The 115,343-nt window shown below is 50.5% G+C and carries 109 protein-coding genes and 1 pseudogene (2 of these 110 only partly in view); 52 read left to right on the forward strand and 58 right to left on the reverse strand.

All coding sequences use genetic code 11. The features are described from left to right. Window positions 1–814, forward strand: the 3' portion of a protein-coding gene (gene gorA, locus KBY68_RS04495) for a glutathione-disulfide reductase (RefSeq protein WP_255096049.1). 542 nt of this gene lie to the left of the window's left edge; only the last 814 of its 1,356 coding nucleotides appear in the window; its start codon lies beyond the left edge, outside the window; it ends in the stop codon at window positions 812–814. 34 nt (window positions 815–848) lie between these two features. Here gorA and uvrC read toward each other — a convergent pair whose 3' ends face one another. Beyond that, entirely contained in the window at window positions 849–2,768 is a 1,920-nt protein-coding gene (uvrC, locus tag KBY68_RS04500; RefSeq protein WP_255096050.1) for an excinuclease ABC subunit UvrC, read from the reverse strand. 84 nt (window positions 2,769–2,852) lie between these two features. Between uvrC and coaD the strand changes: the two genes are divergently transcribed. After that, window positions 2,853–3,335 (forward strand): pantetheine-phosphate adenylyltransferase, encoded by a 483-nt coding sequence (gene coaD / locus KBY68_RS04505; protein ID WP_106499981.1) that lies wholly within the window; start codon window positions 2,853–2,855, stop codon window positions 3,333–3,335. Between the two features lie 15 nt (window positions 3,336–3,350). Beyond that, a complete protein-coding gene (locus KBY68_RS04510) occupies window positions 3,351–4,262 on the forward strand; it encodes a coiled-coil domain-containing protein (RefSeq protein WP_106499999.1) in 912 nt (303 codons plus the stop codon). On the opposite strand, the gene KBY68_RS04515 is transcribed toward KBY68_RS04510, so the two are convergent. From KBY68_RS04515 to dapF, 5 genes are read right to left on the reverse strand one after another with little or no spacing between them, the layout of a single operon-like run. Next, the gene (locus tag KBY68_RS04515; RefSeq protein ID WP_255096052.1) at window positions 4,259–5,518 is read right to left on the reverse strand and encodes a D-alanyl-D-alanine carboxypeptidase/D-alanyl-D-alanine-endopeptidase; all 1,260 of its coding nucleotides are present in this window, start codon (window positions 5,516–5,518) and stop codon (window positions 4,259–4,261) included. The two genes, KBY68_RS04510 and KBY68_RS04515, sit on opposite strands and share 4 nt — an antisense overlap. A gap of 1 nt (window position 5,519) precedes the next feature. After that, window positions 5,520–6,038, reverse strand: coding sequence for a DUF4330 domain-containing protein (locus KBY68_RS04520; RefSeq protein WP_255096053.1), 519 nt, complete (start codon window positions 6,036–6,038; stop codon window positions 5,520–5,522). A 52-nt stretch (window positions 6,039–6,090) separates the two neighbouring features. Further along, the gene (locus KBY68_RS04525; RefSeq protein ID WP_255096054.1) at window positions 6,091–6,777 is read right to left on the reverse strand and encodes a DUF1995 family protein; all 687 of its coding nucleotides are present in this window, start codon (window positions 6,775–6,777) and stop codon (window positions 6,091–6,093) included. Continuing rightward, the gene (locus tag KBY68_RS04530) at window positions 6,774–7,946 is read right to left on the reverse strand and encodes a cysteine desulfurase family protein (protein ID WP_255096056.1); all 1,173 of its coding nucleotides are present in this window, start codon (window positions 7,944–7,946) and stop codon (window positions 6,774–6,776) included. Before KBY68_RS04530 ends, KBY68_RS04525 begins: the two co-directional genes overlap by 4 nt. Next, on the reverse strand, window positions 7,936–8,970 hold the full coding sequence (gene dapF, locus KBY68_RS04535) for a diaminopimelate epimerase (protein WP_255096057.1): 1,035 nt from the start codon (window positions 8,968–8,970) through the stop codon (window positions 7,936–7,938). Before dapF ends, KBY68_RS04530 begins: the two co-directional genes overlap by 11 nt. 27 nt (window positions 8,971–8,997) lie before the next feature. Here dapF and KBY68_RS04540 point away from each other — a divergent pair, with 27 nt between their 5' ends. Both KBY68_RS04540 and leuS read left to right on the forward strand, forming a co-directional pair. Beyond that, window positions 8,998–9,288 (forward strand): Hfq-related RNA-binding protein, encoded by a 291-nt coding sequence (locus KBY68_RS04540; protein WP_193464821.1) that lies wholly within the window; start codon window positions 8,998–9,000, stop codon window positions 9,286–9,288. 8 nt (window positions 9,289–9,296) lie between these two features. Next, window positions 9,297–11,897, forward strand: a complete 2,601-nt coding sequence (gene leuS / locus KBY68_RS04545) for a leucine--tRNA ligase (RefSeq protein ID WP_255096165.1) — start codon at window positions 9,297–9,299, stop codon at window positions 11,895–11,897. On the opposite strand, the gene KBY68_RS04550 is transcribed toward leuS, so the two are convergent. Then, window positions 11,881–12,324 (reverse strand): DUF3721 domain-containing protein, encoded by a 444-nt coding sequence (locus KBY68_RS04550; protein WP_255096058.1) that lies wholly within the window; start codon window positions 12,322–12,324, stop codon window positions 11,881–11,883. The two genes, leuS and KBY68_RS04550, sit on opposite strands and share 17 nt — an antisense overlap. A gap of 72 nt (window positions 12,325–12,396) precedes the next feature. Next, window positions 12,397–12,798, reverse strand: a complete 402-nt coding sequence (locus tag KBY68_RS04555) for a hypothetical protein (protein ID WP_255096059.1) — start codon at window positions 12,796–12,798, stop codon at window positions 12,397–12,399. 163 nt (window positions 12,799–12,961) lie between these two features. Here KBY68_RS04555 and KBY68_RS04560 point away from each other — a divergent pair, with 163 nt between their 5' ends. Continuing rightward, window positions 12,962–13,624: a hypothetical protein gene (locus KBY68_RS04560; protein ID WP_255096061.1), complete on the forward strand. Its 663-nt coding sequence runs from the start codon at window positions 12,962–12,964 to the stop codon at window positions 13,622–13,624. Here the strand turns inward: KBY68_RS04560 and KBY68_RS04565 are convergent. Further along, entirely contained in the window at window positions 13,604–13,861 is a 258-nt protein-coding gene (locus tag KBY68_RS04565; RefSeq protein WP_106499989.1) for a hypothetical protein, read from the reverse strand. The two genes, KBY68_RS04560 and KBY68_RS04565, sit on opposite strands and share 21 nt — an antisense overlap. 112 nt (window positions 13,862–13,973) lie before the next feature. Here KBY68_RS04565 and KBY68_RS04570 point away from each other — a divergent pair, with 112 nt between their 5' ends. The 3 genes from KBY68_RS04570 to KBY68_RS04580 are packed head-to-tail and all read left to right on the forward strand — an operon-like array spanning window position 13,974 to window position 16,398. After that, window positions 13,974–15,137 (forward strand): phosphotransferase enzyme family protein, encoded by a 1,164-nt coding sequence (locus tag KBY68_RS04570; RefSeq protein ID WP_255096063.1) that lies wholly within the window; start codon window positions 13,974–13,976, stop codon window positions 15,135–15,137. 44 nt (window positions 15,138–15,181) lie between these two features. Further along, window positions 15,182–15,679 carry a DOMON-like domain-containing protein gene (locus tag KBY68_RS04575; RefSeq protein WP_255096064.1) on the forward strand — a complete coding sequence of 166 codons (498 nt, stop codon included), beginning with the start codon at window positions 15,182–15,184 and terminating at the stop codon, window positions 15,677–15,679. Between the two features lie 5 nt (window positions 15,680–15,684). After that, window positions 15,685–16,398 carry a queuosine precursor transporter gene (locus tag KBY68_RS04580; protein WP_255096065.1) on the forward strand — a complete coding sequence of 238 codons (714 nt, stop codon included), beginning with the start codon at window positions 15,685–15,687 and terminating at the stop codon, window positions 16,396–16,398. 3 nt (window positions 16,399–16,401) lie between these two features. Here the strand turns inward: KBY68_RS04580 and KBY68_RS04585 are convergent, their stop codons facing one another. Together KBY68_RS04585 and KBY68_RS04590 are read right to left on the reverse strand one after the other, a co-directional pair. Further along, window positions 16,402–16,764, reverse strand: a complete 363-nt coding sequence (locus KBY68_RS04585; RefSeq protein ID WP_255096066.1) for a molecular chaperone DnaJ — start codon at window positions 16,762–16,764, stop codon at window positions 16,402–16,404. Further along, window positions 16,706–17,500: a class I SAM-dependent methyltransferase gene (locus tag KBY68_RS04590; RefSeq protein WP_255096067.1), complete on the reverse strand. Its 795-nt coding sequence runs from the start codon at window positions 17,498–17,500 to the stop codon at window positions 16,706–16,708. The genes KBY68_RS04585 and KBY68_RS04590 overlap by 59 nt, the downstream gene beginning before the upstream one ends. A 67-nt stretch (window positions 17,501–17,567) precedes the next feature. On the opposite strand from KBY68_RS04590, the gene KBY68_RS04595 reads away from it, so the two are divergent. The 3 genes from KBY68_RS04595 to KBY68_RS04605 are packed head-to-tail and all read left to right on the forward strand — an operon-like array spanning window position 17,568 to window position 19,677. Next, window positions 17,568–17,825 (forward strand): DUF8658 family protein, encoded by a 258-nt coding sequence (locus KBY68_RS04595; protein ID WP_255096068.1) that lies wholly within the window; start codon window positions 17,568–17,570, stop codon window positions 17,823–17,825. Window positions 17,826–17,830: 5 nt separating this feature from the next. Beyond that, a complete protein-coding gene (locus KBY68_RS04600; protein WP_255096069.1) occupies window positions 17,831–18,370 on the forward strand; it encodes a PAP/fibrillin family protein in 540 nt (179 codons plus the stop codon). Further along, on the forward strand, window positions 18,367–19,677 hold the full coding sequence (locus tag KBY68_RS04605) for an aromatic ring-hydroxylating dioxygenase subunit alpha (RefSeq protein WP_255096070.1): 1,311 nt from the start codon (window positions 18,367–18,369) through the stop codon (window positions 19,675–19,677). The genes KBY68_RS04600 and KBY68_RS04605 overlap by 4 nt, the downstream gene beginning before the upstream one ends. On the opposite strand, the gene KBY68_RS04610 is transcribed toward KBY68_RS04605, so the two are convergent. Next, entirely contained in the window at window positions 19,665–22,181 is a 2,517-nt protein-coding gene (locus tag KBY68_RS04610; protein ID WP_255096071.1) for an AAA family ATPase, read from the reverse strand. The genes KBY68_RS04605 and KBY68_RS04610 overlap by 13 nt on opposite strands. Continuing rightward, the gene (locus tag KBY68_RS04615) at window positions 22,168–23,358 is read right to left on the reverse strand and encodes a metallophosphoesterase family protein (protein ID WP_255096072.1); all 1,191 of its coding nucleotides are present in this window, start codon (window positions 23,356–23,358) and stop codon (window positions 22,168–22,170) included. The genes KBY68_RS04610 and KBY68_RS04615 overlap by 14 nt, the downstream gene beginning before the upstream one ends. Before the next feature lie 127 nt (window positions 23,359–23,485). Between KBY68_RS04615 and KBY68_RS04620 the strand changes: the two genes are divergently transcribed. Together KBY68_RS04620 and KBY68_RS04625 are read left to right on the forward strand one after the other, a co-directional pair. Beyond that, entirely contained in the window at window positions 23,486–23,899 is a 414-nt protein-coding gene (locus KBY68_RS04620; RefSeq protein WP_255096073.1) for an RNA-binding regulator, read from the forward strand. Window positions 23,900–24,108: 209 nt separating this feature from the next. After that, window positions 24,109–26,277 (forward strand): glutamine synthetase III family protein, encoded by a 2,169-nt coding sequence (locus KBY68_RS04625; protein ID WP_255096074.1) that lies wholly within the window; start codon window positions 24,109–24,111, stop codon window positions 26,275–26,277. Between the two features lie 23 nt (window positions 26,278–26,300). Here KBY68_RS04625 and KBY68_RS04630 read toward each other — a convergent pair whose 3' ends face one another. Beyond that, on the reverse strand, window positions 26,301–28,016 hold the full coding sequence (locus KBY68_RS04630) for an alpha-keto acid decarboxylase family protein (protein WP_255096075.1): 1,716 nt from the start codon (window positions 28,014–28,016) through the stop codon (window positions 26,301–26,303). Window positions 28,017–28,198: 182 nt separating this feature from the next. Here KBY68_RS04630 and KBY68_RS04635 point away from each other — a divergent pair, with 182 nt between their 5' ends. Beyond that, a complete protein-coding gene (locus tag KBY68_RS04635) occupies window positions 28,199–28,432 on the forward strand; it encodes a hypothetical protein (RefSeq protein WP_106500215.1) in 234 nt (77 codons plus the stop codon). On the opposite strand, the gene KBY68_RS04640 is transcribed toward KBY68_RS04635, so the two are convergent. The 6 genes from KBY68_RS04640 to KBY68_RS04665 all read right to left on the reverse strand — a co-directional run bounded on the left by KBY68_RS04640 (window position 28,429) and on the right by KBY68_RS04665 (window position 33,316). Further along, window positions 28,429–28,659 (reverse strand): hypothetical protein, encoded by a 231-nt coding sequence (locus tag KBY68_RS04640; RefSeq protein ID WP_106500214.1) that lies wholly within the window; start codon window positions 28,657–28,659, stop codon window positions 28,429–28,431. The genes KBY68_RS04635 and KBY68_RS04640 overlap by 4 nt on opposite strands. A gap of 142 nt (window positions 28,660–28,801) precedes the next feature. Next, window positions 28,802–29,767 (reverse strand): solanesyl diphosphate synthase, encoded by a 966-nt coding sequence (gene sds, locus KBY68_RS04645; protein WP_255096076.1) that lies wholly within the window; start codon window positions 29,765–29,767, stop codon window positions 28,802–28,804. A gap of 32 nt (window positions 29,768–29,799) precedes the next feature. Beyond that, on the reverse strand, window positions 29,800–30,633 hold the full coding sequence (murI, locus tag KBY68_RS04650; protein ID WP_255096077.1) for a glutamate racemase: 834 nt from the start codon (window positions 30,631–30,633) through the stop codon (window positions 29,800–29,802). Then, a complete protein-coding gene (locus KBY68_RS04655; protein ID WP_255096079.1) occupies window positions 30,630–31,715 on the reverse strand; it encodes an N-acetylmuramoyl-L-alanine amidase in 1,086 nt (361 codons plus the stop codon). Before KBY68_RS04655 ends, murI begins: the two co-directional genes overlap by 4 nt. 8 nt (window positions 31,716–31,723) lie before the next feature. Further along, window positions 31,724–32,542, reverse strand: a complete 819-nt coding sequence (locus KBY68_RS04660) for a carbon-nitrogen hydrolase family protein (protein ID WP_255096080.1) — start codon at window positions 32,540–32,542, stop codon at window positions 31,724–31,726. Window positions 32,543–32,578: 36 nt separating this feature from the next. Then, on the reverse strand, window positions 32,579–33,316 hold the full coding sequence (locus KBY68_RS04665; RefSeq protein ID WP_255096081.1) for a 2-phosphosulfolactate phosphatase family protein: 738 nt from the start codon (window positions 33,314–33,316) through the stop codon (window positions 32,579–32,581). A 53-nt stretch (window positions 33,317–33,369) separates the two neighbouring features. On the opposite strand from KBY68_RS04665, the gene KBY68_RS04670 reads away from it, so the two are divergent. The 7 genes from KBY68_RS04670 to KBY68_RS04700 all read left to right on the forward strand — a co-directional run bounded on the left by KBY68_RS04670 (window position 33,370) and on the right by KBY68_RS04700 (window position 41,322). Next, window positions 33,370–34,941 (forward strand): UbiD family decarboxylase, encoded by a 1,572-nt coding sequence (locus tag KBY68_RS04670; RefSeq protein WP_255096083.1) that lies wholly within the window; start codon window positions 33,370–33,372, stop codon window positions 34,939–34,941. Beyond that, window positions 34,941–35,396 carry an RrF2 family transcriptional regulator gene (locus KBY68_RS04675; RefSeq protein ID WP_255096084.1) on the forward strand — a complete coding sequence of 152 codons (456 nt, stop codon included), beginning with the start codon at window positions 34,941–34,943 and terminating at the stop codon, window positions 35,394–35,396. Before KBY68_RS04670 ends, KBY68_RS04675 begins: the two co-directional genes overlap by 1 nt. 32 nt (window positions 35,397–35,428) lie before the next feature. After that, entirely contained in the window at window positions 35,429–36,748 is a 1,320-nt protein-coding gene (gene aroA, locus KBY68_RS04680) for a 3-phosphoshikimate 1-carboxyvinyltransferase (protein WP_255096085.1), read from the forward strand. Between the two features lie 35 nt (window positions 36,749–36,783). Beyond that, on the forward strand, window positions 36,784–38,136 hold the full coding sequence (gene glmU, locus KBY68_RS04685; RefSeq protein WP_255096086.1) for a bifunctional UDP-N-acetylglucosamine diphosphorylase/glucosamine-1-phosphate N-acetyltransferase GlmU: 1,353 nt from the start codon (window positions 36,784–36,786) through the stop codon (window positions 38,134–38,136). Window positions 38,137–38,278: 142 nt separating this feature from the next. Beyond that, on the forward strand, window positions 38,279–39,397 hold the full coding sequence (locus tag KBY68_RS04690) for an HlyD family efflux transporter periplasmic adaptor subunit (RefSeq protein WP_255096087.1): 1,119 nt from the start codon (window positions 38,279–38,281) through the stop codon (window positions 39,395–39,397). Then, window positions 39,394–40,569 carry an ABC transporter permease DevC gene (gene devC / locus KBY68_RS04695; RefSeq protein WP_255096089.1) on the forward strand — a complete coding sequence of 392 codons (1,176 nt, stop codon included), beginning with the start codon at window positions 39,394–39,396 and terminating at the stop codon, window positions 40,567–40,569. The genes KBY68_RS04690 and devC overlap by 4 nt, the downstream gene beginning before the upstream one ends. After that, on the forward strand, window positions 40,570–41,322 hold the full coding sequence (locus KBY68_RS04700; RefSeq protein ID WP_255096090.1) for an ATP-binding cassette domain-containing protein: 753 nt from the start codon (window positions 40,570–40,572) through the stop codon (window positions 41,320–41,322). Between the two features lies 1 nt (window position 41,323). Here the strand turns inward: KBY68_RS04700 and KBY68_RS04705 are convergent, their stop codons facing one another. The 7 genes from KBY68_RS04705 to menD form a co-directional block, all read right to left on the reverse strand. Then, complete coding sequence (locus KBY68_RS04705) at window positions 41,324–42,727, reverse strand: UDP-N-acetylmuramoyl-tripeptide--D-alanyl-D-alanine ligase (RefSeq protein ID WP_255096091.1); 1,404 nt, start codon at window positions 42,725–42,727, stop codon at window positions 41,324–41,326. Continuing rightward, complete coding sequence (locus tag KBY68_RS04710) at window positions 42,724–43,401, reverse strand: hypothetical protein (protein WP_255096093.1); 678 nt, start codon at window positions 43,399–43,401, stop codon at window positions 42,724–42,726. Before KBY68_RS04710 ends, KBY68_RS04705 begins: the two co-directional genes overlap by 4 nt. After that, complete coding sequence (glgA, locus tag KBY68_RS04715) at window positions 43,401–44,942, reverse strand: glycogen synthase GlgA (RefSeq protein WP_255096094.1); 1,542 nt, start codon at window positions 44,940–44,942, stop codon at window positions 43,401–43,403. The genes KBY68_RS04710 and glgA overlap by 1 nt, the downstream gene beginning before the upstream one ends. A 44-nt stretch (window positions 44,943–44,986) precedes the next feature. Beyond that, window positions 44,987–45,571, reverse strand: coding sequence for a L,D-transpeptidase (locus tag KBY68_RS04720; RefSeq protein ID WP_255096095.1), 585 nt, complete (start codon window positions 45,569–45,571; stop codon window positions 44,987–44,989). Beyond that, entirely contained in the window at window positions 45,564–46,151 is a 588-nt protein-coding gene (locus tag KBY68_RS04725) for a L,D-transpeptidase (protein ID WP_255096096.1), read from the reverse strand. Before KBY68_RS04725 ends, KBY68_RS04720 begins: the two co-directional genes overlap by 8 nt. A 76-nt stretch (window positions 46,152–46,227) precedes the next feature. Beyond that, on the reverse strand, window positions 46,228–47,115 hold the full coding sequence (gene menB, locus KBY68_RS04730) for a 1,4-dihydroxy-2-naphthoyl-CoA synthase (protein WP_106500199.1): 888 nt from the start codon (window positions 47,113–47,115) through the stop codon (window positions 46,228–46,230). Then, entirely contained in the window at window positions 47,115–48,848 is a 1,734-nt protein-coding gene (gene menD, locus KBY68_RS04735; RefSeq protein ID WP_255096097.1) for a 2-succinyl-5-enolpyruvyl-6-hydroxy-3-cyclohexene-1-carboxylic-acid synthase, read from the reverse strand. Before menD ends, menB begins: the two co-directional genes overlap by 1 nt. A 48-nt stretch (window positions 48,849–48,896) precedes the next feature. On the opposite strand from menD, the gene lepB (KBY68_RS04740) reads away from it, so the two are divergent. Continuing rightward, a complete protein-coding gene (lepB, locus tag KBY68_RS04740; RefSeq protein ID WP_255096166.1) occupies window positions 48,897–49,466 on the forward strand; it encodes a signal peptidase I in 570 nt (189 codons plus the stop codon). 49 nt (window positions 49,467–49,515) lie between these two features. After that, a complete protein-coding gene (locus tag KBY68_RS04745; RefSeq protein WP_106500197.1) occupies window positions 49,516–49,860 on the forward strand; it encodes a DUF760 domain-containing protein in 345 nt (114 codons plus the stop codon). A gap of 39 nt (window positions 49,861–49,899) precedes the next feature. Here KBY68_RS04745 and KBY68_RS04750 read toward each other — a convergent pair whose 3' ends face one another. After that, window positions 49,900–50,985, reverse strand: a complete 1,086-nt coding sequence (locus KBY68_RS04750) for a DUF4336 domain-containing protein (protein ID WP_255096098.1) — start codon at window positions 50,983–50,985, stop codon at window positions 49,900–49,902. An 86-nt stretch (window positions 50,986–51,071) separates the two neighbouring features. On the opposite strand from KBY68_RS04750, the gene KBY68_RS04755 reads away from it, so the two are divergent. Next, a complete protein-coding gene (locus KBY68_RS04755; RefSeq protein ID WP_106500195.1) occupies window positions 51,072–51,659 on the forward strand; it encodes an inorganic diphosphatase in 588 nt (195 codons plus the stop codon). On the opposite strand, the gene KBY68_RS04760 is transcribed toward KBY68_RS04755, so the two are convergent. The 3 genes from KBY68_RS04760 to KBY68_RS04770 form a co-directional block, all read right to left on the reverse strand. Continuing rightward, window positions 51,652–53,283 carry an NAD(P)/FAD-dependent oxidoreductase gene (locus KBY68_RS04760; protein WP_255096099.1) on the reverse strand — a complete coding sequence of 544 codons (1,632 nt, stop codon included), beginning with the start codon at window positions 53,281–53,283 and terminating at the stop codon, window positions 51,652–51,654. The two genes, KBY68_RS04755 and KBY68_RS04760, sit on opposite strands and share 8 nt — an antisense overlap. Further along, window positions 53,280–54,356, reverse strand: a complete 1,077-nt coding sequence (psbA, locus tag KBY68_RS04765) for a photosystem II reaction center subunit D1 (protein WP_106500193.1) — start codon at window positions 54,354–54,356, stop codon at window positions 53,280–53,282. Before psbA ends, KBY68_RS04760 begins: the two co-directional genes overlap by 4 nt. Before the next feature lie 95 nt (window positions 54,357–54,451). After that, entirely contained in the window at window positions 54,452–55,750 is a 1,299-nt protein-coding gene (locus tag KBY68_RS04770; RefSeq protein WP_255096100.1) for a YcjF family protein, read from the reverse strand. Window positions 55,751–55,835: 85 nt separating this feature from the next. On the opposite strand from KBY68_RS04770, the gene KBY68_RS04775 reads away from it, so the two are divergent. The 3 genes from KBY68_RS04775 to trpS are packed head-to-tail and all read left to right on the forward strand — an operon-like array spanning window position 55,836 to window position 57,871. After that, the gene (locus KBY68_RS04775; RefSeq protein WP_133165196.1) at window positions 55,836–56,309 is read left to right on the forward strand and encodes a hypothetical protein; all 474 of its coding nucleotides are present in this window, start codon (window positions 55,836–55,838) and stop codon (window positions 56,307–56,309) included. A gap of 57 nt (window positions 56,310–56,366) precedes the next feature. Further along, window positions 56,367–56,861, forward strand: coding sequence for a DUF8668 family protein (locus KBY68_RS04780; protein WP_106500190.1), 495 nt, complete (start codon window positions 56,367–56,369; stop codon window positions 56,859–56,861). Next, a complete protein-coding gene (gene trpS, locus KBY68_RS04785; RefSeq protein WP_255096101.1) occupies window positions 56,861–57,871 on the forward strand; it encodes a tryptophan--tRNA ligase in 1,011 nt (336 codons plus the stop codon). The genes KBY68_RS04780 and trpS overlap by 1 nt, the downstream gene beginning before the upstream one ends. Before the next feature lie 17 nt (window positions 57,872–57,888). On the opposite strand, the gene KBY68_RS04790 is transcribed toward trpS, so the two are convergent. Beyond that, window positions 57,889–58,581 carry an N-acetylmuramoyl-L-alanine amidase gene (locus tag KBY68_RS04790; RefSeq protein WP_255096102.1) on the reverse strand — a complete coding sequence of 231 codons (693 nt, stop codon included), beginning with the start codon at window positions 58,579–58,581 and terminating at the stop codon, window positions 57,889–57,891. 113 nt (window positions 58,582–58,694) lie between these two features. Further along, window positions 58,695–59,159 (reverse strand): NINE protein, encoded by a 465-nt coding sequence (locus KBY68_RS04795; RefSeq protein ID WP_255096103.1) that lies wholly within the window; start codon window positions 59,157–59,159, stop codon window positions 58,695–58,697. Window positions 59,160–59,283: 124 nt separating this feature from the next. On the opposite strand from KBY68_RS04795, the pseudogene thrS reads away from it, so the two are divergent. The 5 genes and pseudogenes from thrS to KBY68_RS04820 form a co-directional block, all read left to right on the forward strand. After that, window positions 59,284–61,056, forward strand: a pseudogene (gene thrS / locus KBY68_RS04800) (threonine--tRNA ligase); the annotation flags it as partial. A gap of 35 nt (window positions 61,057–61,091) precedes the next feature. Further along, window positions 61,092–62,129: a glucokinase gene (gene glk / locus KBY68_RS04805; protein WP_255096105.1), complete on the forward strand. Its 1,038-nt coding sequence runs from the start codon at window positions 61,092–61,094 to the stop codon at window positions 62,127–62,129. A 13-nt stretch (window positions 62,130–62,142) separates the two neighbouring features. Further along, window positions 62,143–63,120, forward strand: coding sequence for a homoserine kinase (gene thrB, locus KBY68_RS04810; protein ID WP_255096106.1), 978 nt, complete (start codon window positions 62,143–62,145; stop codon window positions 63,118–63,120). 36 nt (window positions 63,121–63,156) lie between these two features. Then, the gene (locus KBY68_RS04815; RefSeq protein ID WP_255096107.1) at window positions 63,157–64,704 is read left to right on the forward strand and encodes an NAD(P)H-quinone oxidoreductase subunit 4; all 1,548 of its coding nucleotides are present in this window, start codon (window positions 63,157–63,159) and stop codon (window positions 64,702–64,704) included. Between the two features lie 4 nt (window positions 64,705–64,708). Further along, complete coding sequence (locus KBY68_RS04820; protein WP_255096108.1) at window positions 64,709–66,802, forward strand: M3 family metallopeptidase; 2,094 nt, start codon at window positions 64,709–64,711, stop codon at window positions 66,800–66,802. Here KBY68_RS04820 and folB read toward each other — a convergent pair. The 4 genes from folB to KBY68_RS12300 are packed head-to-tail and all read right to left on the reverse strand — an operon-like array spanning window position 66,799 to window position 73,768. Continuing rightward, entirely contained in the window at window positions 66,799–67,155 is a 357-nt protein-coding gene (gene folB, locus KBY68_RS04825) for a dihydroneopterin aldolase (protein ID WP_255096110.1), read from the reverse strand. The two genes, KBY68_RS04820 and folB, sit on opposite strands and share 4 nt — an antisense overlap. Window positions 67,156–67,159: 4 nt before the next feature. After that, the gene (locus KBY68_RS04830; RefSeq protein WP_255096111.1) at window positions 67,160–68,482 is read right to left on the reverse strand and encodes a glutamate-5-semialdehyde dehydrogenase; all 1,323 of its coding nucleotides are present in this window, start codon (window positions 68,480–68,482) and stop codon (window positions 67,160–67,162) included. Between the two features lie 31 nt (window positions 68,483–68,513). Further along, window positions 68,514–69,431 carry an ROK family protein gene (locus KBY68_RS04835; protein ID WP_255096112.1) on the reverse strand — a complete coding sequence of 306 codons (918 nt, stop codon included), beginning with the start codon at window positions 69,429–69,431 and terminating at the stop codon, window positions 68,514–68,516. Between the two features lie 44 nt (window positions 69,432–69,475). Then, window positions 69,476–73,768 carry a translocation/assembly module TamB domain-containing protein gene (locus KBY68_RS12300; RefSeq protein WP_255096113.1) on the reverse strand — a complete coding sequence of 1,431 codons (4,293 nt, stop codon included), beginning with the start codon at window positions 73,766–73,768 and terminating at the stop codon, window positions 69,476–69,478. Between KBY68_RS12300 and KBY68_RS04845 the strand changes: the two genes are divergently transcribed. The 7 genes from KBY68_RS04845 to KBY68_RS04875 all read left to right on the forward strand — a co-directional run bounded on the left by KBY68_RS04845 (window position 73,734) and on the right by KBY68_RS04875 (window position 81,045). After that, window positions 73,734–74,204, forward strand: coding sequence for a Ycf51 family protein (locus KBY68_RS04845; RefSeq protein WP_106499953.1), 471 nt, complete (start codon window positions 73,734–73,736; stop codon window positions 74,202–74,204). The genes KBY68_RS12300 and KBY68_RS04845 overlap by 35 nt on opposite strands. Window positions 74,205–74,269: 65 nt before the next feature. Next, a complete protein-coding gene (locus KBY68_RS04850; protein WP_255096114.1) occupies window positions 74,270–74,551 on the forward strand; it encodes a DUF8664 family protein in 282 nt (93 codons plus the stop codon). 3 nt (window positions 74,552–74,554) lie between these two features. Further along, window positions 74,555–76,147 carry a CocE/NonD family hydrolase gene (locus tag KBY68_RS04855; RefSeq protein ID WP_255096115.1) on the forward strand — a complete coding sequence of 531 codons (1,593 nt, stop codon included), beginning with the start codon at window positions 74,555–74,557 and terminating at the stop codon, window positions 76,145–76,147. Window positions 76,148–76,198: 51 nt separating this feature from the next. Beyond that, the gene (gene glgB, locus KBY68_RS04860; RefSeq protein WP_255096116.1) at window positions 76,199–78,499 is read left to right on the forward strand and encodes a 1,4-alpha-glucan branching protein GlgB; all 2,301 of its coding nucleotides are present in this window, start codon (window positions 76,199–76,201) and stop codon (window positions 78,497–78,499) included. A 49-nt stretch (window positions 78,500–78,548) separates the two neighbouring features. Then, window positions 78,549–79,607 (forward strand): uroporphyrinogen decarboxylase, encoded by a 1,059-nt coding sequence (gene hemE, locus KBY68_RS04865; RefSeq protein ID WP_255096117.1) that lies wholly within the window; start codon window positions 78,549–78,551, stop codon window positions 79,605–79,607. A gap of 1 nt (window position 79,608) precedes the next feature. After that, on the forward strand, window positions 79,609–80,646 hold the full coding sequence (locus KBY68_RS04870) for an NAD-dependent epimerase/dehydratase family protein (RefSeq protein WP_255096118.1): 1,038 nt from the start codon (window positions 79,609–79,611) through the stop codon (window positions 80,644–80,646). A gap of 42 nt (window positions 80,647–80,688) precedes the next feature. Continuing rightward, window positions 80,689–81,045 (forward strand): c-type cytochrome, encoded by a 357-nt coding sequence (locus KBY68_RS04875; RefSeq protein WP_255096120.1) that lies wholly within the window; start codon window positions 80,689–80,691, stop codon window positions 81,043–81,045. A gap of 66 nt (window positions 81,046–81,111) precedes the next feature. On the opposite strand, the gene KBY68_RS04880 is transcribed toward KBY68_RS04875, so the two are convergent. After that, a complete protein-coding gene (locus tag KBY68_RS04880; protein ID WP_255096121.1) occupies window positions 81,112–81,327 on the reverse strand; it encodes a DUF8662 family protein in 216 nt (71 codons plus the stop codon). A gap of 444 nt (window positions 81,328–81,771) precedes the next feature. On the opposite strand from KBY68_RS04880, the gene clpB reads away from it, so the two are divergent. After that, complete coding sequence (clpB, locus tag KBY68_RS04885; protein ID WP_255096167.1) at window positions 81,772–84,369, forward strand: ATP-dependent chaperone ClpB; 2,598 nt, start codon at window positions 81,772–81,774, stop codon at window positions 84,367–84,369. 9 nt (window positions 84,370–84,378) lie between these two features. Here the strand turns inward: clpB and KBY68_RS04890 are convergent, their stop codons facing one another. From KBY68_RS04890 to rpoD, 5 genes are all read right to left on the reverse strand, one after another. Further along, window positions 84,379–84,663 (reverse strand): 4a-hydroxytetrahydrobiopterin dehydratase, encoded by a 285-nt coding sequence (locus tag KBY68_RS04890; RefSeq protein WP_255096122.1) that lies wholly within the window; start codon window positions 84,661–84,663, stop codon window positions 84,379–84,381. A gap of 30 nt (window positions 84,664–84,693) precedes the next feature. Continuing rightward, entirely contained in the window at window positions 84,694–86,625 is a 1,932-nt protein-coding gene (locus KBY68_RS04895) for a chloride channel protein (protein WP_255096123.1), read from the reverse strand. Continuing rightward, window positions 86,606–87,562, reverse strand: coding sequence for a hydroxymethylbilane synthase (gene hemC, locus KBY68_RS04900; RefSeq protein WP_255096124.1), 957 nt, complete (start codon window positions 87,560–87,562; stop codon window positions 86,606–86,608). Before hemC ends, KBY68_RS04895 begins: the two co-directional genes overlap by 20 nt. Before the next feature lie 73 nt (window positions 87,563–87,635). Then, a complete protein-coding gene (locus KBY68_RS04905) occupies window positions 87,636–88,016 on the reverse strand; it encodes a DUF1824 family protein (protein WP_255096125.1) in 381 nt (126 codons plus the stop codon). Between the two features lie 19 nt (window positions 88,017–88,035). After that, window positions 88,036–89,469: an RNA polymerase sigma factor RpoD gene (gene rpoD / locus KBY68_RS04910; protein ID WP_255096126.1), complete on the reverse strand. Its 1,434-nt coding sequence runs from the start codon at window positions 89,467–89,469 to the stop codon at window positions 88,036–88,038. 324 nt (window positions 89,470–89,793) lie between these two features. Here rpoD and priA point away from each other — a divergent pair, with 324 nt between their 5' ends. Beyond that, window positions 89,794–92,007 (forward strand): replication restart helicase PriA, encoded by a 2,214-nt coding sequence (gene priA, locus KBY68_RS04915; protein WP_255096127.1) that lies wholly within the window; start codon window positions 89,794–89,796, stop codon window positions 92,005–92,007. Here priA and KBY68_RS04920 read toward each other — a convergent pair. From KBY68_RS04920 to KBY68_RS04930, 3 genes are read right to left on the reverse strand one after another with little or no spacing between them, the layout of a single operon-like run. Next, window positions 91,961–92,968, reverse strand: a complete 1,008-nt coding sequence (locus tag KBY68_RS04920) for a DUF3153 domain-containing protein (protein ID WP_255096128.1) — start codon at window positions 92,966–92,968, stop codon at window positions 91,961–91,963. The two genes, priA and KBY68_RS04920, sit on opposite strands and share 47 nt — an antisense overlap. A 5-nt stretch (window positions 92,969–92,973) precedes the next feature. Next, a complete protein-coding gene (gene argB / locus KBY68_RS04925; protein WP_255096129.1) occupies window positions 92,974–93,861 on the reverse strand; it encodes an acetylglutamate kinase in 888 nt (295 codons plus the stop codon). After that, complete coding sequence (locus KBY68_RS04930; protein ID WP_106499235.1) at window positions 93,852–94,394, reverse strand: DUF2854 domain-containing protein; 543 nt, start codon at window positions 94,392–94,394, stop codon at window positions 93,852–93,854. Before KBY68_RS04930 ends, argB begins: the two co-directional genes overlap by 10 nt. A 52-nt stretch (window positions 94,395–94,446) precedes the next feature. Here KBY68_RS04930 and KBY68_RS04935 point away from each other — a divergent pair, with 52 nt between their 5' ends. Further along, entirely contained in the window at window positions 94,447–94,641 is a 195-nt protein-coding gene (locus KBY68_RS04935) for a DUF8666 family protein (protein ID WP_106499213.1), read from the forward strand. Window positions 94,642–94,646: 5 nt separating this feature from the next. On the opposite strand, the gene KBY68_RS04940 is transcribed toward KBY68_RS04935, so the two are convergent. Further along, window positions 94,647–95,105, reverse strand: coding sequence for a single-stranded DNA-binding protein (locus KBY68_RS04940; protein ID WP_255096130.1), 459 nt, complete (start codon window positions 95,103–95,105; stop codon window positions 94,647–94,649). 15 nt (window positions 95,106–95,120) lie between these two features. Between KBY68_RS04940 and KBY68_RS04945 the strand changes: the two genes are divergently transcribed. Beyond that, window positions 95,121–95,909 carry a precorrin-6A/cobalt-precorrin-6A reductase gene (locus KBY68_RS04945; RefSeq protein ID WP_255096131.1) on the forward strand — a complete coding sequence of 263 codons (789 nt, stop codon included), beginning with the start codon at window positions 95,121–95,123 and terminating at the stop codon, window positions 95,907–95,909. Here KBY68_RS04945 and KBY68_RS04950 read toward each other — a convergent pair. The 5 genes from KBY68_RS04950 to KBY68_RS04970 form a co-directional block, all read right to left on the reverse strand. Further along, the gene (locus KBY68_RS04950; protein ID WP_255096132.1) at window positions 95,906–96,904 is read right to left on the reverse strand and encodes an adenosine kinase; all 999 of its coding nucleotides are present in this window, start codon (window positions 96,902–96,904) and stop codon (window positions 95,906–95,908) included. The genes KBY68_RS04945 and KBY68_RS04950 overlap by 4 nt on opposite strands. Further along, window positions 96,901–98,214, reverse strand: a complete 1,314-nt coding sequence (locus tag KBY68_RS04955; RefSeq protein ID WP_106499209.1) for an adenylosuccinate synthase — start codon at window positions 98,212–98,214, stop codon at window positions 96,901–96,903. Before KBY68_RS04955 ends, KBY68_RS04950 begins: the two co-directional genes overlap by 4 nt. Before the next feature lie 100 nt (window positions 98,215–98,314). Beyond that, window positions 98,315–98,770, reverse strand: a complete 456-nt coding sequence (gene psb27, locus KBY68_RS04960; RefSeq protein WP_255096133.1) for a photosystem II protein Psb27 — start codon at window positions 98,768–98,770, stop codon at window positions 98,315–98,317. A 23-nt stretch (window positions 98,771–98,793) separates the two neighbouring features. Continuing rightward, window positions 98,794–99,210, reverse strand: coding sequence for a hypothetical protein (locus KBY68_RS04965; RefSeq protein WP_255096134.1), 417 nt, complete (start codon window positions 99,208–99,210; stop codon window positions 98,794–98,796). Beyond that, complete coding sequence (locus KBY68_RS04970) at window positions 99,210–101,012, reverse strand: proline--tRNA ligase (RefSeq protein WP_255096135.1); 1,803 nt, start codon at window positions 101,010–101,012, stop codon at window positions 99,210–99,212. The genes KBY68_RS04965 and KBY68_RS04970 overlap by 1 nt, the downstream gene beginning before the upstream one ends. A 146-nt stretch (window positions 101,013–101,158) precedes the next feature. On the opposite strand from KBY68_RS04970, the gene KBY68_RS04975 reads away from it, so the two are divergent. Next, the gene (locus KBY68_RS04975) at window positions 101,159–101,584 is read left to right on the forward strand and encodes a DUF8631 domain-containing protein (RefSeq protein ID WP_106499206.1); all 426 of its coding nucleotides are present in this window, start codon (window positions 101,159–101,161) and stop codon (window positions 101,582–101,584) included. A 252-nt stretch (window positions 101,585–101,836) separates the two neighbouring features. On the opposite strand, the gene KBY68_RS04980 is transcribed toward KBY68_RS04975, so the two are convergent. Further along, on the reverse strand, window positions 101,837–102,514 hold the full coding sequence (locus KBY68_RS04980) for a class I SAM-dependent methyltransferase (protein WP_255096136.1): 678 nt from the start codon (window positions 102,512–102,514) through the stop codon (window positions 101,837–101,839). A 94-nt stretch (window positions 102,515–102,608) separates the two neighbouring features. On the opposite strand from KBY68_RS04980, the gene KBY68_RS04985 reads away from it, so the two are divergent. After that, entirely contained in the window at window positions 102,609–102,977 is a 369-nt protein-coding gene (locus KBY68_RS04985; RefSeq protein ID WP_106499204.1) for a 2Fe-2S iron-sulfur cluster-binding protein, read from the forward strand. On the opposite strand, the gene KBY68_RS04990 is transcribed toward KBY68_RS04985, so the two are convergent. Beyond that, on the reverse strand, window positions 102,946–104,451 hold the full coding sequence (locus tag KBY68_RS04990; RefSeq protein WP_241536998.1) for a hypothetical protein: 1,506 nt from the start codon (window positions 104,449–104,451) through the stop codon (window positions 102,946–102,948). The genes KBY68_RS04985 and KBY68_RS04990 overlap by 32 nt on opposite strands. Before the next feature lie 62 nt (window positions 104,452–104,513). On the opposite strand from KBY68_RS04990, the gene KBY68_RS04995 reads away from it, so the two are divergent. Beyond that, window positions 104,514–104,759, forward strand: a complete 246-nt coding sequence (locus KBY68_RS04995) for a Nif11-like leader peptide family RiPP precursor (RefSeq protein ID WP_106499231.1) — start codon at window positions 104,514–104,516, stop codon at window positions 104,757–104,759. A 3-nt stretch (window positions 104,760–104,762) separates the two neighbouring features. Here the strand turns inward: KBY68_RS04995 and KBY68_RS05000 are convergent, their stop codons facing one another. Further along, on the reverse strand, window positions 104,763–106,112 hold the full coding sequence (locus KBY68_RS05000) for a dihydroorotase (RefSeq protein ID WP_255096137.1): 1,350 nt from the start codon (window positions 106,110–106,112) through the stop codon (window positions 104,763–104,765). 53 nt (window positions 106,113–106,165) lie between these two features. On the opposite strand from KBY68_RS05000, the gene lepB (KBY68_RS05005) reads away from it, so the two are divergent. Next, entirely contained in the window at window positions 106,166–106,840 is a 675-nt protein-coding gene (gene lepB, locus KBY68_RS05005) for a signal peptidase I (RefSeq protein WP_255096138.1), read from the forward strand. On the opposite strand, the gene KBY68_RS05010 is transcribed toward lepB (KBY68_RS05005), so the two are convergent. Then, complete coding sequence (locus KBY68_RS05010) at window positions 106,773–108,062, reverse strand: amidohydrolase family protein (RefSeq protein ID WP_255096139.1); 1,290 nt, start codon at window positions 108,060–108,062, stop codon at window positions 106,773–106,775. The genes lepB (KBY68_RS05005) and KBY68_RS05010 overlap by 68 nt on opposite strands. Continuing rightward, window positions 108,059–109,408 carry a histidine phosphatase family protein gene (locus tag KBY68_RS05015; protein WP_261345711.1) on the reverse strand — a complete coding sequence of 450 codons (1,350 nt, stop codon included), beginning with the start codon at window positions 109,406–109,408 and terminating at the stop codon, window positions 108,059–108,061. The genes KBY68_RS05010 and KBY68_RS05015 overlap by 4 nt, the downstream gene beginning before the upstream one ends. 14 nt (window positions 109,409–109,422) lie before the next feature. Here KBY68_RS05015 and KBY68_RS05020 point away from each other — a divergent pair, with 14 nt between their 5' ends. The 4 genes from KBY68_RS05020 (at window position 109,423) to KBY68_RS05035 (ending at window position 114,373) form a co-directional block, all read left to right on the forward strand. Beyond that, window positions 109,423–110,742: a CPBP family intramembrane glutamic endopeptidase gene (locus tag KBY68_RS05020; protein ID WP_255096140.1), complete on the forward strand. Its 1,320-nt coding sequence runs from the start codon at window positions 109,423–109,425 to the stop codon at window positions 110,740–110,742. A 99-nt stretch (window positions 110,743–110,841) separates the two neighbouring features. Then, window positions 110,842–111,336, forward strand: a complete 495-nt coding sequence (locus KBY68_RS05025) for a hypothetical protein (protein WP_255096141.1) — start codon at window positions 110,842–110,844, stop codon at window positions 111,334–111,336. A gap of 28 nt (window positions 111,337–111,364) precedes the next feature. Then, window positions 111,365–113,152: a peptidoglycan D,D-transpeptidase FtsI family protein gene (locus KBY68_RS05030; protein WP_255096143.1), complete on the forward strand. Its 1,788-nt coding sequence runs from the start codon at window positions 111,365–111,367 to the stop codon at window positions 113,150–113,152. Between the two features lie 51 nt (window positions 113,153–113,203). After that, window positions 113,204–114,373 carry a transaldolase gene (locus KBY68_RS05035; RefSeq protein WP_106499198.1) on the forward strand — a complete coding sequence of 390 codons (1,170 nt, stop codon included), beginning with the start codon at window positions 113,204–113,206 and terminating at the stop codon, window positions 114,371–114,373. On the opposite strand, the gene KBY68_RS05040 is transcribed toward KBY68_RS05035, so the two are convergent. Further along, window positions 114,344–115,343 carry the 3' portion of an esterase-like activity of phytase family protein gene (locus tag KBY68_RS05040; RefSeq protein WP_255096144.1) on the reverse strand. The gene runs 20 nt beyond the window's last position, so the window shows 1,000 of its 1,020 coding nt (coding positions 21–1,020); its start codon lies beyond the right edge, outside the window — the gene reads right to left on this strand; it ends in the stop codon at window positions 114,344–114,346. The two genes, KBY68_RS05035 and KBY68_RS05040, sit on opposite strands and share 30 nt — an antisense overlap.

The raw sequence follows: 115,343 nt of genomic DNA on the forward strand, positions 1-115,343 counted from the left end.
TATTCTTGCAGGTCTCGGTGTTAGTGTAACTCAAATTGTACGAGGCAATAGTATTCTCAAGGGGTTCGACAATGAATTGGTTTTAGCCGTTCAGTCTGAAATGATTGAGGCGGGAATTAATATAAACTTTGGCTGCACCCCTGAGTTGATTGAGCACCATGGGCAGGGCTACATAATTAGCTGTGCCTCTATGGGATCTGAAGCAAATACATCTACAATATTTGAAGCTGATGCTTTACTTCAAGCAACGGGAAGATTAGCCAATCTAGCTGATTTACAACTAGCTGCAGCTGGAGTGTTACATGAGTTCAATCGCATCCTTGTAAACCAAAGCCAACAAACAAATATTGATCACATTTATGCCGTTGGTGATGTTACAAATCGGGTGAACTTAACACCTGTTGCCGTAGATGAGGGTAGAGCTGTTGCCGATCGGCTCTTTGCCTCTGGAAACAGGATTGTTAACCATGAACTAATTGCTACTGCGGTTTTTACTCAACCTGAATTTGCCAGCATTGGCTTAAGCGAAGAAGCAGCTATAAAAAGTTTTGGCAGTGATGCTGTTAAGGTATTTAGGGCAAAATTCCGCAGCCTCCAGCAAGCATTACCAGCAAGGGGCCCCCGTTGCATCTTAAAATTAATAGTTGATATCAAAACAGACCGAATCATCGGTTGCCATATGGTGGGTAGCCATGCGGCTGAAATAATTCAAATGGCTGCAATATCGATTGGGATGGGAGCAACTAAAAAAGACTTCGACAACACAATGGCGCTGCATCCAAGCATATCAGAAGAATTTGTTACCATGACTTGATTTTCCATTAATTATTTTTGCCTTGCTTTATTTTTTAACTATTAATATCAGCATCATCGTTGCTGGGATGAAAGAAGGAATGTATTTGATTGGCCAATGCTGCCCCCACCCCTGGGCAGCTTCCTAATTGATCCGGAGTTGCCAATTGAATTGCATCTATTGAACGAAAATGAGCGAGTAGATCTTTAATTCGTTTTGCACCCAAACCAGGAATATCACTGAGACGCGATCGTTTCATACGTTCTCCCCTCTGCTGACGATGGAAACCAACGGCAAAGCGATGGGCCTCATCCCGCAGGCGACGTAAAAGCACTACACCCAATTGATCGGGCTCGGTTTCCAATGGTTTAGAGGCCCCTGGTAAGAAAATTTCCTCCCGTTGTTTTGCTAGGGAACAAACAACTAATTCATCAGCTAAATTTAATTCCCGCAGGGCCTCCATCACTGCAGATAATTGACCTTTACCACCATCTATCATTACCACATCAGGCCAATCAGTTAAGCCATCGCCCTGCAAAGTGGTTTTGGTTCTTCGGCGTAGTTCACTAAGATTAGCCCCGGCTAGTTTTGCCTGGCTCCAGCGTTTAAAGCGTCTGCGCATAATTTCAGCCATGGCCATAAAATCATCACTATGGCCAGAAGTAATACTGCTACTTTTTATTTTATATTTACGATAGTGTTGTTTTGCGGCTAAACCATCTACAAATACAACCTGTGATGCCACTGCATCGCTTCCTTGAATATGGCTAATATCAAAACCTTCTATGCGGCGTGGCGGATGCTCTAATTCCAGCAACTGAGCCAAATCTTCTAAGGCCAAATGCTGTTGTTCAGCGGATCGCTGGGCCCTTGCTAATTCATAACTTGCATTGCGTACAACCAACTCGATTAATTCAGCTTTTTGCTGACGCTGCGGGTTGAGCAGTGTTACCTTTCGCCCCCTGCGTTGGCGGAGCCAGGCCTCAAGTAATTCCTGCTCTGGCAATGCATGTTGCAAAAGTACTTCCGGTGGAATTTCCACTGGATCAACTTGGCTGTAATGCTCCTCCAATACCCGTTGCAATATCGCTCCAGGAGCAGCCGCCTCCGCATCGGCTGTGTAGCCAAGCCTGCCAACTAATTTACCTGCTCTAACCTGGAATAATTGAACAGCTGCAACGCGATCATCAGTTGCTAATGCGATTACATCTCTGCTGATATCAGCATCAGGTAATGCAACTTTTTGTTCAGCCGTGAGCAATTCCAAACCCTTTAATTGATCCCGGGCTAAGGCAGCCGCTTCGAAATCAAGTCTTTCAGCATATTTAACCATCTGCTGTTGTAATAATTGCAGTAATTCATCGTTTCTCCCCTGGAAAACCATCGCTACTTTTTGAATGGTTTTCTTATATTCTTCAGCTGATATTTTCTGTTGACATACGCCAGGGCACCTGCCGATATCAAAGTTTAAACAGGTTCTATCCCTATGCAATGGCTGGGGCCGCTGCCTTAATGGAAATACTCTTTTCACGATTGCTAAGGTGCGCCTCAACAAGCCAACATCAACATAGGGGCCATAAAATCGATCGTGCGCCTTGCGAAATCGCCTTTGCCGCGTGATAAAAATTCTCGGATAATCTTCACTCCAAGTGATGCACAAATATGGATATTTTTTGTCATCTTTAAGCAGAATATTAAAGTGGGGTTGATGGTTCTTAATTAGATTAGATTCAAGAACTAATGCCTCTGCTTCGCTGTCGGTAACGATAAATTCAATATCTACAACCTGCCTCACCATCAATTCAATTCTTGGCCGATCTGGCACCCCATCTCTGAAATAGCTGCGAACCCTGCTTCGCAAACTTTTTGATTTACCTATGTAGAGAATGCGGTCTTCAGCGTCGCGCATTAAGTAGCAACCTGCTTCTGCGGGTAGGGCCTTGAGCAGGGCCTCCAAACGGGGTGGATCCTGCATTAAGGGCTGTTGACCCGCCTTCAGCCCTGTAATAAGAACCCCTGGAACGCGTTAAGCCAGTGTAGGGAGAGCAACAGCAGCAGCATGAGGGCGATCTATCCCGGCAGCTTCGACCCTGTCACCCTTGGCCACCTGGATCTAATCCAAAGGGCTAGTGGTCTTTTTGAAGAAGTGATCGTGGCGGTGTTGCGCAATCCAAACAAACAGCCCAGTTTCAGCCTTGAGCAGCGTCTGCAGCAATTGAGCATCGCCACATCCCATCTACCCCAGGTTCGCGTTACCAGTTTTGCTGGGCTTACGGTGAATTTCGCCCTACAGGAACAGGCCAGGGTGATCCTGAGGGGGCTTAGGGCCCTAAGCGATTTTGAATTTGAGTTGCAGCTGGCCCACACAAATGCCAGCCTTTCCCCCGCCGTAGACACCCTTTTTATGGCCACAGCAGTGGGCCACAGCTTCCTTAGCAGCAGCGTGGTGAAGGAGGTGGCTCGCTTCGGAGGTGATGTGTCACACATGGTGCCGGAAATAGTGGCAGGAGATCTGATCGAGCTGTTTAATCAGCCTGTGTGATAACCCGTGCAGCAGATGGCCCAGGCTCGATTGGAAGTACTCGATCAGCTTGATCAGCTGGAGGAAATTGTGTTGGAGGGCACCCGGGTGCCCTTTTCCGGCGGCCGCCTAGTGAATGAGCAGGATGCTGTTGAAATCCTTGATGCCGTTCGCCAATCCCTACCCCGCGAGGTGGATCAAGCGGTTGAGTTAATGCGTCAAAAGGATGCCTATTTAGGCCAGGCCCGTCAGCAGGCTGAGGAAATCATCAACCAAGCCCGCAGGGAGCGGGAGGCTCTCATAAATGCAGCCAGTGTCCGCCAGGAAGCAGAACGCCAGGGGGCGGAAGTTCGCGAACAGGCCCGCCAACAGGGTGAACAACTCTTAATTCAGGCGCGCCGCCAAGTAGCGGCCACAGAACAGGAGCACCAGGCGAGGGTGGCCCAGATGGATCAGCAATTTGCAGCCAGACGCCAACAGTTGGAGCAGGAGGCTGGTGCCCGTTTCCAACAGTTGGAACAGGAGCATCAACAAATGAAGCGCAGCCTGGCTGAAACCCACGAACGCAGCCGTCAACAATCCCTTCAGGAACTAGAGCAAATTCGTTTAGAGGCAAACCGCCTGCAACAGGAAAGCCAAGCAGAGGCTGAAAGGGTTCAACAGGAAGCCCTGAATTTCCGTCAAACCACCCAACAGCAAGCCGAGTCTTTACTTCTACGCAGTCGCCAGGAGGCAGGAGCCGTACAGCAAGGTGCCAACCGCTATGCGGAACAGGTGCTTGGGGAGCTAGATAACCGCCTTCAGGAAATGGCCAAGGTGGTTATTGCCGGCAGAAGAGAATTGGTGCGTTTGCAAAGCACCGATCTAGAAGCACCGCAAGAGCAAGCCAATTCGCTGCAGAGCAACCAACGCAGCAATGGTCGGAAATTTGGTCGCCGTTCGGCCTAGCGGCAGTGCCCAATGGCAAAAGCTGAACGCAACACCTTGCCCATTACGGCAACTGGAGCCGCCGATCCATTAGAGATCATGCTCACGTAAAGCGGCCCATCTGCCGTTGCCAACATTCCAGAAACAGCCTTTACGCCGCTTATGGTGCCGGTTTTTCCGCTAAAACGTCCCTCCAATTCCGTTCCAAGGAAATAGGAACTCAAGGTTCCCCGTTGACCGGCAACAGCCATACTTGCGTAATAGTTTTTGGCATAGGGATGTTGCGCCATGCGCAACAACAAAGCAGCAAATAATTTGCTGGTAATGCGATTGCCACGATCTAGGCCTGATCCATCTTGAATTACCACCCCTTGAACTGGTAAACCCTGTTGTTGTAACCATTCCATCGCGCGCCGCTGGGTGATCGGCAGCTGCCAACTGCCAGTGCCCTCCCTTAACAACACCTCTGCTGTGAAGTTATGGCTTTCACCGTTAGCCAAACTAAGCAGATGATGCATCGACTTTGAAGGTTCACTTAGGAGCAAAATGCTGTCGGTGGGTTCAACACTTCCAGCCGGGATTGCACTAATAATTGCTGTGCGGCCATTGCGATTGATTTCCTGTTTAAGCAAGCGCTCCAGCCTTGCGGGTGGATTTTGCACAGACATATCCACGGCATTGGCAGTTAGCGCCAAGCGGGTAATTGGAGCGCCGTAGTCATAGTCGCGATCTGCCATAGACCAACCCTGGGGCCACCAGCGGCTGGCGGGCTCCTCCTCGAGCTGTAATTTCAGCAAGGAGTTGCCAGTGCTGCTGCTGCCGCCAGAGCCAGCCGCCAATTTTGCAATTCGTTTTAGTTGGGAAAATCCAAGGCTGGGGTCACCACTGCCCTGTAAACGCAGGGTGCCATCCGGCAATTGCCATAATTCGGTGCTGAGGCGATGGTCGGGCCCTAGGCGATCCAGCGCTATGGCAGTGCTGAGTAGTTTTTGGTTGGAGGCTGGAATTCGAGGCCGCTCGCCATTCAAATCAGCTAACAAACGACCACTGGGATCAGCAACACTGATGCTCCAAACGGAGGCTTCTGGGCCAGCTGCCTGCAGCAGTTTCTGTTGAAGGGCAGGGCAAACCACCTGGGTTTGCAATAGGGGCAAACCAACCGTTGGTGGGGGCGGCGGGTCTAGGGGTTGTGCGCTTGTGGAGCTAACAACTAAAGAGAGTTGACTACTTAAGGCAAGTGCCGTGAAACAAAAAACTTTGGAGCGAAGTATTTTCATATTAGTGATTAGCAATTTCCACATTGCTAACAACACCATTTATTCGATAGCTGGCCCCTTCCAATTCTATTGGTGAACCAATTTTCAAGGCTTGATTTCCTAATACCACTCCACCGGAGGTAACTTGACCTTCACCTTGAAGTATGAATCTTGCGTCAAGGGTTGAGAAACCACTGGCGTTTGGGTCTGGCGCTGTTGTTACTTTCCCGCTTGGTAAAACCACCACAACCCTTCTGGAAATTGCTGTTGCCTGCTTTAGGTTCACACTGCCATGGGGTTGGTTGCGTATCACCAGGCTTGTTTTCCCTTCTGCCCTGATTTTGTTTAGTAAGCCTTGAGGATCTGCGGCAGGAATAGCTTTTACATCAACCGTTACCAGCACAGATTTGATGCCACCAGTGGCCTTTGCCACAGTTCCAGCCAACTTTGGACTCCAAATCACGCCAATGGCTGCAAGCAGAACAGCAGCAGCTGCACCGATATCCACAGGGTTCAAACGCTGCAATTGCCGATTGAGCATCTTTGAATTTCTGCTGCTGGGAGCTTAAGCCTTTTTGGCTGGGCTACCCAGCTCAACTAAGGTCCTTTAAAAAGCGGTCTATGGCCAAAAATCCCTGACCTAGGGCTGCATCAAGCTCCTCAGCGGCAGGTTTTTGCTCAAAGGAAGCCAACGCTAAAAATCCCGCTTCAGATTGTTTAAAAAGCTGCCATTCATGGGGGAAGGCATGCAAAAGCGCGGCCTCAAGCAATGGCTGCACGCAGTAAGCATTTTGCCAAGTGGCTAAAAAACCCTTGCGGCGCAGGCGGGCCACACTGCCAATGCCAATAGCTGCATCTTCAAGGCGGCCGTTTAGTAAGAGCACTGCACCGGAATGGTTAGTACAAATTTCTTCCACTGATGCGTAATCGGGCGGGCCGGGTGCCACCAGAATCAAAGGGCTCTCTTGTTGTTCAGTTTTGTTTGTTGGGTTCCCATTTAGTTGACCCCTTTGCCAATCCAGCAAAGTTGAACAAAAAGCTGCGGCATCAGGAGCGTCCCGTTTTGCCAAGGCGCAGGCACCGGCATCCGGAAATAATAAATTTGCTCCGATCGAAGAATTTGCTAATTGCTGCCAAAGGCGCAGGGCCACAGGCATGATCCTTAGGCCCTCAAAACGTATTTCAGCGCTCCAGCGACCCTTGGGCTTTTTATTAAAGGCAGCTAATACCGCTGTTAGTAATTGGGCCTCAGCTGCACATAGATCACTTGGAAGATTCATGCGCTTCGGGCTGCCTCTAGCTCAGCCATTGTGGCTTCAAGTAATGCTGGCAATGGTTCTAAATCTTTTTGCTCAAGCCAAGGGCCAAAACTGAAACGCAGGCCACTGGCGGCTTCAAGTTCATTGTAGCCAAGGGCCATGAGGCTTTTATTTGCTGTTTCCCTGCCACTACTGCAGGCTGAGCCACTGCTACACGCAACCCCCTTGCGGGCAAGTGATCGCACCACGGATCTGCCTGAGAATGGTTTTCCTGTGGAGTCACTCAACAAAAGGCTGAGGTGATGGGGCAAGCGCAAACTGGGCTCAATGGCGCCACTGATGCGAACACCGGGAAGTTTCAACAACTTGCATTTAACAAAATCGCGCAAATCAGCCAATTTGTTTGCAAGGTTGGGTTGTTGCTGTTGGCGCAGCTCAAGGGCCTTAACAAGTCCGGCAGCCAAAACCACTGATTCGGTGCCCGAGCGCTTGCCACCCTCCTGGCCACCACCGAAAATTTGTGGTTGTAATTGCACAGCTTCGCTTATCAACAGGGCTCCTATGCCGCGGGGCCCCTGGAATTTATGGGCCGAAAGTGAAATTAAGTTTGGGCTATTTTCACCTAAATCAAGGGAAACTTCACCAACCGCTTGCACAGCATCACTATGCAACAAAACACCGTGGTTGCTGCATAGGGAACTCACCTCAGCCATGGGTTGCAGGCTTCCCACATCACTACTACCCCACACCAGGCTAAGCAGCCGAGTGGGGGGTTTTAGTAAATCAGCAAGGGCTTCAAGATCCACAATGCCCTGGCTATTTACTGGAACCAAATCAATCTGCCAGCCCTCTGTTTGTAATTGATAGGCAGCAGCACTAATGGACGCATGCTCAAGGGGGGATAGCAGCAAACGGCCAGGGGGCAAACGGCGGCAGATGCCAAAAAGTGCGAGATTATTTGCCTCGGTGCCACCTGAAGTGAAAATCACCTCACCCCTGGCCATCCCAAGTAGTGATGCCAATTCAAGCCTACTGCGCTCCAACAGATCGGCAGCCTTCAAGCCTTCCGCATGGAGGCTTGAAGGATTACCCCATGCTTCAAGCCCATGGCTAGCCATGGCGGCAAGAACCTCCCCATGGGGTGGGGTGGCAGCGCAGGCATCTAAATAAAGCTGAAAATTAACTGCCACTTATGCGACGCAAAGTACGTTGCTCAACCGATTCGTTGGCTAGGTTAACCAACTGATCTAGGGAAAAATCACTTAGTACAGCCATCGCTTTAGCTCTAGCATTAGCGCTCGGGCAAGCTTCAGGATTAATACATCCCTGGCTACATAGTTTAGAGCAATCGATGCTTTCTGCTGAACTTGAATATGAATCAAATGACGGGGGCAGCGAACCGCTAAACACAAATTCTGCAGGACCAGTCATCTGCAGGCGGTTGCGGGCATCCCAATTGATATGTAAAACACCCCCCGGCAATTCCACATCTGACTCCCTGGCGCATGAACCACGCAGATGGGTTGCAACCAGGGCTGCGCAGGCACCAGTTCCACAGGCGAGGGTGGCGCCAGCACCGCGCTCCCACACGAGCAACCGCAAATAGTGATCAGCTACAACCTCAACGAAATGAACATTTGTACGGGCAGGGAAGGCGGGATGGGCCTCTAGGGCAGGCCCGAACCGCGCCAAATCAATTGCTTCAATTTTGGGCACCTGCACCACTGCATGGGGATTACCCATGCCAACAGCTGCCACAACAAATTGCTCACCTGCCACCTCTAGGCAAGCCTCAGCAAGGGGCAGCCCTTCGCTAATGGTTGTGGGTATTGCCTCGGGATTGAGCAGGGGCTCTCCCATGTCTACGGCAACCTGCTGGCCAGCTATCAGTTGAGGAACGATTAAGCCAGCGGCAGTTTCAACCCGCCAGCTCGAAAAGTCAGGAAGATTATCTAAATCAGCTAGGAATCTGGCAAAACAACGAACACCATTGCCGCACATCTCAGCTTCTGTGCCATCGGCATTGATGATTTGCATGCGCACATCACCACCATTTTGAGGCGGCAGAGCAAGGATCAGGCCATCGGCACCAATGCCAAAACGCCGGTGGCAAAGGAACTGTGCAGTTTCGTTTAGGGGAAAAAGCAGGGGGTTTGAACGAAAATCCATCAGGATGAAATCGTTTCCCAGGCCCTGGTACTTGCGAAACTGCATTGCGGCACAAAAACCTACCTTGATCGTATGGCCTCTGCTTCGCAGCCGGAACTAGATACAAATCTGCCAGGGGTACGCCTGTTGCAGGAATGGATCCGCGTTGGCCTTGTGCTGCAGCTGGAAATGGCAAATGGCTCGCTGCATGAGGGCATTTTGCAGTGGCAGGATCCAGAATTTCTAGCCTTGCAATCAGTGGGAAGTGAGTGGCCAAAACTAATTAAGCGCAACCAGGTAAGCCAAATTTCAAGCATGAGCTTGGCTAAGGAACCAACACAGGTCACAATTCCTAGTTCGCGGCCTTGCCTGCCGCCGACATAAGCGATCGCATGCAGAGCTCAACCAACCGCTACAGCCCCGTTGACTTGGAATTCAAGTGGCAAAAACGCTGGGAACAGCTGGGGCTGCATCGAACCCCTGAACCAAGCCAAAATCGCAGCGAAAATTTTTACGCCCTATCGATGTTTCCATACCCATCGGGAAATCTGCATATGGGGCATGTGCGCAACTACGTAATTACAGACGTGATTGCCAGAGTTCAAAGGTTGAAAGGCAAAAGGGTATTACATCCAATGGGCTGGGATGCATTCGGCCTGCCTGCGGAAAATGCTGCAATTGAAAGGGGTGTTGATCCTGCGCAATGGACCGAACAAAATATTGGCCAGATGCGAGAACAACTAAAGCGTTTAGGTTTATCGATAGATTGGGATCGTGAATTCAGTACTTGTGAGCCAACATATTACCGATGGACCCAGTGGTTATTTCTCCAATTCTTTGATGCAAAACTTGCTTATCAAAAAGAAGCAAATGTAAATTGGGATCCTATTGATAAAACAGTTTTAGCAAACGAACAGGTAAACAATGAAGGGCGCTCCTGGCGATCTGGAGCAATTGTTGAAAAGCGGAAGTTGAAACAGTGGTTTTTCAAGATCACCGATTATGCAGAAAACCTATTGAGTGATTTAACAAGCCTCGAGGGCTGGCCGGAAAGGGTGCGTACGATGCAAGCCAATTGGATAGGTAAAAGCGTTGGTGCCGAAATAGATTTTGATCTTATTGATTCTAATCTAAATACAGATTCCCTGCGATCTAAAATTAAAGTTTTCACAACAAGACCGGACACCTTATATGGCGTAAGTTATCTAGTTCTAGCACCAGAGCATCCACTTGTTGATCAGCTCACCTCAATAGAGCAAAAAAAACAGGTAAGCGAATTTCAAAGCATGGTTGCCGCCACAAGCGAACAAGACAGACTTGCTGAAGATCGCCCTAAAAGTGGAGTGGCCCTTGGTGGCTTGGTACAACATCCAATAACAAAGGAGGCACTTCCTGTTTGGATAGCAGATTATGTTTTACCCGATTACGGAACCGGTGCAGTGATGGGTGTACCCGCCCACGACGAGAGAGACTTTAGTTTTGCAAAAAAATACAACTTATCGATTAAAACTGTTGTTGTACCTGCTAACACAATAGCTGCAGATGATCAGACGGTAACAAACATTAATTCAGAACAAAGCTCTGCCTATACAGAACTTGGTTTGCTTGTTAATTCAGCTGAATTCAATGGCATGGTTGGTGAGGAGGCAAAAAAAGCCATTATTGATAAAGCAGAGCAAGCCGGTTTTGGCAAGGCAAAAGTTACATTTCGATTAAGGGATTGGCTGATCTCACGCCAACGCTATTGGGGTTGTCCGATTCCAATAATTCATTGCGAGAAATGTGGCGCAGTGCCGGTACCCATTGATCAGCTTCCCGTGAAACTTTGCAAACCTGGTGATAATATAGAGGAGGTTAAATGTCCTAAATGCGCTAGATTAGCAAGCAGGGAAACTGACACGATGGATACATTTATGTGTTCTAGTTGGTATTTTCTTCGTTACACAGATGCAACGAATAAGAATTTACCTTTTACCAAAGAAAATGCATCTGCATGGATGCCCGTAGATCAATATGTTGGTGGTGTAGAGCATGCAATCCTCCATCTGCTATATTCAAGATTTTTCACCAAAGTATTATCTAACCGCGGCTTAGTTAACTGCGATGAACCCTTTAAACAACTGCTTACCCAGGGGATGGTGCAGGCAACTACCTATCGAAATCCAAATAGTCAAAAATATATTTCACCAGCAAATATTGGCGATTCGCTAGACCCCACAGATCCTGATACTGGGGAAAAACTTGAAATACTATATGAAAAAATGTCTAAATCAAAATACAATGGCATCGATCCAGGCTTAGTTATAAACAAATATGGCGCTGATACGGCGCGAATGTTTATATTATTCAAGGCCCCAGCTGAAAAAGATCTTGAATGGGATGATGCAGATGTTGAAGGACAGTTTAGATTTCTACAAAGAATCTGGCGTGTATGCCAGAATGCTTTGGAAAAGGGCATTTCCATATCAAATACAACAAAAAATGAAATAAAAAATACTTCAAATGCTGATAAAGATTTACGCAGAGCAATCCATGGCGCAATTCAAGCAATATCAGAGGATCTGAGCGGCGAGGAACTTCAATTCAACACAGCGGTGTCAGAATTGATGAAATTAAATAACGCATTATCTACTAATTTTGATCAAGCAGATCCATCAATTATCCAGGAAGGGTTAGCAATTCTGCTGAAGCTTCTTGCACCTTTTGCTCCACATTTAGCCGATGAACTCTGGCTTCAATTGGGTGGCGAAAGAAGTGTTCATCAACAATGCTGGCCAATTGCCGATTCCAGTGCCCTAGAAAGAGACACCATAACTATTGTGTTGCAAATCAAAGGTAAAGTAAGAGGAAATCTGGAAGTAGCTGCAGATATTGATTCATCAAAATTAGAGGAACTTGCTTTAGCTAGTGAAGAAGCAAAAAAATGGCTGGATGGAAAAAACCCTAGCCGGGTAATAGTTGTTCCGGGTAAATTAGTTAATTTAGTGCCTTAAATTTAGCATAGGCCCGGACATATTCATCCATAGATGAACAGGGCATCCATTCAGCCCCCATTGCATGGGCACCGCTACAACCAAGCTGCTTAGCTTTTTTCTCCGCTAGATCCTTGCTGGGGAACATGGTTGATTCTTTGGGGGCTTGGGCAATGCTCCACCGGCTTGGATCGATGCGGATTGGGCCCATGCCAACCAATCCAGCCCAAGCAACTCCCATGGTGGTTATGCCAGCTGTAACAACACCCATGTTTACTGCCGCAACACTAATCAAACCCATCCCAACGGCCCCAAGTGATACAACACCCATTGGTACCACACCAATGGCAATCACTCCCATGGGCACAACACCAATGGCAATAATTCCCAAGGGGGCAATGCCAGTTGCAAGTAATTTGGGTTGGTGCGAGCAATCAGAAGTTTTCATTAATCTAAGCGCGCGCCTAAAAGAATGCTAACAGCATAACCAATCAACGAGAACGCCATATTAAAATATTATTTACTTTGAATAATTTTCTAAAATATTAAGGCCCTTTTGAATAAATTTAGAGCCCTGCTCTTTAAGCCGTTCTTGATCATCTTTATACACACAAGATTGTGTTTTAAATTGAACTAATTTTGTGTGAGGTTCATACCAAACCTGCTTAATTTTACAGAAGCTCCTACCTGTAATGCCGGGCTTTTGCAAATAAACATCACCTTGATTACAGATATATCCACCATTAGCCTGCTGCACGCATTTGCTCAAATTTTTAAAAAAAGGAGCGCTACCAGAACTCCATTTAACATTATTAGCAAATCCAGCAAAGGAAACGGGATCGGCACTAAAAGGGGCAGCATGAACTGAATTAACGAATAACAGGCCAAGGATTAGATACAGCGTTTTAAAACTGGTTGTCATGGGTATCAAAACAGCTCTCCTACTAGATTAACCCCCTAACCAAAGCCAAGCTTGGGCCACTACGCCCAAAAGGGCTAAAACTCTTTAGAATTCCTTTATCCTTCTCAGCCGGTTACCGATGGCTTGCCCATATCTATTTGTACTAGCGGCAAACTCTGGCGACTTGCCAAGCATCGCAGCAGAAGATTGCCTGGAAGAACTTCACAGCCGGGTTCTATCAACAGGCTTCTGCCTAAGGATTCATAGATGTCCTAACGATTGGAAGAGTGATATTGAAACATTAGTAGAACAAGGGGAGGCAGTTGCTGAGGGTCATAACCCTTTAGCAGGTGAGAAGGGAAGTTTACTTTGCTGTGATGCGATTATTCCCTACTATGAGCCAAGCAAACATTGGCTAGGAATTTATAAACCCACAGCAAATAAATGGGAAATAGTAGATAAATTCCTGTTAAGGGATGCAGATAATGAGCCATGTTGGTTCTACCCCACTGAAAATGGCACATACCTCTCTTGGCATTCGAGGTTAAAGTTAACAACTAAGCCTGGAAAGCTTGCGGAGCCAGAGCTTTTAGAAAAAGTCGATCAGTATGCAAGAGAAAAATTACATGTACTTTGGTCGTTAATGGCAGATGAGGAGGAGATGACATGCGTTGGCATTACCTATAAAAACCTCAGAATCGACTGGGGAATCGTAAGCTGCAAGCCAGAAGCCTTTTCCACATGGAGCTCGTTCAAAGTAAACGATATGGAACCAAAACCACTGGAGGTAATTTCTACAATTAGTACAACAAGAAAAATAACTACATCAGGCCTTGCAAGCCATTAGTTCAACAATCCAGCGAGCCGGAACCCGTTCAACGTCTCCACTGTCTACGTTGATTAAGTGCACAAATGCTGGAGTGCGGTGATGGGGTAAGGGAATAACTTCGCCAACACGGCCAATAAACCATGGCCTTCCTACCCCAGCCACCACAGCCAAATGGCCAGCCTTAACCTCTTTGTAGCGATTCGGATTTGCCCGCCGCAGGGGTTCAACGGCCGGGTCTGTTTCGAAACAAGCCATAGGTTCAAGCCGCTGAAACCGGTACCAGCAAATTTTAGTACATTTATACCCATAGGTCAAGCGTACTAGGGTCGATTGATTCCTCTGGCTGAGCAAGCTGGCATAGCGAGGCTTGCCAGCGCAAAATTGTGATGAGTTGGGGTTCCTAGGCTTGAGATATAATTGCAAAACAAACAAAAATGAGCTTGGTAAGATTGCAGCTAAATTTATAGCTTTTGATAAAATAGATAATATTGAGCAATTGGGTAACGGCAATGTTAATGACACCTTCAAAGTAACCCCTATTGACAAAAATCTCAGTCCATTTGTACTGCAAAGAATAAATGGCAATGTTTTTAAGCAGCCTAAGGATATTATTAAAAACACACTTTCCCTTATTGAGCATCTAAGTAATAAGCTACCTACAGGCAACAGCTTTATAAATGGGCGAGCTTGGCAGGTACCGCTATTACTACAAACACTAGAAGGCAACTCTTTCTGGCACGAAAACAATGAAGACATATGGAGAGCCTCATCTTTTATAACGTCTTCATATTCGATTGACAAAATTGAAAATCAAAGCCAGGCATTGGAAGCCGGTTCGGGATTAGCCATTTTCCATAAACTTGTTTACGATCTACCCATAGACGCCTTAATGCCAACAATCGACTCATTTCATGTTACCCCAGTTTATTACAATAATTATATCCACATACGTTCTATTAGGAACAATGAATTATGCAATAGCGCAGAATGGTGCATTAACTTTATCGAGGCTCGATCTTCCATAATTTCCATTCTTCAGAATGCTATCGATTCCGGAGAACTTTCTGCACGAGCGATTCATGGAGATCCTAAAATTAATAATCTTTTGTTTGATGAGCGATCAAATAAAGCAGTATCCTTAATCGATCTTGATACAATAATGGCTGGTCTTCTGCATTATGATATTTCAGATTGCCTGCGCTCATGCTGTAATCCAGCCGGAGAAGAGGAGGAGGATTTAAGTAAAGTATATTTTGACATAAACACTTTTAGTACATTTCTACGGGGATATCTGGAAATTGGCCGACATTTTCTCAGTAGTAATGATATTAAATACTTATACGATTCAATTCGCCTAATGCCTCTTGAACTTGGCATTCGATTTTTTACCGACCATCTTGATGGTAATCAATATTTCAAGGTATCTAGTAAAAACCAAAATCTTTCAAGGGCAATGGTTCAATTCAAGCTTACAGAGAGCATTGAACAGCAAGAGTTAGCAATACGTAATTGTATTGAGGAAATGAGATGAATAACCATTCCGCCCTCCTGCTTCCGCACCACAGGCCAGAGGAATTGATTGGCCTACGCCTTGCAGCAGCAGCAGTTAGAAAAAATCAGTTTTTATATCTGCGTTATCGGATTGAGGGGCCGCTTGAAGAACTTCTGATCCCTGAATACAAACCACTTGGAATCAGGAAGAACAATCTATGGCAAAACACATGCTTTGAAGCTTTTTGGGCAGAAGCAAATTCAACAACATATTGGGAGCTTAATTATTCCGTTAATTCCGATTGGAATATCTATAAATTTAGTAACTACCGCTCCAATCAAGTGGAGGAACAATATATTCCAAATTTTAAACCAATTCACCACCAATCAATAAATAGTCTTTCAATTGGCTTAACAATCGAGCTGCCAGCTTGCATAGCTGCAGATACAAACCTAGAATTTACTTTCACGGCTGTGCTTGAGCAAAAAAATGGTAATTTAAGCTATTGGGCCCTAACTCACAATGGAGTTGATCCAGATTTTCACCGTAGAGATAGTTTTCTTCTAGAACTTTCAAACTAATGAAAATGTCTATAAAAAAAAGGAGAGACCTGGTTTTCCTCATCCTTGCTGGTTTGTTTCTTGGCACGATGGGGATGTTGAATATTCTTGGACTTAGCCGCTTTCTAACGCTTGGAACAATTGGTAATTGGCCAATCGTTGTTGCCGTTGGTGCCTTGCCCTATCCACTCACATTCCTTTGCACTGATCTGATTAGTGAATTGTGGGGAGAGGATAAGGCGGGCCAACTAGTTTGGGTTGGTTTATTACTTAATGGCTGGATTATGTTGATAATCTGGTTGGGGGGAATCCTTCCTGGAAATGATTCACCTTTATATTTTGAAATGCAACGTCTTGCCTTTGGTGCAGTTGGTGCATCGATGGTTGCCTATATGGCTGCGCAGTTCACAGATGTGCGTTTATTTCATTTTTGGAAAAGATTCAGCAATGGCAAAGCCCTTTGGCTTCGTAATAATGGCTCAACGCTTGTAAGTCAGTTGGTGGATACAACAGCAGTGGTTTTAATCAGCCATTATGCAGCCCATGTTCTGCCTATCCAAGCAGAAAAAGCCATTTTTCCCCAATTGGCAAGCTTTGTGGCAAGTGGCTATCTTTTCAAGTTAATAGCAGCCCTATTAGATACGTTGCCGTTTTATCTCCTGGTGGCGTGGTTGCGTAAATGGCTGGAGGTTCCGGAGGAAGGCCAAGAAATTAATGATGAATTAGTGGCTTCTTCTTGAATATCAAGACTCTTCATTTGACAACAATAAATCCCTTGCTGCATTAATCCTTTGCATTACTACTATTTCACCACCTTGATCAGGATGGTGCTCTGCAGCGGCCCTCTTATATGCACTTTTTACCTGTGCCTCCCTCAAGCGGCCAGCAAGGGGTAGCTGCAGTATTCCCCTTGCTTTTATGGCGTCCACATCTGGCGCCTTGCCGAGGGGGGAGCGATCTGCTGCCGATAACCCAGTTCCCTTGCGCTTATGGCCTTTTTGCTTAGCGGATTTGGCCCCACCACCAAAGCCTTTTTTGCTACTGGGCTTAGCTTCTTCCTCCTGCTCCGGAGCAGCCGGAGCTCTTAGGGAGAGTAACGGGAACATAATTTGCTTTTGGTTCACCAAATTCTCCCACTGGATCAAGCCATCCCCAAACCGTTAGGTAGCGATTTCCTCGCTCCAACACATTGAGTTGAGTTAGGGAGGCATCCCTTAACTGCTTTTTTACTTCAGCAACAGTGAATGCAGCCCTTAAGGAGGCTGCATAATCGGCCTTTAAAACCGCAGCTAGATTTAAGGCTTCCGTATCCATGAGAAGATCAAATTCATTTTTATTCTTTGGCCTTCGCAAATCGTTTACCACCACACAAGCACCATTGAATGCCAATTTCTTAACGGCGCTCCAAAGAACAGATGGTTCATGAAGATGATGCAATAAACTATTACTTATAATTGAAATTTGCTGCCTTGAAACTATACCTTTTAGCAAACCAAACCCGTTGATGCTGCTAAGATTTAAGCATTTATATTTTATTCTAAGTGAAAGTTCTTTGTTGTTAATAAGATCCCTCCTATATTCTGCAACCTCAAGCATTCTTGGGGCGCCATCGATGCCAAGAACATGGGCATCGCTCCAGCGCTTTGCTGCAAGTTCAGTAATGTTGCCTGGTCCGCAACCCAGATCAATTATTTGCTCGCCCAAACCATTGGGAAATTGTGCTGAAATAAATTCAATTAATTCATTATCTGATCCACTGAAATTTGCAGCTGCATAGGCATCAACCTGAGCTGCCCCATTCATTAATTCCGGTTCAGGCTCTCGCTTCTCAAACTCTTCCATCGGAATTTTCCTTAAAGTGGGCTCGCAGCCCCGCTCTCAGCGATGATGTCATAACCGTTTTGATTCTATGGCCGGCATTAGAGATCAAGCCTTCATGGCCACCTGTGGTCGGTTGGCAACCCTGCTAAATCTGAGTGCTTCAACCGCAAGGCAGAGGGTTGACTACCAAGCCTCACAGAAAGGCATCAAGGATGCTGCAGGCAGGCTTGAAATCGCTGAGCAAATGCTAGAAGCCGCAAAAGCAAACAGCGTTCAACAGGGGCGCCTGCTCGACGCGCAACTTAATGCCCTTGAAAGTGAGGCAAACTTCCTTGATGAGGATTAAATAAAATGGGCCGAGAACAATTTTCAGATATATTAAATTTGTTGAGGCTACCCAAGCCAAGAGCTGTTGACATCATCCCTCTATTTGCGCAATTAGAGCATGATTATCCCTGTAATGTTGAAAACCAAATTGATGATCTAACAGGGGTTTGGGAATTGCGTTGGAGCAGTAGCAATGCCCCATACCTGCAAGTGCAACCGTGGCTTGACAACCTGCAAATATTGTTGCCTGCGGATAATCGCGCTGTTAATTTGCTAAAGTTACCAGCGCCCTTAGGGGGAATTGCTGTTGTAGCTGAACTTCAGATACAACCACCAAAACGGGTTGGTGTAACATTCATAAGGGGCGGCTGGATTGGGCCAAAGTTTGGACTGTTTAAGCCTAAACTACTCACAAACATCAAGCAGGAATTTCCAGCTTGGCTAGATGTTACAGTTTTAACTAATGAATTAAGGCTCAGCCGTGGCAGTAATGGAACCCTTTTTGCTTTAATTAAAAGGCATGATCTCAACACCTCTGAACTTACATCCTCATTATCCCTATGAACATTGATGAAAACCTATGGCAAGATCAATGGTATCCAGTTGCCTATCTAAGAGATCTTTACAAAGCTAAACCCTGTCGATTTGTATTACTTGGTGAACCTTTGGTTATTTGGTTCGATAAACATTACAAGGGTTGGCGAGCTTTTATTGACAAATGTCCCCACCGTTTAGCTTCCCTATCAGAGGGGAGATTAAATGCTAATGGTGAGTTGGAGTGTCCCTACCATGGCTGGTCTTTTAATGGAATGGGAATTTGCACAAAAGTTCCCCAAATATCTGGAGAAATTACAATCAGCAGCAGAGCTAATTGCAAGGCCTATGCCACTGCAGAAGCCCAAGGCATGTTGTTTGTTTTTAGTGGTGATTCATCCATAGCTTCAACTAAGCAATTACCAGTGGTAAACATACTTGATCAAGCGGGTTGGTTTTTACAAGATACGTTTAGGGATCTTCCTTACGACAGCCAAACCCTGCTTGAAAACGTTTTGGATGTTAGCCATGTGCCCTTTACCCACCACGCCACCGTAGGCAAGCGTAGTAACGCTGGGCCCGTGGAATTAGAAGTTCTCACGGAGGGCCCAGAGGGGTTCACTGGCATCTGGAATGAGGGGCCTCGCCAGGGGCGGCTTGGCACTCAACACACCACATTTATGGCTCCTGCGTTGATGTGGCACGACCTTACCGCCAAGGGTTTTGCCCGCATTCTCACCGTGGTTTATGCCACTCCTACCCTGCCGGGCAAATGCCGTTTGTTTGCCAGATTTCCTTTCCAGTTTGAAAAACCAATCACGGCAAAAGTGTTAGCATTACGGCCAATATGGCTGCAACATATAGGCAATAATTTAGTTTTAGAAGATGATCAAATTTTCCTGCACCATCAAGAGCGAAATCTCGAGGCATCGGGCGGATCCGGTTTATTATTGAAATCTTGTTTCTTACCCACAAGCGCTGATAAATACATTATCGCTTTTCACAACTGGATTAGCAAATATGGTGGTTATCCATTTCCAGGTAAATCTCTTCCTCCCTTAATTAAAAGGCATGAATTGCTTGATCGCTTGAATTCACACACACGTTCATGCGCTAGTTGCAGCGCCGCCTTAAGGCGTTTTGAGTTAGTTCAGAAAATAGTCCCATGGCTAATCTTATTGCTGTTGATTACTACTATTTACAGCACTGGTTTTTATCCTAGGTTGTTTTTAATATTTGCCATGCTTATAACGCTTGCAATTAAGCAACTAACAAATGGCTGGCTTGTTCAATTGCGCCACGGAGATGGCATGCCTCCTAGGAATCAGGGCAATTGATACCGTTGGTTTGCTGGCAGCGCCTCGCAAAATGTTGGATCGCAGCTAAATAAGATTAATTGCAAGCCTTGATTAGCGCCTTTTTGCAACAGTGCAGAAACCCAGGGCCAACGACCTGGGTCTACATTACTGAATGCATCATCAAACACTAGTGGTAAACAACCGCTGTAGGCGTTCGCAAGCACCTCTGCCATTGCTAGGCGCAGGCTGGCAGCAAGTATTTCCTTGGTTCCCCCACTGAGCGCTGAAAATTCCCAGGCAACTGCAGAATCACCCCGTTGCCACTGCAAATTAATAAAGCCCTTATTGCTTTGGTATTCGAGGCTGCTTTGCATAGGCCCTGGGAAACAGCAGCTGAGATAGCTATCCAATTTTTTGGTAACTGGTTCGGTGTATTGAAGAGCCATGGCGGTTTGTTCCTCTTGTAATAACTGCCTCAACAAATCCAACATCAGCGCATCCTGCTCCAACCTTTCCCGCTCGGAAATGCGGGCCTCGAGGGCAGCTTCCAACTGCTCCCGCTGGGCATAGCGATCATTGATACCATCTGCTCTCAGCAAGGCGCCTGCCGCTGCTACTTTCTGCAATGCCACCTCCCTTTGCTGATGGGCATGGCTGCTGTTAAAACCTTTGTATCCAGGAAAATCAGAACTCAGTTGTTTTTTCAATACTTCTTGCCTCTTTTCCAACTCAGATATGTTTAAATTTAGTTTGCTAAGTTGGCCATCTACTTCATCAACGCTACCAAAACGCTTAAGTAATTCTTTTAGCAAGGTATCGGTTTTTACAAGTTCTTCCTGCTGAATATTTATCAATTGATTGCAATTCGCAAGCTGCTCACGCTGATTGGTTAACTTATTATCTAATTGATTAAAAGCCTGTCTTCTCTCCCTGCCAATTGGTACCAAATCATCTAATTGCTTGCGTAAATCATCAATAGATGCAATGGGTAACTGATCATTTATATATTTTTCTAGCGCCCCTCGCAAATCCTCAACAGATTCAGAAGCTTTTTCGGCTTGCAAACGTTGTTGTTCTGCCAAAAGCTCGCTACGGTGTCTTTCTAGATGGACTGCTTGCTCGATATTTTCCACCCTCAAACGCCGTAGATCAGCATTTAGAGAGCTTTCAAGAAATTCATGCTTGGCCATAGCCTGAGCCACCTTGCCTCCGTCCCCTGGAATTATTCGCAATTCCAGGCCAGCCGTTTGCAATATACTTGTGGCATTTAGGCAGGTTGATGAACCGATATTTAGGGGCTCACCATTTACGTATACAGCTGATTCAGCCATTAACAATTCAACTTTAGTGGCAAGGCTTTGCATCGTTATTTCCGCCAGCTTAAGCTGTTGTTGCTTATCCCTTAATTGCTCCACAATGCCTAAATTGATATCAGGTAAATCAAGCAATAACTGCCGTAATTCTTTGTCACGCTGTATATTTGCTTCCAAACTCAGCAGTTTTTCTTCGATTGTTGCCTTCCGAATTGCCTGCTGCAGTTGCTCAGCTTCCTTTACGGTTGAATCAAGTATATTATTTGCCCCATTGCGCTCCTGTTCAACGATTGGTATTTGCTTGCACAACTGATCCCTTGAAAGAATCAATGGTTCTAATTTATTCTTCAAGCTATTGGATTCTAATTGCAATGAACTTAGTTGCTCTTTCAGATCATTTAGTGGCTTTAATTGGTTTATTAGCTGAGCCTTTTGCAATTCCAAAGGCTCTAATTGCAGTAATAGTGGTATTAATTGATCAAGCTCTGCCAAGCTTGCGCTTGCAGCAAACTGATTATCCCGTGCCTCCTGCTGTTCCTGCAGAAGTTTATTTATTGCACTTAAATGTTCTTTGGCCTGCTGCTCTTCCCGCTGGGCCATGGCTAGGTGTGAACCTGCTTTGCCGATGCGACCTTTATCGGTAAAGGAGTTGCTCCAGCGCTGCTGCACAAGTTCAACAACCCGTTGATCCAATTGAGATTGGATTCCTAATTGACCAGAATCCTGTAGCTGCTCCAACAGTTTTTTTTGGTCTAGGGCCCCAACACCTAAGTCCAATGGATTTAAGCCCGCCGTTCCCTGCCATACCCATAGATGTCCCCACCTTTCTCGCAATTGTTCGCCCACCCGGGCCCGTTGCACGGCAGCAGCTCCCACCAATTCAGCAAGTTCATCCTCCGCTTTGTCCCCTTGCCAGGTGTTGCCGGCAGAACTGATCAAACTGGTGCTTCCCCTTGGGCCAGCAAAGCGTTTGCGCAATGTGTATTGCAACAAACCTGCCTTGAATGTCAGCGTTATCTCTGGGTCGCCAGCGGTTGGTTTGGCTCGCATCTCCTCGAGCAATGCACCTGAACAACGGGATGGCAGAAAAAGGGCTCGATGCAATCCCTCCACCAGGGTGCTTTTTCCAGATTCATTGGCCCCGATCACCACATTGAGGCCTGGGCAAAATTCAATTAAGGTCTGTTTGTGCAGGCGGTAGTTGCAGAGTTCAAAATCAATTAGTTGCATAATTCTGCTCCATGCAGGCCCAATGCAATTCCCTTAGGGCAAGCAGGGCAAGTTTTGCTTTGTGCTGATCATCGCTACCACTGAGAACCTGCAGGCGTTGGGCAACCCTTGCAATTAATGGATCACTGCTTCTAGCTGTGAGTTGCTGCAATTCAGAGCCGTTAGGGGTGAGCTTAGTGTGATCTTTTAACTTTAAACGCAGCAACCTTGCCTCTAATTGCTGCAGCCGATTTTGTAATTTCACACCTGCATCCAGGCTTAAATTTCCATCTAATTCCAATAAAAGTAAGTCTATGCCACTTCGGCTTCCAATCAATTGCTGCAGATTCTTATCCAGTAGGTCTAGATCTGCATCGCTGCCAAAACGATGTTTGTATTGATGCCATGCCCCTAAACCCGTTGTTTCCAGATTCACCTGGGGTAGCTCACACCGCTCAGCTTGCACCACAAGGGCCTGGGAACTTTTGTAGTTATCACCCTTAGGGAAGCGATCGGGTTCAGGGCAACCCGAATACCAGGCTTTTGCAGCCACTTTTTTCAAGCCATGCCAATCACCAAGGGCGATGTAATCAATTGATTCAATCGGCAAGGCGGCCAGATTTAGGCGGTTGGTTGCCGCTAGTGGATTTTCATCATCGCTATCAATTAATTCATCGGCGCCAAAACCATGAACCGAACCATGGGCCACCACCACACGGGGCCGCTGATCAAGTTGGTCAAATTTGTAATTTTTTAGCCAGCTAAGCGGATCTTCCGTATCGGCCTGGCGATTCAAGGGGCAGGGCAAGATCAAGGCGCCAGGGAGATGCAGAGGTTTGCGTTCCAATAAAGGTTGAAGATTTGGTGCTAGGTCGTCTTTGTAGTTTTTAAACCAAGCCTCGTGCCAAAAGCTGCCAGCACCGCCATGGTCGTGGTTACCAGGGATTGCAAGCACAGGCACACCAATCGCGCCGATTGCACTGCAGGCCTGGGCCACATCGGCACGGGTGGGTTCAATCGAATCAAATAAATCCCCTGCTACCACTACAAATTCAAGCTTTTCCCGTTGCACCACCTCAGCTAGCCGCTCGATAACGTCAAAGCGCAACTGTTTGAGGCGAGCTTGTTTTTCTTGGTCCTTAACTCTGCCGTAGGGCTTCCCCAACTGCCAATCAGCTGTGTGCAGAAAGCGAACCACTGGCAAAACCAATCCCTACCTTTTTAGGGTGGACGTCAAGCCAACCTGTAGGGTGTTACGGAATCCCGGGGAAGGTGGTTCAACAACCCCTATCCCCTGAATGACCTGCCTCAAGCTTTCGATCTGAATGACTCTCTACGTTGGCAACCTCTCCTTTGATGCGGAGCAGGAGGATCTGCGCCATCTTTTTACCGAATATGGCGAAGTGAAGTCTTGCAGCCTCCCGCTCGACCGCGAAACTGGCCGCAAACGCGGTTTTGCTTTTGTGGAACTCGTTAACGAGGCCGATGAGCAAAAAGCCATCGACGACCTCCAAGACGTTGAATGGATGGGTCGCATGATCCGTGTAAACAAAGCTGAACCCCGCACTGGCGGCGGCGGCGGTGGTGGCGGTCGCCCAGGTGGCGGCGGCGGCTACGGCGGCGGCGGCGGTCGCCCAGGTGGTGGCGGCGGCGGCTACGGCGGTGGTGGCGGCGGTCGCTCTGGTGGCGGCGGTGGCGGCTACGGCGGTGGCGGTGGCGGCGGTGGCAATCGCTATTAATCGATAGGAATAACTGATTCCTGTTTAGGCAAATATGCCCTGAAAGCCACCCCATAAAGGGTGGCTTTTTTGTGCGTTCACTAATTTTTGCTCAGGTTTTTTGGTATCAGTTGCTACACAAGCTGCTGATAAGTTGGAAATAAGTGCCTGCCATAGCAGTTGAGGGGACGCTTAGGGCTTTAATTGGAAAAAGCGATTCACCGGATCCCATGCCCTCGCCCCAGCGTCTAAGTGCTATTGAGCAAATCCAGCTGCGCGGTTCCTATCCAGCTGAAACAGCCAAGCCCCTAGATGAACTTTGGGCTAAGAACGTTTTCACATTGGAGAAGATGAAGAAGGCACTCCCTAAAGAGGAGTTCAAAATGGTGCAGCGCACCATTCGGGAAGGGGGCAAGCTCGATCCATCTGTTGCCAATGCCGTAGCCCAGGCAATGAAGGAATGGGCTACCAGCCACGGGGCCCTCTACTACGCCCATGTGTTCTATCCGCTCACCAATTCCACAGCTGAAAAACACGACGGCTTTATTGCTCCCCAGAGCGACGGAACCGTAATTTCAGAATTCACCGGGAAATTACTTGTTCAGGGTGAACCCGATGGTTCATCTTTCCCCAATGGCGGCTTGCGCTCAACCTTTGAAGCTCGCGGTTACACCGCATGGGACATCACAAGCCCTGCCTATTTGATGGAAACCCCCAACGGGGTAACCCTTTGTGTTCCAACGGTATTTGTTTCCTGGACAGGGGAAGCGCTAGATAAAAAAACACCGCTATTGCGATCCAATGCGGCAATGAACCGCCAGGCCAAGCGGCTTCTAACGCTCCTGGGAAACACAGATGTGGCTCCTGTTAATTCCAGCTGTGGCGCTGAACAGGAATACTTTTTAATCGATCAAGCATTTCTAAACCTGCGTCCCGACCTACTACTGGTGGGCCGCTCCCTATTTGGTGCCGCCTCAGCAAAGGGTCAGCAATTTGATGATCATTACTTCGGAGCAATTCCTGAACGGGTTCAGGTGTTTATGCAAGACGTTGAACAGCAGCTCTACCGCTTAGGAGTGCCCTGTAAAACGCGACACAATGAAGTTGCCCCAGGACAATTTGAAATTGCCCCTGTTTATGAGGCGGCAAACGTGGCAACGGATCACCAACAGCTGATCATGACCCTGCTGCGCAGCACCGCCAAAAAACACGGTTTAGCCTGCCTGCTCCATGAAAAACCATTTGCTGGCATCAATGGTTCAGGGAAACATGTGAATTGGTCTGTGGGTAATTCAACCCAGGGCAACCTGCTGGATCCCGGCAATACCCCCCACGAGAATATGCAATTTTTGCTGTTCTGCGGCGCCGTAATCAGGGGTGTCCATCGCTTTGGCCCCCTGATGCGCTCCGTAGTAGCAACAGCGGGCAATGACCATCGCCTCGGCGCAAATGAGGCTCCGCCAGCAATCATTTCGATATATTTAGGCAGCCAATTAGAAGATGTATTTAATCAAATCCTTCAGGGGGAGCCAAAATCATCATCTTTAGCTGGAGTTATGCAGTTGGGTGTTGATACCCTTCCCGAATTCCCTAAGGATCCAGGCGATCGCAATCGCACCTCGCCTTTTGCTTTTACTGGCAATCGCTTTGAATTCCGCGCCGTTGGTTCTGGCCAATCGGTTGCTGGCCCCCTAGTGGCGATGAACACAATCCTTGCCGATTCATTGCAATGGCTTTGCGATGAGTTAGAGCGCTGCATCCAAGGTGGGGCATCCTTACAAGATGCCGCTTTCCAAGTGCTTAAACAGGTAATGCAACAGCATGGGTCTGTGGTATTTGGTGGTGATGGTTATTCAGAGGAATGGCATCACAAAGCTGTTGCTGAACGGGGACTAGAGAATCTGCCCACCTGCGCTGATGCATTGCTAGTGCTTGAAAGGCCTGAAATAGCAAACCTTTTTGAAGGCCAAGGTGTGCTAACTCGGGTTGAACTACAAAGCCGTTATGAGGTTTATGCAGAGCAATACATTCTTGCCATTGAAGTAGAAGCAAAGCTGGCATTGAGGATGGCCCGCACTCAAATTCAACCGGCAGTGCAAGGCAGCCTTGGCGATATGAGTGGCTCCTTAATGGAGCAGAAAAGTTTGGGCTTACCAGTTGATACAAGTTTAGTGGAAAGGATTTCAGCACTCAACAGGGAGATGCAAGAGCAATCAGCTTTGCTAGAACAGGCCTTAAATAGCCCTCCCCATGGCAGTGCCGCCCACATGAAGCACTGCGCAGAGGTGCTGTTGCCCATAATGCTCAAACTGCGCCAAGCCGCCGATGCTTTGGAGGTGTTGATAGATGATGACCGCTGGCCTCTTCCCACTTACCAAGAAATGCTATTTATACGATAACAATTAAGCTAAAACTTTTTTAATTATGGGTTGGCTGGTGTGTGCTGCTTTTGGAGACGGTTAATCAACTCTTGCGGGAGGGGTTGACTCTCCTCCGCAGGAATAATTACCTCTAAGTAAGCAGCACCACTGTGGTTGCTAATACAAGTAAAGGCATTTTCCAATTCAGCCACAGTGCTAGCTTTACCACACCACCAATTCTTACAGCCCATAACATTAGGTAATTCTGAATAATTCCAATCGGCAAGAATATTATAATCATGGCTACGGTTGCTCAACATATTTTCAACACCATAAACCCCATTGTTTAAGATAATTATAACTGGATTGATATCATGTCTTCCCATAACACCAATTTCCTGGGCGGTTAATTGATGGGCTCCATCACCACTTAATAAAACAACCCTGCGATCAGTTTCAGCAAGGGCAACACCCAATGCGGCAGGCGTAGCCCATCCGATTGAGCTCCATAAGGTTTGATTTTCCATATCCACACCATCTGGCAACTTCATTGGGCCAATTTTCAGCATGCAGGTGCCAGCTTCCAACACAAGAACATCACCAGCCCGCAAAAAGCGTTGCAATAGCGGATAAAAGTATGCAGAGCCCATCGCCTCAATGCCCTCTGCATTAATTTTCATGGGAGCCAAGGGTTGAATCAACCGCTTACCATGCCATGGATAGGCGGTATCTTTATCCTTGTGCCATTCAATCAAGCCCTCGAGCATGTCTTGAAGGGCAACACTTGTAAAAACCGCTGTTAATGATTGAACCCAATCAATTCGCAAGTTAATAATTTTAGAGGGGTCAACATCATCCGTCCAGATTCCAGTATTAAGATCTTCTGTAATCAACCCGCCAATATCTAACACTAAATCAGCATTTTTAATGAGCTGTTGTAGTTCATTGGGCTGGGACATCTCACCGCTATATACACCTAGAAAAGCAGGATGGGATTCAGTTAATACGCCGCGATCCATGGGCGCTGTGGCATATGTGAGCCCAGTTTGCTCTAGGAATTTTTCAAATAAATCCCTCAATCCAAAACGCACTAATGTGCGCGTTGCAATAACCACTGGATTTTGAGCGCGATTAATTCTTTGTGTTACTAGAGCAAGTGCACCGCGCAATTCAGTTGGATCACTTTGGCGTTGACGGATAGAACCAATCGGACTACCCCTAAAGGGGGTGCCCTGAATTGGCATCTCTGCCAAATCCATTGGCAGTAGCAAATAGGCAGGTTTACTTTCCTCCAAGGCTTTATCAATTAGTCGCTCTAATTCGATAACAACATTTTCAGGACTTAAACGGGCGCTTACACAACAAGCGGCCGCAGAAATTGGTTCAAAATTTCCAAACACCCCGTCACCAAGGCTGTGGTGTGCAACTAATCCTTGCTTAACAATTCTGAGGCTTGGGGCCCCCACCAAATGGAACACGGGCAGCTTTTCAGCCATTGATCCCATCACCCCATTTATTGCACTGAGTTCACCAACCCCATAGGTGGTAGCCAAAATCGCAGCACCCCGGCGCCTGGCATAGCCATCGGCTGCGTAGGCGGCGTTTAATTCATTGGCAGATGCCACCCAGGTGAGTTGCGAATTCTCTTCAACAGCATCATTGATTGGGAAAGAATAATCTCCCGGCACACCAAAAACCCTGTCGATTCCAAGATCGGCCAAACGTTGAAGTGTGTATGCAACTACCGATAGAGAATTGCTGCGATTATTTGAAACCACAAAGATCAAACTGATTGTAAATTAACTATATATATCAAAAAACAACTTTGGCGGAGCATTTATACTCAGCAAAGCTGCGTGAACAAATGAGAAGTTTCGTGGTTTGTAGCTGAAGAAGTTATGAAGACGACAGAAGACATGGCTTTAAAGCTTGATAATCAAATGCGTAATCCCCTAAAAAATTGGCACCGTTGTCACAAGCCCAGCGCCTATATCGGTTAACAGACCTCAGTGGAGGCGCTCACCCTGAATTAGACGATCTTTACGATTCCTTTGAAACAGCCTGGCAAGATGCCCAGGTTTGGTGGCTTAGCACAGCTAAAAATCCCAAGGAAGCAATGGCCATCGGGGTAGAAGTAAGCACACCCTCAGGCCATTGGCGAACCTTGAATTATCAATGCCAGCCCCCTAACTAGGCAAAACAACCAATTTTTTGCTCTAGGCGATTAACAACCTCTGGCCAGCTCAAATGGATGGGCTTAGCTGGGGCTTGCCCGCGCAACTCAGAATGAAAATGTACAAGGATTTGATGGTGTAACTTCGCCACCTCATCGCGGCGAATTCCTTTTGGCAACTCACAAACCATCAATGGATGCCCATGGCGATCTGTAAGGGTGATGTGTTGAGCAACAGCAACAGGCATGGGACAGATCGCAACCAACTGATCCGTCCTAAGCGCACTATGGCCAAAAACGAAAAACCCTTACTTTGATTTCCATTTCCACACCAAACCGCTTCGATACAGCCTTTTGAAACTGGGCTGAGCTATCCAAAAAAATCACAAATCAGTAAAGCCGGCTCAAAACAAAATCAGGCAGGGCCAGCAGTGCTGCTTTTGATTGGGAGGGCGCAAGAAAATCAAGGCAGCTGGCAGCCTCCCGGGCGAAGCGTTCGGCCAGCAGGCGAGAACGGGCGATGCCTTGGCTTTGATCAACAAGGGCTAAAGCCTGTTTTAAATCATCTGGTTGATTAAATTCCCGCTCAATGATTCCAGCCAGAGCTGGAAATTCCTCCATCGCATAAATAACCGGAGCAGTTAGGGTTCCAGAGGCCAGATCAGATGCAGATGGTTTACCTAGTTGAACATCGTCTGAGGTGAAATCAAGAATGTCGTCTACAACTTGGAAGGCGAGTCCCAGAAGCCTTCCAAATTCATATAAAAGAGCTAACTTGTCATCACTTAGATCAGATAGAACGCCGGCCGCTTTTGCACTATTTGCCATTAGTGAAGCCGTTTTTCTATAACTTTTCTCCAGGTAGGTTTCGAGGCTTTGGCCGGTGTCGTAGCGGTAGAGCCCCTGCCTTATCTCACCTTCTGCAAGGTCCATAATCACCCTAGAAAGCAACTTAACAACTTCTAGATTCTCTAAATTGGCTAAGTGCCAACTGGATTGAGCAAATAAAAAATCTCCTGCCAACACCGCAACTCGGTGGCTGAATCTGCTGTGAACTGTGGCAACTCCCCTACGGGTATCGGCCTCATCAACCACATCATCGTGAACCAAAGATGCGGTGTGGATCATCTCGGTTATTTCAGCCAAACGCCGCTGCTTTGGTCCCAAACCACCATCGATTGCCCTGGCAAGTAGCAGCACGATCCCAGGCCTGAGCCTCTTGCCCCCGGCACTAAAAAGGTGCTCAGCTGCCGCTTGCAGGATCGGATGCCCCGCACCGATCAACTCCCTTAGATCGCTAAGCAGATCCTCAAGATCAGACTCAACGGGCTGGAGCAGTTCTGCAACCGTGGTCATGGATTCGCCCGCTTGGCCAGATCTTAGAGGGCTCAACCGGGTTGCTGAAGACTCACATGCTCCACTTTGGGGCTAAAACCAAGCCAGCGCTCCACACCCACGGCAAATGCTTTGGGATCACCGGTAACCAATAGGCGGCAACCACTGAAAGCAGATGCTTGCTTGGAATTCAGTGTTGGCGCCGCCAGCAGTTCGCTCAGCACATCTACCGCCGCCAGGGCTGGATCAACTAGTTCGATGTGGGTTGGGATTAATTCCCTTAACAAGGCCTTTAGTAGGGGGTAATGGGTGCAGCCCAGCACAATTGCTTCCACATCAGCGGCCAATAAAGGTTGTAGGTAGCTTTTGGCAGCAGCCCGCAGTTGAGGGCTGCCAAGGTCATTGAGCTCAACGGCAGGCACAAAAAATGGACAGCCCACCTCTAAAACCTTGATGTTTCCATTCGCTGCCCTCAAGGCTTTTCCGTAGGCACCGCTTTTCGCCGTGGCAGGCGTTGCTAGCACACCAATCCGCCGGCCCCGCAAGCGCTTAGCCACTGAATCGATCAAGCCCACCACAGGGGCCCCTGCATGTTCCTGGGCCACATCCAGGGCCAGAGCATTGGTTGTGTTGCAAGCCATCAATAAGGCTTGGCAGCTTTGCATTTTTAGGTAGCTGGCAACCTCTGCGGCAATGCTGCGAATTTCAGCTTCACTGCGGCCTCCGTAGGGCACCCGCGCGGTGTCTGCCACATATATGCAGGGCTGCCCAGGGCGCAAATGCAGCAATCGGCCCAACACGGTTAGGCCCCCCAAGCCACTGTCAAACATGCCCACAAGGGCATCGTTGGGTAGGGCTGAAAAACTAGTTTTGGAGCCGAGGGTCAACCAACAAGCCTCAGGTAATCAAGAATGCCAGCGGCGATGGCCAGGGAGATCTGGCGGCGATGGGCTGGATCCATTAGGTCGGCAGCATCATCGGCGCCCGTGAGGAAACCAACCTCCACCAGGGTGGAGGGCATTCGAGTGGCCCTTATTACGTAAAAACGCCCTTCTTTTACGCCTCGATCCGTACGTCGAATCGTTTGCATCAAAGCTGAATGGATAGAGCTGGCCAAATTTTTACCCTGGAGGCTCTGGTAATAAAAGGTTTCCAAACCATTCACATCGGGTCTCGCCATGCTGAGGGCGTTGGCATGGATGCTTACAAAGGCATCGGCTCCACTGTTATTTGCCAATTGAGCTCTCGGCGGGAGATCCACATCGATATCGCCATTGCGGGTAAGCAAAACATCAACCCCCCTACTGCGCAGTAATTCAGCCACCTGTTGGGATATTTCCAACACCACATCCTTTTCTTGGGTTCCACCAATGCCCACCGCGCCAGGGTCGGGGCCGCCGTGGCCCGGATCGATAACAATGCGAAAGCGTCCCCTAGTTACCTGAGCTAGGTCAGTTGGCCTGAGGGGGCGAATTGGTTGCCGCGGTGCCACCTGGGTTTCAGCGGGTGCCTGCACTGGATCGATGCGTTCTACATTTCCTTCCCCTAAAGCAACATATCCAGCTTGTTGGTTAGGAAGTTGCAGCCTCCAGCTGTCTTTATCGGTGCCAATTAATTTCAATTGGCTTGGATCTATTTGCACCCCAGGCATAAATTCGATCACCAACCTGGTGATTCCTGGTTCAGGGCCGCCGATTCGCACTTGGCGGATCGCCCCAGCCCCTGCAATGTTGCGGGGGCGCGCCGGGCTGCCGGGCAAATCAATCCAAAGCCTTGGACCCCGGTTAGCACCACCCGCATCAAAAGAAGCTGTGAGATTTGCAAAGGGGGTAGTGCGCAACTCCAACACCCCGTCGGCATTGATCCGCCAAGCGCCGAGGGCGCTGAAGGCGCGGGCGGGAGGAGTGGTGGCAACCACAACAACTGCTGCCGATGCCAGCAGCCCCAAGCGCCAACCGTAATTAAGCATCAGTGGGTTCAGAACAATGCAGGCCGCCTATGCCGCAGGCTGGGCATTTGACCTCGAACCCGTTGTAGGTGGCTGGGATCAACAGGGGCAACGGCCACACCTTGGCTAACGCCCGCATCGGCCAACACCGTGCCCCATGGATCGATAACAAGGGCATGTCCGTGGCTCTGGCGGCGTCCATAATGTAACCCCGTTTGGGCTGGCGCCAGTAGATAGGCGGTATTTTCAATCGCCCTGGCCTGCAAAAGGATTTGCCAGTGATCCTTACCTGTGTAAGCGGTAAACGCAGCGGGCACCATGATTAATTCGGCCCCAGCCCCCACCAGGTGGCGGTAGAGCTCTGGAAAGCGAACGTCGTAGCAAATAGATAAACCGATCCGACACAAACCGGGCACTGCCACCACCGGCGGTAGTTCGGCGCCAGAGCAAACCGTGGCGGATTCAGTGAAGGTATTGCCGTCTGGCAAATCCACATCAAAAAGATGAATCTTGTCGTAGCGGGCAAGCAAAAGGCCATCGGTGCCTACCAATTCGGCGCGGTTGTAGGTGAGGCTTTCCCCTGCAGGCACCGGGAAGCCGCCGCCCAAAAGGGTTACTTGATAACGGCGGGCCATCGTTACGAGAAAACGGCTGCAACGCTCGGCAAGGCTGGGGGCCAGCTCTAATTTGCGTGCCTCTTCACCCATAAAGGCAAAGTTTTCAGGTAAGCCCACCAAATCAGCACCCCGCCTGGCTGCTAATTCGATTAACTCTTCAGCCTGGGCAAAATTTGCATCCGGATCTGGGGTGCTGTTCATTTGCAGGGCTGCTGCAAGGAAGCTGCTCAAAACCGCTGTAATCCGCTTCTTGAACTGTACCGAGCCTCAGGTGGCCCTTAAAACTCCCATTTCGGTTTGTTGGGGCACCACCACCAGGCTGTCAACGGCAGCGCAACAGGCGAAATCAGCATCGTGATCGCCCAAACGCTCAAGCCTTTGGCCGTGGCTAGCGAGGCGCAAGGCCTGCTCTGGGTTTGTTTTCCATTGGCTCCAAAGGGCATGGGAGGCGCTCAGCTCATCGTTGGCGGCCAATTTTTTGAGGCTTGTGGCGCCAATTTGCAGCAGAGCATCGGCAAGGGCCCCCGCCGCCAGGCTGTCTTCTAGGGAGTAATCACCCTCCCAACCGCTGCCAACAATCCAAACCGTTTCTGGATTCTGTTGGCAAAGACGTTTTGCTACGGCGGAGCGATTAACAAGGGCAGCGGTAAAAAGCATTGCCGCTGTTGAAACGCGATCCAGGGAGCGGGTGCCATTGGTGGTACTCATGAAAATACGTTTTCCGGCAACAAATTCAGCTGTTACCGCTAACGGCGAATTACCCAAATCAAAGCCCTCGAGCTTGGCACCACCCCTTTCACCTGCACGAATACAAAGCTCCTGGGGCCAAGCGGCAGCGGCGGCGCTGAGGGCATCTAAATCGGCAAAAGCTTGAACGGCTTCCGCGCCGTTGTGGAGGGCCCAGGCCATCGTGCTTGTGGCCCGTAGAACATCAATTACCACAGCTGCATCAGCCATGGAGCCATGGGGAACCCGCTCGGGGGTGTGGAAATAGGAAACGCGCATCGGTGGAAGCAGGGCCAGGTGCGCCACAGTAGGTGTGAACTTTCTGGGCACCAATGGCGCAGCGCACCCTGCGCGATTTTCTGAAGCTGGTGGAACAGCGCGGTCAATTGCGTCGCATCACCGCTCCAGTTAATCCCGATCTTGAAGTGGCAGCAATTGCCGACAGGGTTCTTGCCATGGGGGGACCGGCGCTGTTGTTTGAAAACGTGATCGGCAGCCCCATGCCCCTTGTGCTCAATCTGCTGGGCACGGTGGAACGGGTGGTGTGGAGCATGGGGCTTGAGCGGGTGGAGCAACTGGAGGAATTGGGTAGCCGCCTCGCTTTATTGCAGCAACCGCGACCGCCGAAGGGTCTGCAGGAAACAGCAGCCTTTGGCAGGGTGCTCTGGGATTTAGTGAAGGCTCGTCCCGACTTTGATCTTTTTCCCCCCTGCCAGCAAATCGTTCAAAAGGGAGATCAGCTCAACCTTGATCAGCTGCCCTTAATAAGACCCTGGCCCGGGGATGCCGGCCGAGTTATCACCCTTGGTTTAGTGATCACTCGAGATCCCGAAACACGGGTTCCAAATGTTGGTGTTTATCGCTTGCAGCAACAGGATGCCCGTTCCATGACGGTGCATTGGCTCAGTGTGCGTGGTGGTGCGGGTCATTTGCGTAAGGCCGCTGCCCGGGGCGAAAAACTTGAAATTGCCGTTGCCCTTGGTGTGCACCCCCTTTTGGTGATGGCTGCTGCCACACCGATTCCAGTGCAACTTTCCGAGTGGTTATTCGCTGGGCTTTATGCCGGCGAGGGGGTTCATTTAGCTCGCTGTAAAACCGTTGACCTGGAAGTGCCAGCCCACAGCGAAATTGTGCTGGAGGGCACTATCACCCCAGGGGAAACCAACCCAGATGGACCCTTTGGCGACCACATGGGCTTCTACGGCCTCGAGGAGCCATCACCATTGGTGAGGTTCCACTGCGTAACACAGCAAAAAAATCCATTAATGCTCACCACCTTCAGCGGCAGGCCCCCAAAGGAGGAAGCGATGTTGGCGATAGCCCTCAATCGCATCTACACGCCAATCCTGCGTCAACAGGTGCCTGAAATTGTTGATTTCTTCCTTCCAATGGAAGCGCTTAGCTACAAATTGGCGGTTATATCAATCAAAAAAGCCTATCCAGGCCAGGCAAAGCGAGCTGCCATGGCCTTTTGGAGCGCCTTGCCCCAATTCACTTACACAAAATTTGTTGTGGTTGTTGATCAAGCAATCAATGTGCGCGATCCGCGCCAAGTTGTTTGGGCTATTGCAGCCCAAGTTGATCCCCAACGGGATTTATTTGTGCTCCAAGACACCCCTTTTGATTCCCTCGATTTCGCAAGCGAAAGGCTTGGCCTTGGTGGTCGCCTAGCCATTGATGCCACCACGAAGGTTGGTCCCGAAAAACGCCACGAATGGGGCGAGCCATTGAGCAGATCGAAAGAAGTAGAGCAACGGATTACAAACCGCTGGCAGGAACTTGGATTAGCTGATTTGGCTTCAAACAGAGATATGAATAATGGCAACTACAACCCAGACCCAAGCCTATTTGGCCTGCAATTGGAACACGTACTTGAACGATTAGCTGAAAAAGCAAAGGCTTGATGCTTACCAGAGCAGGAACCATTGCCCTGAGGGCTTTAGTGGAGTTAGCCCGCCACCCAAATAGCAGTATTTCAGGCCCTGAACTAGCAAACCGACAAAACTTGCCGGCACCGATGCTTGAGAAGTTGCTGCTTCAGCTGCGCCGCGCTGGCCTGGTGGAGGCAACAAGGGGAAGGAATGGCGGCTATCTCCTCAAGGTCCCCCCCCATGAATTGGCGCTTCAGGCGGTGTTAAACGCCGTTGGTGGCTGGAGGCAACCAAGGCTCACTCAATTTGCTCCAGTTGATGCCAAAGCTGCGGCCTCTGCGGGGGAGCAGCTGGAAATGCAGTTGCAGCAGAGGCTCCTACGGGCAATGGAACGGGAAATGGCGGGCCTCAGCCTGGCGGAATTGCTTTACGACCAACGCAGTTGGGAGGCAACCCTGGACCCGGATGGGGGCTTGATGCTTGGTTAATCCATAGGATTTGGCCTAACAGCTCAACACCTATGGCCGCTGAATGCATCCAAATTGATGGCGGCGCTGCCAATTTGCGTGGAACCATCCGTGTACCAGGTGATAAATCAATTTCCCATCGAGCCCTTTTATTTGGTGCGATTGCAGAGGGAACTACCGAAATTGAAGGCTTGCTGCCAGCTGAAGACCCCCTAAGCACCGCCAACTGCCTAAGGGCCATGGGGGTTGAGGTGTCTGAGATTGCAGCTGGTGAAATCGTAAGAGTGCAGGGGGTTGGCCTTGATGGCCTCCAAGAACCGCCTGGAATTCTCGATTGCGGAAATTCAGGAACCACCATGCGCCTAATGCTGGGGCTACTTGCTGGCCGGGAAGGGCGGCATTTTGTTCTTGATGGTGATCAATCACTACGCAAGCGGCCCATGGGGAGGGTGGTGCAGCCACTATCAAAAATGGAGGCATCAATTACTGGTCGCCAGGGGGGAAACTTGGCTCCCCTGGCAGTTAATGGAAAAGCATTACTTGGGGCAACCATTCACACTCCTGTGGCCAGCGCTCAAGTTAAAAGTGCAATTTTGCTAGCTGCACTAACTGCCACAGGTGTCACCACAGTTATTGAGCCATCGCTTTCCCGCGACCACAGCGAGCGGATGCTGAAGGCATTTGGAGCCCAATTGGAAAGTAAGCAAACCGCCGCTTTGGGCCCTGAGGTGCAGTTAACCCCGGGGAGCAATCTCCATGGCCAAAAAGTTGTGGTGCCAGGGGACATCAGTTCTGCGGCCTTTTGGCTTGTGGCCGGGTTACTGATTCCAGGCTCGGAAATAATCTTGGAAAATGTGGGACTAAATCCAAGCCGCACCGGCATTCTCACGGTTCTAGAGCAAATGGGTGCAGCGGTGGAATTATTGGCGCACAGGCTGGTTGCCGGCGAACCGGTGGGCGACCTAAGGGTTAAACCAGCCTCGCTTAAGGCGTTCAATATCGGCGGCGCGCTGATCCCAACACTTGTGGATGAAATCCCAATCCTTGCTGTGGCTGCCCTAGCCGCCGAAGGCACCAGCGTGATCAAAGATGCCGCTGAATTAAGGGTTAAAGAAACCGATCGCTTAGCGGTAATGGCACGCCAATTAAGGGCGATGGGGGCTGAACTAGAGGAAACAGCCGATGGCCTAGTAATTCCCGGCAAGCAAAAATTGAATGGAGCCCAGCTGGATAGTGAAACTGATCACAGGGTGGCGATGAGCCTGGCCATTGCCGCCCTTGGCGCCAATGGTTCAAGCAAATTGGCAAGGGCTGATGCCGCGGCTGTTTCCTATCCCAGCTTTTGGCAAGACCTCGCAAGAATTCAGGCCTAGAAGCCGGTAGATTCCCGACCAGTTGCTTAGGGCCAATGCTCGCTGTAGCAGTGCTAGCTGCAGGTAAAGGCACCCGCATGAAAAGCAGCCTGCCGAAGGTATTGCAACCCCTTGCCGGTGCAACCCTGCTAGAGCGGGTAATCAAAAACAGCAGTTGTCTCAACCCGGATCGGCTGCTGTTGATTGTTGGCCACCAGGCTGAACGGGTGCAACAGCAACTTCAGAATCATCCGGGCAAGCCTGAATTTATTTTGCAACAGCCGCAAAACGGCACAGGCCATGCGATTCAACAGCTCATGGCCCCGCTTGCTGAATTTGATGGCAACCTACTGGTGCTAAATGGCGACGTGCCTTTGCTGAAGCAAGAAACCCTTTCGCAACTGCTGGCTATGCATTGCCAAAGTGGCGCCGAGGCAACACTATTAACGGCAATGCTAGAAAACCCCAATGGTTATGGAAGGGTATTTAGCAATAATGATGGGGAGGTTACTGCAATAGTTGAAGATCGCGATTGCGATTGCGAGCAACGCCAAAACAAGCTGATAAATGCAGGAATCTATTGCTTTAAATGGAGCGCCCTCAAAAAGGTATTGCCAACCTTAAGCAGTGAAAATGATCAGGGAGAATTATATTTAACCGATACGATTGCAATGCTCAATAATGCTAAACATTTAATAGTGAGCGACATATCTGAAATAACAGGCATCAACGATCGCCAACAGCTGGCTGATTGCGAGGCCATGCTGCAGGATCGAATCCGGCAACATTGGCTTAAGGAAGGTGTGAGTTTTATCGATCCTAAAAGCTGCACTATCTCCGAAGAAACGCAATTTGGCCGTGATGTTGTTGTTGAACCCCAATGCCACTTCCGCGGCAATTGCAAAATTGGTAACTCCTGCCGCATTGGCCCTGGCTCACTGATCATCGATGCGGAAATAGGTAATGATGCAACCGTATTAATGTCGGTAATTAATTCTGCAAAAATAGGCGATGGTTGCAACATTGGCCCCTTCGCACACCTGAGACCTCAAGCTGATCTTGGTGAAAACGTTCGTATTGGCAACTTTGTAGAAATTAAGAAAAGTACTATTGGCTCAGGATCAAAGGTAAACCATTTGAGCTATATTGGTGATGCAAAACTTGGCCTAAATGTTAATGTGGGTGCTGGAACAATAACGGCAAATTATGATGGCAAGAACAAACACCTCAGCACCATTGGCGACAATAGTAAAACCGGTGCTAATAGTGTTTTAGTGGCACCGGTAACCATTGGCTCAAATGTTGTGATCGGCGCTGGCTCAACCATCACAAAAGATGTGCAAAACAATAGCCTTGCCATTGGCAGAGCCCGGCAGTATAATAAAGAAAATTATCAAAGCTTAAATTAATTTTAAACTTATGTCTTTATCAAATATGTCTTTATCAAATATGTCTTTATCAAATATGTCTTTTTCAAATATGCCTCATTCAATCATGCCATGCAAAAAGCCAAGTAATCCGAAATTTTTTAGCGCAATAGCTTGTTGCCTTTTGGCAACATCAGCTCCATTACTTCTTGCTAGCTGCGGCTTAAATAAACCTGAGCAAGTGGTTGCCCCAGCGCCAAGGCAAGTTTCGGCCCTAGGGCGCCTAGAGCCAGAGGGTAAAATTCGCAAAATTTCACTGCCCAGCTCCCTGAGTGGTGATCGCATTGAAAAACTATTAGTTGAGGAAAATCAAATAGTTAAAGCTGGCACCCCTTTAGCCATCCTCAACAGTGCCTTAGCCCGTAAGGCAAGTTTGGAGGAAGCTCAACAGGAGGTGAAGGTGGCCCAGAGCGAGCTTGCCCTTGTTAGATCAGGAGCAAAAAAAGGTGAAATTGGCGCCCAGGAGTTCAAAGTTCAAAGCCTAGAGAGGCAGCTTGCAGGAGAAACGGAAGCACTGAATGCAGACGTAAATTCAGCCCGTTCAAAGCAGAAGGAAGCAAAGCTTGAAGCTGAGCGATATGAATCATTATTTAAAGCTGGCGGTGTATCTGAATTGCAACGGGATCGCTACCGAACCCGCGCCGATGTTGCCAATTCAGACCTTGCTAAAGCGATCGGCAACCGTGAACGCACGCTCAGTACATTAAGGTCGGACATTGAAAGCTCACGCAATACCCTTGCCCAGATCAAAGAGATTAGGCCCCAAGACATAAACAAAGCCCAAAATCAATTAGACAAGGCTTTAGCATCATTGAACAGGGCACTCCAGGAATATAAAGACACCACAATCAGGGCCCCTGAGAATGGTCAGATCCTGAAAATAAATGCAAGAGCTGGCGATAAGGTTGGCGATGATGGTTTACTTGAAATGGCTGACACAAGCAATATGATTGTTGTTGCTGAAGTTTATCAAACCGACTTACCAAAAATCAGCAAAGGTCAGTTAGCAAAAATAAGTGTAGATGGCTTTAACGGCACCCTAAAAGCGCAGGTATTTCAGTTGATTCCCCAGGTGAAACGCCAGTCTGTTTTCGCGGGAGAACCCGGTGAAAACATGGATCAGCGAGTATTTGAAGTTAAATTAAAGCTATTGATTACACCGGAGCAAGTTGAAAAAATCCGCTTGGCATCAAATTTACAAGTAAATGTAATTTTTGACAAATCCAAGCCAACAAACCTATGAAAAAATTCATTAGCAAACTGCTCAAAAAAACCCCAGTTGCTTGGCTTCAGGTAAGTAATAATCCTGTAAAGATGAGCATTGCTGTGGCCGGGATTGGCTTTTCCAATTTGCTTATATTTTTTCAACTAGGCCTGATGGATAGTATTTATAACAGTCAACGTAAGCCCATTGAAAAGCTAGCCGCCGAACTAACAATGGTTAGTTCAGGCTATAGCAATCTTGGTTCACTTCAGGAATTTGAACGCAGCCGACTTTATCAAGCATTAGGCGTTGAAGGTGTTGCTGGGGTTTCAGCCTTACGGATTAATCGAGGTAGCTGGATTACACCTACAACTCGTCAGAAGTTTGACATATTTATCTATGGTATTGGCTTAGATAAACAGTCTTTGGCATTCCCAGAATTAATGGCAGATATGGATCAGATAAAGCCACTTGGAAATGCTTTATTCGATCGCAATGCCAAAAAACAGTATGGCGATGTACTTGGAACCCTTAAAGCCAATCGCTTTATGCCAGTTGAAGTTAATGATAAAACAATAAAAATAGTAAACACATTTTCTCTGGGAGCTACATTTTCAGCCGATGCAAACTTAGTAACTAGTGATGCAACATTTCAATATTTATTTCCAAAACAAGATCCCCGTAAAATCCAATTGGGGCTCATTCATCTGAAGCCTGGAGCCTCCCCCCTGTCCATTCAAAAGGCCCTACAGCCATTGATGCCAAAAAACATTAAAGTTCTCACTAGAGATGAATTAGCTGATCTAGAACTTGCCTATTGGAAAAAGAATTCTAGTGTTGGATTTATTTTCTCCCTAGGCGTGTTGGTTGGATTTCTTGTTGGCTCTATAATTGTGTATCAGATATTGTTTGGAGATGTTATGAATTCTTTGCCACAATATGCCACATTAAAAGCGATGGGCTATACAAATACCTACGTAATCAGTGTTGTAATCCAACAATCAGCAATTCTTGCTTTTATAGGATTTGTACCTGGAATTATCCTTTCCACAGGTTTATATGCATTGTTGGCAGGAGTAACTAAACTTACAATCTTCATGACTAGTACTAGGGCAATTCAAGTTTTAGCACTAACATTTATAATGTGCGTGGGCTCTGGAGCTCTTGCAACAAGAAAGCTAGTTGAACTCGATCCTGCAGACGTTTTTTAAATGGAAAACACAACGCGAATCGATCAGAGCGCCCCAATCATCTCGCTCAGAAATGTAAATCATTGGTTTGGAAGCGGTGAAAATAGCAAGCATGCATTAAAAGATTTATCCCTAGATATATACCCAGGCCAAATCGTTATCTGCACAGGCCCTTCCGGCTCAGGTAAAACCACACTACTAACAATGCTTGGTGGTTTAAGGTCTTGCCAGGATGGAAGTTTAAAAATCCTAGGCGAGGAATTAAATGGCGCCTCAAAAATTCAGTTGGCTCGTTTGCGCTTAAATGTGGGATTTATTTTTCAAGCCCATAACTTAATGATGTTTTTAAATGCGAGGAAAAATGTTCGCCTTTCTCTGGAGTTACATGATAAATATTACGATGAAGATATGGATGCACTTTCAGATGAAATGCTCGCTAAGGTTGGCCTCGGCGAAAGACTTGATTATTACCCTGCAAAGTTATCTGGTGGTCAGCGGCAAAGGGTAGCTATAGCAAGGGCATTGGTGAGTAAACCCAAAATACTGCTTGGAGATGAGCCAACAGCTGCTCTCGACAAGGAATCCGGCAGGTCTGTTGTTAATTTGATGCAAGAACTTGCCAAGGAACAACAAACCACAATAATAATGGTTACCCACGACAATAAAATTCTTGATGTAGCAGATAGAATTATTATTGTTGATGAAGGCAAACTTGCATCCGCAGAAGAAGAGAAATTATTTATAGAAAAAATGCGCAGCAGTGAACATTCTTAATTCATATTTGGAGCATTGGGATAATCTTTTCAAGAGAAACACCCCTGCTTGCTTTTAAGAGTAAATAGTCGCCCGCTTTAAGCAAATTTTTTAATTTATCTGCGGCTTCTTTGAGCGAATAAACGCGCTCAATTAAATTTATCGATGCTCCGGCAGCGATAATAGCCTCAGCCTCTGCATCATCTGCAAAAACAAATAAACCATCGATAGCTAGAGCTGCCGCACGTTCAGCAACCATTCGATGCAAATTAACACTTTGTTCACCTAGTTCCAACATGGTGCCAATAACAGCAAACCTTCTACCTGGTTGCTGAGCAAGCATATCTAAACTAGCAAGAACTGCTTCTGGCGATGCATTGTAGGTTTCGTCAAGGATAGTTACACCCGCCAAATCAGCCTGTAAATTAATTGTTCGGGCTCTCCCGTTTGGCAACTCAACTTCAAGCCTAGCTAGATTTTCAATTTTAATTTCTAATTCTTGGGCTACGGCCATAGCCAATAGAAGATTGCGCGCATTATGGGTGCCTGGTATGGGTAAATTAATTAATACATTATCGCAAACTAGCATTTGATCAGCATTTTCTTTAATTTCACCGATTAGATTTGGCAAAGGTGTTGAAGGGTGTAGCGGATCATCAAGCAGGGCTACCCTTTGCACTCGCCCTTGCCAAACCTGCATCAAGGCATTTTCGAGCAATGGATCGCCAGCGGGGATTACCACTAATCCATTGGGATTTAAAGCTGCAGTAATTTCACATTTAGCCTTTGCTATGGCCTCACGGCTGCCAAGCCTGCCGATGTGGGCGGTACCAATATTGGTTATTACAGCAATGCTGGGTTCCGCGCAGCGGCTGAGTCTTTCGATTTCACCTAAACCACGCATACCCATCTCCAACACCACTGCTCCGAGGGGCATTCTTGCCCTCAAAAGAGTTTTCGGTACGCCAATATCATTATTTTCGTTACCGCAACTAGCCTCAATTAGACCCAGGCTTTGAATACAGGCCTTAATCAACTCTCGGGTTGTTGTTTTGCCTGCTGATCCAGTTACGGCAATAACCGGCAGCGGCAGGCGCTGGCGCCATAGCAAGGCAATTTTTTGGTACGCATCGGTAGTGTTCTCAACCTTTAGATAGGAAAGCTGCTCTGGGATTTCAGTGTGCCAATTGTTTGCCACCAAAGCACCTACGGCACCTACGGCCACAGCTGCATCAAGGAAATTATGTCCATCAAAACGTTCGCCTTTGATTGGTACAAATAAATCGCCGGCCTGAAGGGCGCGACTATCGGTACACACCTTTTCAAAATTCCAATTCATGGTGCCTGGATCAGGTGGCATTCCACGCCGTTGTATTGGCTCACGAAAGAAATCTGCCAGATCTTGAAGGCAAAGAAATTTACTCATGGTATCGATGGGCTAAATAGAATCATGCCCTGCCCAACCCTTGCAGATCTCCCCTCAATAACACCCGTAGCAGTTTGCAACTCTAAATCAGTAAATCCCATTGCCCTCGTCTTTTCTAACCAGGCATCGGCCTGTTCAGCCCTTTTAGCTGCAGTTAAATCCTCGAAGGCTTGGCTAGGAATTAAGCGTAATACGCCCTGCTCCGGCATTGGATGCAAGGCGGTGATTAGTGGATTTTCAGTTTTGGCTTGGAGTAGTTCAAGCAGGGGATCAAGGGAAGGTTGCTTAACTAAAGAAAGCTCTGGTTGCTGTTTAGATTCCTGTTCAAAAACCTGTTTAGGTTCAGGGATATCAACATTGATTTCTTGGGTTGGATTGAATAACTCTTCAATTGCAGCAATATCATCATTTTTTTCGTAGGCCCCAGTGCCTTGATGCCTAAAAATTAAGGCCAGCACTATTGCTAAAACAACCAGCAGCCCAATTAAAGGGATTAGAAAAGCCTTAATGCCTTCAACCCGCCAACGTTCTTGCAGATATAAATTCCCTTGTGCAACCACAGCCGGCAGATCTCTGCCCAAATCCTCTTTTAGCTGCCCCCATGGGCTTCGCCATGGGGTTGGCAAGAGAGATGTTTTAGATGGTGGTTGGTTATCGGGCTCCGAATTAGCCATCACCCACCATTTCTGCGCAGTAATCCAAGCGGATTAAAGCGTCGCTGCGGTTCCGGTTGGCGAGATGGGCTTGGATCCAAGGCCTCTGCAGCAGCTTGTGCGGCCTGTTGCTCAGGGGGTTGTTGGATTGAAAATTGGGCAACCGCACTGGCTTCTGGGGTTGGTTCTTTCAATCCACAAACGTCTTTATACATAGCGTCGTAGGCCAGGGCTGATCGCTCCCAACTGAAATCCAACGACATAACCCTGCGCATCAATTGCTGCCAGCTGTCGCGATGGCGATAGGCCTCCCAGGCCCGCACTAGGGCTGTGTACAAATCAATCGCTTCATAGCGATCAAAACAGAAGCCATTTCCAGTTTGCTCGGCGGGATCGTAGGGGGGAACAGTATCCACCAAGCCCCCAACTCGTCGCACCACCGGAATCGTGCCGTAGCGCATGGCCAATAGCTGGCTAATGCCACAGGGCTCAAAGCGAGATGGCATCAAAAATGCATCACTACCGGCATAAACCAAACGGGATAGGTCGTCGTCGTAGGTGAGGAAAGCGGCAAACCTGCCAGGGTGACAACTTGCCATTTGCCAAAGGCCAGATTCGTAGTGGCGATCGCCCGTGCCCAATACCACCACTTGAGTGTCGGTATAGGCAAGTAGGCGCTCAGCCACCTGCAGGAGTAGATCAACCCCCTTTTGATCTACCAACCTGCTAACCATGCCAATCACAAATGTATTTGGGTTAACACCTAAACCCATCCTTTGTTGAAGGGCTTGTTTATTAATCGCTTTTCCAGATAAATCATTAACGCTATAGGTTGCAGGAATTCGCTTATCTGTTGAGGGGTTCCAATCTTTTATATCTATACCATTAAGGATGCCACGCAACTTACCACTTATGAAATTAAGTAACCCATCTAATTTTTCACCATATTGAGGCGTGCGTATCTCCTCTGCATAGGTGGGAGAAACAGCATTAACACGATCGGCATACAGCAAGGCGGCTGCCATGGTGTGATCGCCTTGCATATACCAAGGGCACCAGGTCATCCGTTCTAATTTCCAACGCCAGGGCCCTTGATATTTGAGATTATGGATCGTGAAAATCGTTGCAATCTCTGGATCTTGATGCATCCAAACCGGAATCATGCCGGTGTGCCAATCATGGCAGTGCAGCACCTGTGGTTTCCAGCAATTCCAGGCAAATTCAGCAGTGGCGCTAGCAAAAAAAGTAAAGCGCCAATCTTCATCCTCACCGCCATAAATGCGTTCACCGTCGAACACGGGATGGCCAATTAAATAAATCGTTAGGCCATTGCTGGGGTGCTTGGTTTCAAATACGGCAAATTCAGTGCCCATGGTTTGGGCGCGCCAGATCGGCTCACTGCTCACCTGCAAGCGCGACCACAGCTTTCCGTAGCCCGGCATCATGATCCGCACATCGTGGCCGAGTGCTGCAAGAGCTGGTGGCAGTGAGCCAACCACATCTCCCATGCCCCCCACCTTCACCATGGGGGCACATTCGGCTGCGGCGAAGAGAACGCGCATTGCGATGGGGCTTTTAATGCAGCACAACTCTACGGAGGGCCGGTTCAGGGCAACACAGTTATGGGCGTGCCCCGCTGAACCCTGTTGTAAAGGTCTTGGATCTGTTCATCAAATAGGCGAACACAGCCATGGGAAACCGCATGGCCAATGGTCCAGCGATGGGGGGTGCCATGGAAACCAGCACTGGTGCAACCTTCAATATCTAGGAAGCGGTCGCCATCAAATCCACTGCGGCCTAAACAATCGCGGTAAAAACCAATCCATCTGCTGCCCAAGGGATTTTCTGGCGCGCCAGCTGGCACCAACTCACCTGTTTGCGGATGCAACCAGATTGGATTCAATTTTTTTTCCAACACTTGATAGGTGCCAGTTGGTGTTTCCCAACCGCTCATACCCACGGCCACCGGATAACGCTGCAGCAATTTGCCTTGCTCAAGCAGCAAAAGCTGGCGGCGGCTGCGATGCAGCACCAAATGCCTGCCAATTTTTTTAACCAAGGCAGCTGGCAACTCATGGAGCTGCAAATCCAGAGGTCTGAGGGGATGGTCGGGATCTTCGAGCGGGCCTGCTTTGAGGGGTAAGAAGCAGCCTGCAAGCCCAACGAACAGAGCTAAAAGGCCTTTAATCAACAACCCTCACGCGAGTTCCTTCTTTTACCAGTTCGTAGAGGGCAACCGCATCACGATCAACCATGCGCACGCAACCGTTGCTGGCGGCAGTGCCAATGCTGGCCAATCTGCCGGTGCCATGGAAGCCGATTTCCTTGCAAACCTCAGGCCTATAGGCGGGTGGATTGAGGTCGAGGGAGGTGCGATTACCGCAGGCATACCAAAAACCAATCCAACGGGTGCCGATGGGTCCAAGGGGGCTCGGCGAAACCTTGCGATCAGTCCATGGGCTTACCCATACGGGATCCTTTTGCATCCTGAAAACAGTGTGCTCACCAAGGGGAGTTGGTGTTGATGACTTACCCACTGCCACAGGAAAAGCAGCAACCTCTTGGTTGTCTCTGATAACTCGCACGCGCTTTGCTGAACGGCTTAATTCCAAAACAGTTACCGGTTCGCTGCGGCTAGCAAGCTGACCATCCCCTGGCCTGCGTTCAGCCAAGGCCGAATTGGCAATCACCATTGGTAGGGCAATTGCCAGGCCAACTGGCAGAACTAAATTTCTCACCAATCCAGCTAGAGCTACTTCTGATTGGAGCATGGAATTGTGGCGCATACCGGTATCCCTAGCAACAAAGACTCACGCGTCTTGCAAGTCTTAATCTAATTGTTGTGATTTAAAGCCAGGGCACTTGGCTGAAATCAGGGTTGCGTTTCTCGATAAAGGCCTGCTGGCCTTCCTTTCCCTCCTCCGTTTTGTAAAAAAGATGGGTGGCCTGGCCGGCTAATTCCTGCAAACCAGCCATCCCATCTGTTTCAGCATTGAAGGCTGCTTTAAGACACCTAATCGCCGTTGGACTGTGCTGAAGGATTTCCCTTGCCCACAGCACCCCTTCATTTTGGAGTTGAAACAGGGGCACAACTTCATTTACCAATCCCATTGCTAAGGCCTGATGGGCGTTGTACCGACGGCAAAGAAACCAGATTTCCCTCGCCTTGCGCTGGCCCACCACCCGCGCCAGGTGGCTGCAACCAAAACCAGCATCAAAACTGCCAACCCTTGGCCCTGTTTGGCCAAATTGGGCATTTTCTGCCGCCAGGCTCAAATCACAAAGCAAATGCAACACCTGGCCACCGCCAATGGCATAACCGGCAACTAGGGCGATCACAACCTTGGGGATGCTGCGGATTAAACGCTGTAAATCCAACACATTTAAGCGCGGCACCCCCTCCTCATCCAGATAACCGCCATCGCCGCGCACCGATTGATCGCCGCCAGCGCAAAACGCATAGCCGCCATCGGCTGCTGGGCCAACTCCAGTGAAAAGCACCACGCCAATTGCTGGGTTTTCCCGCACCCTTGAGAAGGCGTCGTAGAGCTCCACCACCGTGCGAGGTCGAAAGGCATTGCGCTTTTCCGGGCGGTTTATTGCAATCCGGGCAATGCCCTCATCGCTGATATCAAGCCAAACATCTTGATAATTGCCCTGGGACTGCCAAACCAAAGGGCAATTACCCGGCAGCACAAGCCGTTTTGGCTCTGTTGGTTCAACTGCAGCGGCCATCAAGAATCTCCTAAGCCCACCTCCCATCCTGAACTGCGCAGTTGCCGCCTCAGCTGGGCATCGGCAGCCCGATCGGTTTGTAAGCGCAACAGCAGCATTGGCTCCCTGGCCTGTTCATCACTAACCATCCAGGCCAGAGCGGCGGGTAATTGCTCAAGGCTGTTGCAATTTTTGCCAGGCACCCCATGGGCCGCAGCTAAAGCCAAGGGATCAACCGATTGGGGCATGGCGAATAGGCGTTCAAAATCAAGGTTTTCCCTGGGCATTGACAATTGTTCAAAAATGCCACCGCCCTGGTTATCGATTAACAACACCAATAAACGACCTTTGAGCTGCTGACGCCAAAGCCAGCCATTGCTGTCGTGCAGCAGGGCCAAATCACCACAAACGAGCACCAAACGCCCCCATTCAGCCGCCAGGCCGGCGGCAAGGGAAAGGCAGCCATCAATGCCGGAAGCCCCCCGGAAACTAACCACCGTGCGCTGGGCTTCAAGCCTTGCTCCATAGCTTTCCCAGTCCCTCACTGGGCTGCTATTGGCGAGCAGCACAGGCCAGTCGGGGGGCAGTAAACGATTACACCAGCGGGCGAGGGCAGGTTCAGTGCAGGGTCCCTTGAGGGGAAGTTTTTGATCCAAATGCCGCTGCAGCTTTTCCTCCGCCTCTAGCCATTGAGCTTGCATTTGCCTAGCTGCAAGGCTTGCTTCTCCCTGGGGCAGGGAATTAACCCACCGTGCTAAGCCACCCCAATCCTGGGGCGCCCCACTGGCAAGGGGATCCAAGCGTCGTGGTTCCTGCTCGGTAATTACAAATTGGGGAATTTGCCCAAGGGTTTGCAGCCATTGCTGCAAACGCCTACTGGCGGGCATTGGCCCCAACCTCAAAACTTGATCTACCGGCGGCACAAGCGATGGATCAGCCAAAAGCAAGTCGTAGCCACTAACCAAAGGCAGTGGCAGTCCCCTTAAACCAGAGGCCACATCAACCAAAACGGGCCAAGCGGTTCGCTGCACCAACCGTTGCAGGGCGCCCACAAAGGTGGCGCCAGCCCCCCGGCGCCAGGGCCCCACAACTATCAAACCTGGCCTATCGGGATCTAAAACAGCTGGATCAATGGGCGCAGGTGGCTCAAGCTCCACGGCAGTAATGCGGGGAATTGGAGCTTCTGGGCTGGGGGTAATGGCGCTGGCATGGAGGGGCTCTTCAAAGGCAAGGTTGAGATGCACCGGTCCTGCGGGCACGCCAACACATAAACGCCAGGCCAAGTCTGCGAGGTTCCTAAGCCGATCAGCACTGGCTTTGTGCAAACCAGCCATGGGTCCTTGGAGCAAGGCCCTACAAACCGGCTGAAGAAAGGCCTCTTGATTAACGGTTTGGTTGGCACCGCAATTTTTAAGACGTTCCGGACGGTCGGCGCTGATTAAAAGCAGGGGCAGGGTGCTGCGATCTGCTTCCACTGCCGCGGCAAGTAGGTGGGCAACAGCAGTGCCTGAGGTGGTTACCACCGCTACGGGTTCACCATTGGCACGGGCCAAACCAAGGCCAAAAAACGCGGCAGAACGTTCATCAATGGCGGTGAACAGCCTTAAACCTTGGCTTTCTCGGCGCAGGGCTGCTAGAGCAAGGGGTGCAGACCTGCTACCGGGGCATAAAACGAGCCGGCGCAAACCAAGCTCCATGAAGGCCCCCAATAGGGCATCAGCGGCATGGAGGTTGTCGATGGCATCAGGGCCCACAGCAGTGATGCATTAAGAAGCAACGATTGTGCTGCCTGCTACCCCCCTATGGCTGAAAAAACTCCAATCGCCCCAGATAAAAACAGGCTTTGGCAGCAATTGCCCAGCTTGCTAATCGTTGCTTGCTTAGCCCTGCTGTTGCGTTGGGCTGTGTTGGAACCTCGCTGGATTCCCTCCGGATCAATGCTGCCAAGCCTGGAATTGCAAGACCGGATTTTGGTGGAAAAAATCAGTAGCCGCCTGCGTTTAACTCCAAAAAGGGGAGATGTTGTTGTTTTCAGGGCGCCAGAGGCTTTAGTGCGTTCGGGTTACAACCCCAAAACAGCCTTGATTAAAAGAGTTGTGGGGCTTCCCGGCGATCAGTTGGAGGTGAGCAATGGCCAATTGAGGCGCAATGGCCTTGTGGCGAGCGAACCATGGCTAGATCAAACCATGGAATACAGCATGGAAGCGATCGAGGTGCCCCAGGGCCAGCTCTGGGTTTTAGGTGATAACCGCAATGCAAGCCTTGATTCCCACCTATGGGGCCCGTTACCAGAGGAGAACTTGATTGGCACTGCCCTTTGGCGTTATTGGCCCCCAGCTCGGTTTGGTCCGATCACGGCCAAAACAAGCTGAAGGGTCGTAGTTGTTGTAAGTTGTAAGCAGGGCTACAACCGGTGGTGGAGTGTTCAATCCTGAGTTTTTAACTTCCGAATCCGACCCCAGCAGTGGAAATGGTTTGATTCGTTATCTGCAAGACCAAAGCCCAGATGTGCTGCAACGGGTTGCCAGATCAGCTAGCCCTGATATTCAAGAAATCATCCGACACAATGTTCAGGGTTTGCTTGGCATGCTGCCAGGGGAACAATTTGAGGTGAAAATCCAAACAAACCGCGATAATCTTGCCGGCTTGTTGGCATCGGCAATGATGACCGGTTATTTCCTAAGGCAAATGGAACAGCGCATGGAACTAGAGCGTTCCGTATTTGGTGTTGGCGGTGAAAATGACGATGGCGAGATTGAATTTTAATTTAAAAGTTTTTTGCTACAAAGTTTTAGTTCCAAACTTTTAGGCTAGCGGCACGAGTTTTAACTTTTCAAGTTTGCGATTAAAACTACGCAAAAACTCTCTGTTTGAAGCATTCAATACACTTGAATCTGTTGAATCTGCGCACCAACTCTTATACAAGTTTGTAAATGTAGTGCTGTTTACGGCCACCGGCGCATCGAAATGGGCGGGCAGCACCCATTTTATTGGCAATTCACTACATCGAAGTAACCAATCAGCCATTAACGACCTGTGCCTTGGGAAAACCAGTTCCTCAAGGATTGGGGCCACCTGCAAAGCACCGCCTTTGCTGAGTTGCTCAAAGTCTTGCTGCCAAGATTCCTGCCATCGAAATGGGAACAGGCGAAATACTTGGCTAACGGCGGCGGGGCGAAGGTAACAAGCAAATAAAACTAAACGACGCCAACCCTTAAGGCGTTTCTCCGGCGTGTCTAGCAGTGGCTCTTCACCATTTTCGCGAGCGTGGAAAAGTAAAGGCTTGGGATTGTTATCCAACAGTGCAGGCCTCCGGTCGGAAACGGCAATTAGGCCATCTGTAATCAACAAAGAGCCGCTGGCTTGGTGCAGGCAACAGGCTTCAAAAAAGGGCCCCGGCCCGAGGGGTACGGGCCCCAAGCCAAACCAATCGAATTGTTCAGGGTGAGGCGTTCCATCAACAAAAAGTTGCTTTACGCGTTGGCTTGGAAATCCCAACCAAGGCAGGGGTAAAGCGATTGGAAAACTCCATTGACCTGGGGTGACCCACACTTGGGCCCCTGGGAATGACCTTGCCAGGGGCGGCACACCAACCTTGTGCTCCAACCCAGAACTGGTGGGATGCACGATCGTGCATACGGCACCATGCTGAAGTTCAAGCTGCCTGATTAATTCCACACAGGCACTGGTGGTGGCCACCGCGCCATAGAGCAGCAGCCCCCCCTCAATCTTTACAACAAACATTCGGATCGGAACCGCCACATAAAAAACACCCTGCAACTGCTCCAAGGCCCATATCTGCCCTGGGATCAACTCCCTACATAGGGTTTTGCGCTGGCCATAGGGGTATAGGGGCAGCAGGGGCCACCAGGGCCAATTGTCGTTAGCCATGGCGGCTCAATTCGATCAATAAGGATAGGAATACCAGTGCTGGTTCCTGCCAATCGGTAAGATCCCCGCAACCGCAGCCCCAATGGATGGCAAACATCAACCACCCTCCCAGCCGCACGATGCTAAATCTTTTGCATGTGTTGCCTGCCTTTGCTGATATTGATCAGTTGCGCTTGAATGTAATTGTGGAATTAAACTCCATGACGATTAATAAATACGAACTAATAACAGAAACCGGACAGCTCAAGTTGGATCGCGTTGGTTATTCATCCCTTTCCTATCCTTTTGCCTACGGTTGCATACCCCGCACCTGGGATGAAGATGGCGATCCGTTAGATGTTGAAATCGTTGGAGTTACGGAGCCGCTAGTGCCTAACTCCTTGGTGGAAGCGCGGATTATTGGCATCATGACCTTTGATGATGGCGGTGAGGTAGACGACAAAGTTATCTGCGTTTTAGCTGATGACAAACGCATGGATCACATCACAAGCTATGAACAACTAGGTGCCCATTGGCTCAAGGAAACCACCTATTACTGGGAGCACTATAAAGATCTTAAAAAACCTGGCACATGCAAAGTAAATGAATTCCTCAACTGCAACGAAGCCGTGCGTATTATCAAGGAATGCGAGCAGCGCTACCTGGATACAATCGAGCCAAAACTTGTTAATTAATTAGGGCATTAGCTGGGGCCAGAAGCTGTTTTGCAACCGCTTCCCCCACCCGCAAACCGTCGATGCCAGCGGAGAGGATGCCCCCCGCATAGCCGGCACCCTCCCCTGCGGGGAACAGGCCTGGGGTGTTAACGCTTTGAAAGTTAACGCCCCTGCTAATCCGCACGGGTGAACTGGTGCGGGTTTCAACGCCAGTTAACAGCGCATCGCCGTAATCAAAGCCTGGAATCTGCTTAGCAAATGCAGGCAGGGCTTCTCTGATCGCTTCGATTAATTGAGTTGGTAGGGCTGTAGATAAATCGGTAGGTGTTACACCAGGGGCGTAGGAAGGCTGCAAAGGCCCTAAATCAAGGCTGGGCTGCCCTAATAAAAAATCTTCCAACCTTTGGGCTGGGGCGTTGTAGTTTTTTCCGCCCAATAAATAGGCGCGAGCCTCCAACTGGCGTTGGAAGGCAACGCCAGCCAATACACCGTTTGGATAATCAAGCTCGGGGTTAATGCCAACAACAATTCCACTGTTTGCATTGCGTTCGTTGCGGCTGTATTGACTCATGCCGTTCGTAACAACATGGCCCTCCTCCGATGTGGCTCCCACCACCAAACCACCAGGGCACATGCAAAAGCTATAAACACTGCGGCCATTGCTGGCATGGTGAACCAATTTGTAATCAGCGGCCCCCAAAAGTGGATGGCCAGCAAAATCTCCCCAGCGGGCCCGATCAATTAATTCTTGGGGATGTTCTATGCGAAAACCAACGGAAAAGGGTTTGGCCTCCATTTCCACACCCTGCAAGTGGAGTTGAGCAAAGGTGTCGCGGGCACTATGACCAATGGCAAGCACAGCTGCAGTGGTTGGAATTATTTCAGAGTTACTCAGTTGCAGGCCACGCAACTGGCGAGTGCCAGGATCCAAATCAAATCCCACCACCTGCTGCTCAAATCTCACCTCGCCGCCAAGGGCCTCAATTCGAGCCCGCAACTGGCGAACCACACCCACCAACTTAAAGGTACCAATGTGGGGTTTTTGCAGAACTAAGATCTCGGGATTAGCACCACTTTCCACAAATTCTTCAAGCACCCAACGGCCATGTTTTTTACTTTCTTTTACACCTGAATAAAGCTTGCCATCGGAAAAGGTGCCTGCTCCACCTTCACCAAATTGAGCGTTTGAGCGGGGATTAAATGGGCTGTTTCCCTTCCAAAAACCAAAGGTGTCAGCGGTGCGGTTATTAACCGATCGGCCCCGCTCTAGCAACAGGGGTTTAAAACCCTGTTGGGCAAGAAACAAGGCTGCAAAATATCCGCAGGGCCCAGCTCCGATAACCACTGGCCTTGCTTGAAGCCCTGCAGGAGCTGGTAATGAAGGCCTAATTAGTGGTTCTGGCGCAACACCCAATTGGGAATTACCACGCAGGCGACCAAGCACAGCCGCTTCGCTTGCAACTTCAACATCAACGCTATAAACCAATTCAATCGCCTGCTTATCACGGGCATCAATGCTGCGTTTTTTAATAATCAGAGGCCCTAATTCCCCCACTGATAATTTAAGGCGGCGAGCTACCGCCGCCAATAAATCATCGGCTGAATGGTTGAGGGATAGGGCCAGCTGATGGATACGAATCAAGCAAGCCGCGGTGCAATAAGTGCCACAGGTGCACTATCAATAACCGCCAAATCGAGGGGGAAGTTATGGGCGTTGCGCTCGTGCATAACCTCCATTCCCAAGCCAGCTCTGTTGATCATATCTGCCCAGGTGGAGATAACTCGCCCTTGGCTATCCAAGATCGACTGGTTGAAGTTGAAACCGTTCAGGTTGAAGGCCATCGTGCTCACGCCAAGGCTGGTGAACCAGATGCCCACTACGGGCCAGGCTGCAAGGAAGAAGTGCAGGCTGCGGCTGTTGTTGAAGGATGCGTATTGGAAGATCAAGCGACCGAAGTAACCGTGGGCAGCCACGATGTTGTAGGTCTCTTCTTCTTGACCAAACTTATAACCGTAGTTGTGGCTCTCATTTTCGGTGGTTTCACGCACCAAGCTTGAGGTAACCAATGAACCATGCATCGCAGAGAACAAGCTGCCACCAAACACACCGGCTACGCCGAGCATGTGGAAGGGGTGCATAAGGATGTTGTGCTCTGCCTGGAACACCAACATGAAATTGAAGGTTCCAGAGATGCCGAGGGGCATGCCATCGGAAAAAGAACCCTGCCCAAAGGGATAGATCAGAAAAACTGCAAAAGCAGCCGACAGGGGTGCGCTGTAAGCAACACAAATCCAAGGGCGCATACCCAAGCGGTAGGAGAGTTCCCACTGGCGTCCCATGTATGCAGAAATACCAATCAGGAAGTGGAAAACCACCAGTTGATAGGGTCCGCCGTTGTAGAGCCACTCATCAAGGCTGGCGGCTTCCCAGATGGGATAAAAATGAAGGCCAATGGCGTTGCTTGAGGGAATTACAGCGCCAGAAATAATGTTGTTTCCATAGAGAAATGAACCAGCAACGGGTTCGCGAATGCCATCTATGTCAACGGGAGGTGCGGCGATAAAAGCCACGATGTAGCAAATAGTTGCAGCCAGAAGGCAGGGAATCATCAGCACCCCAAACCAACCCACGTAGATGCGGTTATCGGTGCTGGTGACCCACTCGCAGAAGCTTTCCCAACTGCTAATGCGTCCGCTGCGAATGGCGGTAGACATAAGTTCGGTAACAAGGAATGGATTTCGCCCACAGGGGCGATAAAAAAAGACTAAGGATTCCGAACCAATTCACACAAAATATTTTCAGAACTTCGTTAAGTTGGATTAACTTGGGGCTCGATTGCCATTTGGTGCGCCTGCTGCTTTAGCCATTGGCGTGCTTGCTGACCAAATTGGGGCCAATCAAGCTTTTCTTGGGCAACAGCTTTTGCCACCAAGAGGGGCATTTCAAGCTTCAAATTGCCTAATTCAGCCACTGGCACACCCAACGAAAGGGCTAAATAATCAGCCATCGACCGCGCCACAACCCGGGTGAAATAGGCCGCAGCTAGGGCCTGCATCGCGCCCCCCACCAACCAGCTAACACCGTGCAATTTCAACAAACCAGCCACGGCCTGGCTGCCCCACTCAAGCGCGCCAAGGCCCATGGCAGTGCGCGCCAATTCCAAGGCAGCGGTTTGCAACTGATCCGCTGTCCATTCACAACGCCATAGGGCGGCCATTTCCTTAAGCAAAAGGCCATTAACAACGGCGAGCAGCAGCAGATCTGCAGAAGGCAGAGGCGAGGCGAATACCGCCGTTGCCACAAGCCATTGGCTGCGTTGCAAAAGGGGTTGGAGGCGTTTGCGGCGCTCAACCTCTAAAAGCACTTGCCACTCCTGATTCAATTGCCTCAAACAGCGCAACTGGGTAAGCCGTTTTTGCTGGGCGAGCGGTAACAAATCTGCTTTTAATGGGCCATCACAACTCAGCAAGGGCCACCTATCGCCCAACTCACAACTCCACTGCCTGAGGCAATCAAGCTCCCCCTCAGCCAAGAGCAAAGTGGGCATGGCCTGCGGCAAAGCCTCAAGCCAGCGAAGATCTGCCACGGTTGGTGCTCCGGAAAGCACATAAACCAAATGGTCGGCCTGCAGTAATGATTCAGGCCAATTCCATTCAACTGATTCCCTCGGCAGCGGCTGCGCCAGGTGCAATTGCAATGCTGATGATCCCGAAAATGCCGCTAAAATCTGGTTGCTTTGTTCAACAGTTGCTTCAGCGCCAGCCAACACCACGTGTCTGTCGGGGCGTTGGGCAAGGCAGCAAATCTGATCGAGCCGGCTTTGCATCGGGCCGGTGGCAAAACCCAAGGCTTCAAATTGCTCAATTAATTTCTGGCAGTGCTTTTGCATACCATCAACACCTTCGGGCAATTGGCCAACGGTTGGTTTTTTATTGCGCTGCAATAGCCATGCAGCAGCGCCAGCAAATGCCGCCAGGCTCAGGGGCGTACCCAATCCGTGAATAAACTCCCCAACAACCATTCCGCCCGCAAGGGTGAAACCACCACCAATCAATACGGAAGCGGCCAGGCGGTTACGAAAGGGAATGGGGAAAACCGAGTTGGCCATCACTTGCCACTGCGCCTACCAGTTCTAAGCCACAAGCGCCAAACTGGTATTGCTTTTTTTGAATTTTATTCAGCACTTTGCTTCAGTGATCAAAACCATATTTAGCGAGCTACCTCAGCTGCAAAAGCAGTTAAACAACTGCCAACAAGATCTCAAACAGGCCAAAAACTGGCATGCCGATCTACCTGTGCCCCTGCTAGATCGCTGCTGGTTGAAATTGGAGGTGCTTAAGGTCGCTGAATTGCTTTGCCGCCTCCCGGTGGATGCCAGCGCCCATGCTCCCGAATTGGTGCGTTTTCAGGAATTGCGCAATCAAGGCCACAATCCTGATTTAGCTGAACGGATCTGTTGGGATGAATTCACTGCCGAAGCCTGCCACCTGGCCCTGCGGCGCTATTGGGAGGCCCAGGAAACCCCAAAATATTTATGGAATTTAGATAGCTACCTAAACCTTTTGCGGCGCTACCGCAGCAATGTGGAGCAGGGCAATCTGAGCATGCCCCTACTGATCCTGCCGAGGGGATCCGATCGCCAACTCTTGCAATGCCACTGGCTTTAAAAACAACAGGGGGCAGGCGATAGGTCAAACTGGTTCGCTGCAAGCGGTAACGGCGACATGCCCGACCAGGAAAGGGGCCAACGGGGCGGTGAAAGAAGAGACGGAGGTGAGCGCCCAGGTGGTGGCGATCGCCGTGATGGTGGTGGTGGTGGTTTTCGCATTCGCCTAAGCGACAACGAACTACGGGCGGCACGCACCATTCAAGATGCTTTCCAGCTGCGTTCAACGGTTGCAGTATTGGGTTTTGCATTGCGCACGGTTGCCCAGCTCCTCGAGCAGGGCGCCCTATCCGAGCTTGTGGAGGCCCAACAACAGCAGCCACGGGAGCGAAACGAGCGGGGAGAACCCAGGGACAGGGGTGTAAGAGCTGAGAGGGGGGAGAGGGAGGAGAGGGTAGAAAGGGCACCAAAGCCAGATCCCTTCGCTCGCCCGAGCAAACCAGTTGTTGAAGTTGAAGAACCAGAGGTTGAAGAATCTGTGGCTGAAGAAATAAGCGAGGAAACTCCTAGCGAAGAGAGTACGCCTGAATCAGAAACTACAGTAGAAAGCTAATGACAAAACCCAGGGTTCTCTCTGGCGTTCAACCTACCGGTAGTTTGCATCTAGGCAATTGGCTTGGGGCAATACGCAACTGGGTAGATTTGCAAAATAGCCACGACACATTTTTTTGTGTTGTAGACCTTCATGCGATCACAGTTCCCCATGACCCAAAAAAATTAGCAGCAGACACACTCAACACCGCTGCTCTTTATTTGGCCTGCGGCATAGACCCAAGCAAAGCAACGGTATTTGTTCAGAGCCAAGTTGCAGCCCATTCGGAATTATGTTGGCTACTGAATTGCCTCACGCCGTTAAACTGGCTGGAGCGGATGATTCAGTTCAAGGAAAAAGCAATTAAACAAGGCGACAATGTGTCTGTTGGTCTGCTTGATTATCCCGTTCTAATGGCCGCTGATATTCTTTTATATGATGCAGATTTAGTACCCGTTGGAGAAGATCAAAAACAACATCTAGAGCTTGCAAGAGATATTGCACAGCAACGGGTAAACAGTCGATTTGGCAGCGAGGAGCAACCAATTCTCAAGGTACCGAAGCCTTTAATTCTTAAGGAGGGTGCCCGCGTTATGAGCCTCACAGATGGCACAGCCAAAATGAGTAAAAGCGACCCAAATGAAGGTTCCCGCATTAACCTTTTAGACCCTCCCGAAGTAATTATAAAGAAAATAAAACGAGCTAAAACCGATCCTCAAATCGGCCTTGAAATCAACAATCCAGATCGGCCAGAAGCCTCGAATCTTTTGGGTATCTACACTTTGATAAGCGGTTTAGAAAAACAGGCAGTGTTAGACGAATGTGCATCAATGGGTTGGGGGAAATTCAAGCCCCTACTTGCCGATGCATTGGTTGAAGCCCTGAGGCCAGTTCAAAATAATTATCACTCGATAATTGCAGACGCAACTGAATTAAATATTATTTTGGAGCAGGGCAGACAAAAAGCAACTGAAGTTGCAACTAAAACTATTTCTGGCCTGCGGGAAGCAATGGGATTTTTAGCTTATTAATAATTACTTAAAATAAGCTATTTAGTAATCTTTTCCATCGCATCTATTCCGTAATCGGCCGGCACTTTGCACCGTTTCGCAGCCTGCTGCCAGGCCCTATCAAATAAATGCCAACGAAAACTGCGCGGATCACTTCTAGTGTGGCTGCGATCAACGGCTCCATGGCTGGTTATTCGGCGCATTGGTATACCCCAACGCAACTGCCAAACTAAAACCTGCTTAGCTAATTGTTCATATTGTGGATTGCTATAACCACTGTGGCCATCGCCGCTACCGGAGCCATCATTTGGGCTTACCAAACTAATATGTAAGGCCACATTATTTATAGAACCGCCAGCCAAGGCAGTTTTAGCACCGTTGTGACGGATGCTGAAATCACCCCAGGCGCTCCAGCCAGCACCAAAAGCCCGTAATTCATCTGGAACTAAACGATATAAGCTGCCGTTTCTTGCTAAAACGAAATGGTAACTAACCTGATTTAAATCATTCGGATGGGGCGTAGCAAAGAGCTGCAGTGTTTCAGCTAAAGGTAGAACTGTTTCATGCAGCACAATTAAACTTGGTTTATTTGGCACCCACCTGCCAGCTTTATCAAAGGGTCGGCGTATTCCATAATTGCTTGCATCAACAGGGCTAGTAGTTTCCTTTATCCCTAAACTTTTGCGGCAAAGTTCGGCCCCCTTGAGGTTTGGGGCCAAAAGTGCTGCCATGCCACTGGCTTTGCGAGCCTGTTCGGGCTGAAAACCCAGGAGAAAGATCGAAACACAAGGGATTGCCCCAGCAAACAATCCTGCAAGAAACCAGCCAAACTTGTTTGAAAATTTCAAGGTTCCCGGTAAACAACACGTCCCAAATGGTTATTGGAAACATCCAAAAGATCGGCATGCAAAAGCCTATCTATCTCAGCTCGCACCGCAAGCGTATCGATTTGGCCCCTGGGCTCCAGGGCAAGTACAGCATCATTAATACTGAAACCAGCTGGGCCACTGCGGCGAGCCAACTGCAGCAATTGATGCTCGATCGGATCGTGCTGCTCCTTAAGCAGCAATGGGGCATTGGCAGAATCCACCAGGCCCGGAATCAAAAATAAATCTAGAAGTTGACCAATGCCACAGAGGCCGGCGGTGAATAAATAGATGATTCCACTGATCGGCCGGCGGTTATAGAAGCGCTGCACACCACAAACCCCCAGCAGTGACAGGCACCAAAATGCATAGGAGATATCCACTCGCCTCAGTTTGTGCATTAAGGCCTGGCGGAATATCGATGTTCTAGGAAGCGGGCTCACGGCTCGGGGCAACAAATCAAGCTGCGTCCATTAGAGCTGATCCCGTCCCCCCAGATCTGCTTGCGTAAGATCAAGGTTGCCAGGAGTTGCATAGGTGCCGGAATCAACCACTGAGGTTCAAGTTCCCCTCACCCTGCCCAAAACCAGTGAAGACCCAGAATTATTAAAAATTCGACATTCCATGAGCCATGTGATGGCCATGGCTGTGCAGCAGCTGTTTCCAGCTGCAAAGGTAACGATTGGCCCTTGGACAGAAACTGGCTTTTACTACGATTTTGATAATCCGGTTCCCTTCAGTGAAGCGGATTTAAAAGCAATCAAAAAGGAGATGGGCAAAATCATCGCAAGGCGTTTGCCTTTGCAGCGCCTTGAGGTAACAAGGGCTGAGGCGGAAGCCAAGATCATTGCCAATAACGAGCCCTACAAACTTGAAATCCTTGCTGGCTTAAAGGAACCGATAACGCTCTACACCCTTGGCGATACCTGGTGGGACCTCTGCGCCGGGCCCCATGTGGCCCACACCGGTGAATTAAATGCCAAGGCATTTGAGCTGGAAAGTGTTGCTGGAGCCTATTGGCGCGGCGACGAAACAAAAGCGCAACTGCAGCGGATCTATGGCACTGCCTGGAGAACGCCAGAGCAATTAACCGAATACCAAAGGCGTAAGCAGGAAGCCCTCCGCCGCGACCATCGCCGCATTGGCAAGGATCTTGAACTTTTTTCGATCGAAGATGAAGCTGGGGCTGGCCTTGTTTTTTGGCATCCCCGCGGCGCTCGCATGCGCCTGCTGATCGAAGATTTTTGGCGTGGCGCCCATTTTGATGCTGGTTATGAGTTGCTCTATACCCCCCATGTGGCTGATATCAGCCTCTGGAAAACATCAGGACACCTTGATTTCTACGCTGAAAGCATGTTTGGCCCCATGCAGGTGGATGAACGTGAATATCAATTGAAACCGATGAATTGCCCTTTTCATGTTCTAACCTATGCAAGTAAGTTGAGAAGTTATAAAGAATTACCAATTCGCTGGGCCGAGCTTGGCACCGTATATCGCTATGAACGGCCTGGGGTAATGCATGGGTTGATGCGGGTGCGAGGCTTCACCCAGGATGACGCCCATGTTTTTTGCTTACCGAATCAAATAGGCGATGAAATATTAAAAATACTAAATCTCACTGAGGAAATATTATCCACATTTGATTTCACCAATTATGAAATCAACCTCTCCACAAGGCCAGAAAAATCAATCGGTGATGATGCCGTTTGGGATTTGGCAACAAACGGATTAATTGAGGCCCTAAACCGCAAGGGATGGAGCTACAAGGTAGATGAAGGTGGTGGAGCCTTCTATGGCCCTAAAATTGATCTAAAGATTGAAGATGCCATCGGCAGGATGTGGCAATGCTCCACGATTCAGCTGGATTTCAACTTACCTGAACGTTTTGATTTGGAATATGTTGCTGCCGATGGCAGTCGCCAAAGGCCAATCATGATCCACCGGGCCATATTTGGCTCCCTGGAAAGATTTTTTGGAATTATGACCGAAAACTATGCCGGCGATTTCCCCTTTTGGCTAGCACCTGAACAAATACGCCTTCTGCCTGTTACGGATGAGGTGATCGGTTATGCCGAAGCGATCCAGGCTGAATTTCAGAAGGCGGGGATTCGCAGCACAATCGATAGAAGCGGAGAGCGCCTTGGGAAATTAATCAGGAATGGCGAACAACAAAAGATTCCTGTTCTTGCTGTTATTGGCATTCAGGAGGCGGAACAGCAAAGCCTTAGCTTGCGCAGTAGACGCCAGGGGGACCTAGGAATTGTTTCAAAAACAAATTTATTGGCTGCTGCCCAAGAGGCCAATCACAAACGAAACTCAAATTTAACTTTTACAGCATAGATAAGCATTAGTTTAGTAACGAACAAAAATTTTTTATGTCGCTTTTATTAGCTGGTGATCTGGGGGGTACAAAAACCCTCCTGGCCCTTTATGAATCAACGGGTAATCAACTCAATTGCCTCACTCAAAAGCGCTTCGGTTCAGCTGAATGGCCCCACCTGCTGCCAATGCTGCAAACCTTTCTTGGCGAACAGCTAAAAACTGGTTTGCGCGTAGATGCAGCCTGTATTGCCGTGGCCGGGCCAGTGCAGCACGGCAAAGCCACAATCACCAACCTGGCCTGGGACCTCGATCAACAGGAATTGGCAACCAGTAGTGGCTTAGCGCAACTGGAGTTGGTTAATGATTTTGCCGTTTTGGTTTATGGCCTACCCCATTTGAACAGTGAGCAACAAGTAACCATTCAGGTGGGCAGTGCAGATCCAAATGGCCCGATCGCCATCATCGGCGCCGGCACCGGGCTCGGAATGGCAAGGGGTTTTCAACATCATGGTGAGCTGTTATCCCTTGCAAGTGAGGGGGGCCATCGGGAATTTGCACCGCGAAATAGCGATGAAATTCTCTTGGAGGGCTGGTTGCGCAAGCACCTAGGAGTTGATCGCCTCTCGGTGGAAAGGGTGGTGAGTGGCACAGGCCTTGGCCTTATTTATCTCTGGCTTGAGCACTGCGGCGCAGTAGAAGAGCATTTCCCCCTTTCTGAAGCAGCTAAGGCCTGGCGGGATCTTCCCCCCGGCAGCCCCAATCGCCCCGATCTTCCAGCCCTTGTGGCCAAACAAGCTGCCAATGGGGGGCCCATAGCCAGCCGTGCCCAAGAGATTTGGCTTGGCGCCTACGGCTCTGCAGCCGGCGACCTAGCTGTTCATGAAATGGCTTCTGGCGGTTTATGGGTTGGTGGTGGCACCGCCAATAAACAACTGGATGGTTTGAAGTCGCAGGCTTTCCTTAGCGCCATGGCGAAAAAGGGACGCTTCAGTGAATTTGTAGGAAATCTGCCTGTAAAAGCCCTGGTTGATTCAGATGCCGGTTTGTTCAGCGCTGCCTGCAGGGCACGGGTGCTGGCAGAGTGCGCCTAGCAGAGGAATCGCCATGGAGGCGAACGGCCATAGGGCAGCGCCATCCCAACCAAAAATAGGGGAGGCTGTGTTGGTGAATGTGCCAGCCACAACCGCAAATCTGGGCCCTGGCTTTGATTGCCTTGGTGCAGCCCTGGAATTGGGCAACAGGTTTCAACTCACCGTGCTGGAGGGAGGTGGCGGGCGATTTGAACTGGTGATCGAGAGCAGCGATGGCTCCCATCTGCGCGGAGGCCCAGACAACCTTGTTTACCGTTCAGCCCAACGGGTATGGCGAGAGGTGGGCATGGAGCCCATGGCCTTGGAGGCAAGGGTTCACCTGGCGGTTCCTCCAGCTAGGGGCTTGGGCAGCAGTGCCACCGCGATTGTGGCCGGCTTAATGGGGGCAAACGCCTTGATGGGGGAACCCTTAGGCAAAGAAAAACTACTTGAATTAGCAATCGACATTGAGGGCCATCCCGACAATGTTGTGCCGTCTTTGCTTGGGGGTTTATGCCTAACGGCCAGGGCGGCATCCCACCGCTGGCGGGTGGTGCGCTGCGACTGGCATCCCACGGTTCAAGCGGTGGTAGCAATTCCCACAATCCGCCTTTCCACAGCAGATGCCCGCCGGGCAATGCCAAAACACATCGGCATTCCAGATGCTGTTGCGAATCTGGGCTCGCTAACCCTGCTACTGCAAGGTTTACGCACGGGCAATGGCGATTTAATTGCCGATGGCATGCACGATCGCCTGCACGAGCCCTACCGCTGGCCCCTGATCCAAGGGGGCACCGAGGTGCGGAAGGCCGCCATGGGCGCAGGAGCATGGGGCTGCGTAATCAGTGGAGCTGGTCCTAGCTTGTTGGCCCTATGCCCACCAGAAAAAGCTGTTTTGGTGGCCGAGGCAATGGCAAAAAGCTGGGAAGAACGGGGAGTGGGTGCAAGAACAGAAATCCTGCCCCTGCAAAAAGGTGGCAGCAGTTGGAGCAACGCCGCAGAAATTAGCTGAGTAGAACTACTCAGCTGGTGAGGTCAAACTGGTAGGTTGGCCACTGCCCGGTGCTGGTGGCAAACGTTGGATCTAAGCCTGATCGTGTTGCTGCCTCTGGCGGGCGTGCTGATTTTGGCCCTATTGCCGGCGGGCTGGCAAAAGAGCTGTAGGTGGGTGGCTTTAAGCACCCTGCTAGCCGACCTTGGCTTGATGATTTGGTCCTTTTGGCGCCATTTCGATCCAACCTTGGGCAGCTTGCAGTTGGTGGAGCGCATTAACTGGCTGCCTGCCATGGGCCTGCAATGGTCTTTGGCCGCCGATGGAGTTTCAGCACCGCTGGTTTTGCTCAGCGGCCTCGTAACGATGCTTACGGTGGCAGCGAGCTGGAAGATCGAACTCAAGCCAAGGCTCTATTTCGCCCTTCTTTTGGCCCAGGCATCAGCCCAAGCGGTTGTGTTTTTATCCCAAGATTTTCTCTTGTTCTTCTTGGCCTGGGAACTTGAACTGGTGCCAGTATATCTACTAATCGCAATCTGGGGCGGACAAAAAAGACAATATGCAGCTACAAAATTCATTCTCTACACCGCAACTGCATCATTACTAATACTAATTAGCGGCCTTGCTCTAGCTTTTCATGGTGAGGGATTCACCTTGAATTTACAAGAACTATCACAACGCAGTTATAGCGGTAATTTTGGTTTACTTTGCTACCTTGGGTTTTTAATTGGATTTGGCGTAAAACTTCCTATATTTCCCTTGCATACCTGGCTGCCAGATGCCCACGGTGAGGCCAATGCCCCTGTTTCAATGCTCCTTGCTGGGGTGCTACTGAAAATGGGTGGCTATGCGATTCTCCGTTTTAATGTGCAGATGTTGCCGGAAGCCCATCTAAAATTAGCGCCAGCCTTAATGGTGCTGGGAATTGTAAATATTGTGTATGGAGCCCTGAATGCATTCGGGCAAGACAATGTGAAAAGGCGCATTGCCTGCAGCTCTGTGAGCCACATGGGATTTGTGCTTCTAGGAGTTGCGGCTGTTAATGATTTGGGTTTGAACGGAGCGATGCTGCAAATGATCAGCCATGGCTTGATAGCAGCGGGCTTATTTTTTGTTACTGGTGTTTTTTATGAACGCACTAAAACATTATCAATTCCAAACATGGGTGGACTGGCAAAGGTTCTGCCAATTACATTTGCATTATTTCTAATTACTTGCCTTGCCTCATTAGCCCTACCTGGAATGAGTGGCTTTGTGAGTGAAATAACAGTGTTTCTAGGTATAACAAGTAATGATAGCTTTACCATAGGCTTTAGGGTGATAACTATTGTTTTATCTGCAATTGGCTTAATCCTAACGCCAATGTATTTATTAAGTATGTGCAGAAGAGTATTTTTTGGACCCCGTATCCCAGCCCTTGCAACTCTTGGCGACATGAACCCGAGGGAATTAACGATTGCACTTGTGTTGGTGGTGCCAACTCTCATGATCGGCTTTTGGCCCCGCCTTGCCAGCGGCATATACGACGCCACCACAGACGCAATCTCCGCCCAAATCCACAGCTCCCTTGTGGCCCTACTAGAAATGTCATCCGCCATCGGCTGAGCCCATGACCGTTGCTGAATTAGCCAACTTAGAACTCCTAAAAGGCAAGGGCTTACCTCAATTCGATGCGATTGATGCTTCCCAAGTAAACGAAGGCATCCCAGCCCTGCTGCTGGATTTAAAAGAGCAGCTTGATTCGCTAGAACTTTTGATTGAAGCCGAAGAAAAGGCTGGAAATATTCTTCAATGGAACCAGTTGATGGCTCCACTGCAGCAGCTGGGCGAAAGGCTTAGGTGGAGTTGGGGTTTGGTTTGTCACCTGTTGGGGGTGTGCAATAACCCAAGCCTGCGGGAGGCCCATCAGCAAAATCAAGCAGCGGTGGTGCAATTCTCTAGCCGTATTGCCCAATCAAAACCCATTTATCGGGCCCTATTAGCCCTTGAACAACAAGATGAAAGTTTAGATAATTGCCAAAAACGTATTATCAAATCTGAATTACTCGGAATGCGGCTGAGGGGTGTGGGTTTAGCAGCAGATCAACAGGAGATATTTAATCAGTTAAGCGAACAATTGAGTGCGCTTGCCACAAGTTTTAGCAATAATCTGCTTGATAGCACTGCAAATTGGAGCTTATTACTAACGGATGAGAGTCAAATTGCAGGCTGTCCCCATAGCTTAAGAGAACTTTTAGCTCAAGCTGCCCGTGAAAAAGACCATCCTGATGCCAATGCAAATAATGGACCATGGCTATTGGGTTTAGATCAACCGCGCTATGGACCATTTATGCAATTTAGTGAATCGAGGCAACTCAGGGAAAAATTATATAGGGCTTTTATTAGCAGGGCAGCCACTGAACCAAACAACAATCAACAATTAACATCTGAAATCCTTAAATTACGTCAACAGAAAGCCGAATTACTTGGCTATGCAAATTGGGCAGAGGTGAGCCTTGCAACCAAAATGGCTCCATCTGTTGCGGCAGTAGAGGGGCTATTGGAGGATTTAAGGAATCCAAGCATTGAATTTGGCAAGCAGGAGTTGGCTGAATTAATGGCATTGGCTCCGAATAAAACCAAGCTAGAAGCCTGGGATATGAGCTATTTAAGTGAAAAGTTAAGGCAGGAACGTTTCAACCTAGATAGTGAAGCATTACGCCCGTGGTTTCCCCTGCCCCAGGTACTAGATGGATTGTTTGCCCTCTGCGAAAGGATCTTTGCAATTCGAATTGAAATAGCCGATGGCCAAGCGCCCATTTGGCACCAAGATGTGCGCTACTTCAAAGTGTTTGAGGCCGATACAGGTAGCCAACTGGCCTCCTTCTACCTCGACCCCTACAGCAGGCCAGGTAGTAAACGTGGTGGAGCCTGGATGGATGAATGTTTAGGTCGGCAGCGTAATAGTGAAGGCGAAATAGTATTACCAGTTGCCTATTTAATTTGCAATCAAAGCCCACCGGTAGGTGAAACCCCTAGCTTGATGACCTTCAATGAAGTTGAAACCCTATTTCATGAATTCGGCCACGGCTTACAGCATATGCTCACAACTGTGGAGCAACCGGAAGCAGCCGGCATAAACGGTGTTGAGTGGGATGCCGTTGAATTGCCAAGCCAATTCATGGAGAACTGGTGCTACGAAGAAAAAACGCTTAATTCCATTGCTCGCCATTGGCAAAGCGGTGAACCATTACCGAATCAGGAACGCCAAAAACTATTTAAGGCCCGCAATTTCATGGCTGGTGCCGCCACCCTAAGGCAGGTGCATCTCGCCTTAACAGACCTCCATTTACATGCCCATTGGCGCGCTGATTCTGGCGTTAGCCCTGAGCAAATGCGGCGGCAAATTGCTTTAAATACAACCTTGTTACCGCCACTTGAAGAAGATGCAATGCTTTGCAGCTTTGGGCATATCTTTGCTGGTGGTTATTCCGCTGGTTATTACAGTTATAAATGGGCAGAGGTATTAAGTGCCGATGCCTTTGCTGCCTTTGAAGAGGTGGGCTTAGAGAATGAAGTCGCCCTACAAGCAACTGGCAGACGCTTTCGCGCAACGGTTTTAAGCCTTGGGGGTAGCAGAGCGCCCCAAGAGATTTTTGAGCAATTTCGTGGTCGCCCCCCCTGCGCTGCTGCCCTACTAAAACATTCGGGGTTAACCCATTAATCACGGCGCCGGCGCACGGCTACGCAACCGTTAAAACCTGCTATTGGCGCATTGCACTTCCGCAGTTCTATTTCGAATGGCATCACTCCATAAATTGAATCAATAGTTTTAATTACTTGCTCCGAAAAGCATTCAATTGTTTGGCAATTTATTTGCCTAGCAAGTTGCCTTATCGATTCAATCACATCTGCATAGTTAAGCGTTTTTGTTAGATCATCATTTTCCCCAGCCGCTGCTAGGGGTAAATATAGGTTGATATCCAACTCAAACCATTGGCCATATTTACGTTCCCATTCGAGAACCCCCACATGGGCCCAAAGCCGAAGCCCACGGATAATAACGGCATCATTCATTTACTTAAAGTGCTAAATCTTGATGTTTAAATTTGCTTTCGCCGCTGCTATAGGAGCTAACCACTTGGCCGCTTCCGCGCAACCTATAGCGATAGGTAACCAAACCCTCTAGGCCAACGGGTCCCCTTGGAGGCATTGTTTGGGTACTTATGCCAACCTCTGCGCCAAAGCCATAACGAAATCCATCGGCGAATCTAGTTGAACAATTGTGATACACACCAGCGCTATCAACCCTGGCAAGAAATTGTTCAGCTGTATTGGCATCACTGCTGCAAATGGCATCTGTATGACGGGAGCCATAACGCTCTATGTGGGCTAGGGCCGTTTCAAAATCAGGCACCACTCGTATGGCAAGGATTAAATCTAAATATTCCTCACTCCAATCAAACTCTTGAGCAGCCTTGCCAACACCATGGCGTTGCGCTTCAGAATCACCCCGCAATTCCACCCCAGCTTGCAGCAGAGCTGGCACCGCCGCCTGAAGGAAATCAGCTGCCACCTCTCGATGAACTAGAAGGGTTTCCAATGCATTGCAAGCAGCTGGATATTGCGTTTTACTATCTAATGTAATAGCTACGGCTTGATTAATATCTACTATGCGATCAATATATAAATGGCACACCCCATCCGCATGGCCTAAAACAGGAATGCGGGTGTTGTCTTGAATAAAACGAACCAATTCATTAGACCCGCGCGGAATTATCAAATCAACCAAGCCATCGAGTTTTAATAGGGCAAGACTTTCCTCCCTACTGGTGAGCAATGCAAGCGCATTGGGATCTACCACTGATCGTTGCAAACCATCCTGCAACGCCTGCATAATTGCTGCGCAACTTGCAATCGCTTCTCTACCGCCTTTAAGGATTGCCCCATTACCAGATCGAATCGCAAGGGCTGCAATTTGAATAACAGCATCGGGTCGAGCTTCAAATATCACCCCTAAAACACCGAGCGGAACACTCACCCGCTCCAATAAAAGCCCATCATCCAAAGCTCGATGCAACTGGCGGCAACCGAGGGGATCCGACAAGCCGGCCAATTGCCTAACCCCTGCTATCGCAGCATCTAACTTGGCTCGATCCAGCTTTAGCCTCGCCAGCAAAGCCGGTGCCAATTCCTCTGCCGCAGCAGCAGTTAGATCCTCAGCATTTGCCTTAAGGATCGTTTCCCCATGCAGTTCAAGGGAATCGGCCATCGCAAATAGGGCCTGCTGCCTTTCGGCATTGCTGCAGCGGGCCAGAACAAGGGCATGGCGCCTAAGGCTTGCAGCCCTAGCCAATAGTTCAGGGCTGGGGTTTGCAATCGGATTGCTTAGGGCTGGAGCCATGGCTGCTTTGGATTTTTTCTTGCAAATATCATCACTGCCCAGGGGTGAGCAGTTTGTTGAGCGCCAGCCGAGCCGCCCCAAGGCGACCAGCCCCATTACCTAAGGCGGCGGGCAAGATCGCTAAACCCTCGCGGCTAGGAGCTAAAACCCGGCGCTGCACCTCAGCCTTTAGGGCGGGGGCGAAATAGGGAAAAGCAGCACTCAGGCCACCGCCTAAAAGCAGCCGCTGGGGAGTGAAGCAATAAATCAAAGAGCTGATGCCACAACCAAGCAAAGCGCCATAACGGTGCCAGGCAGCCAGGGCACTTTGATCACCGGTGGCAGCCAATCTGGATAACTCAGCTGGGGCGTGGCCGCTTGCTTTTGTGAGGGCAGAAATACTGCAAAAGCTTTCAATGGAGCCATTATTGCCACTATTGCAAGCTGGGCCATTGGGATCAAGACCAATTAAGCCAGGCTCCACCGCCGCACCATTACAACCCAGAAATAATTGGCCAGCAATTATTACCCCGCCACCAACTCCTGTACCTAAAGTAAGCAACACAAGATCATCAAATCCTTTACCAGCCCCCCTCCAATGTTCACCATATACGGCGCAGTTACCATCATTTCCGAGCACCACAGGTAGATTTAATTTTGTTTCCAACCAATCGGCCAGAGGCACATCCTGCCAACCGGGTAAATTAATACATATACGGGCGATTCTGCCTGTGCCATCAATTGGTCCTGGGATACCAACGCCAATAACTGAAGCTTGATGCTCAGGATCTAACTGATGAATCATTTCTATTAACTTAGAACATATGGCTTCCGGTGTAGCTGGGGATGGAGTTGGTTGGTTTAGTTCAGCAAGCAAATCACCAGCTTGATTAAAGCGAGCTAATTTCAAACCAGTGCCACCAACATCAACACCGATCAATTGAGCTTGATTTTGCCTGATTCCAATCATCAGCTCCTCCAAATAGCTTTAGTAGGGAAAGAACAAAATTGCACTTAGAAGCGGAAAAATAATTGAACCTGGCTTTGCCAGCGGCCCTGTTGGTCAAAGGACCCCTGTAAACCTAAGTTGTCGGTGGCTTGGAAGCGCAAGGTGGCCTCTGGGGGAATGTCGCTGCGATTAGGCGCTGCCAATACAGATAAATTAATTCGATCCGTAATATCCAAACCCACCTCTGAACCGAGCACCAATTTGGATGGCACCCTTCGATTACTGCTGGTGGAGCTAGTGGAATTAGCTACGTATGGATCAAGGAAAGCTGGGTATAAAGCCACGTTGAGCCTTTGACCCAGCAGTTCAGAAAAACCACCAACAACAGGTGTGAGCAGGGTTTGACCTAAAACCGTTACCAATGCCGTGCCCGCATCCCCCCCGGCCAAACCAGCCAAGGAATTACCACCCAAAAGGGCGATCAAACGCTCCCGCGGCAGTGGGGGAAAACTACGCAATTCAAGGTTGTCGCCGATGCGATCCGCTGGGCCTTGAACCTTCACAAGCACTTTTACTAAGTTAAGGCGATCAAGATTTGAATAGCTGCCCTGTAATTGATCACCGCTCTGGGGGCCCGCCCGCTCACCACTGCGCACCTGATCAGAAACCCTTGTTGTTAGGGCTAAATCGAGGTAAGGAATAAGCCCAAGGGATGGGGTGAAAACCGCCACGTTTGGGCTGTTGTTATCAAGGCGCAAACTGCTGGTAAATACATTGATCCTGCCCTGCAATAGTCGTACCACCCCAGAAAGTTGAATATCTGGTCCCAAGATGCCATTTAAACTAACTAAACCAGCCAAACTAAAATCTGCAACCGGCGGAGCTGTTATGCGTAGATCAGGCCCAAGAGTTAAGCGTAAATCTTTTAATTTCAAGATCCCAAATGCAGGAATGGCTTGGCGCAGTGCCACCCCAGAACTTGATTCAACAGTTGGGCCTAGCAACACCAGCGGTTGCTGAAATTGCCATTTGATTTCTGGCAACCTTTGCTCTAGCGGTATTTTTTTGCCATTAGCTCCAGCCAACTGGGTTGCTGCCAGTTGCAATCGACCATTGCTCAGAGCGAGCTCACCTCCAAGTTCGGGCTTAAGTAAAGTGCCAGTAAGTAATAGCTCTCCATCGCTACGCAGCCTGAGGTTTTGCTGTTGAATAGGAACATTATTAAAGCCAATTTTAACTCCTTTGGGATCACTTTGATCGGAGATATTAATTAAAGGCAAACTACCTTTAGCTTCGATATTTCCGCTGCCAACAGAGGCGCTAAACTCTTCAATAACCAGCCGTTTAAAATCAAAAAACAAGGCCGCTTGCAGCTTATTTAATGTTTGGCCCGCCACCTTAATTTCCGCGTCGCGAAGGCGAATAAAACCGTTGGCAATCGGTTTTTGACGGCTACCACGCACCAATAACTGAAGATCTGCCGAACCCTCACGCCATTCCATGGTGCTTTTGAGTAGGGCCGCAAGGAATATCAAACCGTCGTTTCTACTTGAAAGACGGAGTTCCATTCCCTCCTGCGTTGGGTTTAGGGGTAGCCGACCGCTTAGGTCGATACTGCTGCTGGCGGCGCCGCCCCTGAGGGCAAGATCCAAATCCAAAAGCTTATTTTTTAATTCAATTCGGCCCCGCTCAAGCCGCAGCACTTGGTTGCGCAACATGCCTTGCTCAAGTGCAAGTTCCACCTGGATACCTTGATCAGCCTTGCCACTGCTCCACTTCCCCCTACCGCTGAGGGCACCGCGCAAACCCGATGGCACTGGCGTAAGCAGGGCAATCAAGCCAATGGGCAAGCCACTAAAGCTGAAATCACCACTCCCCTGGCCCTGAATAGAAACCACAAAGGGTTGCAATTGCAGCGGCTTATCAAAGTTCTGAGCCTCAAGCCAGATCTGCCCCCGGGCAGCAGCAGAGAGATTTAATTGCCTGGTGTTGGGTCCCCGCAAACTGATATCGGCATCCATCAGGCCCCGCAGGGCCTCCGGGGAAGTGCGGCCATTGCCTGAATCAACGCTGCGCGCCGCAGCAACTTGAGCTTCAGCCTGGCGCAACAACAGCAATTGACCATCCAGGTTTTCCCCTAGGGTTGCAATATCAAGGCCAAGCAGATCAACAGCCTTGCCTTGACCAAACTTATTTAGCGGTTGACTAAAGCTTTGCCAGAGGTTCCAAATCGCCTTTGGCTGTAGGCGACGCCCCCGCGCCTGTAGATCTAATTGACCGGCAATTGCACCTTTTGCAATCAGGCTTACTTCAGCACCATCACCTGAATCCAAGTTTGCCTTGATGGCATAGCCAGGGCTGCGTAATTTACCGCTGAGAACAATTGATTTTCCGCGCCATAGGGCGATGGCTGGCCGTTGCCAAATGGCAGAACCCGCCAAGGAAAAAGGCGCCCTCTCCAGATTGCCACTGCCCGTAAGGAAGCCGCCAAACAACAACGGCTTGCGCCCCCGTAGCTGCCACCGCAGGGGTTCTAAAGGCCATTGCTGCGCCCACCAGCGGTAACCAGCGGCGGCGGCAACCAGCCGCAATTCACCTGGGCCTTGTTGCCAGCTGAGATTTTGCAGTGCCCCAGCCCGCCAGTTGCCAGTGATCAATCCAGATCCTGAACGCAACCAAAAATTGTTTTGTTGCCACTTTCCGCTCCATTCACCCGGCAGCTGTAGGGGCCCATAGGCGGGATTTTGCAGCAATAGCTTTCCCTGCAAAACTGGTTTTTGGAGGCTGCCGCTCAGCTCGGCAGTGGCATTTAAAAAGCCAGCAAACTGTTGATTTGGGCTTAATTTTTGCAAATTAAAGCGATCTAGCGAAATGAGCCCAGCCACTGCGCCTTTGGCGAGGGGCATACCTTTTTTGGGTTGCCAATAGCCATTGATTCGGAATGGTCCATTCGCCAACACCTCCAATCTTCCTGCCCGCCAGCTGTAGCTGCCCCGCAAAGGATCCTTGAGGCGGGGAACGGCAAAAGCAAAGTTTCCGCCAAGGCTTTTCAAACTTCCATGGCCAAAGCCTTTACCACTTGCCTTGAGATTGCCCCTAAAAGTGCTTGCCCAGGTGATGCTCGGGCTTGAGAGCCACCATCTACCAGCATCTAAACCTCCACGGCCACTTAAAAGCGAGTAACCAGCTGGCTTGGTTGGGGCCACAGCGGAAAACCTTTGCAGCCGCCACTTGCTTCCAGATCCCTCCAAAGCAGCAAGCAGCTTCAGCTTTGGAATTGCAGAGCTGCTCTCCAGGTGGCCCGCCAGGGCAAATCGCAATTTGCTCGGTTGATTCCAGCGCAGGTTGCCAGCGAGATCGCCGCGCCAAGCGGCCCACTGCCACGGGGCCGGGGCTAAAACCAATTCCTCCCCTTTGCAAACCAATTTCAAGTTTTTGGCCTGCAGAGGATCGCCCAATTGGAATGAAAAGCGCTCAAGCCCCAATGGGCCCCAGCACTGCCAGCGGCCGTTGCGACGGTTTAACAGCAATAAGCCGCTGCTAGAACCATGCACTTTTCCCCTTGCAAAACTTGGCAAAAAGGCATTGATCGGTTTTAGAGGTAATTGCTGCAGGGCCAGTTGCAGCTGCAGGTTGCCCCCTTCGCCCCAATGATTTCTAAGTTTTAAACGAAGCGGTGCAAACGATTGTTTATTCGAAATTGGCCTAATGCCAGGCCATAAGTGGGCATGAAGATCTAGCTTGCGATTTGGCAAATCAAGATCTAACTGGCCTTGGCTGGCACTCCACTGGCCCCCCCTATCAAGCGCTAGGCGCGCCGAATTGAGCAATTTAAGTTGCAATCTCAGGCGTGGTGCTTTGCCTCGCCCCCGGGGAAAAACCCAATAGGAACCATCCCTATTGCGATTCAAATGCAGTTGGTAGTTGCTTAAACCAATCTGCAAAACAAGTTCCCGTTGCTGCCAGCTTTTAAGCAGATCCGGCAGTAACCAAACCTGCTGGGCAGCCATGGTTGAGCTATCCAGGCCACTGGGGCCTACCCGGGTTGGTCCGAAGCCGATTCCAGCGGGGCCGATGCCTTGAAATGGCCCCAAATCAACGGGGTGGGCAAGGCCCCTTTCAAGCCAGAATTCCAGCTGACGGTGCCAGGCAGCTGTTTTGCTGTCCCCAGAGAAAGGGGCAACACCACAGCCGGCGATGCTAAGCAGCCCCAGCAAGCTAAATGGGCCTACGACCCGCTGGATCAATCCCCCCATGGCGGCGGTGATTTCTTCCAGGTTTGGCGCAATATAAGGTTTAACCAGATTTGATTCATGGGTATCAATGGCCGCTGATCCACTGCTACTAAAAGCAGGCACCTGGATAGGCATCGCAGCGGCTTTTATCGGTTTAACCACAGCGATCGGCTTTTGGAAAGGTTGGGCTATCCGCTTTCGTTTAGTGGGTGTAACGAGTTTCACCTTGCTTTTAGCTTTGGGTTGCGCTGCTTTTGCCATCAGCTACAGCCCGAGGCTCAAGGTGGAAGGGGCCCTTTATGTGCCGGTTGTTTACGACAACGGCAGCGATTTGGTTGTTGCAGCAGCCGGCGCTGATTTCCCTAAAGAAGCGGTGCAGCCCACCCTGCAACAACTAGCCACAAACCTGCGCGGCAGTGGTCGAAATAGTGGTGATGGCTTAGTTCATGTGAAATTGCGTAGCTTGCAAGATCAGGCTGATGGCAGCAGCAAACCAGTGGTTTTAGGGGAAGCGATTCGCGATCTAAAAACAGGGTTGGTTACCCAGCCAGAGAACTGACACTGCAACCAGCCAAGGGGAACCGCTTGGACCTGAAATGAACTGATCTGATTAATTGGCTGGAAATGGCTTCCCATCGCCTGTTGCCAAGCTTGGCTGGGTTGGTTTTAAGCCTCAGCTTTAGTGGCGCCTATGCAGGGGCAAGCCCCCTGCTGGAATCGGTTAAACAAAACAAACAACTTGCCCAACAGTTGTGCGGTGAATTCCGCAAACTCAATGCCAGCGGTCAAAAGGCCCATGGACCGGTTGCTGTTCGCAGCACTGCTGCCAGCCAGGGCCTTAGCACCATCGACGCCGAAATTCTCAACACCTATGTGGTGGGAATGTATTGCCCTGAAGTGCGTTGAGTTTTGGCAGTTGAAGTAAAACAACTTGCCATCCCAATGGGGGATGGGGTTCTACTTCGCGGTGAACTTTGGCAACCAGCAGGAAGGGGTAGATGGCCAGGGCTATTGATGCGTCAGCCCTACGGCCACCGCCTTGCATCCACCGTTGTGTATGCCCATCCGAGCTGGTATGCCCAGCAGGGCTATTTAGTTTTTGTTCAAGATGTGAGGGGCTGCGGTGAATCGGAAGGGGAGTTCCAGGGCTTTAGCCAAGAGATCAGCGATGGCAGCAGCAGCCTGCTGGCCCTGAGAAGTCACCCCCTCTGTAATGGGCGCGTTGGCAGTTACGGCTTTAGTTATCAAGGCCTTACCCAGCTATTAGGTAACCCCGCCGATGCCATGGCTCCTGCCATGACCGGTTGGAACCAACGTTTACACCTGGCAAGTGAAGGAGGTGCCCATTTTTATGCAAATAATTTGGCCTGGGGCCTCCAGTTAGCAGCCGAACAATGCAGGCGTTCAAATAAAAACGATCAATGGAATGCCATCCGCGCAAGCCTGCAAGGGGGTGATTTTCTTGTTAACGGGCTTGAGCTACTACGCCAGGTAAATCCAGGAAATCCAGTGCTGGCCTGGTTTAACCGTAATCCACTAGCGGCGGAATCCTGGCAGGAGCAGGCACCGGATCCAGCGGTTTTGCGATTGCCCCTATTACTACCCCAGGGTTGGCACGACCCTTACTTGAGGGGCGGCCTTGATATTTGGAAACTCAGTAAGCAAGCTGGCGGCAACCCATTGCTGCGCATCGGACCCTGGAGCCACTTGAGCTGGGATCGCAGGGTTGGCAGTGTTGACCAAGGGCCCCACGCCTGTGGTGGGGTAGATGAATGGCAACTTGCTTTTTTTGATCAGCACCTGCGCGATCGCTTACCGCCTAAGGAAGCAGTTCCCTGCTTGGTTTTTGATTTACTCGCCAAGGTTTGGCAACAAAGGGATCCAGCGCGGCCCAGCAATCAAACCTGGGGCTTGAGCAGTGGAGGCTTAGCCGCCAGCCGCAGTGATGAGGGTGAGCTCTTAGCAAATCACCAAGGCAGGGGCATTGTGTATTGGGTGCACGACCCCTGGAGAGCGGCGCCTGGATGCGGTGGCCACCTGGGTGCAGATGCGGGGATCCAGGAGAGAGGCGCTATTGATGGCAGAGCTGATGTGGTTTGTTTCACGGGCGCCCCAGTTAAGGAGCCACTAGAGCTCTGGGGTGCACCGCAACTAACAGTGGTGGTGGCAGCTGATCAAGCGGGCTTCGACCTTTGCGCCAGCTTGGCGGTGGTGCGCAAGCAAGGAGCAGAGGTGTTGGTTCTAAGCACAGGCATTTTGAGGCAACTGGGGGAACACTGCTTGCATTTGGCACCTAGGCAAGTGCAACTTCAACCGCTGCTGGCCACTCTGCAACCAGGGGAGCAGCTCAGATTGTGCATAGCTGCTGCCGCCTGGCCCCAGGTAAGCGTGAATCGCGGTGATGGCCATTGGGCTCCTGGGCCCGTGGGGCCAGAACATCTCAGCATTCGTTTGGAGATGCAATTAGAAGGAAGTGGTTTGGAGCTCAAAGCTATGGGGTAAAGGGGCCACGAATCCGTTTAGGCTCCGGCACAGCTATGGAAAAGGGCCGCGATGGTTGTGGAAAGCATTGATTGGATGTTTGCCGATGGCGAGCGGCTAGCCACCTGCAGCCACAACCACCCCTTTGCGGTGCTAGGCCCCCAGCCCCTAGCTGATGGCAACTGGGTAGTGCGGGCATGGCTGCCCGATGCAAACCAAGTGTGGCTCTTGCACCAGGGCCAGGAATTGGCGATGGAATGCCCCCATCACCCTTGGTTATTTGAACAAGTGCTGCCCCAAGAGCCAGGCAGTGGCTACAGGCTGAGGGTTCACAGGGCTGGCATTACCCATGAACAACACGATCCCTTTGCCTTCCGTGAGGAATGGATGGGGGAAATGGATCGCCACCTTTTCTCTGAGGGTAACCACCACCACATTTGGCGCAGGATGGGTGCCCACCCCACCGAACAACAGGGGGTGGCAGGGGTGCAATTTTGTGTGTGGGCGCCCAGTGCCCGCAGTGTTGCCCTAATTGGCGATTGCTGTGGCTGGGACGGCAGACACCTGCCGATGCAACAACGCCTGGGGGGCAGCTGGGAATTATTTGTGCCTGGAATTGGCGTAGGCCATCGCTACAAATATGAGGTGCGCAGCCAAAACGGCCACTGCTACGAGAAGGCCGATCCCTATGGATTTCAACATGAGGTAAGGCCCCTGCAGGCATCGCTGGTGGCAGATCTGAATAACTACGAATGGAACGACACCAGTTGGTTGCAGCAAAGGGATAGCCGTAATCCCCTCGACCAGCCCGTTTCTGTTTACGAAATGCATCTGGGCAGTTGGATGCATGGTGGCGCTGATCAGCCATACATAGAAAGCAACGGTGAAGCTAGAACCCCAGTTCCAGCTGCCGATTTAAAACCTGGAGCCCGCTTACTCACCTATCCAGAATTAGCTGATCGCGTTATTCCATACGTAAAGGCAAGGGGCTTCACCCACATTGAATTAATGCCCGTTGCAGAGCATCCATTCGATGGTTCATGGGGTTATCAAGTAACGGGCTTCTATGCACCAACAAGTAGATTTGGGCCCTTAAATGAATTCAAGGCTTTTGTTGATCGCTGCCATAAAGAGGGCATCGGTTTGATCCTGGATTGGGTGCCTGGACACTTCCCTAAAGATGCCCACGGCCTCGCTTTCTTTGATGGCAGCCATCTCTATGAACATGGTGATTCCCGCATCGGTGAGCATAAGGAATGGGGAACACTAATTTTTAATTACAGTAGAAATGAGGTTAGGAATTTCCTGGTTTCAAATCTTCTATTTTGGTTTGAAGAATTTCACATTGATGGCATCCGCGTAGATGCGGTTGCATCGATGCTTTATCGCGATTACCTAAGGCCTGATGGTGAATGGTTACCCAATGAACATGGGGGCAGGGAGAATCTTGAAGCCGTTCGCTTTATGCAACAGGCAAATTCAGTGCTATTCCACTATTTCCCTGGTGCCCTGGCGATCGCAGAGGAATCCACCACTTGGCCGATGGTTACGATGCCAACCCACATGGGGGGCCTTGGTTTCAACCTGAAGTGGAACATGGGTTGGATGCACGACATGCTCGATTACTTCGAGCTAGATCATTGGTTCCGTCAGTTCCACCAAAACAACATAACCTTCTCAATTTGTTATCAATACACTGAAAATTTCATGCTCGCCTTAAGCCACGACGAAGTGGTACACGGCAAGAGCCACCTGCTCCATAAGATGCCGGGTAGCGATGAATTAAAATTCGCTAATGTAAGGGCATTGCTCACATTTATGTGGACCCACCCTGGAAAGAAAACAATATTTATGGGTATGGAGTTTGGTCAAAGGGGTGAATGGAACGTGTGGGGTGATCTCGAATGGGACAAGCTTCAATATCCAGCCCATCAGGGCCTATTAAACCTGGTGGACGACCTTAACAGTTTCTATAAATCAGAGCCAGCATTATGGCGCAGTGATTTTGCTAATTACGGTTTTCAGTGGATAGATTGCGACGACAACAGCCACAGTGTTGTGAGCTTCATGCGCCGCGATGAGCACGGTGGGGATTGGGTGGTGGTGGTTTGTAATTTCACCCCTGAAGGCCATGGCAACTACCGCATTGGCGTTCCTGTTAACGGCTTCTATAAAGAAGCTTTCAACAGCGATAGTTCACGCTATGGCGGCACTAACCAAGGTAATTTGGGCGGCAAGTTCAGCGATGGCCAAGCTATGCATGGCTACGAACAATCCCTCGATCTCTGCCTGCCACCATTAAGCGTATTGGTGTTAAAGCTCGACCCCAGTCGCCAATTAGCTGCGGCAATCCATGAAGAGAGCGCCAAATAAGGTTGATTGGTCGGGTAGCGTCAGCGGCTAACTCTCCTCCCTTGCTGCCATGAGCAACGCCTTACCCCTGCTGCTGCGTGCCGCCCGTGGTGAACAGGTGGAGCGTCCCCCCGTGTGGATGATGAGGCAGGCGGGTAGATACATGAAGGTGTATCGGGATTTGCGCGATCGCCATCCCTCCTTCCGCGACCGCTCAGAAAATCCAGATCTCTCCTATGAGATATCAATGCAACCCTTCCAGGCCTTCCAGCCGGATGGGGTGATTCTGTTTTCAGACATCCTCACCCCCCTGCCGGGGATGGGCATTGATTTCGACATCATTGAAAGCAGGGGGCCAATCATTGATCCACCCATACGTTCGATTGCCCAAGTGGAGGCCCTGCGCCCGCTTGAACCTGCCAGCAGCCTCGCTTTTGTAGGGGAGGTACTCGGCAGGCTTAGGGAGAGTGTTGGTTCAGAGGCAGCCGTGCTCGGTTTCGTTGGTGCCCCCTGGACCTTGGCTGCCTACGCAGTTGAAGGTAAAAGCAGCAAAGACTATGCGGTGATCAAGGCGATGGCCTTTAGGGAACCGCAATTAATGCATCGATTGCTTTCCCACTTTGCCGACAGCATCGCCACTTACGTGAACTATCAAATTGATAGTGGCGCCCAAGTTGTTCAACTATTTGATTCATGGGCTGGCCAACTGAGCCCGATTGATTACGACACCTTTGCTGCCCCATACCAAAAACGGGTGATCGACCAGGTGCGAGCTAAGCATCCAGAAACACCGTTGATCCTCTACATATCAGGCAGCGCGGGGGTGCTTGAAAGGATGGCAGCCACAGGGGTTGACTTCATCTCCCTCGATTGGAGTGTTGATATGGCCGATGGCTGCAAACGCTTACCGCACCATGTGGGCATCCAGGGAAATGTGGATCCCGGCCTGCTATTCGGTACGCCGGAAGCGATTCGCCATCGCATCATCGATACGGTTCGTAAGGCGAGAGGCCGTAGGCACATTCTCAACCTGGGCCACGGCATTTTGCCTGGCACCCCGGAAGAAAATGCCAGGGTTTTCTTTGAAACAGGCAAACGGGTAAATGAACTAATGGGCACGGTGGGTTGAGGTGAGCCCCGAACGGATTCTGATCACCGGCGCCAGTGGCTGCGTTGGTCAACACATCTGCCATCAGTTATTTCAGCATTCAGATGCTGAGCTTTTGTTGTGGTTGCGCAACCCAAGCAAATTAACGGCCGTTCCCCACAACCATCCGCGCATAACCCTATTGGTGAGCGACCTACGCGATCAAAGCAGCCATGATCAACTGCTTAAGGGCGTTACCCGGGTAATACACACAGCCACAGCATGGGGCGACCCGTTGAGGGCAAAGCAGGTAAATGTTGATGCTGTAAAAGAATTATTAGCTCGTTTAGATCCAACAAAATTAAACCAAGTTATTTACTTTTCAACCGCAAGTATCTTAAACAAAGATTTACAGCTATTTGATGAAGCTGAAGAATTTGGAACTGAATATATCCAAACCAAAGCCCAATGCCTGCGCCAATTAGAAGCTCACCCATTGGCAGCAAAGATTGTTGCAGTGTTTCCCACCCTGGTATTTGGTGGCAGGGTTGATGGCATGGGGGCCTTCCCCAACAGCTATCTCACCTCAGGCCTTGGCGAGGCCATTGGCTGGCTATGGCTGGCCCGCTGGCTTCGTGCTGATTCCAGCTTTCATTTCATCCATGCGGCAGATATTGCAAAAGTGTGCTGCCACCTGTGTTTAGCCCCCCATCAAGCCAATCCAGAGGCCGGTCAAGGGGCCGTGCGGCGATTGGTGTTGGGTCAGCCGGCAATAACGATCAACAAAGCTGTTGCCCAGCTTTGTTGCTGGAGGGGAATGTGGCGCCCCCCTGGCATACCGCTGTGGGGTTGGTTAATTGAAGCCTTGATCAAGGTTCTGCCGATAGAAATCAACGCCTGGGATCGCTTCAGCATTCGCCAAAGACACTTTGTGCATAGCCCGATCAGCCCCCCAGAAAGATTTGGTTTGCATTCCCATGCCTCAAACCTTGAGGCGGTGTTCAACGAAGCCGGCCTACCCCAGCGGGGTCCCCTGCGCCAAGCAACTACATGTCAAAGCGTTGCAGAGGGCCCAAGCTAGGTAGAGCTTTTACTAAGTTGGTAAGGAAAATTTTTTGCGCCCATGCGTCGCCTAATTGGCCTAGTGGCCCTCTGTTTTGCTTTCATTTTCGGCAGCCTTTCCCTTGGTTCAGCCCCCGCCTATGCAGCGGACATTGCCCACGGCGCCCAGGTGTTTTCAGCCAACTGTGTGGCCTGTCACATGGGTGGCGGCAACGTGGTTAACGGTGAACGCACCCTCAAAGCTGAGGCTTTGGATGCATACCTCGCCGATTACAGCGCTGGCCATGAAGCTGCTATCGCCTATCAGGTAACCAATGGCAAGAACGCCATGCCAGCCTTTGGCGGCAAACTTTCCGACACCGACATTGCAGATGTTGCTTCCTATGTGGAAGACATGTCTGCCAAGGGCTGGAGCTGATCAGCTCTCCTGAAAATCCCTAGAAGATCAGGAAGCCGGCTTAGAAATAAGCCGGCTTTTTAGTGGTTATGCATTTCCCTGAATGGCCTTGCAATGGGCTAACAATTGAAGATAAAGATCCTCTGGAATTTCACGAATATCATATTCACTTGGCAGAACACCATGCTGAAAGCGGTGAACAGTAAGCCAGCAATTACGCTCTAGATCATTACTTGTATTTTTAAATGTATCCACCTCCATGGCAAGTGATTCAATTAAATCAAGCGGAAAAAGTTCAGCCATACAAAAAACAAGCCCCAGGGCAGACAAGCAATTGTTTTCTAGCTAGAAAGCCAGTAGTGCAAGCCTAGCAATGAAAATCAAACTGTTGATCTGGGCCCTGATTTTACCCCTATCAGCGCTGGCCCAACCAACACAGCCATTTGCAAGCCAAAGGCCAGGGCTCACCCCAGGGGGTTGCGCCTGGCTGGTGCCGTGGGGGATGGAGTATGCCCAACCAAAACAATTACCCCCTAGCGAAGTTGCAAGTAAAAATGCGAGGGGCTGTTTATCACAATTCGATGCTTATTATGGGTTTAATGGATGCCCATTAAAATATTGCAACTACAAGGATATTGGAGAATAATTTATTAAGAGTGCTGTGTACGGTTTTCCTGATCGGCAAACCCCACCTTAAAAAGCATCACTTGCCCATAGGTTGGATCCAAGAACAGAGCAAGCAAAGTGATTCAACCAACAGCTGAGCAATTCACCGAACAGGCCTGGGCAGCCGTAGTAGCAGCGCAAGCCATTGCCCAAAAGCAGCGCCATCAACAACTTGAAACCGAACACCTTTTTCTCGCCCTAATGCAACAGCCGCAGGGCTTGGCCGTGCGCATTTTAGAAAAGGCCGAACTTGTTCCAAGCCAGCTTGCTGAACAGATAGAGGCATTTATTCAAAAGCAACCAAGCCTGGGCAGCATTCCAAGCAATGTATATATGGGCAAGGCTATGCAAACGCTTTTGGAGCGGGCTGATGATTTAAGAAAAGAACTAGAAGATAGCTTTATTTCCATTGAACACCTTCTACTAGCCCTCGCCATAGATGATCGTTGCGGTAAACAACTATTGCAGGCTGCGGGATTAGATGAAGCAAAATTACGTGATGCAATTAAGTGTGTTCGAGGTAGCCAGAGGGTTACCGACCAAAACCCAGAGGGAACCTATGAATCATTAGAAAAATATGGCCGTGATCTAACAGCAGCCGCCCGCCAGGGGAAATTAGATCCTGTGATTGGCCGCGATGAAGAGATCCGTCGCACCATACAAATTTTATCTCGACGCACTAAAAATAATCCGGTTTTAATTGGTGAACCCGGCGTTGGCAAAACGGCAATTGTTGAAGGTTTAGCGCAAAGAATAGTTAATGGTGATGTGCCATCTGCGCTACAGAACAGACAACTTATTTCCCTTGATATGGGAGCACTAATTGCAGGTGCTAAATATCGAGGTGAATTTGAGGAAAGATTAAAGGCAGTTTTAAAGGAAGTTACATCTAGTGATGGACAAATCGTATTGTTTATCGATGAAATTCACACGGTGGTTGGCGCTGGAGCAGCCGGCGGATCGATGGATGCCAGCAACCTGCTAAAACCAATGTTAGCCCGGGGTGAATTGCGTTGTATTGGTGCAACCACCCTTGATGAACATCGCAAGCATATTGAAAAGGATCCAGCCCTCGAGCGCCGCTTCCAACAGGTATTTGTAGATCAGCCATCGGTTGAAGACACAATTTCAATCCTTCGTGGCCTCAAGGAACGCTATGAGGTGCACCACGGCGTAAGAATCGCAGATACAGCTTTAGTGGCGGCTGCAGTGCTTAGCAGCCGCTACATTGCCGATCGATTCCTTCCGGATAAAGCAATTGATCTTGTGGATGAATCGGCAGCGCGCTTAAAGATGGAAATAACCTCAAAACCAGAGGCCATTGATGAAATCGATCGTAAAATACTGCAATTGGAGATGGAAAAACTATCCCTAGGTCGTGAATCAGATGCCGCCAGCAAAGAAAGGCTTGAGAGAATTGAGAGGGAACTAGCAGAATTAAATGAGCAACAAAGTGGCCTTAACGCCCAATGGCAGAAAGAGAAAGGTGCAATTGATAATTTACAGGCATTAAAAGAAGAGATTGAGCAGGTTACCCTACAGGTAGAGCAGGCAAAACGTAATTATGATTTAAACAAAGCCGCAGCATTGGAATATGGCACATTGGCTGAATTAAATAAGAAACTTGCCGCTAGAGAAGAAGAGCTAGGCAGTGCGGATAGCGATAGCTCAACACAGCAATTATTGCGCGAGGAGGTAACTGAAGACGATATTGCCGAAGTTATTGCTAAATGGACTGGCATTCCAGTGAGCAAGTTAGCCCAATCAGAAATGGAAAAACTGCTTGAATTGGAAAAGCAATTGCATGGGCGTGTTATTGGTCAAACTGAGGCTGTTTCTGCTGTTGCTGATGCAATTCAACGCTCCAGGGCTGGGCTATCGGATCCGAATCGGCCCATAGCTAGCTTTCTTTTTCTTGGCCCCACCGGTGTTGGTAAAACCGAATTAAGTAAAGCGCTAGCGGCTGAATTATTTGATAGTGAAAATGCCCTAGTGCGAATTGATATGAGCGAATATATGGAAAAGCATGCTGTTTCAAGGTTGATTGGGGCGCCCCCTGGCTACGTTGGTTTTGAGGAGGGGGGGCAACTCACGGAAGCGGTAAGAAGGAGGCCCTATGCCGTTATTTTATTTGACGAAATAGAAAAAGCACATCCGGATGTGTTCAATGTAATGCTGCAAATTCTTGATGATGGCAGGGTTACTGATAGCCAGGGCCGCACGGTGGATTTCACAAATACAGTTCTAATCCTCACCAGTAATATTGGTAGCCAATCAATATTAGAATTGGCTGGAGATGATGGCCGCCATGATGAAATGGAGCGAAGGGTAAATGAAGCCCTGAGAAGCCACTTCAGGCCGGAATTCCTAAATAGGCTAGATGAAACAATCATATTTCACAGTTTACGGGCTGATGAACTACGCCAAATTGTTGGATTGCAAGTGCAAAGGCTGGCCAAACGTTTAGCAAACCGCAAAATCAATTTAAATGCTGAAAGTAGTGCCCTAGATTGGCTTGCAACCGCTGGCTACGACCCTGTTTATGGGGCAAGGCCACTTAAGCGTGCAATCCAAAGGGAATTGGAAACACCCATAGCCAAGGCAATCCTTTCCGGTGGCTATACAGCAGGAAGCACAGTATCAGTTACAGCATCAAACGATGGCTTGATATTTAATTAATTCTCCTATTTAAGGGCAAATTTGATTTATTTGCTTAGCTAAATTTACATCTAAATCAGAAATACCACCTAGATCATGGCACACCAATTCAATGCTTACTTTATTCCAGCTATTACTCCAATCTGGGTGATGGCCCAGCTGTTCAGCTGCCATGGCAACCCTCACCATGAAAGCAAAGGCCTCTGAAAAATCATTGAAGTGCCATGTGCGTGTGATCTTTCCATCTTGCACTTGCCAGCCAGGCAAAATACTTGGCAATTCTATTAGCTCTGAATCGTTTAATAAATGGGCCATGGAATTCAGGTGATGCGATTTAAATCAAACCTAACCCTTGATCCGCCTGGCTAGGGCCCTGGCTAAACCATCGCGGCTAGCTATTCCTTGCAACTGCGTTACGGCTAAACCCTCCGGCGGTAAACCCTGCGGTAGCTGAGCAGATAAACCTTCCTCAACCATAAATACCGGTAATTGCCTGAGCCCATTGGGCCGCAATTGATCTTCTAATCTACTTAAATCTGCAGATGATGGCAGCCAAACCAATTCACTGCGTAAGCAATCCTGTAAAAAAGAAACTGATCGCTTGGAATTAAGCACCTGTTGCAAATCAGCAAGGGTAATTAAACCTTTCACCCATCCCGCTTGCTCCACCAACAAACAATGGCCATGGGCATCAAGCAACATCGCCAATGCCGTAGACGGTGCCAGATCAGCGGGCAAAACCAATGGCGCCTCAGGTTCTAGGGCCTCAGCCACTAATAACTGTTGCAATTGGCCGCGCCTTTCCTCCTCCACCGGATCAGGGCCCAATAAGCCGGGATCACTTAAACCCTGCCAACGCTCCACCAACAGGGCACTCAAGCCAGTAGCTGCCATCAAGGGCAACACAATTCGAATGTCGCGGGTGAGCTCAAATAACAACAGCAAGGCCGTTAGCGGTGCCCTAGCAGCACCGGCAAGCACTGCCGCCATACCCACCATGGCGTAGGCAGGCGCCTCAGCTACCGGTAAGCCAAAACCACCATCGCCCAACAATTGCCCATAAAAACTACCTAAAACAGCGCCTAAAAATAGAGAAGGTGCAAAACCACCACCAATGAATCCGGTGGCATTACTAACACCTGTGGCAACTAATTTAACAATTAATAGGGCCAGCAGTGTTAACAGACTGATGCCACCGCCAGAGCCGAGAAGTGATTCAACAGTGTCGTAACCAACGCCTAGCACCTGTGGAAAACCAAGGGCTAATAAACCAACAGCAAGGCCCCCAACAGCTGTTATCAGCCAAGGGGGAATTAATTCTAATTTCGCTTGAACAGCTTCACTGCGGCCAAGGGCAAGTAGGCGCACCAGGGCCCAGGCCACAAAACTGGCAAGTAACCCCAAACCCAAATAAAGGGGCAATTCCAAGGGGGAACGCACTTCATAGGCCGGAAGGCGAAAGATTGGTTCATCTCCCAAACCCAACTGAATAACCAGGGTGGAACTAACAGCAGCCACCAGCACTGCCCGCAGGCTTGGCCTGCCTGGGATGGTGCTGTAGGCCCCTTCAAAAGCAAAAAACACCCCTGCAATAGGTGCCCTGAAGCCAGCGGCTAAACCAGCGGCAACGCCAGCACCCACAAGGGCTTTAAGTGCATCAGGAGTAAGACCTGCTCTCCTGCCAAGCCACAGGCCAATATTTCCACCACTTTCAACACTTGGCCCCTCGGGGCCAAGGGATGCGCCACTGCCAAGGCTGATCGAAGCACCAATTAAACGGGCAAAAGGTAGGCGTGGCTCCGCTTGCAAGCGACCATCAGCCATCGCCATCAAACTGGGCAAACTGGGGCCCAAATCTTTGCTTAGCAACCGCAGTAACCCCACCAACAATCCGCCGAGCACGGGTCCCAGAACCACAGGCCAACTGCTCAACCATGGCGGCGGCATTGGCACCGGCGGCAACACAGGTTCAGGCGGCAGCACAGGTGGTGGCGATAGAACTCCCAAGCCACCTAGGCCTATTTGTAATAAAGACTGCAATGGCGTTGCAGCCGCTGGCGGTGGCGGCGGCGGCAGCACTTCCGGCACCAATGGATGGGGGCCAACCGCATCCATCACGAAGGCAACAAATGGGCCGTAGATCAGATTATTAATAAAGCCAAGTAGATAATGAAAACCAACAATTGCCAAGCCGGTAAGTAAGCCAACTAGGGCTGCCCACGCCAGTAAACCCCACTGAAATGGAGCGGCAGTGGCTTCAGCTTTGGGGTCTAACATCTGCAAATATCTGTTGGAGAATCTCCCCTGCCCCTTGGCTGCGTAATTTTTCGGCCAGGGCAATTCCTATCGCTTCAGGTTCAGCCAGGCTGCCTTGCACTTGATCACGTATTAAACGCTTTCCATCAAGGCTCGCCACCATACCTGTGAGCACTAAATTATCGGCAGAATCAAAGCTGCTATTTACGCCAATTGGCACCTGGCAACCGCCCTCAAGGCTGCGCAAAAAAGACCTTTCTGCTAAACAACGCAATGCCGTTGGGCGATGCTCTAATACTTTGATTAATGCCAACACTTCAGGATCAGCTTCCCTGCATTCAATTCCCAATGCACCTTGACCAACAGCATGGAGTGAAATACTTGGATCAATTAACTCGTGGATACGATCTGCAAGTCCTAAGCGGCCTAGGCCCGCGGCCGCTAATATCAAACAGTCATAATCGCCAGAATCAAGCTTCTCTAACCTAGTTATTACATTACCTCGCACATCCTTAAAAACAAGATGGGGATAGTGGTAGCGCAGTTGCGCTAAACGCCGCAGGGAACTTGTGCCAACAACTGATCCTTCAGGCAAGCTGGCAAGCGATTTATCGAGGTGGCGGGAATGAACCACCAGGGCATCCGCTGGATCCTCCCTTTCGGTAACACAGCCCAGCATCAAACCAGCGGGCAGATTGGTTGGTAAATCCTTGAGGCTATGAACTGCAATATCTGCATGATTAACCAACATCTGCGCTTCTAATTCCTTAGTAAATAAACCCTTATCACCAATTTTTGCCAATGCAACATCAAGGATTTTGTCCCCTTGGGTGGCCATTGCCTCGATGCTGATTTCAAGGCCGGGATGGGCCCGCAGCAATTCAGCCTGCACCCACTCGGTTTGCACCATCGCCAATTGGCTGCGGCGGGAAGCGATTCGAAGGGTGGAGATGGTCATCAGTGCGTTGGGTTGTCCGGTAACCGGCCAAAAACAGCCATTTAGCCTACGTAGTCGCCCCCTAATAAAGGGATCAGATGAAGAAATCCAGCGGCAGGGGCCCCCAGGTGTCTTCAGCGGCAGGATTAGAGGGGCATTGGCCGCTGATTAACAAGCCCTCCCCCAGGCCAGCCTCATGGCGAAGCGTTACGGTTCCAGTGCGTTGATTGGCCTTTAAAAACACAGCCCCATCTGGTAGTTCGTGTTGATCAAGCAATTGCATCGCTTGCCAGCCAAGGCTGGCTTCCATGGCACGCAAACTAGCCAAGGCTTGATCTGCGCCGGGGGCCATAACCCCCACCGTGAACCAATCGCAAGCGGCAATGCGCTGCTTGAGATCCTCTGCGAGCTGTTGTTTCTCCTGGGCTGTTAAATCAGGGGCAGATCTCAAACCCTTCAAATCTTCAAGAATCACTTAATACACCTTGTTTGTATTATTTAATATATTCTTTGAGGATGCCATTGCGATTTGGATGGCGCAATTTGCGTAGGGCTTTAGCTTCAATTTGACGAATTCTTTCACGTGTAACATCAAAAATTTGACCAATTTCTTCCAAGGTTTTCATCCTTCCATCATCTAAGCCGTAGCGTAAACGCAATACATCGCGCTCCCGTGGGCTGAGGGTAGCAAGTACGCCCTCAAGATCTTCCCTTAACAGATTTTTTGCAACATCTTGATCTGGATTCTCGATATCTGCTTCGATGAAATCACCCAAGCGGGAGTCTTCCTCCTTGCCAATTGGTGTTTCTAGGGAAATCGGCAATTGGGCTGATTTAGCGATAAAACGTAATTTTTCGATGGTCATTTCCATCGATTCTGCAATCTCTTCCTCCGTTGGCTTGCGTCCAAATTCCTGGCTTAGGATTTTAGTAGTTTTTTTAATCCGCGAGATTGTTTCATATAAGTGCACTGGCAAACGAATTGTTCTGCTTTGATCTGCAATTGCGCGGGTGATTGCTTGACGAATCCACCATGTTGCATAGGTGGAGAATTTATAACCCTTCTCATGGTCGAACTTTTCAGCTGCCCTGATCAAACCTAGGCTGCCTTCCTGGATTAAATCCTGGAAGGAGAGGCCACGGTTCATATACTTCTTAGCAATCGATACAACAAGGCGCAAATTAGATTGCACCATTTTTTCCTTTGCTCGCCTGCCAAGCATCAACCGACGCCTAAACTTAATCAAAGGCATCTCAACTAAGGCTGCCCATTCCTTGTTATCTGGATAGTGGCCGTTATCTTCTTCAAACTGGGTGGCAAGTTCTTCTAATTGCAATAAATCAGCAATTTTACGTGCTAATTCGATTTCTTCATCCGCCCTTAGCAAACGAATCCGGCCTATTTCCTGCAAATAAACCCTGATTGAATCCTCGGTGTAAACACCTTTGGGGCCAATTTTGATGCTAGGGGTTTTAATAGCGCCCTTGCCATCTTTAAGATCTGAGGAAAGGGCATCTGCCACCTCCTGCAATTCTTCGGCGCTCACCTCAACGGTGAACTCCTCATCAGCAACGGTATCTGCTGCTGATTTGGCTGATTTCTTTGGTTTTGGCTCAGCTGTTTTTGGAGCTGTTTTTGCAGCTGTTTTTGAGGTGGTTTTTGTTGTTGCTTTAGGAGTGGCTGCTTTAGTTGTAACAGCTTTGGCTGTGGTTGTTTTTTTGCTGGCAGCCTTTTTTGTAACGGCCTTTGTGGCTGTTGCTTTTGGAGTTGTTGCTTTTGCGGCTGCGGTTTTTGGCTTAGCAGGAGCTTTGGTTTTAGCTGCTGCTTTTTTTGCCACCACGGGCAATTCAGCCGTTTTGGCTGTAGCCAAAGTGGGCTTGATTTCTGCCACTTCGGGCACAGATTCAGTCACAGCAGTAGCAGTCATGCGATCGGGATGCAACAGGGGGAAGCAAGCAAATAAAGGCTTCAGCCAGAAACAATCGGGCAGGGGCCAAATATTTTTTGAAAATAGTTTTCAGCAAGATCTTTCGCCAAGCATTGCTGGCGAAATGGTTTGACAGGGTTGTCAGGGGTGATCGCAGACCCGAAGCAAGCTTCCCAAGGTCTACCCACTGGCCGGAACTCTGCCGTGTTCCGGGAGCTGCTTAGCAACCCAACCCTCATATCTTAAGAAAAGATCAGAGGATCGGCAAGTAATCAATAAGTGGGTTTGGATAACGGGTTGGGCTCCCCAACGAGCGGGCATTAAGTGGGCGGGCTAGGAACAGCTGTAAATGTGTGGGTTGAAGCGGGCCGGGAAGGGCTGCTGCTCACCTATGGCCAAGGCGATTGCCCCGCCCTGCAAAAGGGGGATCTGGTGAGGGTGAAACTGCGGGGCAGGCTTCATAACGGTTTGGTTTGTTCAGTTAATGCCGAAACCCCTGAAGGGTTAGCTCTGGAGCCAGTGCTTGAAAGGCTTGAAAGCGCAGCCATAAACGAACGCTGGCAGGATTTGCTCGTGGCAGTTGCAGCCCAGTGCCACACCGCCCAATTCCAGGTGCTTAAAACTGCTCTGCCGAATGGCTGGCTAGGTAAAAAGCAGCAAGCAGCTGGCCTTGGTTGTAAGCAGTTGGTGGCCTCAGCCATCCCCGGGGCGGCCCCAGCATGCCTCACCCAAAAGCAACAAGGCCTTCTTGAGCAACTGCAGCTAACAGGTTCTCAGCCGGCAAAAGAACTGATTGCGGCTGGCTTTGGTAGGTCGTTATTGAAGGCCCTTGAACGCAAGGGTTTAGTTCAACTCAAGAGCGAACTTCAGCCCCCAAAGGGTTGGCCAAGCAGCTCTAGCCCCAGCCTTGAAATTCCACCAGAGCTAAATCCGGATCAAGCGGCGGTATTAGAGCGGCTTAAGCAGCAAAGCAATCAACGCCAATGGCTGCTTTGGGGAGTAACCGGATCAGGTAAAACCGAGATCTACCTGCGCTGCTGTGCTCCAGAACTAGCTGCTGGCAAAAGTGTTTTGCTCCTCACCCCTGAAATAGGACTCATACCCCAACTTTTAGAGCGTTGCCGCCGCCGCTTTGCTGGCGCTGTGGTGGCCTATCACTCAGGCCTAAGCGAAGGCGAACGACTTGCCGCCTGGCGCCATTGCCGTTCCGGCAGCCCCTGCATTGTGGTGGGAACCCGTTCCGCAATTTTTTTACCGCTGCCCAAGCTTGGTTTAATCGTGCTGGATGAGGAGCACGACAGTTCATACAAACAAGAAGCACCAATGCCCTGTTATCACGCCAGGGATGTTGCTCGGCTCAGGCAGGAAAAGGAGGGTTGTTTAATCCTTCTGGGCAGTGCCACCCCTTGCCTGGAAACCTGGCTTGCCTGCCAAGGTGCCAAAGCCAGCATTGGCCTATTGCGTTTGCCGCAACGCATTGCCGCCAGGCCATTGCCGCCGGTGCGGGTGGTGGATATGCGGCTTGAGCTGGCAGAGGGCCATCGACGCCTGCTCAGCAGACCACTTTTGGATCGACTCAGCGGCCTAGCCGATCGCGGCCAACAGGCTGTGGTGTTAGTACCCCGGCGGGGTTACAACACTTTTTTGAGCTGTAGGAGTTGCGGGGAAGCGGTGAGCTGTCCCCATTGCGATGTTTCACTCACGGTGCATCGCAACAGCAATGGCCAAAGCTGGTTGCGCTGCCATTGGTGCGACCACCGGGAAGAGCTAGCAAGCCGCTGTGGGAACTGCGGTTCTACCGCTTTTAAGCCGTTTGGAGCCGGCACCCAAAAAGTATTGGAGCAGCTAGAGCAAGAGCTAGAAGGTATGCGCCTATTGCGTTTTGACCGTGATAGCACCCGGGGAAGGGATGGCCACAAACAATTATTGGATCGTTTTGCCGCTGGAGAAGCCGACGTTTTAGTTGGCACCCAAATGCTTGCTAAGGGCATGGATCTGCCAAAGGTAACTCTGGCGGTTGTTCTAGCTGCCGATGGCCTTTTGCATCGCCCCGACCTACGGGCAGCGGAACAAAGCTTGCAATTACTACTTCAACTGGCAGGCAGAGCGGGCCGGGGGGAACAACCAGGGGAAGTTCTAGTTCAAACCTACGATCCAGACCATCGCGTTATTAAGCATCTTTTGGCGGGTAGCTATGAACAATTTTTGGAGGAGGAGGTTGCCCTAAGGCGCTCGGCCGGGTTGGTGCCCTTCAGCCGCGCCTGTTTACTGCGCTTTGCAGGCACGCAAGCAAGCATCACAGCCAGTGCAGCAACCACCCTGCTGAACCATGTATCGAAGCAATTAAAAGCTGCCGATTGGCTGGCCATCGGGCCTGCCCCGGCACCTCGGGCAAAGGTAGCTGGCCTTAGCCGCTGGCAACTCCTGCTTCAAGGCCCATCTAGCAGCGCCATTCCGCTACCAACTGAGCAAGAGTTACGCCAATTGCTGCCTAAAGGGGTGCATCTGGCGATCGATCCAGATCCGTTGGAGCTTTAAGCAATCTCTGTTGGAGCAACAAGCTAGTTGCAAGCAAAAATGCTGTTGCCAGTGCGCCTAAGCCCAGGCCACTCCATCGCCAGCAGGAAAATTCGAATCGATTTAATTGGCCTGGCAATAGTTGCCAATCCAAACCATTTGCACCCTCTGCCTCCGGCATTAGGGGTTCTGCCAGTTCAACAGCCCTTGGGGCTAGGGGCCTGAAATGCAGGTGCATAAACAAGCCGGGCACAGGATCAAGCGCTCTCAGATCCCAGCTCAATTGCATCTGCTGCTGAACTCCCACAAGCCAGTTGCGCTCACGCCAGTTGATTTCCGGCTCCTGCACTTCAATGCCATAGCGCTGCTCAAAGCGTTGCAACTCAACCCCAATTAGTGGTTTTAATTGCTCGAGGATTAAAACCCCACTGCGGCTGGCTGGTTGCCCCTGCAATTGCTGCTGGAATTCAAGCCTGCCTGGCCCATGGAATTCAATGCTGCTATCAACCCTCATGCAACCGGCTAGCAGCAGGGTGAGGCATAGCAAAAAGAGGCCAGCGAATAGGGCAAAGCCAATGGGAGCCTTTGTTTTACCAACCGGTGGTGCAGGTTTAGGCAGTTCTTTTTTTGCCCTGCCACGGCTTGCCGCGCCGCGGGCTAAGCCCTCAAGGGGGGGGCTATCACCCAGGTGGGGCAATTCGATGCTCCATTCCTTAGGGCGTTGCAAAACGGGCGCTTCGATAATTGCTAAAACCGCCTGGGCCTGGCGGCGTTGCTCACCACCACCAACCAGGATCACCTCACGGCAACAGGAAACAGCACTGGCTTGATCATTCAAACCTTGATATGCGGTAGCCAGCCACAGCCGCAATTCAGCTCCCTTGGCATTGGATGCAGGTAGTTCGGTTCGCAGCGGCTCGAGCAAGCTCACCACCTTGCGATATTCACCACAATCAAGGGCTCGCCGCGCTTCTGGGTGCATCTGGCCTAACCCGAACTGCTTCCCACCACCATGGTGCCAATGCCCGCCTTGGTGAACACTTCGAGCAAAAGCGCGTGGGGCACCCGGCCATCAACGATATGGGCTGCCTTAACCCCTTGGGCTAGGGCGCGAATGCAGCATTCGGTTTTTGGAACCATGCCACCGGCCACAACCCCGCTGGCGATCAATTCCCTGGCTTGAGAAAGGGTGCTGTGGCGAATCAATGAACCTGGATCGGCCCGATCCCGCAAAATCCCCGGTGTGTCGGTGAGGAGCACAAGCTTTTCGGCATCTAAAGCAGCCGCCAACTCACCTGCAACCGTATCGGCATTGATGTTGTAAGACTGCCCTTCAACGTTTGGGGCAACACTGGAAATCACTGGGATATAACCCAAATCCAAAAGCGGAATAATCACGGCCGGATTAACCCGTGCCACATCGCCAACAAGCCCCAATGAGCCGTCCCCATGGGTACGTGCCTGCACAAGGCCGCCATCGGCGCCACTGAAGCCAACGGCATTGCCGCCCACGTGATTTAAACCATTAACAATTTGTTTATTTACCCGCCCTACCAAAACCATTTCCACCACGTCCATGGTGGCGGGATCGGTAACCCTTAAACCCTCTTGAAAAACCGCCTCAATCGCCAAACGCTTTAACCATTGATTGATCTCGGGTCCACCACCGTGCACTACAACGGGTCGCACACCAACACTGGCAAGCAGGGCTATATCGCGAAAAACCGCCTCGCGCAGATGTTCATCCACCATGGCGGCACCGCCGTATTTGATAACCACCCTGCGGCCACTAAAACGCTGGATGAAAGGCAGTGCTTCACTAAGAACCTCCACCCTTAGGGCGTCGTGGGGGGAGATGCTCGGATCTATGGGCATGGCTGTCTAAAACAAATGTTCAGGGCATTGGCACCGTTTTCCTCTAGGCAAGCCTCTAAGCCGGGGCCAAAAAATCTACCCAAACGATCCTCCAAGGCAAACCAACGGCTTTTATCAACGGCGTTGAGCTGCACTTGCAGGCGCAGGGCATAGCGATCGCCATAGTTGTATTCCTCGATGCTTTCAAGCTGGGGCGGATTATCTTCATCCCACAATTTGAGCGCCTCCAAGGAACTTTCCAGGTGTGCTTTTTGGCCATAACGCCATCGCACCACATCCTTGAGCAATTTGAGTTGACCCTCGGTGGCAGTTTTATCGCGCAGTTCTTGAAATTGGGCAGGGGCCGTTAGGCGCCGCACCGGCGGCAGCTCGGAGGATTTAAGGGCAAGGCCCCCCAAAAATATGGGGATGCCATAGAAAATTGTTGGCAAACTGAGATTGGGCGCGTCGGTGGCGTAGGCAATCGAACCGATAACCGTGAGCACCGAGCCCAACACGGTTAAGAGGGAACCGGGGGAAAGAATGGCTTGCATTCCGCCATCTTCCTCCAAAGGGCTCCAGGATGGGGCTTGATTCAAGCTTTATATGACCAGCAGCTCAGAAGCTTCTGAACAAAGCGATGCCAAAGAGCTGATTACAGCTCTTGAGCAAGACCGTGGTTGGTTATTAAGGGAACTTGATGGCGGCAGCTGGCCGGAACTGCGCCTTGATCTAGCGGCCTTAGAGAGGGAATTAGGCCAACTGCTGGAGCTAGCAAGCCAAAAAATATCCCCCAATTAAGCCGGCTAGAAGGGAATTTCATCCTCTGGTAAATCCACCAGGGGGCCTGTGTTCCAACTGGTTGGTTGCACCGATGGGCTGGCTTTAGCTGCTGCTGCCGGCGGCTTGTTCGCCACCGTTGCCACAGGCGCTACCGCAGCAACTTGGGGCGTTGCTGGGCTGGCACCCAGCGGGTGGATACGGGCCAAGGTGAATTCAACCTTTTTTTCCTTAACTCCATCGGCACGGGCCACGGTGTTCATGCGTAAACGCCCTTCAACCACCAAGCGTTGACCAACGCTTACTCGGTTTTGTAGGTCTTGGGCCAAGCTGCCAAAACCAACAACCTTAAGTTCGCCGGCTGGGTCCTCAGGCCGCAAACCCTCAAGCCGCACGGCCATTTCGGCAATAGGGGTTTGGTTGTCTTGGGTGTATCTAATTTTTGGAGCCTCCAGCACTTCAACTTCCAGCAGGCATTGGTTCACAACAAAAACGCAACCGTGGTTCCTATTCTCCCCCAATCAGTCCCCAGCCACCAGCGGCTCTGGCTGCTCAGTGGTACGGGAGAAGGGCCAAAACTGGCCGGGGCCTTGATAGGGCGGGGCTGGCAGCTAAGGGTGAGTGTTGTTTCAGCCGCCGCTGCCCGCGCCTATCCAAACCATCCCAAACTGGAAATCCAAATTGGCGCCCTGGGAAATAACGGCGAATTAAAGCTTGCCCTCGAGCAATGGCCCTGCCGCTGGGTAATTGATGCCACCCATCCATTTGCACGCCATATTCATCAGCAACTAAACCAAGCCTGCGGCGAATTACACCAGCCACTGCTGCGCTATTGGCGGCCGGAGCTGGCACCAGGAAAGGCAAAAATTTTGCCCAATCTTGCCGCCCTAAACAATGAAGCTCTTGAGGGCAAGGTATTACTCCTAGCCCTTGGGGCCAGGGAATTGAGCAAAGCATTGCAATACAGCAGAGCTAGCGACCACTGCGTGCGCCTATTGCCTAGCCCTGGGGCCCTAAGGCAGGCCCTTAGCCATGGCTTAGCACCTGAGCGGATTGCCTGCTTGAAACCCCATCCGAGCCAATGGTTTGTGGAGGCAGCTCTCTGCCGCCAATGGGGCTGCCACAGCGTGCTCACCCGTCAATCGGGGGGCCTGAATGAGAACCATTGGCACAAAGTTTGTGAGGCACTTAATTTGCAATTGCTTCTAATCGCCAGGCCTCAAGGGGAGGGCCTAAGCCTTGATGAAGTGCTAACAAAAATCGGAATATTTAACGAGGATCAAGCCTAAATATCAGGCAAATTACTATCTAAAAGTGTTTTTAATGATTCCTGCGAACGGGGACCCATTTGGGTAACAACCCTACCCGCGCAGATCGAACCGGCATGCCCGCAACGTTCGTAGCTCCAGCCTTGGCTATAGCCATAAAGGAAACCAGCGGCGTAGCAATCACCGGCACCTGTGGTGTCGAGCAAATCGCCAAAGTGATAGGGCGGTATTGAAAGAGTAGTATCACCAGTGAGCACCAATGATCCCTCAGAGCTGCGCGTGAGGCAAGCAATCTTGCAATGACCACGCACTAAATCCGTAGCAACTTCAAAGGAATCAGTGTTATACAAACTAGTGATTTCTGCTTCATTAGCAAACAAAATATCAACATAACCTTCCACTAATTCAAGAAAGCTCTGTTGATGCCGTCCCACGCAAAATGGATCAGAGAGGCTTAGGGCAACCTCACCGCCATGGGCTTTTACTTCAGCGGCAGCGGCAAGAAAAGCTTGTTTTGCGGCCTCAGCATCCCAGAGATAACCCTCTAGATACAGAACTTTGGTTTCACGCACCATAGAAAGGTCTAGATCCTTGGGATCTAAATCAATAGAAGCGCCAAGAAAAGTGCCCATCGTGCGTTGGGCATCAGGGGTAACAAGAATCATGCAGCGGGCAGTGGCAGCTCCTGATACAGCGGCGGGAGTATCAAATCTTGCGCCAGTGGCCCTTAAATCATGGGCAAATATTTCACCCAACTGATCATTGCGCACCCGGCCGATAAAACCGGCCCTAGCCCCAAGCTGGGCAACGGCTGCAATCGTATTTGCGGCAGAACCTCCGGAGGTTTCGATGCCATTCCCCATGGCGCTATACAAGCTATCTGCCTGCTCAGCGTTCAAAAGGGCCATGGTGCCTTTTTGCATACCTTGCGATAGCAAAAATTGCTCACTGGCTGGAGCCAACACATCAACGATGGCATTACCAATGCCAACCACATCGAAGCGGGGGGATGTCATGCGCTCAGGAGTGCTCGTTTTGGTCCGTGGATGGGATCCTCCACCACGATCGTTTGATCACGGCTGGCCCCAAGCGACACAATTGCAATGGGCACCTCCATCAATTCAGCTAGAAAACGCAAGTAGGCCATTGCCGTGGCGGGCAATTCATCTAAACGGCGACAATCGGCCGTGGAGGTTTGCCAGCCGGGCAGGGTTTCATAAACTGGGCGGCAACGGGCGAAATCAGCTGCACTGCTTGGGAAATGCATAATCCGCTCACCATCGAGCTCATAGGCAACACAAACTTCAATTTCATCTAGTTCATCAAGCACATCCAGCTTTGTGATCGCCAAGCAATCAAGGCCATTCACTTCAACGGCATAGCGACCGATCACTCCATCAAACCAACCACAACGGCGGCGGCGGCCAGTGGTAGTGCCGTATTCACCGCCGCGATCGCAGAGGTGATCCGACAGGCTCCCCTCCAGTTCCGTTGGGAAAGGGCCCTCACCAACCCTTGTGGTGTAAGCCTTGGCAACCCCAATTACGCGATCGATCAGGGTGGGCCCCACTCCAGCGCCAATACAGGCGCCCCCAGCCACAGGATTTGAGGAAGTTACGTAGGGATAGGTGCCGTGATCTAAATCAAGCAGGGTGCCCTGGGCCCCTTCAAAAAGAATATTTTTGCGTGCTTTTGCTGCCCCATGGATGCTGCGGATGCAATCCACCACATGGGGTGCCAATAGGCGCCCATAACCGGCGTATTCAGCAATAACAGCCTCAGCGTTAAGGGGCTCTAGGCCATGGATTCGCTCCAGGAGCAAATTCTTGGTTTTAATTGGGCCCTCGAGCCTTTCGCGCAGGTGTGCCTCATCAAGGAGGTCGATTACCCGAATGCCATTGCGCTCTGCTTTATCTGAATAGGTGGGGCCGATGCCGCGGCCGGTGGTTCCGATGCGACCACTACCCCGTTGCTCCTCAATCGCCTTATCGAGCAGGCGGTGATAGGGCATGGTTACGTGGGCAGTGGATGCCACCTTCAAACCACTGGCATCAATGCCATTGCTGGCGAGCATCTCCAGCTCACCGAGCAACACCTTGGGATCAACAACAGTGCCTGAACCGATCAGACACATGGTGTCTGGGTAGAGGATTCCCGAGGGAATGAGGTGCAACTTGAGCACCTTGCCATCCACAACAATCGTGTGACCGGCATTTACCCCCCCCTGGTAACGCACCACCACATCGGCGGAGCGGCTTAGCAAGTCGGTAATTTTCCCCTTGCCTTCGTCACCCCACTGAGCCCCTATGACGACAACGTTGGCCAAGGCAAGGGCGGCACGGGGCCGCTTCTCAAGACAATCCGAAAGTTTCTCAGATCAAGGTGCCTTGAGTCAAAGAAAAACTTTCAAATTGCTGCGAGATTGCTCAAGATCCTCTGGTAACACTAGTTTCCGCCTTGTGTAATTCCTTATCTATGCGCTTTACCAAGGCCTCGGGCAATGGTCTATTGGCATAGCTGGCGTAGTGGCCAGCTAAGGAATTCAAAGCTGTTTGCATTGTGGTGAAGGAGGCGAGTCCGTTCACGGAGCTATTGGGGCGATAGAGGGCGATGTAGCTATTGATTAGGGCCCTGGCATCTCGCTGCTGGTTAGCCCGCTCTGGCCCCTCAGCCGGAGTGGAGATGGTGGTTATCAAGGCTTCTGCCACCGCCATGGTGTCGTCTACATAGGATCCGGTTAAACCGGAAGCAGATTCACCACAAGCCGTTAGGCCAAGGGCCAAACAGCCGATCAGAAGAAAGCTGAGCAAAGGCTTTATCAGTTGCTCGTTTATTTGGTTTTGCATGTGCCTTAAGAGCGATTGCAGCTTTGTGGGCAACATGGTTTCCAAGCAATTGCTAAAGCTTAATTGCTACGCCAACGGGGGGGCAGCTGCGCAGCTGTGCAATGGCTGATTGCAAGCTGTTTTAGCCAAGTTGGAGGAAGGCTTCCATCAGCCCCCGACCAACTGCGTTCAAGGGAAGGATCGCGTCGATTAATACCCAGCAGCGGATCCTCACGGCGCAAATTAATCAAACTGATCAAACCGCTGGCCGGCCTAGCGCCATCGCACTCCAACTGAACCTCCAGGCTGATTTGCTCTCCAGCTGGATTTTTAATTAAAACCGGCAGTTGCCAAAGGCTTCGATCTGGCCCTAAACGGGTTTTGGTTTTTGATTCACCTAGCCACACCTCACGGCTGCCTAAGCGGGCAACAGGCTGCCCGCAGCCCCATAGGCAAAGCAAAAGGCCAAAGCCCGAGAGGGGGAGCAGGGATTTCACTAATCACCTAGCCGTTGAAGGCTCAGGCGCTTGAGTAAAAAATCTATTAGTTCAGATGCAGGGCCCTCCTGTTTATCGCCACTGCAGCGTTCAACCAACTCCACCACCCCATTGGCGGCTCCCCTGCCCACCACCAGTCTCCAGGGAATGCCGATCAATTCAGCATCCTTAAATTTCACTCCCGCCCGCTCGCTGCGATCATCCAAGAGCGCATCAACACCAGCTGCTAGCAATTGCCCATAGAGCCCCTCTGCCAGGTCCACCTGTTGGGGATCTTGGGCACTGGCGATTACTAACACCACCTCAAATGGGGCAATCGGCACTGGCCAAATGATGCCGGCAGAATCGTGGTTTTGTTCAACAGCAGCCTGGGCCAAACGCGAAACCCCAATGCCGTAACAGCCCATCCACAGGGCCTCCTCCTCTCCCTGTTCATTGGTGAAACGGGCATCAAGCGCTTCTGAATACTTCCTACCCAATTGAAAAATGTGCCCCACCTCAATGCCGCGGGTGGCCTGGAGCACTTGAGCTGGATCGTGGCAGCAGCGGTCGCCCGCTTGGGCGGAACGCAGATCAAGCACCTCAGGCAGTGGAATCCCATTGGTGCCCCAGCGGGCCCCAACCAAATGTTGGTTAGGGGTGTTTGCACCGCAAACAAAACAGTTGAGCTGAGCGGCGCTGCTATCGGCGTAACGCAAAAATTTTGGCGCCAGTGATGGGCTGCCAGCCAGCACGGAATCATCCAGATCAGGACCCACATAGCCCATCGGAATCAAGCGGGGATCTGCCAAGCAAGATGCTTCCAAGGCCTGCAGTTTGAGCAGGCTTCCCCATTGGGAACCATGGGCTCTGGTTAGGGCATTGCTCAATTTCACCTCATTTAGTTGCTGGTCGCCCCGCAGGCTCACCAGCAATGCGTGGCCAGTGCCATTGCTGAAACGCGCCACCAGCAAAAGCACCTTCACCGTTTGGCTCGGTTGAAAGCCATGGGCTGAACAAAGGGCTTCAATGCTGGTTTGACCAGGGGTCGCCAGATAACTGGCCTCGTCTATCAAAAGTGGTTCAGCTTCCGGTGCCAAGGATTCAGCCCTTTCCTGGTTGGCGGCATAGCTGTTATCTGCGCTGATCAAAATCAGATCTTCACCGGCGTCGGCCGTAACCATGAATTCCTTACTGGCGGAGCCACCAATCGCACCGCTATCAGCATCAACTGCGATCGACTGCACACCGCAACGGGCAAAAATTCGCTTATAGGCCGCTTCCATCACCCCATAGGTGTTGGCCAGGTCGCCGCTGCTGGCATGGAAGGAATAGGCATCCTTCATGATGAATTCGCGGCCGCGCATCAAGCCAAAGCGGGGTCTGATTTCATCACGGAATTTGGTTTGAATTTGATAGAGGCTTGCTGGTAATTGCCTGTAGGAACGCAACAAATCAGCAGCCAGGGTGGTGATTACCTCTTCATGGGTGGGGCCAAGCCCCAGGGCACGATCCTGGCGATCCACCAGGTTGAACATGATTCCTTCCCCATCGGTGTAGCCAGCCCAACGGCCACTGCGCTGCCAGAGCTCTGCCGGCTGGAGCTGGGGCAAGAGGGTTTCCAGCGCGCCGGTGGCATTCATCTCCTCTCGAACAATCGCTGAGATCTTGCTTAAAACCCGCCACATCAAAGGCAAATAGGCGTAGATGCCAGCCGCCAGCCTTCTGATGTAACCGGCCCTCACCAGGAGGCGATGGGAGGGGATTTCAGCTTCGGCGGGGTCATCGCGCAGCGTCACCAGGAGTAAACGGGAGACGCGCATGGGGAATTTGTGGTTTGGCCGGAAGCTATCACTGGGCCGCGGCGATGGGACGCTTTTTTTAGCTCCACAGCACAGGATTTAAGCCTGGACCAACGAAAAACATCTGCTATGGTCTGGCGAAATCCCGCTTGTCCAAGAGCTGTCTCATGGTTGCCATATCCCCCATGGGTTACACGAACGAAGAAGTAGTTGCCAGTGATGCACTCATCTCCATCGATGACGTGCAGCGGGCCCTAAATCGCTCTAGGGCATCTGTTTACAGATACACAAACACCGACCCCCGCAACCTCAATCCACCCTTTAATGCCCGCAAGCTCAATCCTGAATACCGCAGCGACCAAAAGGAAGCGTTGCTATTTCACCCCAATGAGGTGGCTCGTTTTGCCAGGGATGTGCTGCGCATCAAGGAGGTAACGGTTGAAGTGCTCAACTCCCCCTATTCAGCAACTCAACAACTGCTCAGCACAATCCTCGAGGAACTGCGTGATATCCGTGTTCTGCTAGCTGAATCAAGTAGCAACAGCACCACCGACCTGAATTCGCGCCGGGATCTAAAGCGCAATGTTGCCTGATGCAAACCTAAAAGCTGCATATCCTTGCAGCGCCTGTCATTATGCAAATAACCCAATCCAAGGGTTGTTGTTGATCCCTTTGTATGACACCTGGCTTAGAAACTGATAGTGAACAAAATGGAGAGCCCCACAGTAGGGGCTTCCATCCAGTTGCTGAATTAACCGGATTAAGCATTGGCTTTGCAGCAATTTTATTGCCAATTTGCTGCGTTTTGGCTGATCAAATACTTCCCTTGCCCACCAATCAAGTGATTATTGGCGTCGCAGCGCCACAACCCCTTCGTACTGAAGCGCCTGAAATACCCGGATTGGATCGCTGAATCCCGCCGCATCCAGCAGAGCCGAGCGGCGAGCTTCACCAATCGGGTAGAGCCCTTGATTGATAAGGGGCAGTTCCTGGCCGAGGCCACTGGCCCTTTGAAATTGCCCTAGGGCCCCCTGGAATTGCTGTTCCATGGCGCTATTCAAGCCGCTGCCACCGCCCATTAAATCAAGCAGCAACAGGGGCGCCCCAGGCTGTAGCAAGCGGGCCAAGGAAGCGAGAAAGGCCAATTTGGAGCCATTGTCTGCCAATTCCTGCAACACCAGCACGGCTGTGGCAGCAGCAAAACATTGCTCCCCAGGCAAATTCTCCACCGGACCTTGAACCCATTGCACCGCTTCGGCATCACTGCCAAGCCTCTGGCGGGCCGCCTCCACCATGGCAAAGGAGGGATCCACTGCTGTGAGCTGCCAATCGCTTCTTTGCGCCCTGGCCTCTAGTAGTTCAGCCCCAGTGCCGCAACCAACCACCAGCACAGGCGCCCCCTCTACGGCGGCCGTTGGGAAGCCAGACATCAAGGCCACCGATAAACGAGCCAAACTGCGATAGCCAGGAATTTGGCGTTCGGCCCTGTCGTCGTAGGCGGAACTGGAAAGTTGTGTTTCCAAAATTTGTGGCCTGGGTAAGTTGCCAAATGTTAGGCAGAGCCATTCGGTTGCCCCGGCCGGTTAAGTTGGCTGGCACCTAATCAATCCAAACGCCGTGCCCACCATCCGTTTTGAGCAGGAAGCCCAGCAGGTTGGTTGCATTGAAGGGGCAAATCTCCGCAAAGCCGCCTTGGATGCTGGTATCAACCCTTACAAAGGCCTGAATAACCTCAACAACTGCGGTGGGGTAGGCCAGTGCGGCACCTGCGTTATGGAAGTGGTGGAGGGTATGAACAACCTCTCGCCCCGCTCAGATGTGGAGGAGGTTTACCTCGCTGATCGCCCCGCTAACTACAGGCTGAGCTGCCGCACCAGCGTGAATGGCGACGTAACTGTTAGAACCCGCCCTGCCGATGGGGCGGGTCAAGGATCAAACAGTTTGCTTGGTGCCCTCAAGGCTCTGTTGCCAAGCCTCCGTCGCTAAATTGCTCTAGTTTTTGCAATAAATTATCCACGCCAGCACTATTTATCCCTGATAAGTAGGTGAGTTTTAACTGCTCCAAGATTTCCGAGAGCAGAGCCTGGCTCTGCTCCAATGTTGCTGTTTCACCTAGGGCGTCCCCAAGCTCATGCCAAAAGGCTTCACTGGCACTTAGCCATAAATCTTTAACCCGTTGGTCATCCCTACTCAATTCAGCGGCTGTGCCTTTGGATAGATCTAAAAGGGCTTCGATTACACCAGCGGCTAATTGCCTACTGAATTCCCTCTCCATTATTTGCACCGGCTGAAGTTTTTGCAGCGGTGCTGATAGTGGGGTTTTAACTAAACTTCTTTGCAAGCCATAGGCCAACAATTCCTTACCTTGGGGCGCCAATCTTGGCAAAACCCGGCCAAGTAATAAGGGAAGCCACAGCCGCAATAAACCTTCAATATCTTGCTTTTCAGCAACTTGAAAACTGTTTGGTTTGCCTAATCTTTTAATTCGCTGTTCCCATTGGGGGGAACGAATTAACCCCTGCAAACCCTCTACTAATTGCAGCGCAATTACTTCAATCAGTTCCACAGCCAACAGGGCCACAACGCCCCTGCTCACCACCACTCGCACCGGTTCAACATCCACTAGGCCACTACTCCTAAGCCTGCTTGCCACTGGTATCACGCGGGCAACACGCCAAAAAGGCAGTAGTAAAGGCAAATCCATCCAACGTCTCAAGCAAGCATCACGCCATGAAAGAGCTGGAAAGCGGCGTTTTAATTGCAGCACTCGCAAGAGAATATCCAGGGCAAATACGCTTTGAAACCACACCAAATCAATGCGCCAGAACCGCTCAGTTGCCCTACCGGTTTCATCGATTGAACGCCAATAATTAGTTGCAACCAGGGGTAACACCTCCTGTTGCCAAAAAATACGTTCTGCCGGCCATGGATTTAAAAGTAACCATTCAGAGCTGAATAGTTTGGCCGCCCCAAGCCGAGCAGATTCAAGGCCGGTGCGTTGCCTTAAACGGTTTTTGATCCGTTCCAGGGTGCCTGTTTTATTAGCCGCCAAAAAGGGGTTTTCGGTTATTAATTTATCCGTAAGCGCCAACTGTTGCCCTAATAATTGTTTGCTTTTATTAGTTGTAAGTTTATTGCTTAATAAATGTTGATCCAAATCATGCCAACGCCTTAAATAGTTTTCCGTATCGCGATGGGGTTCGATACCTTTGATCGGGTCGTAGTAAGGAGTGATATCAGGTAAAAAAGTAAGCGGTATGGCTATGGCAACCCCTGGAAATAAATACAACTGCCGTTGCAACCAAAAATTACGCAATGGCACATAACTGATATCAAACACCACCAACAGCAAGTTGAGGCTGGCCCAAATGGCCACAAATAAATCCCAACTGTGCCCCAAAGGCCTTAGGGGCAGATGGTTGCGCCATTTAGGGGCATGCAGCCAGCGGGGTCGCACCATCACATATTTTCAATCACCCCAGGCTATAGGGAGTAACTTGCCCTTGATTGCGGGCTAACAAGGTGGCATTGCACCAATTAGATCAATTTTTGCAGCAAGCGCGCCTGGATCCAAACCTGGCCGAGCAATTGAAACAGCCCATGGATCTAGAGGCTTTCCTTGCTTTGGCAAGCCGAGCCGGTTACCAGCTCAGTGAACAGGATGTGTTGGCAGCCCAGGCAAGGCAGGAAGCAAGCCTGAGCAACCGCGACCTACAACAGCGTGCTGGGGAAGAAGCCCGCCGCTTGCGTTCTTTCATTCCCGGCTAGTGCTCAGTTTGTAAATTGCAGCGCCTTGCCCCGGCAGGCTTCATTGAATTGGCCCTTTTCATAGCCAACAACACCTGCCACCACCGTTGCTTCAGGCCAACCGATCAATTCCCAACCCTCAAAGGGACTCCAGCCACAGCGGCTTACCACCTCCTCCCTAAGCACGGGCTTGGAGCGATTCATATCTACCAACACCAAATCCCCATCCCAACCAGGCTCCAACTTGCCTTTACGTTCAATTCCATAGAGTTCAGCTGGTTTCAAACTCATCCAGTTGGAAACTTGGGCCAAGCTGCATCGGCCAAGGCCAACTTGAGTAAGCATCAAAGCCAGTGATGTTTCAACCCCTGGCATACCAGAGGGACTATGGGGATAGGGTTTTGCCTTTTCTGTGAGGGTGTGGGGTGCGTGGTCGGTGGCGATGCAATCGATAACCCCATCCAATAGGGCTTGCCAAAGCATTTCTCTGTCTGCAGCGGTGCGCAGGGGTGGATTCATTTGGGCAAGGCTGCCGATTAAGCCATAGGCACTGCTATCCAGCAAAAGATGCTGGGGGGTTACCTCTGTGCTGATCAGAGCGGTTTTGTTGTGGCGCAACCATTCCGCCTCTGCCCCAGTGGTGAGATGAAGCACATGTAAACGGCGGCCATAGCGATTTGAAAACAGCACAGCCCGCTGGGTGGCAAGCATCGCTGCCTCTGGATCATGCACTTGGGAATGGAGATCCGGCGGCCGTTCAGAGGGGTTGGGGTATTGGGCTAAAAGCATTTCACTGCGCTGGCGCAGCCGCTCTTGATCTTCTGCGTGCACGGCAATCAAGGCCTTGCCAGTTGCAAAAATGCGTTCCTGGCCATCGATATCACCACAATCAAGGATGCCCTTGCCGCTTCCCATAAACATCTTTATGCCGCACACCTGGCCTGGGTTGCTTAGGGCATCCAGGTTGGAGCAATCACCGCAGGCACCAAAAAAGAAGCCGTAGTGCACGCGGCTAACCGCTGCAGCCCGTGCCAACTTGGCTATGAGCGCCTCGGCACTAATTGTTGGTGGCACCGTATTAGGCATTTCCAGGTATGCCGTTACCCCTCCCCGTAAACAGGCCCGGCTGGCGCTAATTAGGTCTTCCTTATGGGTGAGGCCAGGATCACGGAAGTGCACTTGGGGATCAATCACCCCTGGCAACACGGTTAACCCATGGGCTTCCAGCACAGGGCCATCCCAAGCAGCGGCTGGAATCTCATGGCAGGCCTCAATTACGCCAGCTCGGATCTCTAAATCCAGCGATCTCAAACTGCCATCGGCTTGCAGCACTTGGCCACCGCGCACCATCAAATCTCCTTCGGCCATAGCCATGGCAAATGCGCAGCAGCTTTGCCCCTAGTGTGCATATAAAGCACTGTTTCGGCTTGGAAGAACCACAACAGGAAGGGGGGTTTTGGCGCAGCCTGCTGTTACCGCTGGCTTTGATCTTGCTAACGAGGCATTTTTTGCTGGAGGCCCGCTATATCCCCTCCGGTTCAATGCTGCCCGGCCTGCAGTTACAGGATCGTTTAATGGTTGAAAAACTCAGCAGCCGCCAACGCAGCCCCAGGAGGGGAGAAATAATTGTTTTTAATGCCCCCCAGGCCTTTGATCCGGCCCTTAAAGACTCCTACCGCCCAGGCCCACTGCAATGCTTTTTTGTTAACTTACCGATTATTGGTGCCCTGGCTGGCCTCCAGGCGCCAGCCTGTGATGCCTACATAAAAAGAGTGGTGGCAATAGCGGGAGATCAAGTTGTTGTTGATCCAAGCGGCAAAATACAAATAAATGGTAAAAAAGTTTTTGAACCCTATGTAAGCAATTACTGCAGTTCATCACCCTGCAAATCATTGCAAACTGTGGTGCCAGCTAAATCTGTTTTGGTTTTAGGTGATAACCGCGCCAATAGTTGGGACGGACGCTTTTGGCCTGGCACAAACTTTGTGCCAGAGGATCAAATAATTGGCAGGGCGCTGTTTCGTTTTTGGCCGCCTAACAGGTTTGGCTCACTTTTGCACCCTGATCCCAGCGCCAAGCCTGTGGCGCCTGCAACCCAGTAGCCAGCACTTGTCCTTTTAATTGCTCTTGCCTTAAGGGGCGATTAGCAGCAAGGCTGCCAGCTTGATAGGAAAAGGGGTGCTGGGGATCAAATAGCAACCAACGGCTACTGCCTGGCACCAGGATCTCTGGCCGAACACCCAGAAAACTGGCAGGTCCCCAACTAAGGGCCTGCCATAGTTCCGCAGCACTCCATCCATCCCCTTCCACCAGGGCATGCCAAAGGCTGGGCAACACCGCTTGATAGCCGGCCACACCAGGCCGCCTTTGATCAAGGGGTAGCAGCTGTTCCTCAAGATCTAAGGGGCAGTGATGCACCGCCACAGCCTGCAATAAGCCGGATCGCAGGGCTTGCCTCAAACGGCAACGATCCAATTCCCCGCCAAGGGAGGGTTGCACCCGCCAGCCCTCAGCCTGGGGATTTAGTTCTGCGTTGTGGGTTAGCAGGTGCCACCAGCTCACGCTGGCCTGGGGAGGTTGCTGGCAGTGTTGCAATTGATCCAAAGCCGCTGCCGTTGATAAATTCATCAAGCGAAAAGGCAGGGCTGAACCAGTTGCCGCAATAAGCGCTAATAAACTTGCCAATGGCAGCGTTTCGCTAGCGGGGGGGTCGCCTGGCCAACCAAGCCGCAGGGCAGCAACCCCATCGCGCACAAAACCACCTTGGGTTAGATCTTGGTCCCTTGGCGCCAGCAATAGGGGAGCCTCCAATACCTCACCGAGCACAACAGCCCGCTCCAGCAGAGGCATTGGTGGAATCGACTCCGATTCAGCAAGGCCAATGGCCCCTGCCTGCAGCAATTCTCGATGGGGTGCAAATGCCTTGCCATCACCCGCAAGGCTTAGGGCGCCCCAACAATGCAACTGCAGGGGCTGGGGCCATTGCAGTTGCAACTGTTCAGGTTGATCCCTCCAGCAACGGGCCTGGGGTAACAAAGCAACACTTCCATAGCCAGCGGCGGCACATTCAATGCCAAGGCTTTTGAGGGTTTCGGCAGGGCCTAGTTCTGGATCTTCAAGAATGCTGTGGGGATCTACAAGTACAGGTGCGATCAGCCATTGGCTTTGGGCCTGCAGAACAACAACCTCAGAATCAAGGGCTGCCAATTGCTCTGCTTGCTGATCAAAGGCCAGCAGTTGTTGGCCAGCTAATAGAACCGATGTTCGCCTCAGGGGTTGATTTGGGCCCTCTAAGAACTGCAGCTCACGCAGAAGAAACTTCACAGGGCCCCAGCTGCAGTGCGATCAAGCACCCCCCCCAGATGACCGGTGAGATTTAAACCTGCCACCACAGGTTCGCCAATCCCCCCGGAGCCGTAATCGATCACACTCACCCCACCATTGCCCTGCTTAACCGCCCAAATATCAGCTGGGGAGAGCCCTAGCAGGTAACAAAGGATTGTTTTATTCACTGCATCGTGGGCCACCACCAGGGCGGTTTCCTGGTTGCTTAAACCAGCCACAATCGCCTGCCAACTTTGAACCGAACGGTCCCACACCTGTTGAATTGTTTCGCCACTGGGCATTTCCACCGTATGGGGGTGGCTTTGCCATGCGGCCAACAAATCAGGCCAACCAGCTTGGATTTCAGCTTCTAAACATCCCTCCCATTCGCCGTGGGCAATTTCCACAAGTCCGCCACAACTGGTAAGTGGAACTGCTTTTGCTTGGGCCCTAAGGATTGCTTCTGCTGTTTGACGCGGCCTGGCCATGGAACTGGTGTAAGCCCGATCCAATTCAACATTTTGCAAGAACTGAGCTGCTGCCTCAGCCTGGGCGTAGCCCCGATCGTTTAAAGGAATGTCGATTTGCCCCTGAAACCTGCCCTCGCGGTTCCAATTTGTTTCCCCATGGCGAACAAGCAAAAGCCTGGGGCCACCTGAACGCTGGGGCAATGGATCATCAAGGTGGGAAATCGTATTGAGGGATTCAATCTGCACTTCGCCACCAGGGCGCAAATTCAAAACCGATAGGGAACAGTTATTGATGCGGTAGCGGTTGAAATGGCTGGCAGGTAAGCCAAGGGCAGCAAGTAATAAACAACGCAAAATTCCGTTATGGGCAACCACTAAAACCGTGTGATTTGCCTCTGGTGGATGTTCAGTTGTTAGTTGCTGCCAGAGTTGTTCAGCTTGGCTGTGCAGCTCCTGTACTGGTAGGTAGGGCCTGCCATCTGCTTGCTGCAACTGCAGTTCAGCCGGTGCCTGCTTCCATTGCAGGTGGGCCTCTGGATACTGTTCAGCCACCTGGTTGCGGGTGAGCCCAAACCATGGGCTGAGGTCGATTTCAAGCAACAGATTGCTGCTTGTGATCGCTGCTTTACCCCCTTGGCACTCCATTAACAACTGGGCAGTGCGTTGGGCCCTCTGCAGGGGGGAACACAAAATCGCATCAATGCTTAATTCCGCCAGGGCCTTACCCAGCTGGCGGGCCTGTTGCTCCCCTGCGGCACTGAGCACAGAGGCATCCTCCCGCCCTTGGATGCGTCCTTCGAGATTGAAGCTGCTGAGCCCGTGTCGTACCAGTAAAATCCTTGTGGCCACAGGACTCTTTAGGATCTGATTAGCCATCGTAGGACGCACCGTTGCCCCCCAAGCGCACTGCCGTTGGTATCACTCTGTTGGCTTGGCTAAGCCTGCTATTAGCAAGTTTGATCTGGGGCTTTTCCCTGCTGGATAGCCTTGATCGCCCCTCCGTGGGCAATGCCCTCGAGCAAAGGCAACTGGAACTAAATCTGCTGGCGATCCAAGGAAAACAAAGCCCAATAATTGAAAAGCTGGTGGAAAAAAATCCAACCCAGTTATTGCTAGAGGCAGTGCAAAAAAGCAGCACTGCAAGCAGTAGTGAAAGTTTGCTTGAGCAGGGCCTGCTGGAGTTGCAGCTCGGTAAAAGCGCTGCTGCAAAACTGCATTTTGAATCGGTGGCAAGCAATGGCAGCCCCCAGCAACAGAGCTTGGCTAAAGCCTTGCTCAGGCCTGAAGCAAGCGAGCAATTGCCCCCACTTCCAGAGAGGCCGATATATCGCTTACTGAGTTGCAAAGCCCTTGCAAAACCCACCAACTTATGTGTGGCACCGCCCCTAATCGAACAGGCAAAAACCCGTTTGATCTTGGTGAGCCTGCTGCCCTTGGCTGGGGTGGTGGCTGGGGTGTTGCTGCTGGGCAGATTGCTTTGGCAGATATGGCGCCATCGCCTCAATGCAGCACCAGAGCTACTCGGCCCAGGCTTAAGCCTCATGGAAACAGTATTGGTTGTTGCCGGTGGTTTTGTTGTGCTGGGGGAGGTAATCCTTCCCCTGGTGGCGATGCCACTGGTTTCAAAGCTGATATCCCTTTTACCCCTAGAAGCTGCCGCCAGCAGTGGCGCCGTTGTTATGGGGCTCTACAGCTTTACAGCATTACCAGCTTTGCTTTTGATCTGGGCCTTTAAAGGCAAGGATTTGCAATGGAATCCCAGCTGGAATGCCATTGGGCAGGGCTTTAGGGGGCTGCTGCTCGCTTTACCCCTGGTGGCATTGGTGGGATGGGTGGTGGAACAAATCTGGCCCCAAGCCGGAGGCAGTAATCCGCTGCTCGAACAGGTTTTAGATAGTAGAAATGGCACCGCCTTAGCCCTGCTTGCAATCACAGCAGTGGTGTTAGCGCCATTATTTGAAGAGCTTTTGTTCCGTGGCCTGCTGCTGCCGGTGCTGGGGGGCTATTGGGGAAATTTTGCTGGTGTTGTTATCAGCGCCCTGGTTTTTGCACTGGCCCATTTAAGCCTTAGTGAGGCAGCACCCTTATTTGTGCTCGGCCTAGGGCTCGGCTGGGTGCGGCTACGCAGCGGCAATTTGAGCAGTTGTGTTGTTATGCATGGGCTTTGGAACGGTCTCACTTTTTTCAATCTAATAATGCTCGGCAGTTAGTTAGCAAAAGCGGTTAAATAATGGAAGCTTTTCCGTAAACCCTTGCCACCACCAGTGGTGGATGGTTCACTAGCGCATCTTGCTTAAGCTCCACAACTAGTGGCTGTTCCGCTCCCCCTTCGCCATCCCCAAACTAATCACCAAGATCAGGAGCTGGAATTGCGCAGGGCCCAAGTAGCCCAACGCAAGGCCCAACGGCAAAAACGCAAACTTGAGTTATTACAGGGTTCCCTATCTGCCAAGCGGGTGGAACGCCAGGCTCCTTGGTTGGCCGGCCTACATCGCATCGCCGATGGTGGATTGGTAGCAACAGGAGTAGCAGCAGTTGTTTTAACGGGTTTAACGCTGCATTGGCAGAACCGCTGGGGCAATGATTTCCGGGATCTCCATGCTGCCCAAGAACTTCAACATCGCGTTCAGGAAACGATTTCATCCTTAGAACAATTCCACCTGCTCAAGGCGCGTCAACCGGGAGCGCTAGTGGCAACCCGCAGCGAAGATTTGTTATTCGTGCCAAAACCACCATCGGCTAGCCAGGCCATAGATCAAATCCATCGGCCCTTGCGCTTTTCCTTGATGGCAAGTGGCTACTAAAAATTTGGCCCGTAAATCTTCAGCCACAATGGCGCGCAAAACCCCGCCAAATCGCCACAGGGTGTTGCAATTGCACCCCGTGCCAAGTTCAAGGCTGGTAACGGTTGTAGTGCTTTTAATTTTGGGTTTAGGCGGTTTAGCGCTCAGGTTGGGTTGGCTTCAAGTGATGGAAGGCCAAAAACTTGAAGCAAAGGCCCGGCAGGTGCAAACAGAAAAACTTGATCCCCTGGGTAGGCGCCGCAGCATTGTTGATCGCACCGGCCGCTTACTGGCGATTGATGAAGAACGGGTAACCGTTTGGGCCCACCCCCGTTATTTCCATTTCCCCGGCGACGACCCCGGTAGAAAACGCAGCAATCGTGAGGTGGCCCTACGGTTGGCCCCACTGCTGGGGCTTGATCCAGATGTATTGGTTGCCCGCCTTGGCAGCCATCGCTCTGGCGTAAAACTGGCCACAAATCTCGAACCATCGCTTGGCTCAAGGCTCAAAGCCCTTGGCATTGATGGCATCGACTTTGAACACGGACCGCAGCGGATTTATCCCCAGGGGCCACTATTTGCAAATGTTGTTGGTTTCCTCAACCTGGAGCGAATTCCCCAAGCTGGATTAGAGCAAAGTTTAGAAAAGGATTTACGCAGCCAAGAAAGCAGCATTGGCATCCGCCGCGGTGGCGATGGCACCCCACTGCCGGATGGCTTAGGGGCAGGCAGCATGTTCCGCGACGATTTGAAGCTGCAACTAACCCTTGATACCCGTTTACAACGGGTGGCTCAGATGGAGTTAGCCCGCCAGGTGAAGAAATGGAATGCCAAGCGGGGCGCAGCCATGGTTATGGATGCCCGCAATGGAGAATTATTAGCACTCACTTCAGTGCCCACCTACGATCCAAATCAATTCTGGCGCCATCAACCCGGCCTATTTCGTGAGTGGTCGGTGCAGGATCTCTACGAACCTGGTTCAACTTTTAAACCGATAAACATCGCCATCGGTTTGCAGGAAAAAGCCCTGCAGCCAAACACCCGTTTAAACGACACCGGTTCCTTACAAATAGGCGGCTGGCCAATTTTTAATAACGATAAATCCGCCTATGGCCTAATTGATCTACCCACAACCTTGCAGGTTTCGAGCAATGTGGCGATGGTAAAAGCAATGCAGAAACTAAAACCAGCGCTTTATTGGCAATGGTTAGATCGAATTGGCATTGGCACAGCCCCAGATACCGACTTACCAGGGGCGGTGAGCGGCCAGCTCAAATCACGGGCCACCTTCCTTGAAAATCCAATCGAACCAGCCACCGCAGCCTTTGGCCAAGGCTTTGCTCTCACACCATTAAAAGCACTTCAATTGCATGGGATGCTGGTGAATGGTGGCAAGTTGGTGAGCCCCCACATCACCCGCGGCCTGCGCAGTGGCGACAATCTGGCCGATGCAGCCGCCAGCAACGGCTTGCAATTGTTGGATCCCAAGGTGTGCAAATTAGTGCTGAACTGGTTGGAAACAGTGGTGGAAAAGGGCAGTGGAAAAGCTGCCCAGGTGCCGGGTTACCGCATTGGCGGTAAAACCGGCACCGCCCAGAAAGCAGCCAATGGGGTTTACATCGCTGGGGCAAGGATTACTAGTTTTGTGGCCCACCTACCGATTAATGATCCCCGTTATGTGGTTTTAGTGGTGGTGGATGAACCCCAAGGAGGTAATGCCTATGGTTCCACCGTGGCGGCGCCGGTTGCTAAAAGCATCATTGAAGCTTTATTAGTAATCGAACAAATTCCACCCAGTAAAACCAGTGCTTCAAACAAAGCCTTAAGCAAGGCTTGAACCGCAGCTGTAAAGCCTGGCTACGGTGCTGATGAACGATTTTGAAATGCCGTGGCCACCCTGCTTGAACAGCTTTCCAGCATGACCGTGGTGGTTGCCGACACCGGCGACCTCCAGGCGATACAGCAATTCACCCCAAGGGACGCCACCACAAACCCATCCCTAATCCTTGCTGCAGCACAAATACCCGACTACCAACATTTAATAGACGACACCCTGAAGGCATCCCGCAAACTTATTGGTGCCAATGCCCCTGCTGAGCAGGTTGTTGCTGAGGCGCTAGATGAAATCTGTGTGAGTTTCGGTAAAGAAATTCTCAAAATCGTGCCCGGAAGGGTTTCCACAGAAGTGGATGCCCGGCTCAGTTTTGACACCGAAGCAACGATTGCAAAAGCGCACAAATTAATTGGTCTTTATAACGATGCCGGCATCACTAACGAGCGGGTTTTAATCAAAATTGCATCCACCTGGGAGGGCATCAAGGCAGCTGAATCCCTAGAGAAAGAAGGTATTCACTGCAACCTCACCCTCTTGTTTGGTTTTGCCCAGGCGGTTGCCTGCGCTGAGGCGGGCATCACCTTGATCTCACCATTTGTGGGCAGGATTCTGGATTGGTATAAAAAAGACAGCGGCCGCGACAGCTATCCAGGCCCTGAGGACCCAGGTGTAATCTCAGTTACGAAAATATTTAATTACTTCAAAACCTACGGCTACAAAACAGAGGTTATGGGTGCCAGCTTCCGCAACCTAGATGAAATTATTGAGCTTGCAGGTTGTGATCTATTAACAATTTCACCTAAATTGTTGGATCAACTGCGTAATACCGAAGCACCCTTAAGCCGCAAACTAAACCCAGGGGCCCCCGCTGCCACCATTGAAAAATTCAGCATTGATGCGGCCCGCTTCAGTGAAATGATGCAGGAAGACCGGATGGCCCATGAAAAGCTGAATGAAGGGATCCAAGGCTTCAGCAAAGCAATAGATACTTTGGAAGCCCAACTGGCCCATCGATTAGCTGTAATTGAAGGTGGTGCAGCATTTGCCCATGCGGCCCAAGAAATATTCCTGCTCAATGATCTTGATGGTGATGGCTGCATCACCAGGGAAGAGTGGTTAGGTAGCGATGCCGTATTTGACGCCCTTGATTGCGACCACGACGGCAGGTTGATGCCCGAAGATGTGCGCGGTGGCCTAGGGGCGGCCCTTGCCACAGCTCGCTGATCGCAAAGGAGCCAATAGGGCGAGGCGATTCGCTTGCAGGGGATTGAAATTATCGTCGCTTGCAAGCAGCAAAGTGGAGCGGCCATCGCCCAAGCGAGGCCCCTCTGCCATCGCCTCCCAGTTGTCGGGCGCCAGGCCAAGGCCAATCAAATCCCATTGGGCAATGGGTTTTAAGGGTCCCTTTGTTTTTGCCGATAACTGGATTGGTGCAAACAACTCCAAGCGAGACCACCATTGATTTGGCTCCCGGTAGCCACGCCAAAGGGCAAGTAAGGCATCATTTTCAATTGCAATTAATTCTGTTAGCCCCCAATGGGCTTCAGCTCCTGCTGCTGGCTGATATTCAAGCGATGGCAAGATTTGTTTGAACTGGAGTTGATCTGGTTTACTTTTAATTTCTGCCAGCAGCAACCGCAGCTGGTTTGGGGGATCCTGTTTTAAAGGACGTTCCGCCGCCATTAGCAAATGTTTTCCGGGTAGTGCCACCAATGCCTCGGGGCCTTGATTTGGCAGCAACCCTGAATCAAGGGCCGGCTGCCATTCTTGCGGCAAGGGGAATCTATTAATCAGAGAAAAGCCAAAATTAGAGCTGCTCGCTTTATTCAGCTGCAATAATTCAGCCGGTTGGATTGATGCATCCCTAGCTTCACTTGCCATCCACCAAGCAGCCCCTGCTTGCACCAAGGCCTCCCCATCTAGGGGGGTATTTGGAGAACCTTGAATTGGTTGAGGTTCACTCAACTGCCAGCGGGGATTTAAAAGTGAACCACGCCAATCAATGCTAAGGGTAAAGGCACGGGGAGCATCACTAAGTAAGATAATTTGCTGCTTTTTTAATAGGGTTTGCATACCAGAAAAACCGCCAATTGGAACACCCATGGCACTTTGTTTTGGTAATTCCTGCTGCCAAAGCAACTGCCATCCAGCCGTTAATGGACATGGCAAAAGTGGATTGAGCGCAAGGGCTGCC

The organism is Synechococcus lacustris Maggiore-St4-Slac, assembly GCF_024345595.1.
Classification (GTDB): Bacteria; Cyanobacteriota; Cyanobacteriia; order PCC-6307; family Cyanobiaceae; genus Synechococcus_D; species Synechococcus_D lacustris.

What these genes read in the sequence shown, in the direction of transcription:
- uvrC (WP_255096050.1), bottom strand. Translation starts at nt 2,768, where the DNA reads ATGCAGGATCCACCCCGTTTGGAGGCCCTGCTCAAGGCCCTACCCGCA.
- coaD (WP_106499981.1), top strand. Translation starts at nt 2,853, where the DNA reads ATGAGGGCGATCTATCCCGGCAGCTTCGACCCTGTCACCCTTGGCCAC.
- KBY68_RS04510 (WP_106499999.1), top strand. Translation starts at nt 3,351, where the DNA reads ATGGCCCAGGCTCGATTGGAAGTACTCGATCAGCTTGATCAGCTGGAG.
- KBY68_RS04515 (WP_255096052.1), bottom strand. Translation starts at nt 5,518, where the DNA reads ATGAAAATACTTCGCTCCAAAGTTTTTTGTTTCACGGCACTTGCCTTA.
- KBY68_RS04520 (WP_255096053.1), bottom strand. Translation starts at nt 6,038, where the DNA reads ATGCTCAATCGGCAATTGCAGCGTTTGAACCCTGTGGATATCGGTGCA.
- KBY68_RS04525 (WP_255096054.1), bottom strand. Translation starts at nt 6,777, where the DNA reads ATGAATCTTCCAAGTGATCTATGTGCAGCTGAGGCCCAATTACTAACA.
- dapF (WP_255096057.1), bottom strand. Translation starts at nt 8,970, where the DNA reads ATGCAGTTTCGCAAGTACCAGGGCCTGGGAAACGATTTCATCCTGATG.
- KBY68_RS04540 (WP_193464821.1), top strand. Translation starts at nt 8,998, where the DNA reads ATGGCCTCTGCTTCGCAGCCGGAACTAGATACAAATCTGCCAGGGGTA.
- leuS (WP_255096165.1), top strand. Translation starts at nt 9,297, where the DNA reads ATGCAGAGCTCAACCAACCGCTACAGCCCCGTTGACTTGGAATTCAAG.
- KBY68_RS04550 (WP_255096058.1), bottom strand. Translation starts at nt 12,324, where the DNA reads ATGAAAACTTCTGATTGCTCGCACCAACCCAAATTACTTGCAACTGGC.
- KBY68_RS04555 (WP_255096059.1), bottom strand. Translation starts at nt 12,798, where the DNA reads ATGACAACCAGTTTTAAAACGCTGTATCTAATCCTTGGCCTGTTATTC.
- KBY68_RS04565 (WP_106499989.1), bottom strand. Translation starts at nt 13,861, where the DNA reads ATGGCTTGTTTCGAAACAGACCCGGCCGTTGAACCCCTGCGGCGGGCA.
- KBY68_RS04580 (WP_255096065.1), top strand. Translation starts at nt 15,685, where the DNA reads ATGTCTATAAAAAAAAGGAGAGACCTGGTTTTCCTCATCCTTGCTGGT.
- KBY68_RS04585 (WP_255096066.1), bottom strand. Translation starts at nt 16,764, where the DNA reads ATGTTCCCGTTACTCTCCCTAAGAGCTCCGGCTGCTCCGGAGCAGGAG.
- KBY68_RS04590 (WP_255096067.1), bottom strand. Translation starts at nt 17,500, where the DNA reads ATGGAAGAGTTTGAGAAGCGAGAGCCTGAACCGGAATTAATGAATGGG.
- KBY68_RS04595 (WP_255096068.1), top strand. Translation starts at nt 17,568, where the DNA reads ATGGCCGGCATTAGAGATCAAGCCTTCATGGCCACCTGTGGTCGGTTG.
- KBY68_RS04600 (WP_255096069.1), top strand. Translation starts at nt 17,831, where the DNA reads ATGGGCCGAGAACAATTTTCAGATATATTAAATTTGTTGAGGCTACCC.
- KBY68_RS04605 (WP_255096070.1), top strand. Translation starts at nt 18,367, where the DNA reads ATGAACATTGATGAAAACCTATGGCAAGATCAATGGTATCCAGTTGCC.
- KBY68_RS04610 (WP_255096071.1), bottom strand. Translation starts at nt 22,181, where the DNA reads ATGCAACTAATTGATTTTGAACTCTGCAACTACCGCCTGCACAAACAG.
- KBY68_RS04620 (WP_255096073.1), top strand. Translation starts at nt 23,486, where the DNA reads ATGACTCTCTACGTTGGCAACCTCTCCTTTGATGCGGAGCAGGAGGAT.
- KBY68_RS04625 (WP_255096074.1), top strand. Translation starts at nt 24,109, where the DNA reads ATGCCCTCGCCCCAGCGTCTAAGTGCTATTGAGCAAATCCAGCTGCGC.
- KBY68_RS04640 (WP_106500214.1), bottom strand. Translation starts at nt 28,659, where the DNA reads ATGCCTGTTGCTGTTGCTCAACACATCACCCTTACAGATCGCCATGGG.
- sds (WP_255096076.1), bottom strand. Translation starts at nt 29,767, where the DNA reads ATGACCACGGTTGCAGAACTGCTCCAGCCCGTTGAGTCTGATCTTGAG.
- KBY68_RS04655 (WP_255096079.1), bottom strand. Translation starts at nt 31,715, where the DNA reads ATGCTTAATTACGGTTGGCGCTTGGGGCTGCTGGCATCGGCAGCAGTT.
- KBY68_RS04665 (WP_255096081.1), bottom strand. Translation starts at nt 33,316, where the DNA reads ATGCGCGTTTCCTATTTCCACACCCCCGAGCGGGTTCCCCATGGCTCC.
- KBY68_RS04670 (WP_255096083.1), top strand. Translation starts at nt 33,370, where the DNA reads ATGGCGCAGCGCACCCTGCGCGATTTTCTGAAGCTGGTGGAACAGCGC.
- KBY68_RS04675 (WP_255096084.1), top strand. Translation starts at nt 34,941, where the DNA reads ATGCTTACCAGAGCAGGAACCATTGCCCTGAGGGCTTTAGTGGAGTTA.
- aroA (WP_255096085.1), top strand. Translation starts at nt 35,429, where the DNA reads ATGGCCGCTGAATGCATCCAAATTGATGGCGGCGCTGCCAATTTGCGT.
- glmU (WP_255096086.1), top strand. Translation starts at nt 36,784, where the DNA reads ATGCTCGCTGTAGCAGTGCTAGCTGCAGGTAAAGGCACCCGCATGAAA.
- devC (WP_255096089.1), top strand. Translation starts at nt 39,394, where the DNA reads ATGAAAAAATTCATTAGCAAACTGCTCAAAAAAACCCCAGTTGCTTGG.
- KBY68_RS04700 (WP_255096090.1), top strand. Translation starts at nt 40,570, where the DNA reads ATGGAAAACACAACGCGAATCGATCAGAGCGCCCCAATCATCTCGCTC.
- KBY68_RS04705 (WP_255096091.1), bottom strand. Translation starts at nt 42,727, where the DNA reads ATGAGTAAATTTCTTTGCCTTCAAGATCTGGCAGATTTCTTTCGTGAG.
- KBY68_RS04710 (WP_255096093.1), bottom strand. Translation starts at nt 43,401, where the DNA reads ATGGCTAATTCGGAGCCCGATAACCAACCACCATCTAAAACATCTCTC.
- glgA (WP_255096094.1), bottom strand. Translation starts at nt 44,942, where the DNA reads ATGCGCGTTCTCTTCGCCGCAGCCGAATGTGCCCCCATGGTGAAGGTG.
- KBY68_RS04725 (WP_255096096.1), bottom strand. Translation starts at nt 46,151, where the DNA reads ATGCTCCAATCAGAAGTAGCTCTAGCTGGATTGGTGAGAAATTTAGTT.
- menB (WP_106500199.1), bottom strand. Translation starts at nt 47,115, where the DNA reads ATGGCCGCTGCAGTTGAACCAACAGAGCCAAAACGGCTTGTGCTGCCG.
- lepB (WP_255096166.1), top strand. Translation starts at nt 48,897, where the DNA reads ATGGCTGAAAAAACTCCAATCGCCCCAGATAAAAACAGGCTTTGGCAG.
- KBY68_RS04750 (WP_255096098.1), bottom strand. Translation starts at nt 50,985, where the DNA reads ATGGCTAACGACAATTGGCCCTGGTGGCCCCTGCTGCCCCTATACCCC.
- KBY68_RS04755 (WP_106500195.1), top strand. Translation starts at nt 51,072, where the DNA reads ATGGCAAACATCAACCACCCTCCCAGCCGCACGATGCTAAATCTTTTG.
- psbA (WP_106500193.1), bottom strand. Translation starts at nt 54,356, where the DNA reads ATGTCTACCGCCATTCGCAGCGGACGCATTAGCAGTTGGGAAAGCTTC.
- KBY68_RS04770 (WP_255096100.1), bottom strand. Translation starts at nt 55,750, where the DNA reads ATGGCCAACTCGGTTTTCCCCATTCCCTTTCGTAACCGCCTGGCCGCT.
- KBY68_RS04780 (WP_106500190.1), top strand. Translation starts at nt 56,367, where the DNA reads ATGCCCGACCAGGAAAGGGGCCAACGGGGCGGTGAAAGAAGAGACGGA.
- trpS (WP_255096101.1), top strand. Translation starts at nt 56,861, where the DNA reads ATGACAAAACCCAGGGTTCTCTCTGGCGTTCAACCTACCGGTAGTTTG.
- KBY68_RS04790 (WP_255096102.1), bottom strand. Translation starts at nt 58,581, where the DNA reads ATGGCAGCACTTTTGGCCCCAAACCTCAAGGGGGCCGAACTTTGCCGC.
- glk (WP_255096105.1), top strand. Translation starts at nt 61,092, where the DNA reads ATGTCGCTTTTATTAGCTGGTGATCTGGGGGGTACAAAAACCCTCCTG.
- thrB (WP_255096106.1), top strand. Translation starts at nt 62,143, where the DNA reads ATGGAGGCGAACGGCCATAGGGCAGCGCCATCCCAACCAAAAATAGGG.
- KBY68_RS04820 (WP_255096108.1), top strand. Translation starts at nt 64,709, where the DNA reads ATGACCGTTGCTGAATTAGCCAACTTAGAACTCCTAAAAGGCAAGGGC.
- folB (WP_255096110.1), bottom strand. Translation starts at nt 67,155, where the DNA reads ATGAATGATGCCGTTATTATCCGTGGGCTTCGGCTTTGGGCCCATGTG.
- KBY68_RS04830 (WP_255096111.1), bottom strand. Translation starts at nt 68,482, where the DNA reads ATGGCTCCAGCCCTAAGCAATCCGATTGCAAACCCCAGCCCTGAACTA.
- KBY68_RS04835 (WP_255096112.1), bottom strand. Translation starts at nt 69,431, where the DNA reads ATGATTGGAATCAGGCAAAATCAAGCTCAATTGATCGGTGTTGATGTT.
- KBY68_RS04845 (WP_106499953.1), top strand. Translation starts at nt 73,734, where the DNA reads ATGGCCGCTGATCCACTGCTACTAAAAGCAGGCACCTGGATAGGCATC.
- KBY68_RS04850 (WP_255096114.1), top strand. Translation starts at nt 74,270, where the DNA reads ATGGCTTCCCATCGCCTGTTGCCAAGCTTGGCTGGGTTGGTTTTAAGC.
- glgB (WP_255096116.1), top strand. Translation starts at nt 76,199, where the DNA reads ATGGTTGTGGAAAGCATTGATTGGATGTTTGCCGATGGCGAGCGGCTA.
- hemE (WP_255096117.1), top strand. Translation starts at nt 78,549, where the DNA reads ATGAGCAACGCCTTACCCCTGCTGCTGCGTGCCGCCCGTGGTGAACAG.
- KBY68_RS04875 (WP_255096120.1), top strand. Translation starts at nt 80,689, where the DNA reads ATGCGTCGCCTAATTGGCCTAGTGGCCCTCTGTTTTGCTTTCATTTTC.
- KBY68_RS04880 (WP_255096121.1), bottom strand. Translation starts at nt 81,327, where the DNA reads ATGGCTGAACTTTTTCCGCTTGATTTAATTGAATCACTTGCCATGGAG.
- KBY68_RS04890 (WP_255096122.1), bottom strand. Translation starts at nt 84,663, where the DNA reads ATGGCCCATTTATTAAACGATTCAGAGCTAATAGAATTGCCAAGTATT.
- KBY68_RS04895 (WP_255096123.1), bottom strand. Translation starts at nt 86,625, where the DNA reads ATGTTAGACCCCAAAGCTGAAGCCACTGCCGCTCCATTTCAGTGGGGT.
- hemC (WP_255096124.1), bottom strand. Translation starts at nt 87,562, where the DNA reads ATGACCATCTCCACCCTTCGAATCGCTTCCCGCCGCAGCCAATTGGCG.
- rpoD (WP_255096126.1), bottom strand. Translation starts at nt 89,469, where the DNA reads ATGACTGCTACTGCTGTGACTGAATCTGTGCCCGAAGTGGCAGAAATC.
- KBY68_RS04920 (WP_255096128.1), bottom strand. Translation starts at nt 92,968, where the DNA reads ATGCACCCAGAAGCGCGGCGAGCCCTTGATTGTGGTGAATATCGCAAG.
- argB (WP_255096129.1), bottom strand. Translation starts at nt 93,861, where the DNA reads ATGCCCATAGATCCGAGCATCTCCCCCCACGACGCCCTAAGGGTGGAG.
- KBY68_RS04930 (WP_106499235.1), bottom strand. Translation starts at nt 94,394, where the DNA reads ATGCAAGCCATTCTTTCCCCCGGTTCCCTCTTAACCGTGTTGGGCTCG.
- KBY68_RS04935 (WP_106499213.1), top strand. Translation starts at nt 94,447, where the DNA reads ATGACCAGCAGCTCAGAAGCTTCTGAACAAAGCGATGCCAAAGAGCTG.
- KBY68_RS04950 (WP_255096132.1), bottom strand. Translation starts at nt 96,904, where the DNA reads ATGACATCCCCCCGCTTCGATGTGGTTGGCATTGGTAATGCCATCGTT.
- psb27 (WP_255096133.1), bottom strand. Translation starts at nt 98,770, where the DNA reads ATGTTGCCCACAAAGCTGCAATCGCTCTTAAGGCACATGCAAAACCAA.
- KBY68_RS04970 (WP_255096135.1), bottom strand. Translation starts at nt 101,012, where the DNA reads ATGCGCGTCTCCCGTTTACTCCTGGTGACGCTGCGCGATGACCCCGCC.
- KBY68_RS04975 (WP_106499206.1), top strand. Translation starts at nt 101,159, where the DNA reads ATGGTTGCCATATCCCCCATGGGTTACACGAACGAAGAAGTAGTTGCC.
- KBY68_RS04990 (WP_241536998.1), bottom strand. Translation starts at nt 104,451, where the DNA reads ATGGTGCGACCCCGCTGGCTGCATGCCCCTAAATGGCGCAACCATCTG.
- KBY68_RS05000 (WP_255096137.1), bottom strand. Translation starts at nt 106,112, where the DNA reads ATGGCTATGGCCGAAGGAGATTTGATGGTGCGCGGTGGCCAAGTGCTG.
- KBY68_RS05015 (WP_261345711.1), bottom strand. Translation starts at nt 109,408, where the DNA reads ATGGCTAATCAGATCCTAAAGAGTCCTGTGGCCACAAGGATTTTACTG.
- KBY68_RS05030 (WP_255096143.1), top strand. Translation starts at nt 111,365, where the DNA reads ATGGCGCGCAAAACCCCGCCAAATCGCCACAGGGTGTTGCAATTGCAC.